Annotated in this window: 111 protein-coding genes (2 of these 111 running past the window's edge); 46 read left to right on the top strand and 65 right to left on the bottom strand. The window is 70.5% G+C overall.

What is annotated here, in order from left to right; translation table 11 throughout:
* Positions 1-880 carry the 3' portion of an LLM class flavin-dependent oxidoreductase gene (locus tag ACWPQI_RS23845; protein ID WP_048771310.1) on the top strand. The gene continues 266 nt to the left of window position 1, outside the view, so the window shows 880 of its 1,146 coding nt (coding positions 267-1,146); its start codon lies beyond the left edge, outside the window; the stop codon is at positions 878-880.
* A 47-nt stretch (positions 881-927) separates the two neighbouring features.
* A complete protein-coding gene (locus ACWPQI_RS23840; RefSeq protein ID WP_003938681.1) occupies positions 928-1,179 on the top strand; it encodes a hypothetical protein in 252 nt (83 codons plus the stop codon).
* Positions 1,180-1,186: 7 nt separating this feature from the next.
* On the opposite strand, the gene ACWPQI_RS23835 is transcribed toward ACWPQI_RS23840, so the two are convergent.
* The gene (locus ACWPQI_RS23835) at positions 1,187-1,837 is read right to left on the bottom strand and encodes a maleylpyruvate isomerase family mycothiol-dependent enzyme (protein WP_017680162.1); all 651 of its coding nucleotides are present in this window, start codon (positions 1,835-1,837) and stop codon (positions 1,187-1,189) included.
* A gap of 13 nt (positions 1,838-1,850) precedes the next feature.
* Positions 1,851-2,474 (bottom strand): mycothiol-dependent nitroreductase Rv2466c family protein, encoded by a 624-nt coding sequence (locus ACWPQI_RS23830; protein WP_017680161.1) that lies wholly within the window; start codon positions 2,472-2,474, stop codon positions 1,851-1,853.
* Between the two features lie 80 nt (positions 2,475-2,554).
* Here ACWPQI_RS23830 and ACWPQI_RS23825 point away from each other — a divergent pair, with 80 nt between their 5' ends.
* Positions 2,555-3,001, top strand: a complete 447-nt coding sequence (locus tag ACWPQI_RS23825) for a MarR family winged helix-turn-helix transcriptional regulator (RefSeq protein WP_017680160.1) — start codon at positions 2,555-2,557, stop codon at positions 2,999-3,001.
* Positions 3,002-3,038: 37 nt separating this feature from the next.
* Here the strand turns inward: ACWPQI_RS23825 and ACWPQI_RS23820 are convergent, their stop codons facing one another.
* The 5 genes from ACWPQI_RS23820 to ACWPQI_RS23800 all read right to left on the bottom strand — a co-directional run bounded on the left by ACWPQI_RS23820 (position 3,039) and on the right by ACWPQI_RS23800 (position 7,957).
* Complete coding sequence (locus tag ACWPQI_RS23820) at positions 3,039-4,442, bottom strand: FAD-binding oxidoreductase (protein ID WP_017680159.1); 1,404 nt, start codon at positions 4,440-4,442, stop codon at positions 3,039-3,041.
* Entirely contained in the window at positions 4,439-5,080 is a 642-nt protein-coding gene (locus tag ACWPQI_RS23815) for an SRPBCC family protein (RefSeq protein WP_017680158.1), read from the bottom strand. Before ACWPQI_RS23815 ends, ACWPQI_RS23820 begins: the two co-directional genes overlap by 4 nt.
* A gap of 52 nt (positions 5,081-5,132) precedes the next feature.
* Positions 5,133-6,959, bottom strand: coding sequence for a glycoside hydrolase family 15 protein (locus tag ACWPQI_RS23810; RefSeq protein ID WP_474738530.1), 1,827 nt, complete (start codon positions 6,957-6,959; stop codon positions 5,133-5,135).
* Position 6,960: 1 nt separating this feature from the next.
* Positions 6,961-7,437: a hypothetical protein gene (locus tag ACWPQI_RS23805; RefSeq protein ID WP_124259007.1), complete on the bottom strand. Its 477-nt coding sequence runs from the start codon at positions 7,435-7,437 to the stop codon at positions 6,961-6,963.
* Positions 7,438-7,507: 70 nt separating this feature from the next.
* Positions 7,508-7,957, bottom strand: a complete 450-nt coding sequence (locus tag ACWPQI_RS23800; RefSeq protein WP_203011245.1) for a hypothetical protein — start codon at positions 7,955-7,957, stop codon at positions 7,508-7,510.
* 94 nt (positions 7,958-8,051) lie between these two features.
* Between ACWPQI_RS23800 and ACWPQI_RS23795 the strand changes: the two genes are divergently transcribed.
* Positions 8,052-8,786 carry a helix-turn-helix transcriptional regulator gene (locus ACWPQI_RS23795; RefSeq protein ID WP_064066250.1) on the top strand — a complete coding sequence of 245 codons (735 nt, stop codon included), beginning with the start codon at positions 8,052-8,054 and terminating at the stop codon, positions 8,784-8,786.
* 67 nt (positions 8,787-8,853) lie between these two features.
* Here the strand turns inward: ACWPQI_RS23795 and ACWPQI_RS23790 are convergent, their stop codons facing one another.
* From ACWPQI_RS23790 to ACWPQI_RS23770, 5 genes are all read right to left on the bottom strand, one after another.
* Positions 8,854-9,756, bottom strand: coding sequence for an LLM class F420-dependent oxidoreductase (locus ACWPQI_RS23790; RefSeq protein WP_010594164.1), 903 nt, complete (start codon positions 9,754-9,756; stop codon positions 8,854-8,856).
* Positions 9,757-9,990: 234 nt separating this feature from the next.
* Positions 9,991-10,668 carry an SRPBCC family protein gene (locus ACWPQI_RS23785; RefSeq protein WP_064066249.1) on the bottom strand — a complete coding sequence of 226 codons (678 nt, stop codon included), beginning with the start codon at positions 10,666-10,668 and terminating at the stop codon, positions 9,991-9,993.
* A 22-nt stretch (positions 10,669-10,690) separates the two neighbouring features.
* Positions 10,691-11,548: an FAD binding domain-containing protein gene (locus ACWPQI_RS23780; protein WP_010594161.1), complete on the bottom strand. Its 858-nt coding sequence runs from the start codon at positions 11,546-11,548 to the stop codon at positions 10,691-10,693.
* Complete coding sequence (locus ACWPQI_RS23775) at positions 11,545-13,932, bottom strand: xanthine dehydrogenase family protein molybdopterin-binding subunit (protein WP_210063116.1); 2,388 nt, start codon at positions 13,930-13,932, stop codon at positions 11,545-11,547. Before ACWPQI_RS23775 ends, ACWPQI_RS23780 begins: the two co-directional genes overlap by 4 nt.
* Entirely contained in the window at positions 13,929-14,432 is a 504-nt protein-coding gene (locus ACWPQI_RS23770; protein ID WP_003938697.1) for a (2Fe-2S)-binding protein, read from the bottom strand. Before ACWPQI_RS23770 ends, ACWPQI_RS23775 begins: the two co-directional genes overlap by 4 nt.
* A 198-nt stretch (positions 14,433-14,630) precedes the next feature.
* Between ACWPQI_RS23770 and ACWPQI_RS23765 the strand changes: the two genes are divergently transcribed.
* Both ACWPQI_RS23765 and ACWPQI_RS23760 read left to right on the top strand, forming a co-directional pair.
* Positions 14,631-15,092 carry a DUF6098 family protein gene (locus ACWPQI_RS23765; protein WP_010594159.1) on the top strand — a complete coding sequence of 154 codons (462 nt, stop codon included), beginning with the start codon at positions 14,631-14,633 and terminating at the stop codon, positions 15,090-15,092.
* Positions 15,093-15,130: 38 nt separating this feature from the next.
* Entirely contained in the window at positions 15,131-16,597 is a 1,467-nt protein-coding gene (locus ACWPQI_RS23760; RefSeq protein WP_064066262.1) for an aminotransferase class I/II-fold pyridoxal phosphate-dependent enzyme, read from the top strand.
* An 11-nt stretch (positions 16,598-16,608) separates the two neighbouring features.
* Here the strand turns inward: ACWPQI_RS23760 and ACWPQI_RS23755 are convergent, their stop codons facing one another.
* The 9 genes from ACWPQI_RS23755 to zwf all read right to left on the bottom strand — a co-directional run bounded on the left by ACWPQI_RS23755 (position 16,609) and on the right by zwf (position 27,855).
* The gene (locus tag ACWPQI_RS23755) at positions 16,609-17,748 is read right to left on the bottom strand and encodes an XdhC family protein (RefSeq protein ID WP_048771321.1); all 1,140 of its coding nucleotides are present in this window, start codon (positions 17,746-17,748) and stop codon (positions 16,609-16,611) included.
* Positions 17,741-18,856 (bottom strand): vWA domain-containing protein, encoded by a 1,116-nt coding sequence (locus ACWPQI_RS23750; RefSeq protein ID WP_048771323.1) that lies wholly within the window; start codon positions 18,854-18,856, stop codon positions 17,741-17,743. Before ACWPQI_RS23750 ends, ACWPQI_RS23755 begins: the two co-directional genes overlap by 8 nt.
* 8 nt (positions 18,857-18,864) lie before the next feature.
* Complete coding sequence (locus ACWPQI_RS23745; protein ID WP_010594155.1) at positions 18,865-19,755, bottom strand: AAA family ATPase; 891 nt, start codon at positions 19,753-19,755, stop codon at positions 18,865-18,867.
* A 156-nt stretch (positions 19,756-19,911) separates the two neighbouring features.
* Positions 19,912-20,895 carry an ROK family glucokinase gene (locus tag ACWPQI_RS23740; RefSeq protein WP_010594154.1) on the bottom strand — a complete coding sequence of 328 codons (984 nt, stop codon included), beginning with the start codon at positions 20,893-20,895 and terminating at the stop codon, positions 19,912-19,914.
* A 35-nt stretch (positions 20,896-20,930) separates the two neighbouring features.
* Entirely contained in the window at positions 20,931-22,373 is a 1,443-nt protein-coding gene (locus ACWPQI_RS23735) for a sugar porter family MFS transporter (protein ID WP_010594153.1), read from the bottom strand.
* A gap of 213 nt (positions 22,374-22,586) precedes the next feature.
* Positions 22,587-23,753, bottom strand: coding sequence for an ROK family transcriptional regulator (locus ACWPQI_RS23730; protein WP_048771675.1), 1,167 nt, complete (start codon positions 23,751-23,753; stop codon positions 22,587-22,589).
* Between the two features lie 180 nt (positions 23,754-23,933).
* Positions 23,934-24,557: a bifunctional 4-hydroxy-2-oxoglutarate aldolase/2-dehydro-3-deoxy-phosphogluconate aldolase gene (gene eda / locus ACWPQI_RS23725; protein WP_040269975.1), complete on the bottom strand. Its 624-nt coding sequence runs from the start codon at positions 24,555-24,557 to the stop codon at positions 23,934-23,936.
* An 11-nt stretch (positions 24,558-24,568) separates the two neighbouring features.
* Complete coding sequence (edd, locus tag ACWPQI_RS23720) at positions 24,569-26,395, bottom strand: phosphogluconate dehydratase (RefSeq protein ID WP_268965667.1); 1,827 nt, start codon at positions 26,393-26,395, stop codon at positions 24,569-24,571.
* On the bottom strand, positions 26,392-27,855 hold the full coding sequence (gene zwf / locus ACWPQI_RS23715) for a glucose-6-phosphate dehydrogenase (RefSeq protein ID WP_268965668.1): 1,464 nt from the start codon (positions 27,853-27,855) through the stop codon (positions 26,392-26,394). Before zwf ends, edd begins: the two co-directional genes overlap by 4 nt.
* A gap of 168 nt (positions 27,856-28,023) precedes the next feature.
* Between zwf and ACWPQI_RS23710 the strand changes: the two genes are divergently transcribed.
* On the top strand, positions 28,024-29,208 hold the full coding sequence (locus ACWPQI_RS23710) for an ROK family protein (RefSeq protein WP_010594147.1): 1,185 nt from the start codon (positions 28,024-28,026) through the stop codon (positions 29,206-29,208).
* A 5-nt stretch (positions 29,209-29,213) separates the two neighbouring features.
* On the opposite strand, the gene ACWPQI_RS23705 is transcribed toward ACWPQI_RS23710, so the two are convergent.
* From ACWPQI_RS23705 to ACWPQI_RS23665, 9 genes are all read right to left on the bottom strand, one after another.
* Complete coding sequence (locus ACWPQI_RS23705) at positions 29,214-30,389, bottom strand: ATP-binding protein (RefSeq protein WP_010594146.1); 1,176 nt, start codon at positions 30,387-30,389, stop codon at positions 29,214-29,216.
* Positions 30,390-30,487: 98 nt separating this feature from the next.
* Entirely contained in the window at positions 30,488-31,096 is a 609-nt protein-coding gene (locus ACWPQI_RS23700) for a GAP family protein (protein WP_474738863.1), read from the bottom strand.
* Complete coding sequence (locus ACWPQI_RS23695) at positions 31,087-31,899, bottom strand: sigma-70 family RNA polymerase sigma factor (RefSeq protein WP_235435225.1); 813 nt, start codon at positions 31,897-31,899, stop codon at positions 31,087-31,089. Before ACWPQI_RS23695 ends, ACWPQI_RS23700 begins: the two co-directional genes overlap by 10 nt.
* 167 nt (positions 31,900-32,066) lie before the next feature.
* The gene (locus ACWPQI_RS23690; RefSeq protein ID WP_048771333.1) at positions 32,067-32,648 is read right to left on the bottom strand and encodes a P-loop nucleotide/nucleoside kinase family protein; all 582 of its coding nucleotides are present in this window, start codon (positions 32,646-32,648) and stop codon (positions 32,067-32,069) included.
* Between the two features lie 235 nt (positions 32,649-32,883).
* Positions 32,884-34,329, bottom strand: a complete 1,446-nt coding sequence (locus tag ACWPQI_RS23685) for a CotH kinase family protein (RefSeq protein WP_048771335.1) — start codon at positions 34,327-34,329, stop codon at positions 32,884-32,886.
* A 95-nt stretch (positions 34,330-34,424) separates the two neighbouring features.
* On the bottom strand, positions 34,425-35,102 hold the full coding sequence (locus tag ACWPQI_RS23680; RefSeq protein ID WP_048771337.1) for a DUF4956 domain-containing protein: 678 nt from the start codon (positions 35,100-35,102) through the stop codon (positions 34,425-34,427).
* 42 nt (positions 35,103-35,144) lie between these two features.
* On the bottom strand, positions 35,145-36,053 hold the full coding sequence (locus ACWPQI_RS23675; protein ID WP_474738529.1) for a VTC domain-containing protein: 909 nt from the start codon (positions 36,051-36,053) through the stop codon (positions 35,145-35,147).
* A gap of 233 nt (positions 36,054-36,286) precedes the next feature.
* On the bottom strand, positions 36,287-36,808 hold the full coding sequence (locus ACWPQI_RS23670; RefSeq protein WP_474738528.1) for a DnaJ family domain-containing protein: 522 nt from the start codon (positions 36,806-36,808) through the stop codon (positions 36,287-36,289).
* 32 nt (positions 36,809-36,840) lie between these two features.
* Positions 36,841-37,011, bottom strand: coding sequence for a hypothetical protein (locus ACWPQI_RS23665; RefSeq protein WP_162919342.1), 171 nt, complete (start codon positions 37,009-37,011; stop codon positions 36,841-36,843).
* 25 nt (positions 37,012-37,036) lie between these two features.
* Here ACWPQI_RS23665 and ACWPQI_RS23660 point away from each other — a divergent pair, with 25 nt between their 5' ends.
* Positions 37,037-37,558, top strand: coding sequence for a CGNR zinc finger domain-containing protein (locus ACWPQI_RS23660; RefSeq protein WP_010594137.1), 522 nt, complete (start codon positions 37,037-37,039; stop codon positions 37,556-37,558).
* 76 nt (positions 37,559-37,634) lie between these two features.
* Here the strand turns inward: ACWPQI_RS23660 and ACWPQI_RS23655 are convergent, their stop codons facing one another.
* The 9 genes from ACWPQI_RS23655 to ACWPQI_RS23615 form a co-directional block, all read right to left on the bottom strand.
* Complete coding sequence (locus ACWPQI_RS23655; protein ID WP_017680135.1) at positions 37,635-38,414, bottom strand: putative protein N(5)-glutamine methyltransferase; 780 nt, start codon at positions 38,412-38,414, stop codon at positions 37,635-37,637.
* Positions 38,415-38,437: 23 nt separating this feature from the next.
* Positions 38,438-38,728, bottom strand: a complete 291-nt coding sequence (locus ACWPQI_RS23650; RefSeq protein ID WP_017680134.1) for a GNAT family N-acetyltransferase — start codon at positions 38,726-38,728, stop codon at positions 38,438-38,440.
* A 17-nt stretch (positions 38,729-38,745) separates the two neighbouring features.
* Positions 38,746-39,207 (bottom strand): MarR family winged helix-turn-helix transcriptional regulator, encoded by a 462-nt coding sequence (locus tag ACWPQI_RS23645; RefSeq protein ID WP_010594134.1) that lies wholly within the window; start codon positions 39,205-39,207, stop codon positions 38,746-38,748.
* A 45-nt stretch (positions 39,208-39,252) separates the two neighbouring features.
* Positions 39,253-39,717, bottom strand: coding sequence for a carboxymuconolactone decarboxylase family protein (locus tag ACWPQI_RS23640; RefSeq protein WP_010594133.1), 465 nt, complete (start codon positions 39,715-39,717; stop codon positions 39,253-39,255).
* Positions 39,714-40,190: a bacterioferritin gene (gene bfr, locus ACWPQI_RS23635; protein WP_003938723.1), complete on the bottom strand. Its 477-nt coding sequence runs from the start codon at positions 40,188-40,190 to the stop codon at positions 39,714-39,716. The genes ACWPQI_RS23640 and bfr overlap by 4 nt, the downstream gene beginning before the upstream one ends.
* Before the next feature lie 45 nt (positions 40,191-40,235).
* Complete coding sequence (locus ACWPQI_RS23630) at positions 40,236-40,433, bottom strand: (2Fe-2S)-binding protein (RefSeq protein ID WP_006944063.1); 198 nt, start codon at positions 40,431-40,433, stop codon at positions 40,236-40,238.
* A 173-nt stretch (positions 40,434-40,606) separates the two neighbouring features.
* Positions 40,607-41,410, bottom strand: a complete 804-nt coding sequence (locus tag ACWPQI_RS23625; RefSeq protein ID WP_474738527.1) for an AIM24 family protein — start codon at positions 41,408-41,410, stop codon at positions 40,607-40,609.
* Positions 41,359-42,063: an AIM24 family protein gene (locus ACWPQI_RS23620; RefSeq protein ID WP_040269958.1), complete on the bottom strand. Its 705-nt coding sequence runs from the start codon at positions 42,061-42,063 to the stop codon at positions 41,359-41,361. Before ACWPQI_RS23620 ends, ACWPQI_RS23625 begins: the two co-directional genes overlap by 52 nt.
* 8 nt (positions 42,064-42,071) lie before the next feature.
* Positions 42,072-42,692, bottom strand: coding sequence for an AIM24 family protein (locus ACWPQI_RS23615; protein ID WP_003938727.1), 621 nt, complete (start codon positions 42,690-42,692; stop codon positions 42,072-42,074).
* An 81-nt stretch (positions 42,693-42,773) separates the two neighbouring features.
* Here ACWPQI_RS23615 and ACWPQI_RS23610 point away from each other — a divergent pair, with 81 nt between their 5' ends.
* On the top strand, positions 42,774-43,514 hold the full coding sequence (locus tag ACWPQI_RS23610; RefSeq protein WP_119700171.1) for an IclR family transcriptional regulator: 741 nt from the start codon (positions 42,774-42,776) through the stop codon (positions 43,512-43,514).
* 102 nt (positions 43,515-43,616) lie between these two features.
* Positions 43,617-44,801: a 4-hydroxybenzoate 3-monooxygenase gene (locus ACWPQI_RS23605; protein ID WP_017680129.1), complete on the top strand. Its 1,185-nt coding sequence runs from the start codon at positions 43,617-43,619 to the stop codon at positions 44,799-44,801.
* A 120-nt stretch (positions 44,802-44,921) separates the two neighbouring features.
* Here the strand turns inward: ACWPQI_RS23605 and ACWPQI_RS23600 are convergent, their stop codons facing one another.
* Positions 44,922-45,614 carry an SDR family NAD(P)-dependent oxidoreductase gene (locus tag ACWPQI_RS23600; protein WP_017680128.1) on the bottom strand — a complete coding sequence of 231 codons (693 nt, stop codon included), beginning with the start codon at positions 45,612-45,614 and terminating at the stop codon, positions 44,922-44,924.
* A 132-nt stretch (positions 45,615-45,746) separates the two neighbouring features.
* Between ACWPQI_RS23600 and ACWPQI_RS23595 the strand changes: the two genes are divergently transcribed.
* From ACWPQI_RS23595 to ACWPQI_RS23560, 8 genes are all read left to right on the top strand, one after another.
* On the top strand, positions 45,747-46,640 hold the full coding sequence (locus ACWPQI_RS23595; protein WP_017680127.1) for a LysR family transcriptional regulator: 894 nt from the start codon (positions 45,747-45,749) through the stop codon (positions 46,638-46,640).
* A gap of 145 nt (positions 46,641-46,785) precedes the next feature.
* A complete protein-coding gene (locus ACWPQI_RS23590) occupies positions 46,786-48,150 on the top strand; it encodes an MFS transporter (RefSeq protein ID WP_040269953.1) in 1,365 nt (454 codons plus the stop codon).
* A gap of 66 nt (positions 48,151-48,216) precedes the next feature.
* A complete protein-coding gene (locus ACWPQI_RS23585; protein WP_017680125.1) occupies positions 48,217-49,116 on the top strand; it encodes a shikimate dehydrogenase in 900 nt (299 codons plus the stop codon).
* Positions 49,113-51,065 (top strand): oxidoreductase, encoded by a 1,953-nt coding sequence (locus ACWPQI_RS23580; protein ID WP_017680124.1) that lies wholly within the window; start codon positions 49,113-49,115, stop codon positions 51,063-51,065. Before ACWPQI_RS23585 ends, ACWPQI_RS23580 begins: the two co-directional genes overlap by 4 nt.
* Positions 51,062-51,898: an aldo/keto reductase gene (locus ACWPQI_RS23575; RefSeq protein WP_010594122.1), complete on the top strand. Its 837-nt coding sequence runs from the start codon at positions 51,062-51,064 to the stop codon at positions 51,896-51,898. The genes ACWPQI_RS23580 and ACWPQI_RS23575 overlap by 4 nt, the downstream gene beginning before the upstream one ends.
* Positions 51,898-52,992: a Gfo/Idh/MocA family protein gene (locus ACWPQI_RS23570; RefSeq protein WP_010594121.1), complete on the top strand. Its 1,095-nt coding sequence runs from the start codon at positions 51,898-51,900 to the stop codon at positions 52,990-52,992. Before ACWPQI_RS23575 ends, ACWPQI_RS23570 begins: the two co-directional genes overlap by 1 nt.
* Positions 52,989-54,719, top strand: a complete 1,731-nt coding sequence (locus ACWPQI_RS23565) for an FAD-dependent oxidoreductase (protein ID WP_017680123.1) — start codon at positions 52,989-52,991, stop codon at positions 54,717-54,719. The genes ACWPQI_RS23570 and ACWPQI_RS23565 overlap by 4 nt, the downstream gene beginning before the upstream one ends.
* On the top strand, positions 54,716-55,546 hold the full coding sequence (locus ACWPQI_RS23560) for a sugar phosphate isomerase/epimerase family protein (RefSeq protein WP_017680122.1): 831 nt from the start codon (positions 54,716-54,718) through the stop codon (positions 55,544-55,546). Before ACWPQI_RS23565 ends, ACWPQI_RS23560 begins: the two co-directional genes overlap by 4 nt.
* A 98-nt stretch (positions 55,547-55,644) precedes the next feature.
* Here the strand turns inward: ACWPQI_RS23560 and ACWPQI_RS23555 are convergent, their stop codons facing one another.
* The 3 genes from ACWPQI_RS23555 to ACWPQI_RS23545 form a co-directional block, all read right to left on the bottom strand.
* A complete protein-coding gene (locus ACWPQI_RS23555; protein WP_474738526.1) occupies positions 55,645-56,802 on the bottom strand; it encodes an acyl-CoA dehydrogenase family protein in 1,158 nt (385 codons plus the stop codon).
* 67 nt (positions 56,803-56,869) lie between these two features.
* Positions 56,870-58,063: an acyl-CoA dehydrogenase family protein gene (locus ACWPQI_RS23550; protein ID WP_010594117.1), complete on the bottom strand. Its 1,194-nt coding sequence runs from the start codon at positions 58,061-58,063 to the stop codon at positions 56,870-56,872.
* On the bottom strand, positions 58,060-59,328 hold the full coding sequence (locus tag ACWPQI_RS23545; RefSeq protein ID WP_017680121.1) for a CoA transferase: 1,269 nt from the start codon (positions 59,326-59,328) through the stop codon (positions 58,060-58,062). The genes ACWPQI_RS23550 and ACWPQI_RS23545 overlap by 4 nt, the downstream gene beginning before the upstream one ends.
* A 313-nt stretch (positions 59,329-59,641) precedes the next feature.
* Between ACWPQI_RS23545 and ACWPQI_RS23540 the strand changes: the two genes are divergently transcribed.
* The 4 genes from ACWPQI_RS23540 to ACWPQI_RS23525 all read left to right on the top strand — a co-directional run bounded on the left by ACWPQI_RS23540 (position 59,642) and on the right by ACWPQI_RS23525 (position 64,708).
* Positions 59,642-60,976: an MFS transporter gene (locus ACWPQI_RS23540; protein ID WP_026137614.1), complete on the top strand. Its 1,335-nt coding sequence runs from the start codon at positions 59,642-59,644 to the stop codon at positions 60,974-60,976.
* A gap of 123 nt (positions 60,977-61,099) precedes the next feature.
* A complete protein-coding gene (locus tag ACWPQI_RS23535; RefSeq protein WP_474738525.1) occupies positions 61,100-62,230 on the top strand; it encodes a thiolase family protein in 1,131 nt (376 codons plus the stop codon).
* A gap of 29 nt (positions 62,231-62,259) precedes the next feature.
* Positions 62,260-63,024: an SDR family NAD(P)-dependent oxidoreductase gene (locus tag ACWPQI_RS23530; protein WP_017680119.1), complete on the top strand. Its 765-nt coding sequence runs from the start codon at positions 62,260-62,262 to the stop codon at positions 63,022-63,024.
* 10 nt (positions 63,025-63,034) lie between these two features.
* The gene (locus ACWPQI_RS23525) at positions 63,035-64,708 is read left to right on the top strand and encodes a class I adenylate-forming enzyme family protein (protein WP_010594112.1); all 1,674 of its coding nucleotides are present in this window, start codon (positions 63,035-63,037) and stop codon (positions 64,706-64,708) included.
* A 119-nt stretch (positions 64,709-64,827) separates the two neighbouring features.
* Here the strand turns inward: ACWPQI_RS23525 and ACWPQI_RS23520 are convergent, their stop codons facing one another.
* Positions 64,828-66,012 (bottom strand): acyl-CoA dehydrogenase family protein, encoded by a 1,185-nt coding sequence (locus ACWPQI_RS23520; RefSeq protein WP_026137613.1) that lies wholly within the window; start codon positions 66,010-66,012, stop codon positions 64,828-64,830.
* Positions 66,013-66,218: 206 nt separating this feature from the next.
* On the opposite strand from ACWPQI_RS23520, the gene fabG reads away from it, so the two are divergent.
* Together fabG and ACWPQI_RS23510 are read left to right on the top strand one after the other, a co-directional pair.
* Complete coding sequence (gene fabG, locus ACWPQI_RS23515) at positions 66,219-66,959, top strand: 3-oxoacyl-ACP reductase FabG (RefSeq protein ID WP_010594110.1); 741 nt, start codon at positions 66,219-66,221, stop codon at positions 66,957-66,959.
* A gap of 52 nt (positions 66,960-67,011) precedes the next feature.
* Complete coding sequence (locus ACWPQI_RS23510) at positions 67,012-68,223, top strand: acetyl-CoA C-acetyltransferase (RefSeq protein ID WP_040269941.1); 1,212 nt, start codon at positions 67,012-67,014, stop codon at positions 68,221-68,223.
* A 53-nt stretch (positions 68,224-68,276) separates the two neighbouring features.
* On the opposite strand, the gene ACWPQI_RS23505 is transcribed toward ACWPQI_RS23510, so the two are convergent.
* From ACWPQI_RS23505 to ACWPQI_RS23460, 10 genes are all read right to left on the bottom strand, one after another.
* Positions 68,277-69,146 carry a LysR family transcriptional regulator gene (locus ACWPQI_RS23505; RefSeq protein ID WP_026137612.1) on the bottom strand — a complete coding sequence of 290 codons (870 nt, stop codon included), beginning with the start codon at positions 69,144-69,146 and terminating at the stop codon, positions 68,277-68,279.
* Between the two features lie 4 nt (positions 69,147-69,150).
* The gene (locus ACWPQI_RS23500) at positions 69,151-70,026 is read right to left on the bottom strand and encodes a LysR family transcriptional regulator (RefSeq protein ID WP_010594106.1); all 876 of its coding nucleotides are present in this window, start codon (positions 70,024-70,026) and stop codon (positions 69,151-69,153) included.
* 4 nt (positions 70,027-70,030) lie between these two features.
* Positions 70,031-71,089: an MBL fold metallo-hydrolase gene (locus ACWPQI_RS23495; RefSeq protein WP_017680115.1), complete on the bottom strand. Its 1,059-nt coding sequence runs from the start codon at positions 71,087-71,089 to the stop codon at positions 70,031-70,033.
* Entirely contained in the window at positions 71,086-72,648 is a 1,563-nt protein-coding gene (locus tag ACWPQI_RS23490) for a long-chain-fatty-acid--CoA ligase (protein ID WP_017680114.1), read from the bottom strand. Before ACWPQI_RS23490 ends, ACWPQI_RS23495 begins: the two co-directional genes overlap by 4 nt.
* Positions 72,649-72,921: 273 nt before the next feature.
* Entirely contained in the window at positions 72,922-74,205 is a 1,284-nt protein-coding gene (locus tag ACWPQI_RS23485; protein WP_040269938.1) for a TerD family protein, read from the bottom strand.
* 17 nt (positions 74,206-74,222) lie between these two features.
* Positions 74,223-75,080 carry a hypothetical protein gene (locus ACWPQI_RS23480; RefSeq protein ID WP_052455226.1) on the bottom strand — a complete coding sequence of 286 codons (858 nt, stop codon included), beginning with the start codon at positions 75,078-75,080 and terminating at the stop codon, positions 74,223-74,225.
* 35 nt (positions 75,081-75,115) lie between these two features.
* Positions 75,116-76,222 (bottom strand): cysteine protease StiP family protein, encoded by a 1,107-nt coding sequence (locus ACWPQI_RS23475; protein WP_040269933.1) that lies wholly within the window; start codon positions 76,220-76,222, stop codon positions 75,116-75,118.
* On the bottom strand, positions 76,219-77,490 hold the full coding sequence (locus ACWPQI_RS23470; protein ID WP_082061193.1) for a phosphoribosyltransferase family protein: 1,272 nt from the start codon (positions 77,488-77,490) through the stop codon (positions 76,219-76,221). The genes ACWPQI_RS23475 and ACWPQI_RS23470 overlap by 4 nt, the downstream gene beginning before the upstream one ends.
* Complete coding sequence (locus ACWPQI_RS23465) at positions 77,487-78,677, bottom strand: HpcH/HpaI aldolase/citrate lyase family protein (RefSeq protein WP_474738524.1); 1,191 nt, start codon at positions 78,675-78,677, stop codon at positions 77,487-77,489. The genes ACWPQI_RS23470 and ACWPQI_RS23465 overlap by 4 nt, the downstream gene beginning before the upstream one ends.
* Positions 78,674-79,795 carry a hypothetical protein gene (locus ACWPQI_RS23460; protein ID WP_040269979.1) on the bottom strand — a complete coding sequence of 374 codons (1,122 nt, stop codon included), beginning with the start codon at positions 79,793-79,795 and terminating at the stop codon, positions 78,674-78,676. Before ACWPQI_RS23460 ends, ACWPQI_RS23465 begins: the two co-directional genes overlap by 4 nt.
* 233 nt (positions 79,796-80,028) lie before the next feature.
* Between ACWPQI_RS23460 and ACWPQI_RS23455 the strand changes: the two genes are divergently transcribed.
* From ACWPQI_RS23455 to ACWPQI_RS23440, 4 genes are all read left to right on the top strand, one after another.
* Positions 80,029-80,604, top strand: a complete 576-nt coding sequence (locus ACWPQI_RS23455; RefSeq protein WP_017680109.1) for a TerD family protein — start codon at positions 80,029-80,031, stop codon at positions 80,602-80,604.
* 124 nt (positions 80,605-80,728) lie between these two features.
* A complete protein-coding gene (locus tag ACWPQI_RS23450) occupies positions 80,729-81,817 on the top strand; it encodes a DUF475 domain-containing protein (protein WP_040269929.1) in 1,089 nt (362 codons plus the stop codon).
* Between the two features lie 81 nt (positions 81,818-81,898).
* A complete protein-coding gene (locus ACWPQI_RS23445; protein WP_010594096.1) occupies positions 81,899-82,579 on the top strand; it encodes a TerD family protein in 681 nt (226 codons plus the stop codon).
* Positions 82,580-82,690: 111 nt separating this feature from the next.
* A complete protein-coding gene (locus tag ACWPQI_RS23440) occupies positions 82,691-84,718 on the top strand; it encodes a TerD family protein (protein WP_474738523.1) in 2,028 nt (675 codons plus the stop codon).
* Positions 84,719-84,764: 46 nt separating this feature from the next.
* Here ACWPQI_RS23440 and ACWPQI_RS23435 read toward each other — a convergent pair whose 3' ends face one another.
* Positions 84,765-85,766, bottom strand: a complete 1,002-nt coding sequence (locus ACWPQI_RS23435) for an MBL fold metallo-hydrolase (RefSeq protein ID WP_064065632.1) — start codon at positions 85,764-85,766, stop codon at positions 84,765-84,767.
* A 125-nt stretch (positions 85,767-85,891) separates the two neighbouring features.
* Here ACWPQI_RS23435 and ACWPQI_RS23430 point away from each other — a divergent pair, with 125 nt between their 5' ends.
* Positions 85,892-86,896: an NAD-dependent epimerase/dehydratase family protein gene (locus tag ACWPQI_RS23430; protein ID WP_064065633.1), complete on the top strand. Its 1,005-nt coding sequence runs from the start codon at positions 85,892-85,894 to the stop codon at positions 86,894-86,896.
* A 6-nt stretch (positions 86,897-86,902) separates the two neighbouring features.
* Here the strand turns inward: ACWPQI_RS23430 and ACWPQI_RS23425 are convergent, their stop codons facing one another.
* From ACWPQI_RS23425 to ACWPQI_RS23400, 6 genes are all read right to left on the bottom strand, one after another.
* Positions 86,903-88,732 carry a TIM barrel protein gene (locus ACWPQI_RS23425; protein ID WP_474738522.1) on the bottom strand — a complete coding sequence of 610 codons (1,830 nt, stop codon included), beginning with the start codon at positions 88,730-88,732 and terminating at the stop codon, positions 86,903-86,905.
* Between the two features lie 142 nt (positions 88,733-88,874).
* Positions 88,875-89,333: a type II 3-dehydroquinate dehydratase gene (aroQ, locus tag ACWPQI_RS23420; protein WP_003938779.1), complete on the bottom strand. Its 459-nt coding sequence runs from the start codon at positions 89,331-89,333 to the stop codon at positions 88,875-88,877.
* Positions 89,334-89,388: 55 nt separating this feature from the next.
* Entirely contained in the window at positions 89,389-90,384 is a 996-nt protein-coding gene (locus tag ACWPQI_RS23415) for a LacI family DNA-binding transcriptional regulator (protein ID WP_308072098.1), read from the bottom strand.
* A gap of 127 nt (positions 90,385-90,511) precedes the next feature.
* Positions 90,512-91,453 carry an aldo/keto reductase gene (locus tag ACWPQI_RS23410; protein WP_235593874.1) on the bottom strand — a complete coding sequence of 314 codons (942 nt, stop codon included), beginning with the start codon at positions 91,451-91,453 and terminating at the stop codon, positions 90,512-90,514.
* Positions 91,454-91,565: 112 nt separating this feature from the next.
* Positions 91,566-91,988, bottom strand: coding sequence for a MerR family transcriptional regulator (locus ACWPQI_RS23405; RefSeq protein ID WP_017680104.1), 423 nt, complete (start codon positions 91,986-91,988; stop codon positions 91,566-91,568).
* Between the two features lie 131 nt (positions 91,989-92,119).
* Entirely contained in the window at positions 92,120-92,383 is a 264-nt protein-coding gene (locus ACWPQI_RS23400) for a hypothetical protein (protein WP_304563239.1), read from the bottom strand.
* On the opposite strand from ACWPQI_RS23400, the gene ACWPQI_RS23395 reads away from it, so the two are divergent.
* The 3 genes from ACWPQI_RS23395 (at position 92,355) to ACWPQI_RS23385 (ending at position 93,502) form a co-directional block, all read left to right on the top strand.
* On the top strand, positions 92,355-92,537 hold the full coding sequence (locus ACWPQI_RS23395; RefSeq protein WP_003938777.1) for a hypothetical protein: 183 nt from the start codon (positions 92,355-92,357) through the stop codon (positions 92,535-92,537). The two genes, ACWPQI_RS23400 and ACWPQI_RS23395, sit on opposite strands and share 29 nt — an antisense overlap.
* Before the next feature lie 86 nt (positions 92,538-92,623).
* Entirely contained in the window at positions 92,624-93,154 is a 531-nt protein-coding gene (locus ACWPQI_RS23390) for a DinB family protein (RefSeq protein WP_010594088.1), read from the top strand.
* Between the two features lie 159 nt (positions 93,155-93,313).
* Positions 93,314-93,502, top strand: coding sequence for a hypothetical protein (locus tag ACWPQI_RS23385; RefSeq protein ID WP_003938775.1), 189 nt, complete (start codon positions 93,314-93,316; stop codon positions 93,500-93,502).
* Positions 93,503-93,645: 143 nt separating this feature from the next.
* Here the strand turns inward: ACWPQI_RS23385 and ACWPQI_RS23380 are convergent, their stop codons facing one another.
* From ACWPQI_RS23380 to ACWPQI_RS23370, 3 genes are read right to left on the bottom strand one after another with little or no spacing between them, the layout of a single operon-like run.
* Positions 93,646-95,262, bottom strand: a complete 1,617-nt coding sequence (locus tag ACWPQI_RS23380; protein WP_017680100.1) for a solute symporter family protein — start codon at positions 95,260-95,262, stop codon at positions 93,646-93,648.
* The gene (locus ACWPQI_RS23375) at positions 95,259-95,594 is read right to left on the bottom strand and encodes a DUF485 domain-containing protein (RefSeq protein ID WP_017680099.1); all 336 of its coding nucleotides are present in this window, start codon (positions 95,592-95,594) and stop codon (positions 95,259-95,261) included. The genes ACWPQI_RS23380 and ACWPQI_RS23375 overlap by 4 nt, the downstream gene beginning before the upstream one ends.
* On the bottom strand, positions 95,591-96,085 hold the full coding sequence (locus ACWPQI_RS23370) for a nuclear transport factor 2 family protein (protein ID WP_017680098.1): 495 nt from the start codon (positions 96,083-96,085) through the stop codon (positions 95,591-95,593). The genes ACWPQI_RS23375 and ACWPQI_RS23370 overlap by 4 nt, the downstream gene beginning before the upstream one ends.
* A 122-nt stretch (positions 96,086-96,207) precedes the next feature.
* On the opposite strand from ACWPQI_RS23370, the gene ACWPQI_RS23365 reads away from it, so the two are divergent.
* The 7 genes from ACWPQI_RS23365 (at position 96,208) to ACWPQI_RS23335 (ending at position 103,809) form a co-directional block, all read left to right on the top strand.
* Positions 96,208-96,810 (top strand): TetR/AcrR family transcriptional regulator, encoded by a 603-nt coding sequence (locus tag ACWPQI_RS23365; RefSeq protein ID WP_026137610.1) that lies wholly within the window; start codon positions 96,208-96,210, stop codon positions 96,808-96,810.
* Positions 96,811-96,897: 87 nt separating this feature from the next.
* A complete protein-coding gene (locus tag ACWPQI_RS23360; RefSeq protein WP_010594083.1) occupies positions 96,898-98,094 on the top strand; it encodes an acyl-CoA dehydrogenase family protein in 1,197 nt (398 codons plus the stop codon).
* A complete protein-coding gene (locus ACWPQI_RS23355) occupies positions 98,091-98,834 on the top strand; it encodes a hypothetical protein (RefSeq protein ID WP_017680096.1) in 744 nt (247 codons plus the stop codon). The genes ACWPQI_RS23360 and ACWPQI_RS23355 overlap by 4 nt, the downstream gene beginning before the upstream one ends.
* Positions 98,831-99,688, top strand: coding sequence for an alpha/beta fold hydrolase (locus ACWPQI_RS23350; protein ID WP_040269896.1), 858 nt, complete (start codon positions 98,831-98,833; stop codon positions 99,686-99,688). Before ACWPQI_RS23355 ends, ACWPQI_RS23350 begins: the two co-directional genes overlap by 4 nt.
* Positions 99,685-101,385, top strand: coding sequence for an AMP-binding protein (locus ACWPQI_RS23345; protein ID WP_040269891.1), 1,701 nt, complete (start codon positions 99,685-99,687; stop codon positions 101,383-101,385). Before ACWPQI_RS23350 ends, ACWPQI_RS23345 begins: the two co-directional genes overlap by 4 nt.
* A complete protein-coding gene (locus ACWPQI_RS23340; protein WP_040269889.1) occupies positions 101,372-102,607 on the top strand; it encodes an acetyl-CoA C-acetyltransferase in 1,236 nt (411 codons plus the stop codon). The genes ACWPQI_RS23345 and ACWPQI_RS23340 overlap by 14 nt, the downstream gene beginning before the upstream one ends.
* Complete coding sequence (locus ACWPQI_RS23335) at positions 102,604-103,809, top strand: CoA transferase (protein WP_017680092.1); 1,206 nt, start codon at positions 102,604-102,606, stop codon at positions 103,807-103,809. Before ACWPQI_RS23340 ends, ACWPQI_RS23335 begins: the two co-directional genes overlap by 4 nt.
* A 22-nt stretch (positions 103,810-103,831) precedes the next feature.
* Here ACWPQI_RS23335 and ACWPQI_RS23330 read toward each other — a convergent pair whose 3' ends face one another.
* Positions 103,832-104,410, bottom strand: coding sequence for a TetR/AcrR family transcriptional regulator (locus ACWPQI_RS23330; protein ID WP_474738521.1), 579 nt, complete (start codon positions 104,408-104,410; stop codon positions 103,832-103,834).
* Positions 104,411-104,551: 141 nt separating this feature from the next.
* Here ACWPQI_RS23330 and ACWPQI_RS23325 point away from each other — a divergent pair, with 141 nt between their 5' ends.
* The 7 genes from ACWPQI_RS23325 to ACWPQI_RS23295 form a co-directional block, all read left to right on the top strand.
* Positions 104,552-105,115, top strand: a complete 564-nt coding sequence (locus ACWPQI_RS23325; RefSeq protein WP_474738520.1) for an FAS1-like dehydratase domain-containing protein — start codon at positions 104,552-104,554, stop codon at positions 105,113-105,115.
* Positions 105,115-105,525, top strand: a complete 411-nt coding sequence (locus ACWPQI_RS23320) for a Zn-ribbon domain-containing OB-fold protein (protein ID WP_017680089.1) — start codon at positions 105,115-105,117, stop codon at positions 105,523-105,525. The genes ACWPQI_RS23325 and ACWPQI_RS23320 overlap by 1 nt, the downstream gene beginning before the upstream one ends.
* On the top strand, positions 105,522-105,932 hold the full coding sequence (locus ACWPQI_RS23315) for a MaoC/PaaZ C-terminal domain-containing protein (protein ID WP_474738519.1): 411 nt from the start codon (positions 105,522-105,524) through the stop codon (positions 105,930-105,932). Before ACWPQI_RS23320 ends, ACWPQI_RS23315 begins: the two co-directional genes overlap by 4 nt.
* Positions 105,929-107,128 (top strand): lipid-transfer protein, encoded by a 1,200-nt coding sequence (locus tag ACWPQI_RS23310; protein WP_017680087.1) that lies wholly within the window; start codon positions 105,929-105,931, stop codon positions 107,126-107,128. The genes ACWPQI_RS23315 and ACWPQI_RS23310 overlap by 4 nt, the downstream gene beginning before the upstream one ends.
* Before the next feature lie 29 nt (positions 107,129-107,157).
* Entirely contained in the window at positions 107,158-108,363 is a 1,206-nt protein-coding gene (locus tag ACWPQI_RS23305; protein WP_017680086.1) for a DegT/DnrJ/EryC1/StrS family aminotransferase, read from the top strand.
* Positions 108,364-108,481: 118 nt separating this feature from the next.
* The gene (locus ACWPQI_RS23300; protein WP_040269877.1) at positions 108,482-109,618 is read left to right on the top strand and encodes a steroid 3-ketoacyl-CoA thiolase; all 1,137 of its coding nucleotides are present in this window, start codon (positions 108,482-108,484) and stop codon (positions 109,616-109,618) included.
* Between the two features lie 3 nt (positions 109,619-109,621).
* Positions 109,622-111,007, top strand: partial view of an acyl-CoA dehydrogenase gene (locus tag ACWPQI_RS23295; protein WP_474738518.1) — the 5' portion only. The gene runs 816 nt beyond the window's last position; only the first 1,386 of its 2,202 coding nucleotides appear in the window; it begins with the start codon at positions 109,622-109,624; the stop codon falls past the right edge of the window.

Below are 111,007 nucleotides of genomic sequence, written 5' to 3'. Positions count from 1 at the left end.
CAAGATCGCCGAGGACTTCGCGATGCTGCAGCACCTGTCCGGCGGCCGCGTCGACCTCATGATGGGCCGGGGCAACACCGGCCCGGTCTACCCGTGGTTCGGCAAGGACATCCGACAGGGCATTCCGCTCGCGATCGAGAACTACCACCTGCTGCGCCGGCTCTGGCGGGAGAAGGACCTCGAGTGGGAAGGCAGGTTCCGCACCCCGCTGCGCGGCTACACCTCGACTCCGTGGCCTCTCGACGACACCCCGCCGTTCGTGTGGCACGGCTCGATCCGCTCGCCGGAGATCGCCGAGCAGGCCGCGTTCTACGGCGACGGCTTCTTCCACAACAACATCTTCTGGAACCGCGAACACATCCAGCAGATGATCGGCCTCTACCGCACCCGGTTCGAGCAGTACGGCCACGGTGCCGCCGACCAGGCGATCGTCGGGCTGGGCGGCCAGGTGTTCATGGCCGAGACCGAGGAGAAGGCCAAGCGCGTCTTCCGGCCGTACTTCGACAACGCCCCCGTCTACGGTCACGGGCCGTCGCTCGAGGACTTCTCCGCGACCACCCCGCTCACCGTCGGCACCCCCGAGCAGGTGATCGAGCGCACCCTCGGCTTCGCCGACTACGCGGGCGACTACCAGCGGCAGCTGTTCCTCATGGACCACGCCGGCCTGCCCCTCGACGTGGTGCTCGAGCAGATCGAGATCCTCGGTCGCGACGTCGTGCCCGTGCTGCGCGCCGAATTCGAGCGTCGCCGCCCGGCGCACGTGCCGTCGGACCCGCCGACGCACGCCTCGCTCGTCGCCGAGGGCGCAGACTCGCCGCACCGGCTCGTGATACCCGCGAAGGTCGACCTGTCCGCCGCCGGGGAGGCCGAGACTCTCTGAGCCGAACCGGCGGTGTGACGCGCAGCGAGCCGGGTATGCCGGTCCGTATGGAGACACACAACGACAAGCGCAGGTTCGTGGCTCAGCGGCTCGACGAGATCATCGGGGCCCTCGAGACGAGTGCCCCGGGTCCCGGCGAACAGAGTCCGGTGCCGACGTCGGGGGAGTTCGACGGGTCCCTCGTGGCGGCGCAGCGGCACCGTGCCGAGATCGAGACCGCCTCGGACGAGCGGCTCGACGAGATCGCGGCCGGATACCCGGAGATCGCCGCGGCGTGGGAGCGCGACGGCTCGTCCTGAACCCGGATCACCCGGTCGCCACCCGTGCCCGCAGATCGTCCACACCCGCCCCGGACAATCGGGGCAGCGCCACGCGACGGCCGGTGAGCAGCAACAGGATCGCGGAGATCGGTCCCCGGATCTCCGGTCCCTCGCCGACCGACCACGCGACGTCGGTGGCGGTGAGCCGGTAGCCGCGCAGGGGAAGGGAGCGGAAGACCCGGGCCTTGCCCCTGCCGCCTTGGGACCACACCCGCGCGGCGACCGCGGACGCCGCGTCCGCGGGCATCTCGAGGTCGCGGTGCAGCGGGATCGCGATGTCCTGGCCGTGCACGAGGATGTCGGTCAGGGGCTCGAAGGCGGTCAGCCCCACATTGTGGCGGCGGGAGCCGATCGTCGCGCGCAGGTCCGCGATCAACCGGTCGGTCGGCAGCGCCGCCCGGTCGCGCGCGGCGGCACGGATCATCGAGTTCATCGGGCCGGGATGCCGCAGGACGATCCGGACGGCGTCCCCGACGGTCAGCTGCTGCAGGGTCAGGTGGGCGGCGACGTCACGCACCGCCCAGCCGTCGCACAGCGAGGGCTGCGCCCATTCGTCGTCGGAGAGCCGTTCGAGCAGGTCGGCCGTGCGCCCTCGCGCGCTGTCGATCGCGGCCCAGATCTCGTCCTCGTTCATCATGGGGCCCCTCTTGTCAGTGGAACACCGGTGGGCGGGTCCGGGTGCGCTTGAGTTCGAAGAAGTCCGAGAACCCGGACAGCAATCGCGCGCCCTCGAAGACGCGCACGGCGTCGTCGCCGCGCGGAATCGAGTTGAGTACCGGACCGAAGAACGCGACGCCGTCGAGGTGGACGGTCGGCGTGCCGGCCTCGCGGCCCACCGGCGCCATCCCGGCGTCGTGACTGCGGCGGAGCGCGTCGTCGTACTCGGTCGAGTCGCCCGCGGACGAGAGCCGGGCCGGCAGGCCGGTCCGCTCGAGCGCACCGGCCATCGCGGTGCGATATTCGTCCGCATCGGGGTAGCGCCACCGATCGAAGATCGCGTCACCGAATGCCGTGTACAAGTCCCGCAGGACCGCCTCGCCGAACTGGACGGCGGCAGCGGTGGCCACTCGTGACGGACCGGCGGAACGTTCGATGTTGGCGAGATAGGCGGGATCGCCCGGGCGGTTCTCGTTGAGAACCCTCAGGCTCATCACATGGAATCTCAGATCGAGGGGCCGCCGGCGCTCCACTTCCAGCAGCCACCGGGACGCGATCCACGCGTACGGGCAGACGGGGTCGAAGTAGAAGTCCACGACGGGCGCTTCGTCGGCCATCTCGCACCTCCCGGGCGGGCCAACAAGTACGATGCTGGTACCAATATAGTTCGAGGATCGTACTATCTGCAAGGAGTGGGATGGCAGTCGATCTCAATACCGCCCTGCTGATGTTCATCGCCGCCCGGTCGGCGGAGAACCGCATTCTCGCGGCGCTGCGGCGCGCCGGCTACGACGACATCACGCTCGCTCAGGCGCGGGTGGCCGCCCGCATCGGACCCGACGGCACGCGGTTGACGGACCTCGCCGAGCAGGCCCAGGTGGCCAAGCAGACGGCGAGTTTCCTCGTCGACCAGCTCGAGCGGGCCGGCTACGTCGAACGCACCGTCGACCCCACCGACGCCCGTGCGCGACTCGTGCGGATCGCGCGGCGCGGCACGGAGGCCCTCCCTGTCGCCCGGGCCGAGGAGGCGCGGATCGAGGCCGAATGGACCGAGCACCTCGGCGTGCGCCGGATGAAGCAGCTGCGCGAGGCGCTCACCCTGCTCCGGGAGATCACCGATCCGTATCGGTCCACGGGAGCGTAGTCGTCCGGTCGCATCCGGCCGGGACGTCCACCCGGTGTCACGCGTGCCCTACGCCGGGAACGATGTTCGCATTCCGGTGAAAGACGTTGTGCGGATCGTACTTCGCCTTGATCTCGGCCAATCGCGCGTACTTGTCCGGACCGTAGGTGGCGCGCACCCGGTCCTGCTCGAATTCGGTCATGGAGTTGACGTACGCGCCGATGCCGACCGAATACGGGCGCAGGGCATCCCACAGGGACCGGGCCCAGGCTCGCTCCGGTGGCAGCAGTGCGGGATCGGGACAGACGCCGACGATGAAGACGGCGAAGCGTGGCGTCCGTCCGCCGCCGAAGGCGGTGTCGTCCTCCCCGGTCTCGCAGTACGCCTCGTCCAGCCGGTAGAACAACAGGAGCGACAGAGGCGAGGTCTTCTGCGGCACAAGATCGACGACTGTCGCGATCAGATCGTCGGAGAGATCTTCGACGTAGCAGCCCTTGTCGTAGCAGTAGAAGCCCCACGCATTGCCCTCGTCGAGCAGCTGCTGCACGTCGACGTAGGGCATCGGCGTGACGAACTCGAACAGCGGTGGCAGCGCGCGCCGAATCCGCGCCAGCGCGTCCTCGTGCGCCTGCGCTGCTCCGAAACCGGTGACCAGGAAGGCATAGCCGGGCTGGAGGTGGTACTGCTCGGGCACGAACGGGGCCGGTGGGGCGTTCACGCCGGCGAGCACGATGTTCAGCTCGCGCGGCAGCGTACCGATCACCTCCCGGGCGAGCCGCAGCACCTCGGTGCCCTGATCCAGACCCCAGAACAGGAGGCCGAACTGCACGACGGGACCGGCCTCGTGCAGGCGGAACTCGAACTCCGTCACCACACCGAAGTTGCCGCCGCCGCCCCGGATCGCCCAGAACAGGTCCGTATTCTCGTCCTCGGCGGCACGCAGGATCCGGCCGTCGGCGGTGACCACCTCGGCCGACTCGAGGTTGTCGATGCTCAATCCGGCCTGCCGCGTGAGCCAGCCCATTCCTCCGCCCAGCGTGAGTCCCGCGACGCCCGTGTGACTGATCAGCCCGGCCGGGACGGCGAGTCCGTGGGCCTGCGTGGCGGCATCGAGATCACGCAGCAGGGCGCCGCCACCGACCCGCGCCCGCCTGCGCTTCGGGTCGACGACGACGTGATTTATCGATCCGAGGTCGATCACCAGGCCGTCGTCGACGACCGACGCGCCTGCGGTGCTGTGGGCGCCCGCACGCACAGCCATCTCCATTCCGTGCCCGGTCGCGTAGGCGATCGCCGCCTGCACGTCGGCGGTACTCCGGCACTGTGCGATCGCGGCCGGGCGGCGGTCGATGTCGGCGTTCCACACCGTGCGCGCTTCGTCGTAGTCCGCGTCGCCGGGTCCGAGAACCGGGCCCTCCATCGCGGCCCGCAGCATGCCGAGGTCGCCGGTCGTGTGAGTCATGTGTTCTCCAGACGTTGCCGGGCGCAGGCGGGATCCTCTCCGGCGAGGCGTTCGGCGCGCTCCCGGATGCCGAGCAGCATCCTGCGCATCATCGGAAAATCGGCCAGTTCCATCAGTGCGACGGTGAGCGGCAGCGACGGTGTGGGCCGGTAGGCGGCTTGCAACCGGCTCACGAGCCGGGTCCGTCGCCCGCCGTCGACGGGATCGAGGCGCCACGACCACGTCGAATCCGGCTTCGCCCACACCAGGTAGCGCCCCGGATCGAAGGAGTGCACCCGGAAGGACGTCGCCGCCGTGGCCGGACTCGCCATCGGCGCCGCCACGTCGCCGACCTCGATGCACTGCAGGCGTGGATCGATCGTCGTCGCGCTGGGCCGCCCCAGGTTGTCGAGACGGTCGTAGGAGTAGAAGCCGGCCCGGTTGTAGCCGACCTGGACGATCCACGGCCACACGCACTCGGCCGGCGCGTCGATCGTGAGGGCGCGGGTCGCGCTGAACGCGGCCGAGGAGAGGATGTCGTCTCCGGGCATCGGGCCGGCGCACTCGGCAGTCGTCGCTCCCCACCGCCGGTGCCACCGGCGATACAGGAGGAAGGCACTCACCGCTGTCGCGACTGCGGCGAGCGTGCGGATCGCCATGAGAGAACTGTTCCACACCGGAGCCGGGGAGAGAAGGTCCCGGCGGTCCTGCTCATCGGGCGGCCCGGAGGGCGAGGGCGGCCTGCACCACCGCGGCATGGGTGAGCGCCTGCGGGTAGTTGCCGAGGAAGGCGCCGGTGGGGGGATCCACTTCTTCCGGAAGAAGGCCGAGGGTGCCGGTGCGCCGCAGCAGGGTTTCGAACAGCTCCTCGGCTTCCGTCCGCCGGCCGGTGAGGGCCAGTGCCTGGACCAGCCAGAAGGAGCACGGCAGGAACGCGCCCTCGCCTCCGGGCAGTCCGTCCTGGCCGGGCGGATACCGGTAGAGCAGCGGACCTCCGGCCGACAGCTCGCGCCGGATCGCGTCGATCGTGCCCCTCACCCGGTGCGAGTCCGGGTCGTCGATGCCCAGCACGGGAAGCACGAGCAGGGCGGCATCGACGTCGCGGGAGCCGTAGGTACGGGTGTAGCGGTCTCCGAGCCGGTCGAAGCCGCGAGCGCGCACCTCCGTGGCGACGGCGTCCCGCGCTGCGCGCCAGCGCCGGCGGCGACGGGCGGACAGGCGATGGGTCTCGCCGATGCGCAAGGCACGGTCGAGGGCCAGCCAGGCCATCGTCTTCGAGTGCACATGGTGGGCGGCGTCGGCGCGGATCTCCCAGATGCCGGCATCCGGATCGCGCCACCGTTCGCAGACATGATCGGTGAATCCGCGTACCATTCGCCAGGTTTCGGAATTCAGCGACCGGCCGGTCCGGACGAACGCCCACGCGGCGTCGACGACCCAGCCGTAGCCGTCGAGTTGGTGCTGGTCGGCCGCGTCGTTGCCGAACCGCACGGGGGCGCTGCCGGCGAAGCCGGGCCATCCCGCCAGGGTGCGTTCGGCGGGTCCGGGCCGGCCGTCGAGTGTGAACAGGACCGGCAGGCGGGGTCGCTGCAGACGGCTCGCGTGCAGGAGCCACCCGAGGAACCCGCGTGCCTCGTCGACCTTGCCGGCCCCGAGAAACGCCGCGACGCCGATGCCGGCGTCGCGCGGCCAGGCGTAGCGGTAGTCCCAGTTCCGGATCCCCCCGAGCCGTTCGGGCAGCGACGTCGTCGGCGCGGCCACCGGTGCGCCGGAGGGAGAGTAGGTGAGCAGACGCAGCGTCAGCAGGCTTCGCACGACGGCCTCCCGGTAGGGCAGGTCGTGAGCGATGTCCGCCGTCCATGTCCGCCAGCGTGCCTCGTCCTCGGCCACGAGCTCCCACGCCGCGCCAGGAGTGAGGTGGATCAGCGGCTCGCGGTGAGCCACGGCCAGGACGACGGTGACCGGGTGGCCCGGGGACACGTGGATCGAGGTCGGCCGGCCCGGCGTGATCGAGGTTCCGGGATCGCAGGCCAGCGACAGGGCGAGCGAGCCCCACTCGCACACGAGATCGGGACCGCGCCGCCGAACCTTGGGCGCGCGGTGCCGTTCGCCGAACCTGGGGTCGAAATCGACTGCGGCTCGGACAGATCCGCCCTCGGCAGAGAGTTGCCGCACCAGGACCGTCGCCGGTAGCAGCCGCCCGGCCACCTCCGCGATCATCGCCTCGCGCAGGGTGAGCCGGGCGTTGCCGAGATCCCAGGTCGTCTCCAGCGTCGCGGTGTGCGTCCGGTAGCGGCGCCGGACGACAGGGGCGGGCCCGTCGGGGCCGAGCCGGAACCGCCCCGCCTGGGCCCCGCCGACGAGCCGGCCGAAGACGGGGTCTGCGTCGAAGCGCGGCACGCAGAGCCAGTCGAGCGATCCGTCCTCGGAGACCAGCGCCGCAGTGCGGGTGTCGCCGAGCAGGCCGTAGTCCTCGATCCGGGACGGCACGGCCGCATCGTCCCTGATCCGATCGAAAGCTCTTGCCGTGGAGGTCACTTCAGGACACCTGCAACAACAGTCCGAGTGCGATGCCGTAGACGAGATGTGCGACGACGGCGACGGCCGGAGTTTGGGCACCGTAGTTCAGGCCGAGCAGGCCGGGCGGTTCGAGGACCGCGGTGCTGCGCGGACCGGCTCGCCGGGAAGCCATGCGTGGATGTACGCCCGGCAACAGCGGCAGCAGGACCGTCAAGGCGACGACGCCGTGCAGCAGGCCGAGCATCATGCCGAGCCACCACGTCGCCTGATGGAGAAGCGCGAAGGTGGCGGCGTACCCGAGCGCGAAACCCTGGCCGATCGCGAGGTGGACGAAGAAGCCGACCACCCGGGCGCGGTCCGGGTCGGGAGTGACGGCCGTGCCGAGCACCAACGGCAGGTCCAGTCGGCTGAAACCTGCCAGTTGGGCGGCGATCATGACCGCCGTCAGGACGGTGGTGGCCAGCGATCCGAAGAGTGCCCATCCGGCCCAGTCCATGGCATTTCACCTTCGGGTGCGGGAGCGGCGGGTCCACGGTCGGCGTCCGCCGTGGACCCGCCGCTCGACTTCACGGGGTGCCGGCGGTGACTCTGCGCCGGGCGGCCGGGGCGGTGGCCAGCCGGGCGAGGGCGAGGGCGGCGACCGCCAGTCCGACGTCGCGCAATGCGATGTCGAGGTAGCCGCCCAGGGTGACCAGATCGACGATGATGCCGAGCAGCCATGCGGCGACGACGTAGCCGCCGATCGCAGGTCGGATCGCGACGAGGATGCCGGCGAGGATCTCGACCACTCCTACCGCGAGCATGGCCTGGTGGGCGGTGCCGGGGACGATGTCGTCGATCCAAGGGGCGAGATAGCGCTCCCAGTCGGTGAGCAGGTTCGTGAACTTGTCGAGACCGAAGGCGATCGGAGCGACCGTGAAGACGGTCCGGAGGAGGACGAATGCCTGGCGGGCTCCGACGTCGGCGTCGATGCGGGTGCGAGGGGACGTGGCGGGGGAGAGGGGGGAGGTGCTCATCGAAGTCTCCTGACTTCTAAAAGATAGTAGACTCTATTTTAGATATGTGACGTAGATTACGTCAAGAAGTTTCTCTTTTAGAAGGAGAGCGAGCGTGCAGGACGAGTTTGCAGAGCAGGCTGCAGGAATCGGGGCGCTGGCGGACCCCGTCCGGCGCTCGCTCTACCGGTACGTCGTCGCGCAGGCGGACGCGGTCGGGCGCGAGGAGGCGGCGGCCGCGGTGGAGGTGCCGGTGCATGCGGCGAAATTCCATCTCGACCGGCTCGTCGTCGACGGTCTGCTCGAGACGGAGTTCCGACGGCTTTCGGGACGGACCGGCCCGGGCGCAGGACGGCCGTCGAAGCTCTACCGGCGCTCGTCGCAGGAATTATCGATCTCCCTGCCCGAGCGTCGCTACGACCTGGCGGGGGAGATTCTGGCAACTGCCATCGAGCGGTCGATGCGTGAGTCGGTGCCCGTCGCGGAGGCGGTGCGGGCCGCCGCCGCCGAGCGGGGACGGCGGATCGCGGCGGAGCCGGCCCCGGCGGACGGCCCCGCGAACGGAGGCGATGTCGAGGCACCGGCCGGCCTCGAGGGCGTGGCGCGGGTGCTCGCCCGGCACGGCTACGAGCCGCGCCTGTCCGGCGACGGGCAGATCCGGTTGGCGAACTGCCCCTTCGACCGGCTGGCCGGCGAACACCGCGACCTGGTCTGCGGCATGAACCTCGCTCTGGTCGAGGCGGTCGTCGCCGGGCTCGGGGCTGCCGGTCTCGACACTGCCGAGCTCGACACCGAGCTTGCCCCGGAACCGGGATTCTGCTGCGTCCGGATCCGGAGCGGGGACCGGTGAATCGGCGCCGCACCGCTCCCGCCGCGGAGGACGGGACCGCACCGGCCGGCGCGGTCCCGTCCGGGTGTCAGAGCCCGAGAGCTGCGGCTACCTCGCGCAGGGCCGGGACCGGGTCGTCGCGCATCGGCAGGGTCTGCACCGCGACGTGGTCCGCCCCGGCGTCGAGGTGCTCTCGCAGCCGGGTCGCGATGTACTCCGCGTCGCCGTGCGCGACGAGTGCGTCGACGACCCGGTCGGTGCCGTCGTTGTCGAGTTCCTCGGCGGTGAAGCCGGTGCGTTCCAGATTCGCGCGGTAGTTGCGCAGTTTCAGATACGGGTTGGCCACGGCCTTGCGGCCGACGTCGCGGGCCGTGGCGACGTCGGTGGACAGCACGATCTTCTGCTCGGGCGCGAGCACGACGTCCGGGCCGAGCACGTCGCGCGCCTCACGGGTGTGCTCGGGGGTGGTGAGGTAGGGATGGGCCCCGGCGGACCGGTCTGCGGACAGCTTCAGCACCTTCGGTCCCAGCGCGGCGAGCACCCGCCGCGCCGCGGGTACGCCCTCGCGGTCGAGCACGTCCAGGTATTCGACCAGCGCCGTGTACGGCTTGCGGTACGTCTCACCGTGCGCCTCGGGGTGGCCGACGCCGACCCCGAGCAGGAAGCGGCCGGGGTGGCGCTCCTCGAGCCGGTGGTAGGAGGCGGCGATCTCGTCGGCGGGAGCGGTCCAGATGTTGACGATGCCGGTGGCGACGACCACGGTCTCGGTGGCGTCGAGGAGGCGTTCGGCCACCTCGAGGTCGGCGGGCGGTGAGCCGCCGATCCAGATCGTGCCGTAACCGAGTTTCTCGATCTCGGCCCCGGTCTCCGGGGGGAGACCGGTCGCGTGCCGCCAGACGCCGAAACGGCCGAGCGGGGGAGTCTGCGTCGAGTTCTCTGCCTTCGTCGAATCCGTCACGCCGAGTCCAACCTCCACCGGTTCCGGTTTCATTCCGTCGGGCCGCGGCGGATATCGATCCCGCAACGGTTGCGTCTTTCGTGCTGCGGGGGCGGCGCACGGGTTTCGTGTCGCGTTAGCGTGGAGGGCGATCACCCACTCCCCCCTGCGTGGGTGATCCGCCGGAAGGACCTCGCGGTCGTGCCGGCGCCCGACGACCCCGCCGGCGCTCTCGGATGTATGCGCCGGCGGGGTCCGTGCGTTTTCGGCGGGCTCGGCGGCCTCGGCTCACCCCTGTCGGCGCCGCAGCACCAGGTAGATGATCAGCGCCAGCAGCGCCCCGACGGCCACCGCCGGCCCGACCCTCTTCAGCACCGACCCGCGGGCGAACTGCATCAGGTCCAGCGGGGCAGCCTCGGTGGGTTGCGCCGCCGGGGCCGGGGTCACCGGCGCGACCGCCGGTGCGGCGGGCGCGGCGGGTGTGACCGCTTCCGGCGTCGGGGCCGGGGCCGGGGCGGCGGGCGGGCCGCCGAGCTTGTCCGCCAGGCACGCCGTGAACTGCTCGATGATCTTGCCGCCGACGTCGGAGATCATGCCCCGGCCGAACTGGGCGGGCTTGCCCGTGATGGACAGGTCGGTCACGACGGTGCCTTCGGTGCGGTCGCCGTCGCCGGTGAGCGTGATCGTGAACGTCGCGTTCACGGTGCCGTTGCCGCGCGAGTCCTTCGCCGCGGCCTCCATGACCGCGCGACGCGCCTGCTCGTCGGTCTCGACGAACTTGCCGGTGCCCTTGTACAGCAGCTGCACCGGCCCCATCTTGATCTTCACCGTGCCGGTGAAGGCGTTGCCGTCGACGCCGGTGAGGGTGGCCCCGGGCATGCAGGGTGCCACCTTCTCCGGATCGAGCAGTGCCGTCCACACCTCGTCGACGGGTGCCGGCACGGACATGTGGTGTTCGAGTTGCATGGTTTTCGTCTCCAGTGTTTGCTCAGGCGACGTCCGCTGCCGTCGACACCGCACGGCGCGTGAGCACCCGCGCGAGCTGGCGACGGTAGTCGGCGTCGGCGTTGCCGTCGCTCATGGGGGAGGTGCCCTCGGTGGCCCGCTCGGCGGCGGCCCGGATGGTGTCGGCCGTCGCGGGCTGCCCGACGAGTGCCTGCTCGACGGCGTGCGCGCGGACCGGCACGGCCGCCATGTTGGTCAGCGCCACCCGGGCCTGCCGGATCGTGCCGCCGTCCGTCTGCACGGTGGCGGCGACCGCGACGATCGACCAGGCGTGCGCCACCCGGTTGAACTTCTCGTACCGCGCCGCCCATCCCGTGCGCTTGGGGATCCGCACCTCGACGAGGATCTCATCGGGTTGCAGGGTGGTGGTGAAGTAGTCGTCGAAGAAGTCCGCGACGGGGATGCTGCGCCGCCCCGACGGTCCCGCCGCGACAAGGGTCGCCTCGAGCGCGAGCACCGGCGCGCCGAGATCCCCGGCGGGATCGGCGTGGGCCAGAGCCCCGCCGAGGGTGCCCCGGTGCCGGATCTGGGGGTCGGCCACCGTGCTCGTGGCCTCGGCGAGCAACCGGGCGTGCTCCCGCACGAGTGGATCGTGGATCACGTCGTGGTGCGTGGTCATCGCCCCGATCACCAGGTCGCCGCCGTCCTCGCGGACACCCCGCAACTCCGGGACCCGTCCGAGGTCGACGAGCGTGGTGGGGGCCGCCAGCCGCAGCCGCAGCACCGGCATCAGGGACTGCCCCCCGGCGATGATCTTGGCGTCCTCCCCCGCCGAGGCCAGGGCGGCGACGGCCTCGTCGACGGTGGTGGGCGCGACGTAGTCGAACGTCGACGGGATCATCGGACGCCTCCCTGAGCCGAGTTCCGAGCTGATTCGACGGCGTGCCACACCCGCATCGGCGTGCACGGCATCTCGATGTCCCGCACGCCGAGATGGCGCACGGCGTCGAGGACGGCGTTGACCACCGCCGGCGTGGAGGCGATCGTGCCGGACTCGCCGACCCCCTTGACGCCCAGCGGGTTTCCGGTCGCGGGGGTCTCGGTGCGGTCGGTGGTGAACGTCGGCAGGTCCGCGGCCGACGGCAGCAGGTACTCGGCGAACGAGCCGCTGAGCAGGGTGCCGGACTCGTCGTGCACGGCCTCCTCGTACAGAGCCTGCGCGATGCCCTGGGCGAGGCCGCCGTGCACCTGGCCCTCCACGATGAGCGGGTTGACGACGTGCCCGACGTCGTCGACGCACACGTACGAGCAGATGCGTACCTGCCCGGTCTCGGTGTCCACCTCGGTGGCGCACAGGTGCGTGCCGTGCGGGAACGAGAAGTTGTCCGGGTCGTAGGTGGCCTCGGAATCGAGGTTGGGTTCGATGCCCTCGGGCAGGTCCGCGGCGGTGAACACCGCGAGCGCGATGTCGCTCATGCCCACGGCCTTCTCGGTGCCGCGGACCCGGAACCGGCCCTCGGCGAACTCGAGGTCGTCCTCCGAGCACTCCATCATGTGCGCCGCGATCGGACGGGCCTTCGCGATCACCTTCTCCGCGGCCTTGACCACCGCCACGCCGCCCACGGCCAGCGACCGGGATCCGTAGGTGTCCAGCCCGCGCGGGGAGGTCTGCGTATCGCCGTGCAGCACTTCGACATCCTCGAACGGCACGCCGAGCCGGTCGGCGACGATCTGGCTCCACGCCGTCTCGTGCCCCTGCCCGTGCGACGACGAGCCGGTGACCACCTCGACCCGGCCGGTGGGCAGCATCCGGATCGCGGCGTGCTCCCAGCCGCCCGCCCCGTAGTTGAGCGAGCCGAGCACCCGCGAGGGCGCCAGGCCGCACATCTCGGTGAAGGTCGACACCCCGATGCCGAGCTGGACCGGATCGTTCCGGCGACGGCGTTCCTCCTGCTCACGGCGCAGCTCGTCGTAGTGGAACAGGTCGCGGGCCTTCGCGGTGGCGGCCTCGTAGTTGCCCGAGTCGTACGTCAGGCCCGCGACGGTGTCGAACGGGAACTCCTCGTGCCGGATCCAGTTCTTCGCTCGCAGCTCGAGCGGATCCATCGACAGTTCGGCGGCGAGTTCGTCCATGATGCGTTCGATTCCGAACGTCGCCTCCGGCCGGCCCGCCCCGCGGTAGGCGTCGGTGGGCACCTTGTTGGTGAACACGTTGGTGCAGGAGAAGTGGTAGGCGCCGAACTTGTAGATGCCGTTGAACATGAACGCACCCAGGATCGGTACACCCGGCGTGACCAGCCGCAGGTAGGCGCCCATGTCGGCCAGCAGCTCCACCTTCAGGCCGACGACGGTGCCGTCGCGGCGCGCGGCGAGGGTGAGCTTCTGGATCTGGTCGCGGCCGTGATGCGCCGCGACCATCGACTCGCTGCGGGTTTCGGTGTACTTCACCGGTTTCCCGAGCCGGCGCGCGACGAGCAGGGCGAGCAGCTCCTCCGGCGTCACCTGCAGCTTGCCGCCGAAACCACCGCCGACGTCCGGGGCGATCACCCGCAGCTTGTGCTCGGGGATGCCGAGCGTCATCGCCAGCATGATCTTGAGGATGTGCGGGACCTGCGTGGCCGACCACACCGTGATCTGCGGGCCGGTCGGGTCGACCACGACGGAGCGCGGCTCCATGAACGCCGGGATGAGCCGCTGCTGCCGGAACGTACGCTCGACGACCACCTCGGCGTCTCGGATGGCCTGCTCGACGTCGCCCCCGGTACCGGCCTCGGCGGAATCGAACGTCCACGTCGCGCTGACGTTGGTGCCGAGGTCCGGGTGCACGAGGTCGGCGCCGTCGCGGGCCGCGTCCGCCAGGTCGAGGACCACGGGCAGGTCGTCGTAGTCCACGTCGATCGCCTCGAGGGCGTCGTGCGCCTCGTAGGCGCTGCGCGCGACGACGACGGCGACGGCCTCCCCGGCGAAGTTGACCGTGTCGACGGCCAGGGACGGCGCGGGCGGGATCTTCATGTCGGGGGTGATCACCCACGCGCACGGCAGGCTGCCCTGCTCCGGTGAGGCGTCCGCACCGGTGAGCACCGCCACCACGCCGGGCCTCTGCCGGGCTTCCGACGTGTCGATCGAGGTGATGCGGGCGTGGGCGAACGGGCTGCGCAGGATCGCCATGTGCAGCATCCCGGGGAGGACGAGATTGTCGGTCCAGCGGGTGCGTCCGGTGACGAGGTGCTCGTCCTCCTTGCGCCGCCGCGCCTGGCCGATCTCCGGTTCGACGGTACTGGTCATCGTCCGCCTCCTGCGGCCGCGTCGGTCTGCAGTTCGGCGGCGCGGGCCTTCTGCGCCGCGTCCAGTGCCGCCTTCACGATGTTCTGGTAGCCGGTGCAGCGGCACAGGTTGCCTTCGAGGCCGAGCCGCACCTCCTGCTCGTCGGGATCGGGATTCTCCTCGAGCAGGTCGATCGTCGACATGATCATGCCGGGCGTGCAGTAGCCGCACTGCAGGGCGTGGTTGTCGTGGAACGCCTGCTGGACGGGGTGCAGCACGCCGTCGCGGGACAGGCCTTCGACGGTGGTGACCTCCGAACCGTCGGCCTGCACGGCGAGCACCGAGCAGGACTTGACGCTGCGGCCGTCGAGATGCACGGTGCAGGCGCCGCAGTTGCTGGTGTCGCAGCCGACCACGGTGCCGACCTTGCCGAGCCGCTCGCGCAGATAGTGCACGAGCAGCAGCCTCGGTTCCACCTCGTCCGTGTAGGCCGTCCCGTCGACGGTGACAGTGATGCGCATCGGGCCTCCAATGCCGGGAACATCCGGGATCCAAGATCGTCGAGAAGTGTTCACTGACACTGTGCTCCAACGGTGACCACCGAACACGCCGATTCGCCGAATCGGTGGCGGATCAACCTCGTTCCCGCGTTTGCGACGACCGGGACGAGGGAATCCGCACGGACACGTTCGTCGGAGAACGACAGGCGGAGGTGAGAGGTGACCACGGTGGAGGAGATCGTCGAGCGAGGCGCCGGCCGGGACCTGCCCGTCGTCGGCAGCCTGGCGGAACTGACGGACCTGGTGATGTCCCACGACTCCGAGATCTACCTGCGGTACTCGAAGGGACCGGACAGCGATGCGCGGAAGGGCCCGAGCCGGGACTACGAGGCCGACGTGACACTGCCCGGGTTGTCGGTGACCAGGATCGTCCCGGAGCCGTGGTGGCCGCGGCCCGCCGTCGACTGGGTGGCGCGCCGGATCCGCAAGTACGCCGAGCTGGGCCGCGAGAGCGGCCGATTCGCGTGGCTGCTGACCGGCACGGTGGTCGGCGAGGGACCGGACCACGAACCGCTCGTCGTGCGCGCCCGCCCGCTGGCGCGCTTGTCCGACGAGATGCTCGACGAGGCGGCCGAGTGCTACCGGACCCGGTTCCGCGTCGGGAACGATTCGCGAAGCTGACCCGCGTCGCGGGGGCGCGCGCGGGGTACCCGTCGGGCATGGACCAGTCCGAAACTCCCATGCTGGATGCGCTGGATCAGTACCACCGACTCGACCGCTACGGGTTCTCCCCGCCCGGCCACCGCCAGGGGCGCGGCGCCGACCCGCGGGTGAAGAAGGTGCTCGGGCTCGACCCCTTCCGCTCGGACGTGCTCGCCTCCGGCGGCCTCGACGACCGCAGGTCGCGCAACGGCTACCTGTCGCGGGCCGAGCAGCTCATGGCCGAGGCGGTGGGAGCGCAGCAGGCGTTCTTCTCCACCTGCGGAAGCTCGCTGTCGGTCAAGGCCGCGATGATGGCGGTGGCGGGCAACGACCCGGGGGGACTGCTCGTCGGCCGGGACTCGCACAAGTCGATCGTGGCCGGTCTGATCTTCAGCGGCGTCACGCCCCGCTGGATCACGCCCCGCTGGGACGAGGAGATGCACTTCTCGCATCCGCCGTCGCCGGAACAGGTGCGCGAGACGTGGGAGAAGTACCCGGACGCGGCCGGCGCGCTGATCGTCAGTCCCAGTCCCTACGGCACGTGCGCCGACATCGAGGGCATCGCGAACGTCTGTCACGAGCGGGGCAAGCCCCTCATCGTCGACGAGGCGTGGGGTGCGCACCTGCCGTTCCACGACGACCTGCCCACCTGGGCGATGGACGCCGACGCCGACATCTGTGTCGTCAGTGTCCACAAGATGGGTGCCGGCTTCGAGCAGGGATCGGTCTATCACCTGCAGGGCGACCTGGTGGACGGCGCACACCTGTCGGCCTGCGCCGATCTGCTGATGACGACGAGCCCGAACGTGATGATCTACACGGCGATCGACGGGTGGCGCCGGCAGATGGTCGAGTACGGCACCGAACTGCTCGGCGACGCCCTGCACCTGGCCCGGCGGACCCGTGAGCGGATCGCCGGGATCGACGGTCTCGCCGTCCTCGAGGACCGGCTGCTCGGCGAGGAGGCCTCGCACGACCTGGATCGGCTGCAGGTGCTGATCGACGTGAGCGAGCTCGGCGTCTCCGGCTACCAGTGCAGCGACTGGCTGCGCGAGCACTGCCGGCTCGACCTCGGCATGACCGATCACCGGCGCATCCTGGCGACCTTGTCCATGGCCGACGACGAGAGCACCACCGATCGGCTCGTCTCGGCGCTCGAGTCGCTGTCGCAGGCCGCGGAGTCGTTCGATCCGCCGCCGCAGATGTCTCTGCCGAGCCCCGATGAACTGCAGCTCGACTCGGTGATGTCGCCACGCGACGCGTTCTTCGGCAAGGCGGAGATGGTCGATGCGAGCAGTGTCACCGGGCGCATTGCGGCCGAGCAGATCACCCCCTACCCGCCGGGCATTCCCGCCGTCGTGCCGGGTGAGCGGCTCGACGACGCCGTCGTCGACTATCTGCGCAGCGGCGTGAATGCCGGGATGACGATTCCCGATGCGACCGACACCTCGCTCGAGCAGTTCCGGGTGGTCGCCGAGAACTGACCGCCGCGGCCCTACGGCCCCGGCACCGCGGTGTCCTCGTGGGCGTGGATCGGGCCTGCGGTGCGGGCGAGGTGCTCGCCCCGGCCACCCCATTTCAGCGCGATGATCTCGGCCGCGATCGACACCGCGGTCTCCTCCGGGGTGCGCGCCCCGAGATCCAGGCCGATGGGAGAGCACAGCCGCGCGAGCTCGTCGTCCGTCATTCCCGCCGCACGCAGGCGCGCCGACCGGTCCTCGTGCGTGCGCCGCGAGCCCATCGCGCCCACGTAGGCCAGGTCGAGCCGCAATGCCACCTCGAGCAGCGGCACGTCGAACTTCGGGTCGTGGGTGAGCACCGTGACCACGGTGCGCGAGTCCACGCGACCCGCGGCCGCCTCGGCGGCGAGGTAGCGGTGCGGCCAGTCCACGATCACCTCGTCGGCGGCGGGGAACCGGGCGGCGGTGGTGAACACGCCCCGGGCGTCGCACACCGTCACGCGGTAGCCGAGGAACGAGCCGAGCTGCGCCATGGCGGCCGCGAAGTCGATGGCGCCGAACACCAGCAGCCGCGGCGGCGGCTGGAAGGAGTGGACGAACACCGACATGCCCTCGCCGCGGCGCTGCCCGTCGGGCCCGTAGTGCAGCGTCGCGGTCCGGCCCGCGGCGAGCAGGCCCCGCGCGTCGTCGGCGACGGCGTCGTCCGCCCGCGCCGACCCCAGCGACCCGCGCGCGCGATCCGGCCACACCGCCAGGCGACGCCCCACCCATGCCGGATCGGGATGTTCGGTGACGGTGGCGACCGCGACGGCCTCCTCGGCCCGCATCGACGCGACGACCTCACCCAGCTCGGGAAACGTGGCGGCATCCACCCGTTCGACGAACACGTCGATGATGCCGCCGCACGTGAGGCCGACGGCGAAGGCGTCGTCGTCGGACACGCCGTACCGCTCCAGCACGGGCACACCGTCGTCGAGCACCTGCTGCGCGAGCTCGTACACGGCGCCTTCCACGCAACCGCCGGAGACGCTGCCGGTCACCGTGCCGTCCCCGGCGACGAGCATCGCGGCGCCCGGTGCGCGGGGCGCGGACCGGAACGTCGAGACCACGGTTCCGAGGGCGACGGTGTCACCGGCCCGGTAGCGACGGTCGAGTTCGTCGAGAACCTCACGCACGGTGGACCTCCTCCAGCAGTTCCTGCAGCGTCGCGAGGCTGTGCCCGGCGAGCAGACGGTCGAGATGCGGCAGGGCGGCGGCGATGCCGGACTGCACGGGCTCGTACCCGGCTGCCCCGGCGTGCGGATTGACCCACAGGACGGCGTGGGCGAGCCGCCGCAGCTGGGCGAGCTGCTCGGCGAGCAGGGCCGGATCGCCGCGTTCCCACCCGTCCGAGAAGATCACCACGACGGCGCCGCGCGCGAGGCCGCGCCGGCCCCACCGGTTCAGGAAGGCCCGCAGGGTCTCGCCGAGCCGGGTGCCGCCCGCCCAGTCGGGGACCGCCCGGCCCGCCGCGGCGAGGGCGCGTTCCGGGTCGCGGGCCCGCAGCGCGCGCGAGAGCCGCGTCAGGCGCGTGCCGAGGGAGAACACCTCGGTGTGGGCGGGATCGGCGCGGGTCACTACGTGCGCGAAACGCAGCAGCGCGTCCGCGTACGGGCTCATCGAGCCGGAGACGTCGAGCAGCAGCACCACGCGGCGCGCCCGGGTCGCCCTGCCGTGCCGGCTCGGCCGGACGGGTTCGCCGCCGGCCGCGAGCATCCGGCGCACCGTGCGGCGCGGGTCGATGCGGCCCCGGCGCGACGGGCGCAGCCGCATCGCCGGACGGGTGGGCGGCCGAGGATGCAGCGTCGCGATCAGTTCCGCGAGGTGTGCCCGCTCGGCGTCGGTCAGTTCCGCGATGTCGCGCCGGCGGAGCACGTCGGTGTCGTCCGCGGCGACCCGCAGTTCGGGGCCGCCGCCGGCGGTCTCGTCGCCTCCCGAGGGCGTGAGGCCCGCGATGCGGGCCCGGCGCGGAGTGCGGGTGCGCGGCGACGTCACGTCGGGTGCCGTTCCGCCGAACCAGCTCTCGAACGCGAGGTCGTAGCGGGGGATGTCGTCGGGGTCGTGGCACAGGGTGGCGCGCCCGGCCCAGTACACCTGACGGCGGTCGCCGAGGTCGATCTCGCGCAGGGCGCGCAGGTAGGCCACGGTGGCGTCCGAGGCGACGGACAGGCCGGCCGCGGCGAGGGCGCGGGTGAAGCCGGTGAGTCCGACGAGGGAACCCCCGGCGTCGGTGGTCGTCGTCATCGCCGCTGTCACCCCGTCAGGAGCCGGTCGAGCCCGGTGCGGACCACTCGGTCGAGGTCCTCCCGGTACTTCAGGACGGCACCGAGGGTCGCGGCCGCGGTCGTCGCGTCGAGCACGTCGCGGTCGAGTTCCCGCAGCGCTCGTGCCCAGTCCAGCGACTCCGCGACCCCGGGTGGTTTGAGCAGGTCCATCCCGCGCATGGCCTGCACGGCGTGGGCGACCTGCGCCGCGAGGTGTTCGTCGATGCCCGGGATGCGGCGGCGCAGGATCTCCACTTCCCGCGCGAGGTCGGGGTGTTCGAGCCAGTGGTACAGGCAGCGGCGTTTGAGGGCGTCGTGCACCTCGCGGGTGCGGTTCGAGGTGAGCACCACGAGCGGCGGCGTCTGCGCCCGCACCTGTCCGAGTTCGGGGATGGTGACGGCGTTCTCGTCGAGCACCTGCAGCAGGAAGGCTTCGAATTCGTCGTCGGCCCGGTCGATCTCGTCGACGAGCAGCACGCACGGCGCGTCGGTGAGCGCCTGCAGCAGGGGCCGCGCGAGCAGGAACCGCTCGGTGTACAGCGAGCGCTCCGCCTCCTCGGCCTCGAGCCGGCCGCCGCTCGCGGCTTCGAGGGTGCGCAGGTGCAGCAGCTGCCGGGGAAAGTCCCAGTCGTAGAGGGCCTGGGACGCGTCGATGCCCTCGTGGCACTGCAACCGGATCAGCGGCAGGTCCAGCGCGTCGGCGAGGGCGACGGCCAGCGACGTCTTGCCGGTGCCGGGTTCCCCCTCGCAGAACAGCGGGCGGCCCATGCGCAGCGCCAGGAACGCCACCGTCGCGAGCCCGTCGTCGGCGAGGTACCCGGTGGTGTCCAGTGCCCGCGTCAGCTCCGCCGGTGAGCCGATCGCCGCCGTTGCCGTCATGGTGCGAGCCTATGGCAGCGCCGCTGCCGAGGTGCGCTTTCCGACGTAGCTCCGGCACCGCGGGCGGGACCCGAGGGGGAGCGGGTGGGACCGAGCGAATGTACCGTCCACCTCGTCGGATCGAGTCGGCAGCTCGGCAGCTCGGCAACTCGGCGGTCAGGCGACGGCCACGACCTCGAGGCGCGTGGCGTCGTCCGTGCGGCGCCGAGCCAGGTCCGCGGCCCCGACGATCCCGGCGTCGGGGCCGAGCTCGGCCAGGCGCACCGGGGCGGCCGGGCGGTGCCCGCGTCCGGTCAGCCGCTGGGCGAACGTGGCGACGGCGGGCCCGCGCAGCAATTCCCCGGCCTCGCACACACCGCCGCCGAGGACGAACACCTCCGGGTCGAGGAACGCGGCGAGGTCGGCCATGCCGTGCCCGAGCCACGTGCCGATCGTGCGGAAGCACTCGAGCGCGGCGGCGTCGCCCTCGCGGGCGGCGGTGGTGACGTGGTGCCCGGTGATCTGCTCGGCGCGCCCGCCGGCCAGCTCGAGCAGCCGGCCGGCGAGCGCGGGCGAGACGCTCGCGATCTCCTGCGCCTCCCGCACCAGGGCGCGCCCGCTGGCGTACCGCTCCCAGCAGCCGTGGTTGCCGCACCCGCAGCGACGCCCGTGCGGTTCGACGTTGAGGTGGCCGAGTTCCGCGGCCAGTCCCGAGGATCCGCGGTGCAGGGCGCCGTCGATGATCAGTCCGCCGCCGATGCCGGTGCCGACGGTGAGCACGATCGCGGTGCGGGCACCGCGGCCGGCGCCGAAGCGTGCCTCACCCCAGGCGGCGGCGTTGGCGTCGTTCTCGACGACGGTGGGCAACCCGCACGCGGCCTCGACGGCCGCCCCGAGCGGTTCGCCGCGCCACGCGAGGTTGGGGGCGAACAGGACGGTACGACGATCGGAGGCGACGAACCCGGCGGCGCCGATGCCCACGGCACACACGTCGTGCGTGGCGCGGAGTTCGCGGACGACGTCGGCGACGACGTCCTCGGTGCGGGCGGGGTCGTCCGACGGGGTGGCGCGGCGGAGCCGGGCGTGCAGGGTGCCGTGTTCGTCGACCACGCCGGCGGCGACCTTGGTGCCGCCCACATCGATTCCGATGGTCAGTGCCATGTCTGTTCTCTCCCTGACTTCAGTTGCCGGACGGGTTAGGCGGCGTCCATGTCCTCGAGCTCGCGGCCCTTGGTCTCTTTCACCCAGCGCAGGACGAACAGCAGCGACAGCACCGCGCACACGGCGTAGAAGCCGTACGACATCCCCAGCGACAGTTCCTTCATGGCGGGGAAGGAAACGGTGACGACCCAGTTGGCCGCCCACTGCGCACCGGCGGCGAGCGACAGGGCCGCCGCGCGGATCCGGTTGGGGAAGGCCTCGCCGAGCAACACCCACACGACCGGCCCCCACGACATGCCGAAGGCGACGACGAACAGGTTCGCGGCGATCAGCGCGATCGGTCCCTGCAGTCCGGTCAGGTGCGGGGTGGTCACACCGTCGACGACGGTGGTCGAGGCGGTGGCGAAGACGACGGCCATCGTGGCGAGGGTGACAGCCATGCCGGCCGAGCCGATGATCAGCAGGGGGCGACGTCCGACGCGGTCGACGAAAGCGATGGCCACGAGGGTGGTGGCGATGTTGACGACGGAGGTGACGACGGTGAGGACGAGGGAGCTGCTCTCGTCGAATCCCACTGCCTGCCAGAGGATGCTGGAGTAGTAGAAGATCACGTTGATGCCGACGAACTGCTGGAACACCGACAGTCCGATGCCGATCCACACGATGGGCAGCAGCCCCAGCGCGGGTCCTCTCAGGTCGCGCAGCGACGGGGTGTGCTCGTGGCCGAGGGTGGCGCGGATCGATTCGATGCGCAGATCGATGCCCTGTTCGCCGAGCAGCATGCCGAGGATGCCGCGGGCCTCGCCGATGCGGCCCTTCGCGACGAGATAGCGCGGGGACTCCGGGATGGTGAGGGTCAGGAATCCGTACACGAGCGCGGGGACGATCATGGACAGGAACATCCAGCGCCAGGCCTCGAGCCCGAACCACAGTTCCTCGCGGGAACCGCCGGCGAGGGCGGCGAGCGCGTAGTCGACGAGCAGGGCGGCGAAGATGCCGACGACGATCGCGAGCTGCTGCAGCGATCCCAGGCGGCCGCGCACCCGGGCGGGGGAGATCTCGGCGATGTAGGCGGGGGCGATGACGGAGGCGAGTCCGACGCCGACGCCGCCGACGATCCGGAACAGGACGAGAGTTTCGACGTTGAAGGCGAATCCGGTACCGAGCGCGCTGACCAGGAACATCGCGGCGGCGACCTGCATCGTGGTGAGGCGGCCGTAGCGGTCCGCGATGCGGCCGGCGAGAACGGCCCCGCCGGCCGCGCCGAGCAGGGCCGAGGCGACGGCGAAGCCGAGGACGGCGGACGAGACGGCGAACCGGGATTCGATGGCCGAGACGGCGCCGTTGATGACGGCGCTGTCGAAGCCGAACAACAGGCCGCCGAGCGCGGCGATGACGGCGATGCGGACCGGCACTGCGGCGCCGGCGGTGTCGGGCCCGGTGTCGGGGACGGTCGGGAGCGCGACGTGGTTGCTCATGGGACTCCTCGTAGGCGGCGGGAACCGGCCGCGGCGGTCCCGTTCCGGGAGGCGAGTGGCGGCGGTCACGCGAACTGTGTGCTGGACCACAGTAGGGCGAAGGCGGTCCTGTCGTCAAGAAATGAACGAAAAAATCCTTGTTGATGGTCTTCTGTGTTCGAATTTGAACTCAGGTAGCGACCTGGAGCCGGGAGAAGTCGTCGGAGTCGATCATCAGTGCGGGTTGGCCGCCCGCAGACCCAGGGCGACCGCCCCGAGCACCTGGGCGCGGGCCCCGAGGGCCGCGGTCCGCACCTGCACGGTGCGCGCGGCGCTGGGCACCGCATACCGCTCGATCGCACGGCGCAGCGGCTCGAGCAGCCACTCGCCCGCGAGCGCGAGTTCGCCGCCGATCAGGATCAGCTGCGGATTGAGCAGGTTGCACAGGCCCGCCGCCGCGACCCCGACGTGACGGCCGGTGTCCGCGAGCACCCGGGCGCACCCGGCGTCGCCGGCCTCGGCGAGCGCCACCACGTCCGCGATCGTCAGGCCGGGCCCCCGGCTCGGCTCGAGCAGCCCGATCACCACGTGGGAAGCCACCATCGTCTCGAGGCAGCCACGATTGCCGCACCGGCACACCTGGCCGAACTCGTCGAGGGAGGTGTGGCCGATCTCCCCAGCCGTGCCGGCGCGGCCGCGGTACAGCCGCCCGTCCAGGACCAGTCCGGCGCCGACGCCGTCGGACAGCTTGATGTAGGCCAGGTCGTCCATGCCGCGCCCGGCGCCCCAGATGTGTTCGGCCAGTGCGCCGAGATTCGCGTCGTTGTCGACGTGGACGGGAAGCGCGAGCCGCTCGGCGGCCAGGGCGGCCGGGTCGACGCCGACCCAGCCCGGCAGGATCGACGGCCCACCGATGCGGTGCGTGGCGGACTCGACCGGTGCGGGCAGGCCCATGCCGACGGCCGCAACGGCGTCGCGGCCGCACCCGAGTTCGACGAGAGCGTCGTCGAGAAGCGCTCCGGCTCTTTCTATTCCGTCCTCGGCGCGGTGCCCGGTCGCCAGCTCGACCCGTTTCTCGGCGAGGATCTCGTGCGACAGGTCGGCGACGGCGACGGTGAGATGCCGGTGCCCGAAGTCGATCCCGACGGCCAGGCCCGCCGACCGGGTGAGCTTCACGGCCCGTCCCCGCTGGCCCGGACGCTCGGCGGCGGCCACCTCCACCAGACCGCCGGCTGTCAGTTCCCGGACCAGATTCGACACCGTGGCCGGGGCCAGACCGGTGCGCCGAGCGATCTCCGCTTGCGTGAGCTCACCGCCGGACTGCAGAACCCGAACCACCCGTTGCTGATTGGCCGAACGCAGCGACGACTGCGAGCCGGGATGTTCGGTGTCCTCACGCATCCGCTCAGGGTACCGGCCCGCGACCGTCCGCTCGTTCCGGACGGCCGGGAACATCCGCGACCGGCCCGGTCGTACGCGCGCGTCGCGACGGTCGCGTACGACGATCGGGCGCGCGGATGCGGTGACGTCGAGGACTCGCCCCCGCCGCATCCGAGCGGGGCGGAGGCGAGTCCGGTTCGCCTACGCCTCGGCCCGGCGCAGTCCCGTGGTCACCTGCGCGAGGCGGGTGATCCGGGCCCAGTCCCGGGTCTGCACCGCATCGGCGGGGGTGAGCCACGAGCCCCCCACGCAGCCCACATTGGGCAGCGCGAGGTAGTCGGGGGCCGTCGCGACCGAGATTCCGCCGGTGGGGCAGAACCGGGCCGCCGGCACGGGGGAGTGGACGGACGCGAGGAACCGGGTGCCGCCTGCGGCCTCCGCGGGAAAGAATTTCATCTCGCGGTAGCCGCGTTCGAGCAGCAGCAGTACCTCCGAGACGGTCGCCGCCCCCGGCAGGTGCGGCAGCCCGGTGTCGGTCATGGCCTTCAGCAGCGACTCCGTCGCGCCCGGCGACACCAGGAAGCGCGCACCGGCCGCCGCGGCCTGCGCGGCCTGGCCGGGTTCGACGATCGTGCCGGCACCGACGGTGATGTCGGGGACCTCGTCAGCGATCCGCTCGATCGCCTCGAGGGCGCACGGGGTGCGCAGGGTCAGCTCGATCATGGGCACGCCGCCGTCGGCGAGGGCCCGGGCGATCGGGACGGCGTCGGCGGCATCGTCGATCACGACGACGGGCACGACGGGGGTCACGTCCAGCAGGCTCATCGGGGTCTCCTTCACGCGAAGTCGGATTGAAAGACGCTGGCGCCGTGGGTGGCCGGGCCCACGGTGGCCCGCAGGCCCGCGAACAGCTCACGGCCCGTGCCGGTCCAGGCGTCGTCGGTGGGGGCGTGACCGGTCGCCGCGCGGCCGGCGAGCGTGGCGTCGGACAGGTGCACACACAGCGAGCCGGCGACGGCGTCGACGGTGATCGTGTCGCCGTCGCGGACGCGGGCGAGCGGACCCCCGGCCGCGGCCTCGGGCGTGACGTGGATGGCGGCGGGAACCTTGCCGGACGCGCCCGACATCCGGCCGTCGGTCACCAGCGCGACCCGGCGTCCCCGATCCTGCAGCACCCCCAGCGCGGGGGTGAGCTTGTGCAGCTCGGGCATCCCGTTCGCGCGCGGGCCCTGGTAGCGCAGCACGGCCACGACGTCGCAGTCGAGTTCGCCGGCCTCGAACGCCGCGAGGAAGTCGGCCTGGTCGTCGAACACCCGGGCCGGAGCGGTGACGACGTGGTGCTCCGGGGCGACCGCGGACACCTTGAGTACGGCCTCGCCCAGGTTGCCGTCGAGCACCTTGAGTCCGCCGTCGACGGCGAACGGATCCGCGACGCCGCGCAGCACGGTGCGGTCCAGGCTCTCGGACGGCCCGGCTTCCCACCGCAGCGTCCCGTCGCGCAGCCGCGGTTCCTGCGTGTACCGGTGCAGCCCCGGCCCGGCGACGGTGGTGACGTCGTCGTGCAGCAGGCCCGCCGAGAGCAGGTCCGAGACCACGACACCGAGCCCGCCGGCGGCGTGGAAGTGGTTCACGTCGGCCGCGCCGTTGGGGTAGATCCGGGCGAGCAGCGGCACGACGGCCGACAGGTCCGCCAAGTCGCGCCACGTGAGGGTGATCCCGGCGGCCCGGGCGATCGCCACCAGGTGCATCGTGTGGTTGGTGGAGCCGCCGGTGGCGAGCAGTGCGACGCAGCCGTTGACGACGGCCCGCTCGTCGACGACCTCACCGACCGGGGTGAAATCGGAGCCGAGGGCGGTCAGGCCGGTGACGCGGCGCGCGGCCTCGGCGGTGAGCGCGTCCCGCAGTTCGGTGCCGGGATTGACGAAACTCGCGCCGGGCAGGTGCAGGCCCATCACCTCCATCAGCAGCTGATTGGAGTTGGCGGTGCCGAAGAACGTGCACGTGCCGGCGCCGTGATAGGAGGCGGCCTCGGCCTCGAGCAGGTCTTCGCGGCCGGCGCGGCCCTCCGCGTAGAGTTGCCGCACCCGGGCCTTCTCGCCGTTGGGCAACCCCGACGTCATCGGCCCGGCCGGGACGAACACCGTCGGCAGGTGCCCGAAGCCGAGCGCGCCGATCAGCATGCCGGGGACGATCTTGTCGCAGACACCGAGCATGAGGGCTCCGTCGAACATGTCGTGCGACAACGCGATTGCGGTGGACATTGCGATGACGTCGCGGCTGAACAGCGACAGCTGCATGCCGTCGCGGCCCTGGGTGATGCCGTCGCACATGGCCGGGACGCCACCGGCGAACTGCGCGATGCCGCCCGCCTCGAGGACCGCCGCCTTCAGCCGCGCCGGGTAGTCCTCGAAAGGCCGGTGCGCCGAGAGCATGTCGTTGTAGGAGGAGACGATCGCGATGTTCGGCTTCACCAGCCCGCGCAGGGCGGACTTGTCGGCAGGTTCGGCGGCGGCGAATCCGTGGGCCAGGTTGGCGCACGCGAGACGCCCGCGGGCGGGGCCCTTGTCGGCGGCGGCACGCAGCCGCTCGAGGTAGGCGCCGCGCTCGGCGCGGCTGCGCCGGACGATGCGGTCGGTGACCCGGTCCAGAACGGGATGGCTCATACGGAAGTTCCTTCGTACCAGGCGCGTCCGTCGCGCTCGATGAGGGTGGTCGCGTCGGTGGGGCCGGACGTTCCCGCCGGGTAGCGGCGCGGCATCCGACCGGTGCGGTCCCAGGTCTGCAGGATCGGTTCGACCCACGCCCATGCGGTCTCGACCTCGTCGCGCCGCATGAACAGGGTCGGGTCGCCCCGCACCACGTCCATCAGCAGCCGCTCGTACGCGTCGGGGGAGGGCCGGTCGAACGCGTCGACGTAGTTCAGATCCAGTGAGACCGGGCGCAGGCGGATCCCGCCGGGTCCGGGTTCCTTGGCGGTCATGTGCAGGCAGATGCCCTCGTCGGGCTGCAGCCGGATCACCAGGCGATTGGGTTCGGTGGCGCCCTCGGCGCGGGGAAACATCGGGTGCGGAACGTCCTTGAACTGCACCACGATCTCGGAGCTGCGCTTCTCGAGTCGCTTGCCGGTGCGCAGGTAGAACGGCACGCCGGCCCAGCGCCAGTTGCGCACCTCCGCGCGCACCGCGACGAAGGTCTCGGTGCGGCTGTCCGGGTTCTCGACCTCGTCGCGATAGCCGGGAACGGCACCACCGTCGACCAGTCCGGGTCCGTATTGCCCGGTGACGGTGAATCTTTCGACGTCCTCGGCCGTCATCGGCCGCAGTGCCTGCAGCACCTTGAGCTTCTCGTCGCGCACCGTCTCGCGGTCGACGACCGTCGGCGGTTCCATCGCCACCAGGCACAGCACCTGCAGCAGGTGGTTCTGCAGCATGTCGCGCAGGGCCCCGGAGGTGTCGTAGTAGCCGCCGCGGGTGCCCACCCCGAGGGATTCGGAGACGGTGATCTGCACGTGGTCGATCCACGTCGAGTTCCACAGCGGCTCGAGCAGGGTGTTGGCGAACCGGGTGACCAGCAGGTTCTGGACGCTCTCCTTGCCGAGGTAGTGATCGATGCGGAAGATCTGCGACTCGTCGAACACCTCGCCGACCGCGTCGTTGATCGCGTGGGCGGAGGCGAGGTCGTGGCCGATGGGCTTCTCGAGCACCACCCGGGAGGTCGGTTCGACGAGTCCGTGCCGGGCGAGGTGATGGGAGATCGGCCCGAACAGCGAAGGGGCGCAGGCGAGGTAGAACACGCGCACGGAGTCCGGGGGCAGGACGTCGTGCAGGGCGGACCAGTCGTCCCCGCCTGCGAAGTCGAGGCTCACGTAGTCGAGGCGGTCCAGGAACCGGGTGAGGGTGCCGGCGTCCAGCAGGGGCGCGGGCACGAAGCGCGCGAGCTCGCCGCGGACCTTGTCGCGGTAGCCGTCGGTGTCGAGGCCGGCGCGTGCGGCGCCGACGATCCGGCTGCGGGGCGGCAGCTGGCCGTCCCGATCCCGCAGGTAGAGGGCGGGCAGGAGCTTACGGACGGCGAGATCGCCGGTGCCGCCGAAGACGACGACGGTACAGGGGGCGGCGGGTGACATGGCGTGTCCTCCCGAATGAGGGGGTGAGGGCTGTCACTCGCAACCGTAGAGCATCTTCCGCACTGAAACAACAAACTTACGCATTTCTAAGAACAAAGTCCGGTGCGGTGCGGCTCCCGGGTGCGGCACCGGGCCCTCTCGGGTGCGCTTCCTTGGTTCAATGGCGGTATGAGCCGATCCTCCAGCGCGCCCGCCACAGCGGGCGAGGTCTTCGCCCTCGTCCGCGCCGGCGCCGCGACCACCCGAAGCGAGATCGGGCACCACACCGGGCTCTCCCGCACCGCCGTCGCCGCCCGGGTCGCGGCGTTGCAGGACCTCGGCCTCGTCGTCGAAACGGAGGAGGGGCCCTCGACCGGCGGACGCCCACCCCTCACCCTCACCTTCGGGGCGGGGGCGGGCATCGTGCTCGTCGTCGCGATCGGCCGCAGCCGCACCCAGCTCGCCGTCTGCGATCTCGCCGGGGACCTGCTCCGCACCGAGGACCTCGAGCAGGAGATCGGGGCGAGCCCGGGGGAGCTGATGCCGAAGGTCGCCGCGCACCTCGCCGACCTGCGCGCCGCGCTCGGTCCCGGCGCGCCCCGCACCGTCGGCATCGGGGTGAGTCTGCCGGGCACCGTGGACACGGCCCGCGGCTGCAGCCTGGATTCGCCGATGATGGCCGGCTGGGACGGCGTCGAATTGCAGCCCTTCCTCGCGGACCTCGGCGGCGCGCCGGTGTTCGTCGACAACGACGCGAACGTCATGGTCCTCGCCGAAAGGCTGGGCGAGCGAAGAAAATTCGACGACATGCTCCTCATCAAGGCGTCCACGGGTCTCGGGGCGGGCATCGTGTCGGGCGGTGTGCTGCAGCGCGGCGCGGTGGGCGCGGCCGGCGAGATCGGGCACACCAAGACCGCTGCGGCGCAGGGCGTCCTGTGCCGCTGCGGCGACGTCGGCTGCGTCGAGGCGATCGCCGGGGGCTGGGCGCTGGTCCGTGACCTGCAGGAGCAGGGCCGGGACGTGACCCACATCCGCGACGTCGTGGCCCTCGCCGTCGGCGGGGATGCGGAGGCGCGCCGCATGATTCGCGACAGCGGCCGGCGGATCGGCGAGGTGATCGCCGGGGCCGTCAACCTCCTCGACCCGGCGGTGCTCGTCGTCGGCGGTGACATGGCCGAGGCCTACGACGTGTTCGTCGCCGGACTGCGCGAGACCCTCTATCGCGATGCGGTGTCCGTGGCCACCCGCGCCCTGCAGATCCTGCCCTGGTCGCACGGCGATCGCTCCGGGATGATCGGTTGCGCCTCCATGGCTCTCGACCAGGTGCTCAGCGTGCGCGCCGTGGACCGGATGGTGGCCGAGCGGGGCCGCTGACCCGGTTACTCCGCCGGCTGACGGCGGATGAAGTCGGCCATGCCCGGGACGGTGAAGGCGATGCGACCGTGTTCCGGCGCCCAGATCAGGCCCTTGCGGATGGCCGAGTTGCGGACGTCGCTGACGCCGGTGGCCGTCGAGCCCATCAGCTGGGCGACCTTTCCGGACCGCGGTGCCTCCTCACCGGCGGCGGCGAGCGCGGCGAGGTAGCGGCGCTCACGGTCGGTGGCCCGGTTCCAGCGCGACGGGAAGAATCCCTCGTCGAGGTGACGGCGGCCCACCTCGACGGCGAGCTCGGCATCCTCGAGCTGGAAGGGGCTGTGCGGAGCGACGTTCCAGATCGCCTTCCCGAACTCCTGCAGGAAGTACGGATAGCCCCCGCTGGCCTGGACGAGCACGGCGAGGGCGTCGTCGGTGAAGTCCCCGCCCTGGCGACGCACCGGGATCCGCAGGGCGTCGGCGGCGGCGGTCGGCGAGAGGGGGCCGATGGTGCTGTAGAGGAACTGGCGCTCCGCGTACGAGCGGTTGCCGGCCAGGACTGCGGGAAGATTGGGCAGTCCGGCACCGATGAGGAAGAACGGCCATTCCCGCTGGCTCGCCCGGTGCTGGACGGCGAGCAGCGCCGACAGCAGATCGGAGTCGAGGTCCTGCATCTCGTCGACGAACAATCCGAAGGCACTGGATCTCGGCCGCAGTTCGGCGGTGATCGCCTCGACGAGTTCCTCGAGGTCGAGGTCGATGTCCCCGCTGGCCGCCGGGGGCTGGTCGAGGGAGAAGCTCGCGGTGGCCGGCCCGAGGCCGAGGCCGAGGGAGAAACCCCGGGCGAGATCGATGAGCGGATCGATCGCATGCTGGATCCGGTGCTTGCGGCTGTAACGGCGCAGTCCGACGGTCAGCTCCTGGGAGAGCTTGGCGCGGACGGCGCTGGTCCCGGCCTCGTTGGGTCGCGCCTCGAGGGCGATCGTCAGCCAACCCTGCCGGTCGGCGTGCTCGACGAGGGCGTTGAGCAGGGTCGTCTTCCCGACTCCCCGCAGTCCCGACAGGATGAGTCCACGGTCGTAGTTCTGCCGCTTGCTGCGGGCGACGAGGAGTTCGAACGCCCCGATCTGCTCGTCGCGTCCCTCGAGCGCCGGCGGCCGGAGACCGGAGCCGGGCTTGAACGGATTGAGCTCGAGGTCCATGAACCGAGTATAGAGACTTATGGCGACTTATCTGAACCTCTCCATAGTTGTCCATAACTGCCGATAGATTCGTCGGCCGAGCTCCTTCGCCGTCCGACTCACAGCCCGGCGATCCCGTTGCCGATCAGGATCAGGCCGAGGATCAGAAGAACCGCCGCCATGATCACCGTGTGTTGGCGGGTCATCCACTCGTCGGCGGCCGCGAGCGCCCGGTCGGCACGGTCGGCGAACACGCCGCGCACCGCGGGCGGGGCAGCCACCCCCAGACTGGCTACGACCGCGAAGACGATCAGCGCCACGATCTGTTCGGGAACGCGCGCAGTCGCGTCCGCGATCACCACCGCGCCGGCTGCAACCAGGGCGAGGTTCTTCGGATTCGCCGCCGCAAACAGAAACCCGAGAGCCAGAGCCCGTCGAGCGGTCATGGTCTGGGCGGCCGCCATCCATCCGGGCACGGTGGATTCCTCTCCCGGCTGCGGCCGCGAGTACCACTTCCGGACGGCCAGGAGGACCAGCACGACTCCCAGCACGAGTTTCGCAGCAGCGGCCCACCAGGTGGGCTCGTCAGACAGCATGATCACATCCGCCACCGCGATGACCACGGCGCCCACCACGAGCAGACCCGCGAACCAGCCGCCGACGAAGGCATAGGAGACGCGCAGCGGCCGCTTGGTGACCAAGAGCACCGACAGCATCACTATCGGCATCGCCGCCAGCAGCAGGCCGACCGCAATCGGCAGGGACTGCCCGATCGCACCTGCCATGAGCCACCCCTCGGATCGCCGATCATCGATCTCCGACGAAGAGTAGTCGCATCCCCGTCCGGTGGAGACGGACACGGTCGCGCGGTCTCCTCCGGGCCGACACCCAGTCCTCCGCGACGCGGATCTTGTCCCCCTGTCTCTGCCACCCCGCCCGTCCGAGCGTCCGGATCACCCGTTGGGGAACATGAAGCACACATACGGTCCGGTACACCCCGGTCGGGACAACGACGGGACGTGCACGCTCGGCACCGCACACCGAACGGCCGGCGGCACGCAGGCCGGGTCGCGTCGCGGCGCCGGGCATCGAGCGGAACCGCCGTGCCTCGGCAGGTGATCGGCTCATCCGCAGGCCGGGTCAGGGCGACGCGCAGCCGAGACAGTGCGCGGTGCTGTCCGAGCCGGACCGCGCCGGGCGTGATGTGCAGGACGGCGGCGGTTTCCGCCGTCGACATGCCGTGGACGACCCGCAGATGCAGGATGTCGCGTTGCCTGTCGGTCAGGACGTCCAGCAGCGCATCGATGCGACGCCGCTCGTAGCGGCGCCGTGCGTGGGTTTCGGGAGCCTCCGGTCCCCACGGTACGTCGGGAACGTCTCCGACCGGTGCTGCGTTCCGTGGATCCGACCGCACGGCATCAGGATTCCCGGGGTCGAGCGCAGCGGTGCGCTGCTCGATCCAGGGCCGCGTCGTGTCCGCACTCGATCGTAGGGAGTCGGACGGAGGCCCGTCGTTCACAGGAGCTGTCATCGAGTCGTGCCTTTCCTTGCTGTGACATGACGCATCGCGTCCGTCCACGCACCCACACAACCGGACGTTCGCCCGGCGTCCATGGGAGTGCGTCGTGGATCTGCTGGGAACTGCGTCTGCGGCGAACCCGGCAGGCGTCGGAGACACCGGTCACCGGGGTGTCGATGTCACTGCGGTACCGGAGATCCGCCGCCGAGCGCGCAGGGGTCCGTTCCGTCCTGTGTCAGCACGTCGAACACTCGGCTCTTCGCATTGTCGCGGGTGGTGACGACGACCTGGTCCCACGGGCTCCCGGCCGTGGTGTCGTCCTCGTCGGTGAGGTGCGATCGCAGAACGGTCCATCGATGCCAGTGCCGCGCGAACGACGACTCGTTCACAACGCGCCCGCGAGCGTGCTGCCCGGCTTGCGCGACATCGCGGGGTACGTCGAGGAAGACGAGCACCGGCGTCCAGCCTCGCCGCCGCGCCAGGCGAGCCGTCCAGTCGCGTCGGCGGCTGCGTGTGGCGGTGTCGTGAACGGCCACAGGCCCTTCGCTCCGGTGCGGTCCGGCCAGGAGAGTGCGCACCACGTCGAGGGTGTGCATGAGATGGACGAGTGGCCGATACCGGCGATACGGCAGGTCCGGCGGAAGCGCGGCGGCGAGGCCTTCGGCACGGCGTTCGGGATCGAGAACGGTCAGACCCGGGATGTCGTGCTCGATCCGGCGAAGCAGGGTGCTCTTACCCGCTCCGGGAATGCCACCGACCATCAGGAAGACGGCACCGGTGTCGCGCCCGGACGGATGTGCCAGGCGGGAGACCGTCGGAGCTGAAGCGGCTATGACGATTCCTTTCCCCGCGAACAGGTTCGCGATCGATTCTGCCGTCTCCAGAATGCCGGCACGGACTGGGCCGCCGCTGAGACCTTCCTGAGGTCCGGCTGTGAAACCGGGCCGCACCGCGCGGCCCGCCTCTCATGCCTCGGCCGGTCCCCACTCACGCAGCTCAGCAGTCACGCAGCTCCGCGAGCGCAGCGGTGCGCTGCTCGATCCAGGACCGCATCGAGTCCGCACTCGATCGCAGGGAATCGGCCGGGAGCCCGTCGCTCACCGGAACGGTCGCGACGAGGGTGTCGAGCATCTCGAGGGCGCGTCCGCTGCCGTACATCTGGTCGTACAGTTCCCGGTAGGCGTCCTCGTAGACGCCGGTGAAGGCATCGGATCCGAGAAACCGTGTCTTCAGCGCATTGCCGGACTGCATCCGGCCATCTCCCGGGGGCGCGGCTGCGTCCGAGGGCATCGCGCGCGGCTGAGCCACCGCGCCGACGCCGGCGGGTGGGGTACCGCGGCCGTCCTGCCCGGCGCCGCCCCTCGCTCCGGGGCCCATCGAGACGGTGTCGTGCGGGCCGGTCGTGGCGTCACCTTGCATGGCCAGGTTCAGGTCCCACGACACGACGGAGAGCCTGCCCGTCCCGAGGTCGTACCAGAGGTAGTAGTTCTGGCCCGGCCCGCTCATGTCGTCGCCGTTGACGAGCAGATTCTGTGTGGTGACGTACCGCGCGAACGAGTCCACGTCCACCCACTCCGACAGGTGTGCGTCGAACTCCTCGTCGCCCGCCGAATCCAGCCACTCCAGGAAGCGGACGATCGGCTGCAGGTTCCCCGTCCCGACCGCGTTGATCTGCTCGAACTGGTCGGCGTAGTCCGACTGGTCGTCGCCGACATACTCGAACCGCGACGACGCATCCGCCTTGTACAGATAGCCTTCGGAGTCGAACAGGGAGTTCGCATAGGTGTCGTCGGGATGTTCGAGCAGCAGGCGCGTGGTTGTGGCGCTGCCGTTGACCGAATAGACCGTGTACGCGTAACGCTGTGTCGGCTGCTCGGTCTCCGCGGTCAGCGACAAGGCCATCGCCTCGTTGAGCACGGGCGAACCGGGGCGCACCGAGATCTCGGTCATGCCCTGGTAGGCGCGGCCGTCGGCGTTCTCGTCGAAGCTGACGAGCAGCGGCAGCGACGTCGGATCGTCCGCGGTCGCCTGCGACATGCCGCCCGTGGCCGGCGGCTCGAATCCTTCGGGCAGCTCCAGCCCCGCCGGTGGTGCGACGCCCTGACCGCCGACGCGAGTACCGGTGCCGCGCAATCCCATCAGGGTGGAGTTGCCCTTCAATCGCACCGAGACGTCGGTGATCAGCGTGCCGTCGAGGGTGACGTCGGCGGTGACCCACTTCTTCTCGCCGGTGCTCTGGAAGGCGGTGATCATCTCGTCGTACTCCGCGTCGGTGATCTCGACCGAGAGTTCGTGCGGGACAGAGGCGTCGAACAGGTCCACCGTGCCGGTGATGTTGTCGGTGATCTCCGAGGCGATGATCGTCGGGTCGCCGGTGAGGTACGGCCGGATGCGGGTCGCCCCGAACACGGTCGCCAGGATCGTCACGAACGCGACGAACACCGCCAGAAGTTTCCAGTGCTGTCGTAACGACACCGGGATCCGGTGCCGGAGCCGTCGTCGCGGTGGCGGCTGTCCGCCGGTCGGCGTCCCGCCCATCAGATGTCCGTCTGGTCGTAGCCGGTCAGGACCGTCACCCGCTGACCGGTGTTGACCGCGCTCAGGGCCGAGATCAGCTCGTTCGGCTTCGCGTCCTTCTTCAGCTGCGCGGTGTAGTACAACTCGGTCAGCGCCCCGGAGCGGACGGATTCGGTGGAGACCAGCTCGAACTCGGTGCAGTACCGGACGAGCTCGTCTTCGACCATCGCGCTGTACTGCTGCTCCGGCGGTACCTGCACCTTGACGACCTGGCGCCGGACGTCGAGCTCGAACCAGTTGAACTTGCTCATGATCAGCAGCACCAGGCAGATCGCGATCGTCGCGGCGATCGCCAGCAGGTAGAAGCGGGTGCCGGTGGTCATGCCGACGGCCATCACCAGGAAGATGAAGCCCACATCGCGAGTTTCCTTGATGGCGTTGCGGAACCGAACCACCGACAGGGCGCCGACGAGTGCGAACGCGCGGGCGATGTTGGAGCCGACGACCAGCATGATCAGCGCGATCACCATGCCGACCAGTACCAGGGTCTGCACGTAGGACTGGCTGTAGGAGACGTTCTTGTGGGTGTGCCGGTAGACCCAGCCGATGATCGAGGCGAGGACGAACGACAGTGACAGCGACACGATGATGTCGAACGTGGTGAACGTCCCGCTGAGGTCTTGCAGGTCGAAATTCATGAGAGTCCTGGTTCGGTGTAGGGACGGGAACAGGGCGGCAGGTCAGGGCACCGTCGTCGTGGTTTCGAGGAGGCCGGTCGGCGCACGGCCGTCGAAGCCTTGCGGCAGAACGAGTTCGGGAGCGCCGAACCGGGAGCGGGGCGCGAGACCGAACGCCTCGACGGACTGGCAGTACTTCGAGACGCGGACGACCGACATGTCCATGCGGGCAGTGAGATCGGTCGCCCAGTACGGAACGCGTTCGTTGGCCTTGAGTTCGACGATCGCGAGTTTCGGCGGCACGACGAACCGGTTCTGCGCTCCCGACGCGAAGCCGAAATCGCGGTCGCGGCCGTGCACCTTGTGGTCGATCGTCACTCGGAGACCGAGGTCGGCCTCGCGGCCGACGAACGCCTCCCGCAGATATCCCGTGGTCACGATCGGTCGCAGGTCGAGATTGCCGATCAACGTCGTCACCTCGTGGACGAACGGACGCTGCGGGGGATCACAGCCGACCTCCTGCCGTCCGTCGAGCCAGCGCTGCGCCGTCCCGTACGGCATCGCGATGCCCCGCTTCTGGGTGACCCGGTTGACGCGCTGCTTGATCTCGATGTGCACCGGCGTGTCGTGGGTGCATTCGGAAGGGTTGCCGTACAGACGCATCCGCAGTTTTCGCCGGAATCTCAGGCCTTCGATCTTCTCCCAGTAGAACCGCAGGTCCGGCGTGTCGTAGTAGAGCGAGGTGACCGGGTACCCGCCGTGTGGAGAATACGGATCGGTGTCCATCCGTGCCGTGAGTTCCCGGCGCAGGTCGGGAACCTTCAGTTCGTCGACGAAGTACTTGATCTCGTAGCGGTTGAAGGCATGCAGGCTACCGGCGGTCTGCCGGTAGCCCGTCGGTGCGGTGGGAACGGCGTCAGTCGGGGGCATGTCCTGCGGGGTGGACGTGCGGAATCGGTCGAACATTCCCATGGAACCCGGCCTCTCGTCGAAGAACTGCGCTGCGGTGAACGCGATGCGAACGAGACCAGTACAGCCGGTGACTCTCGAGGGATCTTGGGACGTTCCTGGCAGTCTGCTGGCAACGTGCCGGGATCGGGACTCGTACCCGCGACACGAATCGACGAACGCACCGACGACCGCTGTCGCGTACGGCTGCGAAGTGCGCGGCCGTGCGGCACCGACGAAGGCCGTCCCGCGCGTCGTCAGGTTCCGGCGGGCCGGAACCTGACGACGCGGTGCCACCAGCGTCGACGCGGCGGCTCGGCGGTGTACTCGCGCAACGCTGCGGCCGCCGCCGCGGCCCGCTCGGCGCGTGTCGACCGCAGCTCCGCCCGGTCCGCGGCCCACTGGCGGACGACCGCTTCCGGATCGACCCGATGAACGGGAACCAGGGGACCGCTCGGTGCGCGCAGGCAGTCCACGATCCGCCGGTTCAGCTCCCGGACGATCTGCCGCACCGCCGGCTCGGAGGGCACGTCGCGCACGGTGTCGCGCAACCGCTCGACCTCCTTGCGCAGCTGCAGCGGGGGCGGCAGCAGGGCCTCGGTCGAGAGCCCTTCCCGGCGCAGGTAGTCCTTGACCCACCACAGCTCGTCGTCGCTGCGATGCGGAATCGGCTTGCCCGCGCCACGCAGGTTGTCGAAGTCGCCCCGCTCCTGCGCGACGCGGATCTGGCGTTCGATCCACGACTCGAAGGTGATGTCCGGCCGCTTGCGCTCGGTCATGGAGGCGATTGTCCTCCGCGAGGCGTCGGGTTTCACGCTCGGCGCGTCACCGGGACCGTCGCCGACACGCCGATCGGATCGGGGCGGAGGGGTGTCGAGACCAGGCGCCAGCGGCCACATGCGCAGCGCTGATACCGCACCACGCCTTCGCTCGTCGGGTGGCGGGAGACCTCGGTCCAGTGGTGGCTGTGGGATGTCGGCATGCCACCAGCGTGGTGTAATGACATTGTGCATCTCAACCCTTACGGCGAGTATGCCGTGCGCCTCGCCGCGGAGCTGGTGAACGACCCACCCGCGACAGTCGACGCGCTGGTGCGCCGCTGCCTCGAGGCGGGCCTGGTGATCGACTTTCCCGTCGGTGCCGGCGACCTGCGCGACGTCGAGGCGATGCTCGAACGCTGGTGCGGGATCGTCGACGCGACCGGTGACGCCGAGCGTGCCGCGCTCGTCAACGAGATGCTGGCCGCCGCTTCGGCGTATCCGCGGATGACGAATCACGCGGGGGACGGCTGGCACCTGCACTACCGGGACGATCAGCATTCGCTCGCCGGGGTGCTCGAGGCGCTGATCTCTGTCGGTACGGCCCTGCACCTGGTGGGCCGGGGCATGCACCGACTCGGCCGCTGCGCCCTCGACGAGTGCGACGACGTCTACGCGGACACCTCCCGTAACGGGCGGCAGCGGTACTGTTCGCCGCGGTGCGCGAACCGCGACGCCGTGCGCCGGCACCGCGCCGTGCGCGCCGGCTGAACCGCGCCGTGCGCGCCGTCTGAACCGCGCCGTGCGCGCCGTCTGAACCGCGCTGTGCGCGCCGGCTGAACCGCGCTCAGCGCGGCGCGGTGCCGACGACGACGGTCGCGAAGTCGTCGTCGCTGTGTGCCACCTGCGGGGTCAGCCCGTTCCGGTCGAAGCACGCGGCGATCCCGTCGGCCTGCTGCGTGCTCGACTCGACCAGCAGATGTCCGCCCGGCGCGAGCCATCGTCCGGCCGCCGCTGCCACCCGGCGCAGCACGTCGAGGCCGTCGGCACCGCCGTCGAGGGCGATGCGGGCTTCGTGCTCCCGGGCGTCGGCCGGCAGGAGCGCCAGGTCCGCGGTCGGGACGTACGGCACGTTGGCGAGCAGGAGGTGGACGCGCCCGCGCAGTCCCGCGGGCAGCGGGTCGTAGAGGTCGCCCTCGTACACGTGGCCGCCGAACGCGGCGAGGTTGCGGCCCGCGCACTCCACCGCCGCCGGATCGAGGTCCGTCGCATGCAGTTCCACGTCGGCGACGGCCGCCGCCACCGCGGCACCGAGCGCCCCGGATCCGCAGCACAGGTCGACGACGACGCCCGGCGCGGCAAGCGCGACGGCGCACTCGACGAGGAACTCGCTGCGCCGGCGGGGGACGAAGACCCCGGGGGTCACGTGGATGCGCAGGCCGCGGAACTCGGTCCAGCCGAGAACGTGCTCGAGCGGTTCGCCGGCGGCGCGCCGGCGCACCGAGTCGGCGAGGTCGCCGGGCGTCCGGGCGGCGTCGATCAGCAGCCGCGCCTCGTCCTCCGCGAACACGCACCCCGCCCGTCGCAGGGTGGCGGCGACGGCGGTGACGTCCGGTGGGGGCGGCATGCGGTGGTGCCCGGCGGCGGGTCTCAGTCGGCGAGATCCTTGTATTCGGGATGCTTGTCGATGAAGCCGTCGACGAACGGGCAGATCGCCACGACGCGCTTTCCGCGGGCGCGGACGTCGTCGAGCGCGAACCGCACCAGCGTGCTCGACAGGCCCCGGCCCGAGTAGGCGTTGTCGACCTCGGTGTGGTCGAACACGAGCTGGACGTCGCCGTCGGGGTGGTACTGGGTGTAGCCGACGACGGTGTCGCCGTCGCGCAGTTCGTAACGCTGGCGCTGCGGATTGTGGACGGCGACGACGGACGGGTCGCTCATGGCATTCCTCCGGCTGTTCAGGTGTTCTCGAGCAGGTGCGTGCGCATCGCGGTGTACGTGTCCCCGAAGCGGGTCACGTCCCGGGGACCGAGCAGGTCGAACACGTAGGAGCGTACGGCCTCGACGTGCCCGGGACTGGCCTGGGCCAGCTTCGCGGCCCCGGCGTCGGTGAGTTCGGCCAGCATGCCGCGCTTGTCCTCGTCGCATTCGACGCGCCGGACCCACCCGGCGTCGACGAGGCGGCTGATCGCGCGGGTGACGCCGCTGCGGGTGGTGACGACGGCGTCGGCGAGCGCCCGCATGCGCAGCCGCCGGCCGGGGGCCTCCGAGAGCGCGACCAGCAGCTCGTAGTCGGTGAGGGACATGCCGGAGTCCCGGGTGAGCTGCCGGTCCAGGGCATTCATCAGCAGGCGGGTGCTGTCGAGGTAGGCGCGCCAGGTGCGCTGCTCGTCGTCGCTGAGCCACCGGGTCTCCGTCATTGCTCGAGGATAACCGGATGGTTGCTCGGGAAATCAGTTCGGCCGTTACTCCTGCGGGGGACGGACGGGGTGGCGGCTGACGATCGAGACCCGGTTGAACGTGTTCATGGCCACGGCGACCCACGCGATCGCGGAGAGCTGGTCCTCGGTGAGCCGGGCGCGGGCGAAGGCGTAGTCCCGGTCCTGGGCCCGGCTGTCCGGTAGCTCGGTGATCGATTCGGCCAGGGTGAGGGCGGCCTGCTCCTGCTCGGTGAACAGGTCGGTGTCCCGCCAGGCCCGCAGCACCGCCAGCCGCTGGGTGGTCTCGCCCTCGCGGAGGGCGTCCCGGACGTGCACGTCCAGGCAGTAGGCGCAGCCGTTGATCTGCGAGACGCGGATGTTCACCAGCTCCACGAGCCGACGCCCGAGTCCGGCGTCGGCCGTGGCCTGGCGTATCGCCTGGGCGACCGCGATCTGCGCCCGGTACACCGGGCGGGTCTGCTTGTCGATCGGGACGCGCTTGTCGCTCACTCCGGCGGTGAGACGTGCACGGAGATGTAGAGGGGTTCGCCGAGCTGCTCGAGCAGGCCCAGCTGGGTTTCCAGGTAGTCGATGTGCTCTTCCTCGTTCGCGAGGATCTCCTCGAAGATGCGGGCCGAGGTGATGTCGTGGACCGAGCGCATGTACTCGGCGCCCTTGCGGAGCCGGTCGCGGGCCTCGATCTCGACCTGCAGGTCGGCCTCGAACATCTCCTTGACCGTCTCGCCGAGCCGCAGCGTGCCGAGGCGCTGGTAGTTGGGCAGGCCCTCGAGGAACAGGATCCGGTCGGTGAGGGTTTCGGCGTGCCGCATCTCCTCGAAGGATTCGGCACGGGTGTGCGCGGCGAGCTTCGTCCAACCGTTGTTGTCCTGCATCTTCGAGTGCAGGAAGTACTGGTTGATCGCCGTGAGCTCGGCGGTGAGCTGCTCGTTGAGGTACTCGATGACCTTCTTGTCGCCCTTCATGGCGCCTCCCGGGGACCGAACGCGGATCGACCGCCGGGTACAGGTCTAGACGGCGGTCTCGAGTTCGATCCTCTCATCCCGCTCGCGGGATGCGCGAACGATCGCCGAGATATTCCGTACGCAGCGTCCGCAGTCGGTGCCCGCGCGGCAGGCCGCGCCGATCTCGCGTGTGCAGCGCGCGCCGGCAGCGATGTGGGCCTCGATGTGCCGGTGCGAGAGAGCGTGGCAGCTGCAGACGATCATCGAGACCCTCCTGGACGTACTACTTAGGTTCACCAAACCTTACCTCAATGAGGTGTGGCTTACCTGTGAGCGTAGTCACAGTTCGGTGGCGGGCGCCCCGGGCAAGTGCCCAGTCCCGACCCAGGGCGCCCGGGCCCAGTGCTGCTGGGACGACTCAGTGCTTCTGGGACGGCTCAGTGCTGCTGGGACTGCAACTGCGACGCCACCACCTGGTTGATCCGCTGCAGACCCCCGGGGGTCAGACCGGGCAGCTGTCCTTCGATGGTCCGGACGACCGCGCTGTCGTCGATCACCTTCTCGCTGGACTGGACGAGCACGGTCCCGGCGCCCGTGAAGTCGAACTGCCGTTCCTCCCCGGACTGCACGCCGAACATGCGCGCCCCCGCAGCCACGAAGCCGTTCACCCACGCCTCGTCGTAGTGGTGGCTCGGCGACGGGCAGTCCGCCCAGCCGACGAGCGCCTCGGGGTCGACCCGCAGGGGCGGCTCGGCGAACATCACCGGCCCGTTCGACGAGGCGAGGAACTTGCCGGTGCCGATCAGGGTGAGGAAGCCGGGCACGATCGACTGGTTCAGCGACAATCCCGGCTCGAACGCGAGCAGGTTCGCGGCCCGGATGGTCAGATTCCCGTCGTCGAGGTCGTAGGAGTTGATGTCGTAGCCCCGGTCGCCGATGATCAGCTTCCCGTACCCCTCGGCGACGACGTAGTCCCCCATGTACAGCGGCGCCGAGAACTGATGCGCGACCATCTGCAGCAGCTGCCCCTGCAGTCCGTGCGTGAGCGAGGTGAACTGCACCTGCCCGTAGTAGGCGATCATCGCGCCCTTGGACAGGAACCACGGGCTCTGCAGGTCGATGCAGAAGGCGTAGTGATTGCCGGGCAGGTTGTCGCTGCCGACGAGATGAGAGGGATTGAGGACGACGCTCACAGTTTCTCCTCGGACGCTTGCACGTAGACGATGCCCTGACCGGTGCATTCGAGCTGAAGGCCCTCGCCGCCGCTGCGGCCGGCGTTGCGCCAGCTCATGGCGGACTTCAGTTCCGTCCGCACCGGTCCGGACGCGGCGATGAACGACTGCGGGTCGACGACGACCGGGGCCGGACCGCCCACCTGCAGTTCGAGGAAGCCGCCGTGCCCGAGCAGCACCGCGGTGCCGCGCCCCGACAGCTGGGTGGTGAACATGCCGGTGCCGGTCACCATGCCCGTCGCGGCGTTGCGCAGCGCGCCGAGGAAACCGCCGCCCCCGCCGCCGCCACCGCCCGCCGGCGGCGCCGACATCGACACCACCGAACTCTGCAGGCTCGCGGTGTAGCCGAGCAGCCGCGACGCCTCCACCCGCAGGTCACCGCCGGCGGACAGGTCCACCACGTGCACCTCGAGGCCGCGGAAGCCGTAGTGGACGACGCCGTTGCCCTGCGCGAGCATCGTGCGTTCGTGCTCGCCCTGCATCATCCGTCCCGCCATTCCGGCGATCCCGCCCATGCCCGGCATCCCGCCGGCGCCGGGCACCTGATGCGGAGCGAACTGCACCATGCCCGTATAGAACAGCATCGCCCCGCGGCGGGCGACGACCGGACCGGACTGGTTCAGATCGACCTTGACGACCTTGCCGTTGATCTTCGAGAACATGCTCTCCCTCACCGCTCCGCCGGCTGGATGGACACGACGCCCATGCCGTCCCACCGCAGCGAGAACGCCTCGCCGCTGCCCTGCCCGACGAACGTGCGCCACGAGACGTCGGTGACGAACGACTGGCTCAGCTGTCCCTTCGCGCACACGAACGCGTCCGGGTCGACGACGAGCGGATACTGCGGGGAGACCTCGAGGTGGATCAGTGGACCGCCGGCCGAGAGCAGCGCCACTTGCCCGCTGCCGGTGACCGTCGTGGTGAACAGGCCCTGGCCGCTCATGTTGCCGCGCACCCCGGCGAACGTGACGTTCGTGCCGAGGTTGCCGTTCAGGGCGAGCAGTTGCTCCGATTCGACCTGCAGTGTCTCGTTGTTCAACTCGAGCACCGTGACGTCCTGCCCCTGGTGGGCGAGATAGACCACGCCATTGCCGCTGCACTCCATCAGCGACAGACCCTCCCCGGTGGCCCGCTGGCGCAGTCCGGCCAGCACGCCCTCGCCCCCGCCGAACCCGGCCGACTTGAACTGCACCTGGCCCTCGTACGCCACCATCGACCCCGACAGTGCCCGGACACTGGTGTTGTTCAGGTGCGCCTCTATGACCCGTTTCGATTTCTCGACCAGTCGCATGCGGGAAGACGATAGACGCTCGGCCGCCGGTTCGCCCTTCCGGCTCGGCGCCCGGTGGCGCGGACACTCCACAATGTATGCGTGCCCGATGCTCCCGACCGGTCCCTGCTCGGCCGTGCCTTCGCAGTGCTGGGCGCGTTCACCGCCGAACGGCCGCGCCTGACCCAGTCGGAACTGAGCCGCCGGACCGGACTGCCCCTGCCGACGGTGTTCCGGTTGTGCGGTCAGCTCGTCGACGCCGGAGCGCTCGAGCGCCGGGCGGACGGCAGCTACCAGATCGGGGTGCGGGTGTGGGAACTCGGTGCCCTCGCGCCGCGGGCTCACGGTCTGCGCCAGGTGGCGATGCCCTATCTCGAGGACCTGTTCGACGCGACGCGGGAGAACGTGCAACTCGTCGTCCGCGAGGGGCTCGAGGCCCTGTACGTGGAGCGGCTCTCGGCGCGCGGTGCCGTGCCCGTCGTCGGCCGGGCCGGTGGCCGGCTGCCCCTGCACGCGTCGAGCGGTGGGTTGGTGCTGCTCGCCCACGGCGGGCCGGAGCTGCTGCAGGAGGTGCTCGATGCCGGACTCGAACGGTTCACCCCCGCCACGATCGTCGACGAGTCCCGGCTGCGGCGGGTGCTCGACGACATCCGTCGGACCGGTGTCGTGATCGCCCGTGAGTACCTGAACGTCGGCACGATGGCGATGGCGGCGCCCATCCGGGAACGCTCGGGCCGGGTCGTCGCCGCGGTGTCGGTGGTGGTGTCGGTCGAGGCGGATGCCGCGCCGCTGATCCCGGCGATGCGGGCCGCCGCCAGCGGCATCTCCCGCAGGCTGACCTGAAAGCCGTCTTTCGTTGAGTGAAAGCGGGGGGTGACGACGTGGTCCTTCCTCCCGGACAGTGAGGGGCATCACCGATCGTCCCCGTTTCCGAGGAGTCTTCCCATGAGCGAGTCCCGCACCCAGGTCGCGATTGTCGGCGCCGGCCCTGCCGGCCTGATGCTGTCGCACCTGCTGCATCTGCGCGGAATCGAGTCCGTCGTGCTCGAGGCGCGCTCCCGGGAGGACATCGAGGCCACCATCCGTGCGGGCGTGCTCGAGCAGAACACCGTCGACCTGATGGTCGAAACCGGGGTCGGCGACCGGCTGAAGGCCGAGGGGTACGAGCACCACGGCGTGGAGTTCCGTTTCGGGGGCCGAGGACACCGCATCGCGTTCGACGAACTCGTCGGCCGTGCGGTGACCGTCTACCCGCAGCACGAGGTCAACAAGGACCTCATCGCGCGCCGCCTCGCCGACGGTGGCGACATCCGCTTCGGTGTCTCCGACGTGCAGGTCCACGATCACCTCACCGATCGGCCCTACCTCACCTACACCGATCCGCAGGGCGACCCGCAGCGTCTCGAGGCCCTGCTCGTCGCCGGGTGCGACGGCTCGCGCACCAGCACCCGCGGTCTCATCCCCGAGCCGCAGATCCGCACCGACCACTTCCGTCAGTACCCGTTCGCGTGGCTCGGCATCCTCGCCGAGGCGCCGCGCTCGTCCGAGGAGCTGATCTACGCGCGGCACGAGCGTGGCTTCGCGCTCGTCTCGACCCGGACCGCCGACGTGCAGCGGCACTACCTGCAGGTCGATCCGGACGACGACATCGCGAACTGGTCCGACGACCGCATCTGGAGCGAACTGCACGCCCGGGTCGACGGGGAGGGTGCCGAGATCAAGGACGGCCGGATCTTCGAGAAGTCGATCCTGCAGTTCCGCAGCTTCGTGTGCGAACCCATGCAGCACGGCAACCTGTTCCTCGCCGGCGACGCCGCGCACACAGTCCCGCCCACCGGCGCCAAGGGCCTCAACCTCGCAGTCGCCGACGTCTTCGTGCTCGCCCGGTCGATGGACGAGTACCTCGCCCGCGGCGACCGCGCCCGGCTCGACGGCTACACCGAAGAGGTCCTGCCGCGCGTGTGGCGGGCCCAGCACTTCTCGTGGTGGATGTCGTCGATGCTGCACACCCACCCGGGCAACAGCCCGTTCGACAACAAGCGGCAGGACGCCGAGCTCGACGCGGTCACCCGCTCCGTCGCGGGACGCACCCTGATCGCCGAGCAGTACACCGGCTGGCCGCTGGTCTGAGACGCGGGAGTTCGCTGCGCGGTCCGCTCGGCGTCGGCCGACCGGTCGCGCCGAGCGGGCCGTGACCGCGGCATCGGCCGAGTAGCCCCGACGACAAGCTCCCACTGGACGCGGCATCCGTCAGTACGACGCGCGGCCGCCACTCGCGTCGTACACGGCGCCGGTCGAAAAGCTCAGCGCGTCCGAGGACAGCCAGGCGACGAGTTCGGCGATCTCGTCGGGCCGGCCCATCCGGGCCATCGGCGTCAGGCTCTGCGACCGGGCCAGGATCGCCGGATCCGTTCCGGCGTTCATCGGGCTCTCCACCGCCGCGGGCGCAACCACGTTGGCGAGCACCCCGGTGGTCGCGATCTCCTTGCCGAGCGACTTCGTCAGCGCGATCACCGCGGCCTTGGACGCGGAGTAGGCGCTCTGGTTCGGGTTGCCGTCCTTGGCGGCGATGCTCGCCAGGTTCACCACCCGGCCCCAGCCGGCGTCGATCATGGCGGGCACGAAGGCGCGGCACATGAGGAACGTGCCGTCGACGTTGATGCGGAACGTCCGCTGCCAGTCCGTCAGGGCGGTGTCGACGAGCGGGGCCGACGGACCCACCACCCCGGCGCTGTTGACGAGGATGTCGACCCGCCCCAGGCGTGCGCGCAGCCGGTCGACGGCCTGGGGATCGGTGACGTCGACGTGCTCGTCGGCACCGTCCGCGACGTCGGCGGTGACGACCCGGATGCCTTCGGCGGACAGCCGCCTCGCGCAGGCCGCACCGATTCCGCTCGCCCCGCCGGTGACGAGCGCGGTCGCGCCCGAGGGATAGGTCACCATGCGCTCGCTCCTCGCGGGTGTGCCGGTAGTAGTCTGAATCCATGTGCGAAATCGAAACAATCGACGACGCACCATGTACGGATCTGGATATACGGCTGTAGGCGCAGCCGTCAAGTCCCCGGAGGGATCGAGATGGAGATCCGCTGGCTTCAGGCCTTCGTCGCCGTCGCTGAGGAACTGCACTTCGGGCGGGCGGCCGCCCGCTTGCAGATGGCGCAGTCGCCGCTGAGCCAGACGGTGCGCAAGCTCGAGAAGGACCTCGGTGTGCCGTTGTTCGAACGCAATACGCGCAGCGTCGCTCTCGCGGCCGGGGGGCATGCCTTCCTGCCCCACGCCTACCACATTCTCGAAAGCGTCGAGACGGCACGACAGGCCACGCGCGCGTCCGCCGGCGGAGTGTACGGCCGCATCAAGATCGGGTTCACCGGTGTGCTGAACCATATTTCGCTCCCCCCGCTGACGCGGGCGCTGCGGCAGCGGTACCCGGACATCGAACTCGATCTCGTCGGCCGCATCATGACCCGGGAGGCCGTCACCCAACTGGAAAGCGGCGCATTGGATCTCGCGTTCGTCGGGCTGCCGGTCCAGTCCACGGCGGTGGCCACCCGGCTGATCCGCCGCGAGTCGTTCGGCGCCGTGCTGCCCTCCGACCACCCGCTCGCCGGGGAGGCGGAGATCGACCTGCACGACCTCGCGGACGACGGCTTCATCACCACGCCGCTGTCGGCGGGGTCGGCCCTGCAGGAGAGCGCCATGCGGGCCTGCCTCGACGCCGGATTCCGCCCGCGCGTGGTCCAGGAGATCACCGACCCGTACATGATCCTGGTGCTCGTCTCGGCCGGTGTGGGAGTGGCGCTGATGACGTCGAGTATCGCGACGATCACGCCGCCGGGCACGGTCTTCGTCCCTCTCGCCGATGAATCCGTCTACATGCACCACGGGATCGGCTGGTCACCGCGCCGCGTGTCCCCGGCGCTCGAAGTCGCCTTGCGGGTCGCCGAGGAGATCCTTCCCACTCCGGATTGAGACGACAATCGTCTTTATCTGAGACTTTTTCAGTGTTGGACGCTGCATAGTGCGGCGTGTCAGGCTCGTTCCGTTCCGGCGACTGTGAGGGCCATCACCGAAGGCCGACTCGGCGTCCGTCGGATCCTGGGACGAAAGGAACGCCATGGCGAACACACACGCTGCCGGCCCCGACGGACGACCGAACGAGAACGCCCGCCGGGCGGCCATCTCCGGTTTCCTGGGCAGCACCCTGGAGTACTACGACTTCTTCATCTACGGCTCCGCCGCAGCGCTCGTCTTCGGGAAGATCTTCTTCCCCGGCGACGGAGCGACGTCGACGCTGCTGTCGATCGGCACCCTCGGCGTCGCCTACATCGCCCGCCCGCTCGGCGCGGTGCTGTGGGGGCACTGGGGCGACAAGTTCGGCCGGCGCAACGCCCTGCTGGCCTGCCTGCTGCTGATGGGCATCGCCACGTTCGTGATCGGCTGCCTGCCCACCTACGAACAGATCGGCATCGCCGCACCGGTGATCCTGGTGCTGCTGCGCCTGCTGCAGGGCCTGTCGGCCGGCGGTGAATCCCCGGGCTCGTCGTCCCTGACACTCGAGCACGCCCCGGCGAACCGGCGCTCGTTCTTCACGTCGTTCACCATGAGCGGCATCATGTTCGGCATCGTCATCTCGAGCCTCGTGTTCATCCCGGTGGCGTCGCTTCCCGACGAGGCGCTCTACTCGTGGGGCTGGCGAGTGCCGTTCTGGCTCAGCATCGTCGTCACGGTGGTCGCGGTGTGGCTGCGCCGCAAGCTCGACGAACCCGAGGTGTTCGAGGAACTCCAGGAGAACGGCGACACCGCCGCCCTCCCCGTCGTCGAGATGTTCCGGTCGCACTGGCGCACCGTCGTGCGGATCAGCCTCAGCGCCACGTTCGCCATGATCAACACGATCGTCAACGTCTTCGCGCTCGCCTACGCCGTGCAGGTCGAAGGCTTCGAGCGCTCCACGATGCTGTGGGCGATCGCCACCGCCAACTTCGTGGCGGTGCTCAGCCAGCCCGTCGCCGGGCTGCTCGCCGACCGGATCGGCCGCAAGCCGGTGTTCGTGTTCGGTGCCCTCGGCTCCGGCGCGATGGTGTTCGTCTTCTTCCACGCCATCGGAACCGGAAGCGCGCCATTGGTGTTCGCCTCGGGAATCGTCCTGATCGGTTTCTTCTACGCCATGCCGAACGGTGTCTACCCGGCCTACTTCCCGGAGCAGTTCCCGGCGCGGGTGCGCTACACCGGCATGGCCGTGAGTCTCATGCTGGGTCTGCTCGTCGCCGGATTCACCCCCGCCGTCGCGCAGCTGCTCTCGGCGGGCGACACCAGCAACTGGACCCCGGTCGCCTGGATGTGCCTGGGCTTCGCGGTGCTGTCGTCGATCGCCGCCCTCACCGGGCCGGAGACCTACCGCACCCGCACCGAGGACCTGGGCGAGCCTCGCCCGGCGTCAGTGGCGCGACCGGCGCAGGAACTCGTCCGCAGCGACGTCTGACCGGCCACCGAGCCCCGGCGCCCGAGGCGCCGGGGCCACGGCCCGTCCCATCCCGTAGGAGTAACCGTGACCCCGTCCACCGCCCGCCACCGCATCCGGCTCGTGGGGGCAGGCATCGCCTCGTCCCTGTCGCCGGCCCTCCACGCGCGCGAGGCCGCCGCACTCGGCCTGACCGACTACCGCTACGAACTGCTCGACCTCGAAGCGGAGAACGTACCCGTCGAACGCACCGGGGGCCTGGTGCGCTCCGCCGTCGCCGACGGCTGCACCGGGCTGAACATCACCCACCCGTGCAAGCAGGTCGTCCTGCCGGTCCTCGACGATCTGTCCGACAACGCCCGTCTGCTCGGCGCGGTCAACACCGTCGTCGTCCGGAACGGGCGCCTGATCGGCCACAACACGGACCACAGTGGATTCCTCACGGCGTTGCGGCGCGGGTTGCCGGCCGCCGCGCTGGATGCGGTCGTGCTGGTCGGTGCGGGCGGCGCCGGCTCGGCCGTGGCGTACGCGCTCGCCGCCGCGGGTGTCGCGAACCTGCGGATCGCCGACGTCGACACCGTTCGCGCCGCGGACGTCTGCGCACGACTGTCGGCCGTCTTCCCCTCGACACGGGCCACGGCTCTGCCGGTGGAGGCGATCCCGGCCGCCCTGCGTACGTGCACCGGGGTGGTCAACGCCTCGCCGATCGGCATGGTCGGCCACTCGGGAACGCCGTTCGACGTCGCTGCCCTGCACCCCCGGCTGTGGGTCGCGGACATCGTCTACCGGCCGATCCGAACCGAACTGATCTCCGCCGCCGCGGTTCTCGGCTGTGACGTGCTCGACGGCGGACAGATGCTCGTCGCCCAGGCCGCCGACACGTTCGCGTTGCTCACCGGCATCGACCCCGACGCGGACCGCATGCGACGTCACCTCGACGAGCTGCTGTCGAACCAGGTCCTCGCCACGCACCAGGAGGCACGATGACCACCACCCCCGCGTTCGCGCGGCCCCTGGACATGGGTCCCGTCCGGTTGCGCAACCGCTTCGTGTCGGCGCCGATGGAACGCAACTACTGCGAACCCGACGGCTCGATGACCGACGCCTACATCGCCTATCTCGAACGACGTGCCGCCGGCGGTGCCGCGCTCGTCTTCACCGAGGCGAGCTATGTGCGGGCCGACGGCAAGGGCCGCATCCGGCAGATGGGGGTCGACGTCGACGACCGCATCCCCGGCATCGCCCGGCTCGCCGAGGCGGTGCACGCGCACGGCGCGCTGCTCGGGGTCGAACTCAACCACGGTGGCCGCACCGCGCAGGGAGCGGTCAGCGGGTTCGTCCCGGTGGCCCCCACCCCGATTCCGTGCGCAGTGGTCGGCGGCGAGATGCCCGAGCAACTCGACGGCGACGACATCGAGCACATCGTCGAGTGTTTCGGTGAGGCCGCCGCGCGCTGCGCGGAGGCGGGCGTCGACGTGATCTCCCTGCACGGCGGCCACGGCTATCTCATCCACCAATTCCTCTCGCCCGCATACAACCACCGCGACGACGAGTGGGCCGACCCGGCACTGTTCCTCAACCGGGTCATCGATGCGGTCCGCACCATGGCACCGGGTATCGCTCTGGGACTGCGCTTCTCGGCGTTCGAGGCGGTCGACGGCGGGCTCGATGCGCAGACGACCCGCGAGCGTATCGACGCGGTCGACACGCACCGGCTGGACTTCCTCGACGTCTCGGCGGGCAACTACGAGTCGGGGCAGTGGATCATCCAGCCGGGGGAATGGCAGCGCGGTCTGCTCGCCCCCTACGCCGAACCGTATGCCCGCGACTTCGCCATCCCGGTGGGCGTCGCCGGCCGGATCAACACTCCCGAGACGGCGGAACACATCATCGCCTCCGGCCGCGCCGATTTCGTGAGCCTGGCCCGGACGCTGCACGCCGACCCGGACTTCCCGAACCGGGCGCTGGACGGAGGCCGCTACCGGCCCTGCATCGCCTGCAACTTCTGCATCGACAACCTTGCCGCAGGGCCGATTCCGTGTTCGGTCAACCCCTGGGTCGGCCGCGAGCTCGAGCAGCCGACGAAACCGGCCGGGACCCCGGTGCGGGTCGCCGTCGTGGGCGGCGGCCCGGCCGGTACGGCGGCAGCGCGCGAGCTCGCCCTGGCGGGCCACAGCGTCGACCTCTACGACGAGCGCGACACCCTGGGCGGCGACTTCGCGCTGGCCTCCCGGCTGCACGAGTACCCGGAGTACCACCGGATCGTCGACTGGTACCGCGACGAACTGGCCGACCTCGACGTCACCTGCCACACCGGCACTCGGGTCGACGCCGCGACCCTGGCGCCGCTCGGCTTCGACGCGGTGGTGCTCGCCACCGGCGGACGCGGGCCCGCGATCGACATCCCCGGTGCCCACACCCGGTCGATCCGCGACGTGCGGGAGTTTCTCGCCTCCGGAGACCCTGCGCCCGAGGCGATCACGATCTTCGGTGCCGACCGGGAGGCCGCGGCCGTGGCCGACGATCTGCTCCGGCGCGGGACGACGGTCGTGCTGATCGGCCCCCAGGAGACGATCGCGCACGACGTCGGCCGCCGGGCGAAGATCGTCCTGTTGCCCCGGCTCGCGGCGAGCGAACGCCTCACCACACACCTGTCGTCGATCGTCACCCGGATCGAACCCGAGCACGTGGTCGTCTCGACGAACGGGCGCGAACGCACCGTCGCCGCACCCGGTGAGCTGCTCGTCTCGCACGGCATCGAGCCGCGCACCGACCTGCTGGCCGATCTGCGCCGGCTCGAGCCCCGCCTCGGCGTGCACTGCGTCGGCGACGCGAGCGGCGACGGCGGATCGATCCAGGCCGCGCTCGTCACCGCCGCCGACGTCGCCGTCCGGATCACCGAGGCCGCCGATTCGCGCGTGGGAGCCGGCGCATGAGCGCGGAGACCACCGCACCCGCGCCCGATTCCGTCCGCACCGCACTGCCGCGCCTGGGCCTGGGCACCTGGCCGCTCGTCGGGCCCGACGCCACCCGCGCCGTGCTCACCGGCATCGAGGCCGGCTACCGGCTGATCGACACGGCCGCGATCTACGGGAACGAGGACGCCGTCGGTGCCGCCCTCGCCACCTGCGGCGTGCCCCGCGAGGACCTGTTCGTCACCACGAAACTCCGCGGCAGCGACCATGTGTCCGGGGACGTCCGCGGCGCCGTGGAGCGCAGCCTCGAGCGCCTGGGCCTCGAGCGGCTCGACCTGTTCCTGATCCACTGGCCGCTGCCGCGGTTCGACCGGTATGCCGCGGCGTTCGAGGCCATGCTCGAGTGCCGCGACGCCGGGCTCGTGCGCTACGTGGGGGTGTCCAACTTCCTCGGTCACCACCTGCGCAGGGTGGTGGCCGAGACCGGGGAGGCGCCCGCCGTCAACCAGATCCAGATGGACCCGTCGCTGGCCCGGCTGCCCGTCCGCCGCGCGAACGACGAACTCGGCGTGTTCACGCAGTCGTGGAGCCCGCTCGGCCGCGGCGAGGTGCTCGCGGCCCCCGCCGTCGCCTCGATCGCGGACCGCATCGGCTGCACCCGTGCGCAGGTCGTGCTTGCCTGGCACCTCGCGCAGGGCGTCGTGCCGGTCGCGCGGTCGGCGAATCCGGCGCGCCAGGCCGAGAATCTGGCCGCCGTCGACGTGGCACTCACGGCAGCGGACGTCGCCGCGCTGAACCGGCTGGACCGCGGCGAAGCCGCAGCCCGGGACGTCGAACGAGAGGAGCACTTCTGATGGCCCTCCGCGCAGGCATCGTCGGATGCGGAAAGATCGCGGGCAACCACGCGCACGCGCTGCAGCAGGTGCCCGGCGTCGAGGTCGTCGCGTGCTGCGATCCCGACCTGGAGCGCGCCCGCGCCTTCGCCGCCCGGCACGGTATCGCTCACGCCGTCGGATCGGTGGACGAGCTGTTCGGGCTCGGCCTCGACGCCTGCACCGTGTGCACCCCGCACCCCGTGCACGAACAGATCGTCGTCGCCGCGGCCGAGGCCGGGATCCACGTGCTGTGCGAGAAGCCGATCGCGGTGGACGTGGCCGCGGCCGACCGGATGATCGCGGCCGCCGACCGCGCGGGCATCACCTTCGGGGTGTTGTTCCAGCGTCGATTCTGGCCCGCGGCCCGCCGCATCAAGGCGGCGATCGAGGACGGCCGTCTCGGCGTGCCCGTTCTCGGGGAGGTGTCGGTGCTCCTGCACCGCCCGTCCCGCTACTACTCGGCCGACGCGTGGCGCGGGCGGTGGGACACCGACGGCGGCGGCGTCCTGATGACGCAGGCCGTCCATCAGATCGACATGCTGCAGTGGTTCATGGGCGAGCCCGTCCGCGTCGGCGGGTTCGTCGGCACCCGCTTCCACGGCGAGCACATCGAAACCGAGGACACGGCCTCGGCCGTCGTCTCGTTCGCCTCCGGCGGCACCGCGACGATCACCGCCACCACCGGCGCCGGCCACAACCTCGGCAACCGCGTCACGGTGATCGGCGCAACCGGGGCGCTCGCGAGCGTCCTCGAGTTCCCCGAGGGACGGGAGGGCGTCAACGAGCTGTGGACCGTGCCGGGCGAGGTGGAGCTGCGGTCTCCGTATTCGCCGGCTGTCGACGCCAACCTCGACGTCCGCGACATCAACGCCGGGCTCACCGACTTCCACACCCTGCAGGTCCAGGACTTCGCCGAGGCGGTGCTGACCGGTCGCCGGCCCGCGGTGACCGGCCGCGACGCCCGCGCCTCACTGGCCGTCGTCGCCGCGATCTACGAATCCTCCCGCACCGGCAGAGTCGTCGAACTCTCGCCCGCACCCACCCCCGTCCCGTCCGGCAAGGAGCCCCGATGAACCCCGCCACAGTGTCCGAATCCCTCACCTACGACGTCGTCGTCGTCGGGTCCGGTGCCGGCGGGCTGTCCGCGGCCGTGGCTGCCGCCCACGGGGGCGCCTCCGTGCTCGTCGTCGAGAAGGCGGACGTGTGCGGCGGCGCCACCGCCTGGTCGGGTGGATGGATGTGGACACCGCGGAACCTGTTCGCCCACGCCGACGGTGTGCACGAGGACCGCGCGCAGCCGCGCCGCTACCTCGAACACCGGCTCGGGGACGAGTTCGATGCCGCCAAGGTGGATGCCTTCCTCGACGGCGCCCCCGAGATGGTCGAATTCTTCGAACGTCACACGGCGCTGCAGTTCGTCCCCGGTGCCGCCATCGCCGACATCCACGGTGACACGCCCGGCGCGGGCACGGGACACCGATCCGTCGCGCCGAAGCCGGTGAGCCTGCGCCGCCTCGGATCCGACGTCGCTGCGCTGCTGCGACGGCAGCTGTACGAGACCTCGTTCCTCGGCATGGGCATCATGGCCGGCCCGGACCTGCAGGCCTTCCTGCACTCGACGCGCTCCGGCCGCGCGTTCGTGCACTGTGCACGACGGGTCTCGACCCACATGCTCGACCTCGCCACCGAGCGCCGCGGCCAGCAACTGGTCAACGGCACCGCACTCGTGGGCCGGCTGCTGCGCTCCGCCCTCGACGCCGGCGTCGACATCCGGGTCGCCACCGCCGCCACCGCACTCGTCACCGACCCGTCCGGGCGCGTCACCGGAGTCCGGATCGACGGTCCCGGCGGTGCGCGTACCGTGTCCGCCCGCCGCGGTGTCGTCCTCGCCACCGGCGGGTTCACCCACGACATCGACCGGCGACGAGAGCTGTTCCCGCGGACTCCGAGCGGACGCGAACACTGGACGCTCACCCCGCCGACGACGACCGGCGACGGCATCTCACTGGGCGAATCCGTCGGCGGCCGCCTCGACCGCTCCCTCGCGTCACCGGTGGCGTACTGTCCCGTCTCCCTGGTCCGCTACCGCAACGGCAGGCAGGGGGTGTTCCCGCACATCCTGGACCGCGGAAAGCCCGGCGTCATCGGGGTGCTCGCCGACGGGCGCCGCTTCGTCAACGAGGCGCTCGGCTACCACGACTACACCCTGGCCATGATCGAACAGGTGCCGGACGGCGAGGAGGTGTGCTCCTGGCTGATCGCCGACCAGCAGTACCTGCGGTACTTCCCGCTCGGCATGGCCAAGCCCTTCCCGATCCCCACCTGGCCCTACCTGCGATCCGGATACCTCTCGAAGGGGCGCACGATCCGCGACCTCGCGGAGAAGATCGGCGTCGACCCGGACGGGCTCGAGAAGACCGTCACCGCGTTCAACGAGAGCGCCCGAGTCGGGGAGGATCCCGAATTCGGCCGTGGCACCACACCGTTCAACGTCAAGTCCGGCGACGCGGACAACCCCTGGCCGAACCCGTCCCTCGCCCCGCTCGAACGCGGTCCCTTCTACGCCGTCAAGGTCGTCCCGGGCAGTTTCGGCACGTTCGCCGGCCTGGTCACCGACTCGTCGTCGCGGGTGCTGAACGGCGACGACCGGCCGATCGACGGGCTGTTCGCGGTCGGTGTCGACCAGTCCAGCGTGATGGGCGGCCACTATCCCTCCGGCGGAATCAACCTGGGCCCGGCAATGACCTTCGGGTACCTGACCGGACGCCGACTCGCCTCGACCACAGGAGCCACCCGATGAGCACCCCACTCGGCCTCGCCGCCCTCACCGTCCTCGACACACCGCCGCTGCAGCACGTCGACCTCGCCGAGCGGCACGGCTTCGACACGATCGGACTGCGTCTGCTGCCCGCAGCGCCCGGCACCACCGCCTATCCACTGCACGAGGACGACGCCGCGCTGTCCGCACTCGTCCGGCGGCTGAACGATTCTCCGGTCGAGGTGTTCGATCTCGAGATCATCCGAATCGGACCGGATTTCGACGCGACGGCGTACGTGCCGCTGCTCGAGGCCGGGGCCCGGCTCGGGGCGAAGGCGGTGCTCGTCGGCGGCGACGACCGCGACCGTAGCCGTCTCACCGACTCGTACGCGCGGCTGGCGGAACTGTGCGCCTCCTACGGCATCGTCGCAAGCCTCGAATTCATGCCGTGGACCGCGGTTCCCGACGCGAAGACCGCGGTGGAGATCGTCGGGCAGGCCGACGGCCCGGCCCGCAGCGTCCTCGTCGACGCGCTGCACGTCGCGCGTTCGGCCACGTCGCCCGAGGACCTGGCCGCGATTCCGCGCGAGTGGCTGCACTATGCCCAGATGTGCGACGGCTCGGTTCCCGCCCCGCGTGACCACGCGGAGCTGATCCGGCACGCCCGCGAGGAACGCCTGGTGCCGGGGTCGGGGGGCATCGACCTGCCGGCGATCTGGTCCGCCCTCCCGGCGGGGTTGCCGGTGAGCATCGAGTTGCCGAACGAGCCGTTGCGCCGAGCGGTCGGCACGGACGTCTGGCTCGAGCAACTGATCACGGCGGCCAGGGCCGTACTGGGCCGGGTCCCGGCCGCCGCGACCGTCGAGTAGCTGAGCCGCACAGCAGAATTCGCTCGGAACATCGGAATCCGCCCACGCCGTGACGTGGGCGGATTCCGGTTCACCGCACGGATCCTGTGTGCGTGGGGTCAGAGACCGAGGTCCTTGGCGATGATCGTCTTCATGACCTCGCTGGTGCCGCCGTAGATGCGGCTGACGCGGGTGTCCGCGTAGAGCCGCGCGATCGGGTATTCGAGGACGTAGCCGTATCCGCCGTGCAGCTGCAGGCACTTGTCGATGATGCGGCCGGCGGCTTCGGTGCTGAACAGTTTGGCACGTGCCGCATCCGGCATGGTGAGCTCTCCGCGGTCGTGCAGCGCGAGGGCGTTGTCGACCATCAACTGCACGGCCTGCAACTCGGTGGAGCATTCGGCGAGCACGAACTTGGTGTTCTGGAACGCGGCGACTGGCTTGCCGAACACCTTGCGGTCCTTGGTGTATGCGAGTGCGTGCTGCAGGGCGGCGGCCGCGGTGGCGGATGCGCCGAATGCGATCGTCAGACGTTCCTGCGCGAGGTTGTGCGTCAGGTAGGAAAAGCCCTTGCCCTCCTCACCGAGCAGATCCTGCACCGGCACCCGGACGTCGGTGAACGACAGTTCCGCGGTGTCGGAGGTCTTGAGGCCGATCTTCTCGATCTTGCGGCCGACGGCGAACCCCTCGGTGGTGGTGTCGACGACGAGGATCGACAGCCCGGCCCGCCGGTTCTCCGGGTCGAACGGGGCCGTGCGGCACACCGTGAGGATGCGGTCGGCGAGCACACCGCCGGTGATGAACGTCTTCGCGCCGTTGACGATGTAGTGGCTGCCGTCCTCGGACAGCTTCGCCGTCGTCGAGATGTTCGCGAGGTCCGATCCCGTGCCGGGTTCGGTCATGGCGATCGCGAACATCAGATCGCCGGAACAGAATCCGGGCAGCCAGCGCTGCTTCTGCTCGTCCGTGCCGTACTCCATCAGGTACGGCAGGATCAGATTCGTGTGCACGGAGTAGGAGCCGAACGACGCGCCGGCCGCAGCGACCTCCTCGGCGACGACCGCGTTGAACTTGATCGACGACTCGCCACCGCCGCCGTACTCCTCGGGTGCCTGGATACCGAGGATACCGAGTTCGCCGAGACGACGGTAGAAGTCACGCGGGGGATGACCGTCGGCTTCCCACTCGTGATGGACGGGTGCGACTTCCTTCGCGATGAAGTCGCGGACGGTCTTGCGGAACGCTTCGTGGTCTTCGTCGAACACCGTACGCTGCACGGTCGGTCTCCTCGGGTCTCGGGTAGATGGGGACTGCAGCTGAATCGGGACTGCAGCTGGATCGGGACTACAGTGCGTATTCGCGCAGGACGCCCTTGCTGATGATCGTCTTCTGGATCTCGCTGGTGCCCTCGCCGATGAGCAGGAACGGTGCCTCGCGCATGAGCCGCTCGATCTCGTACTCCTTGGAATAGCCGTAGCCGCCGTGGATGCGGAAGCTGGCCTGGGTGACCTCCGAGCAGTACTCGCTGGTGAGGTATTTCGCCATGCCGGCAGCGACGTCGTTGCGTTCGCCGGAGTCCTTCAGGCGTGCCGCGTTGACCATCATCAGGTGGGCGGCCTCGACCTTGGTGGCCATCTCGGCGAGCGAGAACGAGATCGCCTGGTGCTGGGCGATGGGCTTGCCGAACGTGGTGCGCTGCTGCGCGTACCGGGCGGCGAGCTCGAACGCGCGGACGGCGACGCCGCAGGCGCGGGCGGAGACGTTGACGCGGCCGACCTCGACCCCGTCCATCATCTGGTAGAAACCCTTGCCCGGGGTGCCGCCGAGAACGTCGGCGGCCTTGGCGCGGTAGTTGTCGAAGATCAGTTCGGTGGTGTCGATCCCCTTGTAGCCCATCTTGTCGATCTTGCCGGGGATCGTCAGGCCCGGGGCGACCTCGCCGAAGCCGGCGGGCTTCTCGACGAGGAACGTGGTGAGGTTCTCGTGCGCCTTGGCGGCACCTTCCTCGGTGCGCACCAGGGCGGCGACGAGGGTGGAGCTGCCGCCGTTGGTCAGCCACATCTTCTGGCCGTTGACCACGTAGTCGCCGTCGGCGTCGCGCTTGGCCTTCGTGCGGATCGCGGCGACGTCCGAGCCCAGTTCCGGTTCGGACATCGAGAAGGCACCGCGCGTCTCGCCGGTGGCCATCTTCGGCAGGTAGTAGTTCTTCTGCTCGTCGGTGCCGTGCTGACGCAGCATGTAGGCGACGATGAAGTGGGTGTTGATCACACCGGACACGCTCATCCAGCCGCGGGCGAGCTCCTCGACGCACAGCGCGTAGGTCAGCAGCGACTCGCCGAGTCCGCCGTACTCCTCGGGGATCATCAGCCCGAACAGGCCCATCTCGCGCATCTGATCGACGATGTCCTGCGGGTAGGTGTCCGAATGCTCGAGTTCCTGGGCGTTCGGGATGATCTCGCGGTCGACGAACCGCCGGACGGTCGCGAGGATCTCGGTCTGGAACTCGGTCAGGCCGAGGGTCTGGGCGAGGCGGGTCATACGGCGAGGTCCTTCTCGAGGGCGGGGAGGGTGCCGGCGGGAACCCGGATGGTCCCGTCGGTGGCGAGGCGATCGATCTCCTGAGGCGTCAGGCCCAGGTGCTCGGCGAGGACGGCGGCGGTGTCGTCGCCGTTGGCCGGCGCCGGCCGGGGGGTGGGGTGGATACCGTCGAACGACATCGGCAGGCTGGGGGCCAGGTGTCCGCCGACACGCGGCTGGTCGACGTACTGGAACATCGGATTGGCGGTCACGCGAGGGTCTTTCGCGATCTCGGCGAAGGTGCGGTACCGCTCGTGCAGGATCGAGGTGCCCGCGAGGGAGGTGGCCACCTCGGCGGCGGTGTGCTCGCGGAACCACACGGCGAACAACGCGTCGAGCACCTCGCGGTGCCGGTAGCGGTCGCCCTCGTCGCGGAAGTCGGCGCCCAGGGCGGATTCGAGCGCGCCCACCGCGGTCGTCGTGCCGGTCAGGTCGGTCAGGTCCCGGAAGTGCCGCGGGGTCAGCGCGACGACCATGAAGGAGGCGCCGTCGGACGTGGTGAAGTCGCGCCCGTAGGTGCCGTAGACGGAGTTGCCGATGCGGTCGCGTTCGGGCCCGCCGAGCTGGGCCTCGGCGAGATAGCCGAGGTTTCCGGCGGTGGCGAGGGCGACGTCCTCGAGCGGCAGCACGATCTTGGCGCCCGCGCCGGTGACCTCGCGGCGGTGCACCGCGGACGCCACCGACAGCGCGGCGTAGAGACCGCATGCGAGGTCCCACGCCGGCAGCAGGTGATTGACCGGGCCGTCGTGGCCGACGGGACCGGTGGCGAGCGGGAAGCCGGCGGCGGCGTTGACGGTGTAGTCGACGGCGGAGCCGCCGTCGGCGCGGCCGAGGACCTGCACGTGGATCAGGTCGGGACGGATCGCGGCGAGGCTGTCGTAGTCCAGCCAGTCCCGCCCGGCCGCGTTGGTGACGAGCACCCCGGCGTCGGTGATCAGATCACGGATCAGACTGTGCGCCTCTGGATCCCGGAAGTCGGCGGCGAAGGAACGCTTGCCCTTGTTCAGACCCGCCCAGTAGATCGATTCGCCGTCGTCGGTGACGGGCCACCGATGGTAGTCGGCGGCCCCGCCGATCGGGTCCACGCGGACGACCTCGGCACCGAGCTGCGCGAGCGTCATGCCGCACAGGGGAGCCGCGATGAAACTCGAGACCTCGACGACCCGCACCCCGGCCAGGGGCGCGGTGGACGAGGGGAGCTCGTCGATGGAAGCAGTGGGGTTCATGTCGCCTGTCCTCATCCGCCCGGACGTCGGAGCCCGGAACGCGCCGACGAAGTTGTACGGCCAAATATGCAGCACCGCCGGACCGTAGGACCAACACCGTTCGGCTATAGGTCGGTTAGCGGCCGTCAATGGCCCCGTTCGCACCGCCGGAAGTCCATAGGTATCGGTGATCGGTCGATTCACCGACCGGACATTGCTTCAGTGACCTACACCACGTTGAATGGATGCCGAGCGCCTGATCGGTGCACATCTCTCGGTCGACGACGCACCGTCCGACCGACACATCCCTTCGAGCCATTAAGGGGACACTCCGGTGACCACTGGCGAAATCTCGCACGACGCAGCGCACGGCGCCCCGCCGAAGGGGGCTACCCCACTCGTCAGCGGCAAGCAGGCGTGGGGCATGACCGGCCTCGTGATCTTCCTGTACGTCGTCAACTATGCCGACAAGGCTGTGCTGGGCATCATCGCGCAGCCGCTGGCTCGCGAGCTGGGACTGTCCTCCTCCCAGATCGGCCTCGTCGGATCCTTGTTCTTCGTGACCTTCACGCTCGGCGGTTTCCTCGCCGGCCCCCTCAACAAGTACCTCACCCTGCGGTGGGCGCTGCTGGCGCTGGGCGCCGTCTGGTCGGTGGTCATGCTGCCGCTGGTCGTCTCGGCGAGCCTGATGATGCTGATCGTCACCCGCATGCTGCTCGGCCTGGCCGAGGGCCCCAGCTCCGCGCTCATGCACACCGCCGCGTACTCCTGGCATCCCCCGGCCAAGCGCGGCCTGCCCGGCGCGTTCCTCGCCGGCTCGGCGTCGGTCGCGAAGATCGCCCTCGCTCCGATCCTCGCCTACATCACCGTCCAGTGGGGCTGGCGCGCCGCCCTGATCGCGCTGTCGATCCTCGGTGCCTTGTGGATGGCGTCGTGGCTGACCGGCTGGAAGGAAGGCCCGTTCACCGCGACGGCCGTGAAGAAGGGGACCGGCGCCGCCTCCACCGAGCCGTCGGTGCCGTGGAAGAAGATCTTCCTCACCCGCACGTTCCTCAGCTGCGTCGTCCTGATCATGGTCGTCTACGCGCTCACCACCGTCGTGCTGACCTGGCTGCCCTCCTACTTCGAGGTGGGTCTCGGCTACAGCGCCCTGCAGGCCGGCTCGATGTTCGCCCTGCCGTCGATCGTCGGCCTGATCCTGATGGTCACGTCCGGTTCGGTCACCGACCGGCTCGCCCAGCGCGGCTACCGCTCCCGCGTCGTGCGGATCATCGTTCCCGGTGCCGGTGTCCTGATCTGCGGTTCCGTCCTGGTGTTCCTGCCCAGCATCGGCACCCCGGCCCTGGCGGTCGCGGCCGTGTCCATCGGCTACGGCTTCGGGGCGATCGCCTTCCCCCTCATCAACGCCGCGATCTCCGAGCTGTGCCCGCCGCAGCAGACCGCCGGCACGATGGGCGTGTTCCTCGCGCTCATGGCCGTCGGCGGCCTCGTCGCCCCCTACGGCACCGGTGTGCTCGTCGACAACGCCGCCACCGCGGCCGAGGGCTACGCGACCGCGTTCCAGGTCATCGGTGCGCTGGGCATCGTCGCCGCGATCCTGGTCCTGGTCTTCGCGAACCCGGAACGCGACCGCGCCGTCATCCGGTCGGAGGCCCCGGCGAAGGCATAGCTTCCGCCTAACGGAGCCATCCACCGAATGTCCTTTCCCCACCGGCCGGGTGCGTGATCGACTCGATATCGAGGGCCACCACCCGGCCGGTCGTCGTCTCCCGCTACTGCAAAGGATCCACCCATGCGCGATGCCGTGATCGTCGATGCCGTCCGCACCCCCGTCGGACGCCGGGGCGGCGCCCTGTCCGAGATCCACCCCGTCAACCTGTCGGCACATGTGCTGACGGCGCTGGCCGAACGGGTCGGGCTCGATCCGGGCACCGTCGACGACGTGATCTGGGGTTGCGTCAGCCAGGTCGGCGAGCAGGCCGGCATCGTCTCCCGCTCGGCGGTGCTCGCCGCCGGCTGGCCCGTGACGGTTCCGGCCACCACGCTGACCCGGGCCTGCGGTTCGAGCCAGCAGGCGGTCTCGTTCGCCGCCGCCACCGTCCTGTCCGGCCAGAACGACGTGGTGATCGCCGGCGGCGTCGAGGTGATGAGCCGGGTGCCGATGGGCACGGCCGCGAAGAACGGCGAGCACTTCCCGACGGAGGTGCTCGACCGGTTCGGCGTCGACGGCTTCAGCCAGGGCGTCGGCGCGGAGATGATGGCCGAGAAGTGGGGCCTGTCCCGCACCCTCCTCGACGAGTTCTCGCTGCGTTCGCACGAGCGTTCCGCCGCCGCGACCGACGCCGGAGCCTTCACCGGGCAGCTCGCGCCGATCGCCGGGCTGACCGCCGACGAGGGCATCCGCCGCGGCGGTAGTGTCGAATCGCTCGCCAAGCTGAAGACGGTCTTCAAGGAGGACGGGGTGATCCACGCCGGCAACTCCTCGCAGATCTCCGACGGCGCGGGAGCCCTGCTCGTCACCACCAGCGAGTACGCGGCCGCCCAGGGGTGGACGCCGATGGCGCGGATCCACACCGCCGTCGTCGCCGCCGACGACCCGGTCATCATGCTCACCGGACCGATCCTCGCCACCCAGAAGGCCCTCGACCGCTCGGGCCTGTCGCTCGACGACATCGGGGCCTTCGAGATCAACGAGGCGTTCGCACCGGTTCCGCTCGCGTGGCAGGCCGAGACCGGCGTCGACGACGCGCGCCTGAACCCGGTCGGCGGCGCCATAGCCGTGGGGCACCCGCTCGGCGGATCCGGCGCGATCCTCATGACTCGACTGGCACATCACATGCGCGACAACGGAATCCGATACGGTCTGCAGTCGATGTGCGAGGCCGGCGGCATGGCCAACGCCACCATTCTCGAACTGCTCTGACACGCACTTCACGCAAAGGAACGAAAGATATGGAACTGAAGGGTCTTTCCGTCGCGATCACCGGCGGCGCCTCCGGTCTCGGCCTGGCCACCGCCCGCCGCGTCCTCGACGCCGGCGGCACCGTCACCCTCGTCGACCTGCCCGGCTCACCGGGCGCCGACGTCGCGAAGTCCCTCGGTGACGGCGCCACGTTCGCTGCGGCCGACGTCACCGACGCCGAGCAGTTCGCCGCCGCCCTGGACGTCGCGCACGAGCGCGGCGGTCTGCGCGGGCTCGTGCACTGCGCCGGCGCCGGCCGCAAGATGCGCGTTCTCGACAAGGACGGCAAGGCCGGTTCGCTCGAGGACTTCGAGTTCGTGATCCGCCTCAACCTCATCGGGTCGTTCAACGCGCTGCGCCTCGGCGCCGAGCGCATGGCCGCGCTCGAGCCGGTCGACGGCGAGCGCGGTGCCATCGTGATGACCGCCTCCGTCGCGGCGTTCGAGGGTCAGATCGGCCAGATCAACTACTCGGCGTCCAAGGCCGGCATCGTCGGCATGACCGTCGTCGCCGCCCGCGACCTGGCGAGCAAGAACATCCGCGTCAACACGATCGCCCCGGGCATCATGGACACCCCGCTGCTGGCCCGCCTGCGCGACGACGTGCGGGCCTCGCTCGAGAAGACCGTGCCGAACCCGGCGCGCCTGGGCCGCCCCGACGAGTTCGGTCAGCTCGCCACGTCGATCCTCGAGAACGGCTACCTCAACGGTGAGACCATCCGGCTCGACGGCGCCATCCGCATGGCCCCGCGCTGAGGTGGCGACGATGAGCACCGACGTGCCGGCCCTGTCGCTGACCTACCCGGACGTGACGATGGCGGTGTGGGCGCCGAGCATGGCCGCCCTGTACGGCGACCGCCCCGCGATCGTCGACGGGGACCGGATGTGCACATACCGGGAACTCGACGAGCGCTCCGCGCAGTTCGCCTCCGCCCTCCAGGGAGCCGGTGTGGCCCCGTGCGACGTGGTGCTGATGCACGTGGGCAACTGCATCGAGTTCCTCGTCGCCTACTACGGCGCGCTCCGGGCCGGGGCGACCGTGACGCTGGTCAATCCGCTGCAACCGGAACCCGGCCTGCGCAAGCAGATCGAGGAGACCGGCGCCGTCGCGGCCGTGACCCAGACGCAGCAGTTGGGGGTGCTGCTCGGCGCTGCCGCGGGCACCACCGTCGCGACGATCGTGGTGGCATCCGGCGACCCTGTCTCCGCGCCACCCACGTCCGCAGCTGTGGTGCGGTTCGACGACTTCCTCGCCGGGCAGCCCACCGCATTCACACCGGCGCACGTCGCCGGAACGGACGTCGCGCACCTGGCCTACACGGGCGGCACCACCGGCATCTCCAAGGGCGTGCGGGTGCTGCACCGCAACGTGGTCGCCAACGTGACCCAGATGTGCGGGTGGCGGGCCGCCCACCAGGTCGTCGCCACCGGCGACGGGCTGGTCGCCCTGCGCCCGATCGAGGGGCTCGACGTGCACGGGGTGATCCCCGGTGAGGGCGCCACCGTCGTCGTGTCCCCGCTGTTCCACGCCCACGCGCTGATCAACACGTCGTTCCTGCTGCTGTGCGGCCTCACGCAGGTGCTCGCGGGTCGCTTCGACCCCGCGCGCATGCTCGAGCTCGTCGAGCGGCACCGCGTCAGCTACATCACCGGCAGCCCGGCCATGTGGCATGCGCTGGCCACCCACCCGGACGTCGCGCGTCGGGACACCACGTCGGTGCGGGTCGTGTCGTCGGGTGCGGCGCCGATCGATCACGTCACGCTCGAGGCGCTCGGGGTGGCGTTCCCGAACGCCCGTGTGGCCGAGGGTTACGGCCTGACCGAGGGCACGTGCGTGGTCACCGCCATGCCGCTGGTCGTCGGATCGGCCTACCGTCTCGGCAGTGTGGGCCTGCCCCTCTTCGACACCGAGCTCGAGATCCGGGCACAGGGCGATCCGAGCGTCGTCCTCGGTGAGGGCGAGCGCGGCGAGCTGTGGATCCGGGGCCCGCAGGTGACCGACGGCTACCTCGGCCATCCCGAGATCACGGCGCAGCAGTACGTGGACGGCTGGCTCGACACCGGCGACATCGCCTACCGCGACGCCGACGGCTACGTCTACATCTGCGATCGCGCCAAGGACATGCTGATCTACAAGGGCTACAACGTGTATCCGCGTGAGCTCGAGGAGATCCTGGTGTCCCATCCGGCGGTGTCGACGGCCGCGGTGGTCGGCCGGGAGGCCGGCAGCGTCGGCCAGGAACCGGTCGCCTTCGTGGTGCCGGTGCCGGGCACGCAACCCGACCCGGCCGAGCTGATGGCGTTCGTCGCCGAGCAGGTCTTGCCCTACAAGAAGATTCGCGAGATCGTCCTCGTGGACGCACTGCCCACCTCCGCGGCGGGCAAGGTGCTCAAGACGGACCTGCGGACGCGGCTCGAGCAGTCCGCAGCCACGCGCTGAACCATCCTCGCCGTGCGTGTTTTCGGTAGTACCGACTACCGGAAACACGCACGGCGAGGCCGTTCTGCCCGTGCGTGGTTCTGGTAGCCCTTGCTGCCAGAAACACGCACGGGTGCGGGTCAGCCGCGCTGGGCCTGCTTGACGAGTCCGCCGCCGATGATCAGGCGCTGGATCTCGCTGGTGCCCTCGTACAGGCGCAGCAGCCGCACGTCCCGGTAGATCCGCTCGACCGGCACCTCCCGCATGTAGCCGGTGCCGCCGTGGATCTGCACCGCCAGATCGGCGACCTTGCCGACCATCTCCGTGCAGAACAGCTTCGCCGCCGACGGCGCGATCCGCCGGTCGGTGCCTGCCACCCACGCCCGCGCCGCGTCGCGCACCAGCGCCCGCCCGGCCATCACCCCGGTCTGCTGATCGGCGAGCATCGCCTGCACCAGCTGGAAGCTGCCGATCGCGGTGCCGCCCTGCGTGGCGGTCGCCGCGTACGCCACCGACTCGTCCAGCGCGCGCTGCGCCTGCCCCACCGACAGCGCCGCGATGTGCACCCGGCCCCGGGCCAGCGACGTCATCGCGGCCTTGTAGCCGACGTCCTCGCTGCCGCCGACCAGCGCCGCCGCCGGCACCCGCACCTGGTCGAAGTGCACGTCCGCGGTCCACGCCCCCTCCTGGCCCATCTTCGCGTCCTTGCTGCCCACCGTCACGCCCGCGGTGTCGGCGGGGACGAGGAACACCGCGATGCCGGTGCCGTTCGCGTCGGCGGGGCGGGTGCGGGCGAACACGACGAACAGGTCCGCGATCGGGGCGTTGGTGATGAACCGCTTCTCACCGGTGAGCACCCAGTCGTCGCCGTCGCGCACGGCCTTGGTGCGCAGCCCGGCCGGGTTCGAGCCGGCGCCGGGCTCGGTGAGGGCGAACGACGCGACGACCTCGCCGGAGGCGATCTTCTCGAGCCACTGCGTCTTCTGCTCGTCGGTGCCGAACCCGACGAGGACCTGGCCGGCGATGCCGTTGTTGGTGCCGAACATCGACCGCAGCGACAGGGTGGTGTAGCCCAGTTCCATCGCCAGCTCGGCGTCCTGCATCAGGTTCAGACCCAGCCCGCCCCACTGCTGCGGGATGGCGTACCCGAACAGACCCATCTCCTTGGCCGCGGCGCGGATGTCGTCGGGGATCGCGTTCGTGTCGGCGATCTCCTGTTCGCGCGGCACGACCACGCCACGCACGAATGCGCGGGTCTGGGCGAGGATTTCCTGGAAGTCGTCGTCGTCCACCTCAGTGGCCGGCATCGCAGTCGAGGTTGTCATGACACCACCATCGGTTCCGGGACCTCGGGTGTCCAATACGAATCGCCCCATCACCACATAGGCACTGTCGATGAATCGGGCGGGGTCGAATCACCGGTCCTCTCGGTATATTCGGAGCATCAGCCGACGGGCGTCGCCCGCGTCCTCGATTCATCGGTGTCTTCCCGCCGTCCCCGGACCGGGCAGGCTCGTGCGAAAGGAACCTCATGTCACTGCTGGAGAACCGAACCGCCGTCGTCACCGGAGGCGCTCAGGGCATCGGTTTCGCAATCGCACAGGAGTTCGTCGACGCCGGCGCCCGGGTGGTCCTCGGCGACCTCGACCTCGACGCCGCCACGGCCGCCGCCGAGAAGCTCGGCGGCCGCGACGTGGCCCGCGCGGTGCGGTGCGACGTCGTGAACGCGGACGAGTGGGACACGCTCCTCGCGGAGGCCGTCGACGGATTCGGCTCGCTCGACGTCGTCGTCAACAATGCCGGCATCACCCGCGACGCGACGATGCGCACCATGACCGAGGAGGACTTCGACCTGGTGATCGCCGTGCACCTCAAGGGCACCTGGCACGGCACCCGCAAGGCGTCGGCGATCATGCGCGACGCCAAGCGCGGCGCCATCGTCAACATCTCGTCGCTCTCCGGCAAGGTCGGGATGGTCGGTCAGACCAACTACTCGGCGGCGAAGGCAGGTATCGTCGGCCTGACCAAGGCCGCCGCGAAGGAGATGGCGCACCACGGCGTGCGCGTCAACGCGATCCAGCCGGGCCTGATCCGTTCCGCGATGACCGAGGCCATGCCGCAGAAGGCGTGGGATCAGAAGATGAGCGAGATTCCCATGGGCCGACCGGGCGAGGTGTCCGAGATCGCATCCGTGGCCCTGTTCCTCGCCTCCGACATGTCCTCCTACATGACCGGCACGGTGCTCGAGGTCACCGGCGGCCGCTTCATGTGAGTCCCTGTCTCACCGTCTCTTTCACTATCCCTCTCCTCTCCCGAAGGTCGTCATGCGCGAAGTCGTCATCTGCGAGCCCGTCCGCACCCCCATCGGTCGCTACGGTGGAATGTTCAAGTCCCTCAACGCCGTAGACCTCGGTGTCGCCGCCCTGAAGGGCCTGCTCGACCGCACCGGGATCGCCCCCGACTCGATCGAGGACGTCATCCTCGGCCACTGCAACGGCAACAGCGAAGCGCCGGCCATCGGCCGTGTCGTCGCGCTCGACGCCGGACTCCCGATCACGGTGCCGGGCATGCACATCGACCGTCGTTGCGGCTCGGGTCTGCAGGCCGTCATCCAGGCAGCGCTGCAGGTGGGCAACGGCGACAACGACGTCGTCGTCGCCGGCGGTGCCGAGTCGATGAGCAACGCCTCGTTCTATTCCGTCGACATGCGCTGGGGCGGTGCGCGCACCGGTGTGCAGATGCACGACAGTCTGGTGCGGGCCCGCGCCACCGCGGGCGGACGCCACTACCCGGTGCCCGGCGGCATGATCGAGACCGCCGAGAACCTGCGCCGCGACTACGGCATCAGCCGGCTCGAGCAGGACGAACTCGCCGTGTCGTCCCATGCCCGGGCCGTCGCCGCGCAGAAGAACGGCATCCTCGCCGAGGAGATCGTGCCGGTCACCGTCACCACCCGTGCCGGCGACGAGGTCATCGACACCGACGAGCATCCCCGTCCGGACGTCACCGTCGAGTCGCTGGCGAGGCTGAAGCCGATCATGGGCAAGCAGGATCCCGAGGCGACGGTCACCGCCGGCAATGCCAGCGGCCAGAACGACGCCGCATCGATGTGCCTGGTCACGACCCCGGAGAAGGCCGCGGAGCTGGGGTTGACCCCGCTGGTTCGGGTCGTGTCCTGGGGGCTGGCCGGCGTGGCGCCGAAGATCATGGGCATCGGCCCGGTCCCGGCCACGGAGAAGGCCCTCGCGAAGGCCGGCATCACCCTCGCGGACGTCGACGTCATCGAGCTCAACGAGGCGTTCGCGGCGCAGGCGCTCGCGGTGACCCGCGAATGGAATTTCGGCGCAGCCGATTTCGAACGCACCAACGTCCACGGTTCCGGCATCTCCCTCGGCCACCCCGTCGGCGCGACCGGCGGCCGCATGCTGGCGACGCTCGCCCGCGAGCTGCACCGCCGCGACGGCCGTTACGGCCTCGAGACGATGTGCATCGGCGGCGGCCAGGGCCTGGCCGCGGTATTCGAAAAGGCGGCGTAGCCGCCGGTGTGTCCTTTGGGTTGCCAGGGCCGCCCAAAGGGCGCACCGGCGCGTCAGCGCCGGCGTACCAGGTCGACGAACGCCTGACCGACCGCCGACAGAGAGGCGGGGTCGAAGGCGAGTCCGTACGCGCGCGCCAGCCGCGGTTCGCATGCGCGGACCACGACCCGGTCCCCGGCGGCCTCGGCGGGTACCCGATCCACGATCGACCCGCCGAGTCCAGCCGCCACCATCGGCAGCCGGACCTCGCGCTGGCCGACGAGCACGGAGATCTCCGGCCGGGCGCCGGCCGCGCGCAGTGCCGATTCCACCGCGTCGACCATCGAGGCGCCCGTCGGCGCGAACACCATGGGAATGTCCGGCAATTCGGACAGGTGGATCGGGCCCTCCGGAACCTCGAACCCCGGCGGATACGCCAGCCAGTACTCCTGTTCGCCGAGTTCGATCACCTCGAGTCCGTCACCGCCCTCGAGCGGCAGGTGCGCGACGACGAACTCGCAGTGGCCATCGCGAATCAACGACGCGACCTGCTCCTCGTCGCGTAGCGGCGAGAGCCGCACCGCCACTTTCGGATACTCGCGCCGGAACCGGGCGATCAGTTCCACCAGCGGTCCGACGGACAGCGACGGGAACGCCATGATGTCGAGCCGGCCCGCGACCGCGCCGTCGGACGTGGTCAGCAACTCCTCGACGGCGGTCACGTCGCGCAGGATCTGCCGGCTCGGGCCGACGAGGCTGCGCCCGGCTGCGGTGAGGACCATGCCGCGGCCGATGCGGTGGAACAGCTCGACGCCGAGTTCGCGTTCGAGGCTGCGCAGCGCCTGCGACACCGTCGGCTGTGCGACGCCGAGCGCGGCCGCCGCCCCGTTGATGCCGTTGTTCTCGACGACCGCGAGGAAGTACTCCACCTGCCGGAAATCCACAGTCCTACGCTCCCTGTCGCAGTGTCGAGGCGACCTCGAGGAACGCCGCCGCGGCCGGCGACGGCTCACCCGCACGCAGCACCAGCCCGACCGGCCGCGTCAGCGGCGGTTCCAGGGGCCGCACCGTCACCGTGGGCATCTGCTGTTCGGCCACCGGCCTGGGCACCACCGTCGCGCCGGTGCCCAGGCACACCAGCTCCCACGTCGCCGCCGGGTGGGCGCAGTCGACGACGACGTTGGCGGCGTTCTCGGCGAGCAGCTCACCGGCCTTCGCTGCGTTGGTGCGGTCACCGACATCGACGACGAGCGGCACGTCCCGCACACGGACGCGCGGGACCGGATCCGGCAGGTCGGCCGCGAGGTCGTGGTGGAGGGCGAGCACGAGTTCCTGTTCGAACAGCGGCACGGTGATCATGCCGGCGTGTTCGACCGACAGGTCGGTCACCCCGATCTCGGCCTCCCCGCGTCGCAGCGCGGTGTGCACACCGCCCGGGCCGTCCGCGTCGACGATCCGCACCAGGATGTGCGGGTAGCGATCACGGAAGCGGCGCGCGAGCTCGATCATCGGATCGAAGGAGAACGACGAGTACGTCACCACGTCGACGCGGCCCGAGACGAGTTCGCGTACCGCGGCCACCTTCGCCTTCGCACGCTCGACGTCGGCGAGGATCCGGCGGGCCGCTACGTCGAGGCGGCGTCCGTCCTCTGTCAGCGTGAGCCGGCGTCCCGTGCGGTCGAACAGGGTTGTGCCGAGCCGACGTTCGAGAGTCCGGATGGCCTGCGACAGCGACGGTTGCGAAATGTAGAGGGACTGGGCGGCCTTCGTGATCCCACCTCGGTCGACGACCGCGACGAAGTAGGTGATGAGGTGAAGGTCCACTCGCTTATCGTACGGGGGTGGCCACGGCCGGCGTCCAGCGGTCCGGATCGGTGCCGCATCCGGTGACCACTCCCCGGTCGGCGAGAACCAGCAGGTGGGCGTCGGTCTCGCGCACCGCGAGCCGGCGCAGCCGCGGCGACATCGTCTCGAACGGCCGGGACCACGAGATCCGGGTGGAGACCTCCCATGCCGTGGATCCGGGATGCCGGGAGACGACGTCGGCGATCTCGTCCAGCCGTTCCTCGTGGTGGCCGAGCAGCGCCTGCGCCCGGGAAGCGACACCGCGGAAACGGTATTCGTGCGCGGGGAAGACCTCACCGTCGGGCAGGCCGACGGTGGCGTGCAGCGACAGCAGGTAGCGGTGCAACGGATTCGGCAGCTCACCCGGGATGGTGGAGATGTTGGGGCTGATGCGGGGGAGCATGTGGTCGCCGCTGAACACCAGTTCGTGGGTGTCGTCGACGAAGCACAGGTGACCGGGGGTGTGGCCGGGCGTCCACACGGCGCGCAGATCCCAGCCGGGCAGGTCGAGGGGGGTGCCGTCGTCGAGTACGACGTCGAGCGATTCGCGCGGCCCGAAGCGGACCAGTTCCATGACCTCGCCCGATCGGACCTCCTCGGGCGCTCCGAGCCGGGCCAGCTGCCGGGCCCACGACGCGGCGTACCCTTCCCGGTCCGTCGCGGTGTGGTGGCCGAGCAGCGACGCGTCGGCGGCGTGCATCGCCAGCGCGGCACCGCTGACCTCGCGCAGCCGCGGCGCCAGACCGAAATGGTCGGGGTGCAGATGGGTGATCGCCGCGAACCGGACCTCGGTGACGTCGTGCCCGGTCTGCCGGATCCCGTCGACCAGGGCCTGCCAGGACTGTTCCGAGTCCCAGCCGACGTCGATCAGGGCCAGGCCGTCGGGCAGGGCCAGGGCGTAGACCAGCACGTAGCGCAGCGGATTGTTCGGCATGGGCACGGGAATCGACCACAGCCCGGGCCGGACCTGCTCGACCGGCGGCAGCTCACCGCGCCGCCACGCCTCCTGCTGCACGACGCCGACGACCTCGACCGCCGTCATGACACGTCCTCCGCGAGGCTGTCGCGCAGCGTGCGTTTGAGGATCTTGCCGCCGGCGTTGCGCGGCAGCTCGCTCACGAAGTGGATGCGCTGCGGCTTCTTGTAGGAGGCGAGCCGGCCGATGGTGAACGCGACCAGTTCGCTCGCGTCCGGCGCGGCGGTACCGTCGGCCACCCGCACGACGGCGGTGACGGCCTCGCCCCACTTGCGGTCGGGCACCCCGATCACGGCGACCTCGGCGACGGCGGGATGCTCGGCGAGCACCGACTCCACCTCGATCGGGTAGACGTTCTCGCCGCCGGTGATGATCATGTCCTTCACCCGGTCGGTGACGAACAGGAAGCCGTCCTCGTCGAGGTGGCCGGCGTCGCCGGTGCGCAGGAACCCGTCGTCGGTGAACAGCGCCGCGGTCTCCTCCGGGCGCCGCCAGTAGCCGGACGTGTTGTGCCGGGAGCGGCACACGATCTCGCCGGACTGTCCGACCGGCAGGTCCTCCCCGGTCACGACGTCGCGGATGGCGATCTCCACCCCGGGCATCGGGCGGCCCGCCGAGCGCAGCAGGTAGGAGCGCGGACCGGTCGGGTCGTGGTCCTCGACGCGCAGTGCGGTGACGGACCCGCTCGTCTCCGTCATCCCGTAACGCTGGACGAAGCCGCAGCCGAGGGTGCGCACGGCGCGCCGCAGCATCGTCGGGGTGACCGGGGAGGCGCCGTAGAAGATCAGCTGCAGGCTCGACAGGTCGAACGAGTCCAGGTCGGTCAGGTCGAGCAGCATCTGCACGGTCGCGGGCACCAGGAACGCGTGGGTGATGCCATGCTGCTCGACGAGCGAGGCGACGGTGCGCGGATGGAACTCGCCGAGCAGGACGGCGTGCACCCCGGCGGACAGGCAGGTGCTCAGCCAGCCGGCGCCGGCGATGTGGAACAGCGGCATCGCGTTCAGCGCCACCGACTCGGGCTGCCAGTGGTAGATGCGCTGCCCCTCCTCGTCGTTGTGGAGGTTGCGGTGCGTGATGAGCACGCCCTTCGGCGTGCCGGTGGTGCCGGAGGTGTAGAGCTGCAACAGGACCGCGTCGGGATCGTCGCCGCGGCCGGGATCGTCGTCCGTGCCGCTACCGGCGAGTCGTTGCCACGTCCACGCCCCCGGCAGCAGCTCGTCGCCGGGTTCGGCGTCGACGAGGACGACGGGCAGGCCGGGCAGCGCGGCACGGATCGCCTCCGCTGCCGCGGCGAACCCGGATTCGACGACGAGCACGTCGAGTTCCGCGTCCTCGGCGATGCGGGCGGCCTCCGCCGGGGTGAGCCGCCAGTTCAGGGGGACGAACACCAGCCCCGCCTTCCCGCAGGCGACGAACGTCTCGGCGGCCTCGAGGCGCATGCGCAGCAGGGCCCCGATCCGCCCGCCGCGCCGGGCCAGCCCGTTCAGGGCGGTCGCGACCCGGTTGGTGCGCCCGTCGAGCTCGGCGAAGGTGACGGTGGTGTCGCCGCAGGTCAGTGCGAGTGCGTCCGGCCGTTCCGCCGCGTGCTGCCGGACCCGCTGCGGAAGGTGCAGACCGCTCACATCACACTCCTCGTTCCGTTCGGCGAGCGCCTCGATGCCGGGCCCGCCGTGCCCGATCAGTCGACCACCGCCGCGTCGAGGGGACAAAGTCCAAGATCCACAGCGACCGATAGCGAGTGCCTATGTCGGGGGTCGGGCAGTGGGCGACTGTCCCTGCGCGTAGAAGTGCTTCTTGCGCGGGTACGGACGCGCGCAAGGAGCACAACCCCGCGCGGATGTCCGGTTCGACCCCGGGCTCAGCGCCCCAGCGCCGTGAATCTCCCCGTCACGGCGTCAGGACACCAGGAACCGGCCGAGTTGCGGCGCGGCCTCACCGGGATGCTTGGCCTGGATCCCCTCGCCGATGGCCTGGAGCTTCCAGTCCTGCCCCTGCCGGTACACCTTGGCCATCACCATGCCGGTGAACGGCATGCCGCCCTGCAGGGTGTAGCGGGCCAGCTCGGCGTTGTTGGTGCCGTCCACCAGCCGGCAGAACGCGTTCGCGACCTGCTCGAAGGTGTGGCCCTTGTACGAGGTGACGATGAACATGACGGTCGTGATGTGGGCGGGTACGCGGGTGAGGTCGACGAGCACGACCTCGTCGTCGCCGGCGCCCTCGCCGGTGAGGTTGTCGCCCTGGTGCTGGATCGAGCCGTCCTTGGAGCGCAGCTGCCCGTAGTACGCGACGTCGACGAGATTCTGGTCGGCGAACAGCACAGCCGACGCGTCGAGGTCGATGTCGGCGGCACGATTGCCGAACAGGCCCCGCTTCGCGACCGGGTCCCAGCCCAGCCCCATGCGCAGGTAGGTCAGGGCCACGCCGCCCTCCTTGCGGAGGGTGACCTTCTGGCCCTTGACGAGGCTGACGGGCCGGCTCTTGGTGAGGCTGACCTCGGGCTGGGCGTCCGGCGCCGGTTGCGGCGCGGAGGCCTGCACGTACGGCTGCGGCGGGGCCGGCTGCGGGTAGGGCTGCGGGGCGGTCGCCGGCGGGGTGGCGTAGGCCGGCGGGACGGGCGGCGCTGCCGGGGGTGCAGGCGGGACGGGCTGCGCCGGTTGCGGGGCGGCGGCCGGCGCGTCGTCGACGCTCACGCCGTGGTCGGTCACGAGGGCGGCGAATCCGCCCGCGTAGCCCTGGCCGACGGCTCGGACCTTCCAGGTGCCCTGCCGCCGGTACAGCTCGAGGGCGATCACGATCGACTCGCTGCTCAGGCCGTCGATCCGGTACTCGTAGAGGACGGTGCCCGCGGTGTCGGCGACCCGCGCGGTCGGCGGGGCGAAGCGGCCGAAGCTGCTCGACGCGTCGTCGAGGGTGATGACCGCGCGCACCTGGTCGATGTCCGCCGGCACCTGGTTCAGCGACACGGCCAGCGAGGCGGCCTGTCCGGGAGCGCCCGGCACGAGCCGCACCCCCGGCCCGGTGGGCTGGTTGAAGAAGACGAAGTCGGCGTCGGAGCGCACCTTGCCGTCGGGCTTGACCAACAGGGCAGACAGGTCGGCCGGGGTGGTCAGCTCGAGCGAGACGACGACGTCGGTGGCGGTGAGGGGGCCGTTCTGACCCTTGGCGAGAGATACGGGCACGGGTGGGGTCCTCACTGTTACTGGAAACTCGGTCTCGGGAAACTCGGTCTCGGGAAATGCGGGGCGTCATTGTCACTGTACGAAGCCGCGCCGATCCGGGCGGATCGGGCGAACCAGGCGAGGATCTCCTCGCCGGCCCGGATCCCCGCCTGCCGGGTCACCGTCAGTGTCGGGTGCCGCCAGTCCAGCGCCTCGAGTTCGCCGTGGCGCGGCCGGATCGCGGCGTCGGCGGCGGTCAGCATCTCGGCGTCGAGCGCGCCGTCCCCGGCGGCGAGTACGACGGCGTCCGGGACGAGCGTGCCGTCGTCGACCAGACGTCGGCGGACCTCGGCGACCGCGCGGCTCTTGCACACCGCCGACGGCATCGTGTACAGCTTGCGGCCCTGCTGAGACGCGTTCCATCCGCGGCGCCGGCACCAGTGGTCCCATTCGTCGAGGAAGCCGACGGGCTGCGCGGCGACGTCGATCACGAGATAGCAGAACAGTTCGTCGGCGACCCGGAACTTGTGCACCCAGTCGTCGGAGATGCGGCGGCGCAGTTCGGCGGTGACCTCGTCGAGTCCGGCGCCCTCGGTGCGCACGGCCGTGTCCACTGCCTGCCGCCAACCGGCGTCCGGTACCCCGTCGGCGAGGATCATGCCGCCGTTGCTGGCGATCGCGTACCGCCACGGCGCCCCGGGCAGGTCGATGCGCCGGAACTGCTCCGGGGTGCGCGTGGTGGTCGGCACCACCACCGCCGCCGCGGTGAGGTCGCGCAGGCGCTGCGCGGATGTGACGGTCACGTACGACAGGGGTGCGCCGTCGTAGTGCTCGACGCACACCAGATCGCCGTCGGGGACAGGTGATTCGCCCATCGCGGCGCGTGAGTAGATCATCGTGCGGTCGAGATCGGTGGCGACGAGGGTGGTGGTCACGGCAGATCCTTGATCAGGCCCATGCACGAATATGCCAGGTCGGGAACCACGTCCACCGGCACGTCGCGGGCGGCGGCGAGCATCCGGATGTGCGCGTGCTCCTCGGCGTCGGCCTCGCGGACCAGCACCCGCCACGGCACGCGCCGCAGCAGCACCCGGGTGGTCTCGCCGACACCGGGTTTGACGTAGTTGACAGTGGAGATGCCGTACTCGGCCCGCACCTTCTCCACCGACTCCCAGCCCGCCCACGTGGGGGTGCGATCGGAGTGCAGGATGTTCCCGGCGGCGGTGACCGCGGCCTCCCGGTCGCCGAACTCGGCCGCCACGGTGTCGAGGAGGACCGCCGAGACGTCCTCGCCGGCAAGTTCGGCGTAGAACTTGGCGCCGTGGAACTCGCCCGGGCCGATCAGGGTTTCGTTGAGGACGGTGCGTGAAACCAGTCCGGATACAGTGGAATTCAGGCACGCCGAGGCGATGAGGAAGTCGTCGCGGGTGCCGTAGGTCCGCACGCAGTACCCGGGATCGGCGAGCACGGCGAGGTCGTCGGAAAGCTCCGGGCCGCCCGCGGCCCGGTACTCGGCCAGGGCCGCCGTGAGTTCGCGGGCGATGGCGCCCTTGCCGGTCCAGCCGTCGACGAACACCACCGAGGCCGGATCGTGTCGTGCCGTCACATGGTCGAGGGCGGCGAAGTCGATACCACGGCCCCGCACGATCGACACCGCGTAGTGCGGCAGGTTCAGCCCGTGGTGCCGCTGCGCCCAGCGACGGATCAGGATCCCGACGGGAGTGCCTGCGCGGGCCAGCGATACGAGCGTCAGGTCCCGGCCCCGTTCGGCGAGCAGCAGTTCGGTCACGGTACCGACGGCGTGGGCGAGGCGCCCCGCCGTCGCGGCGAGCACCTTGTCGAACAGCTCGCGGTAGGCGGCATCGGGTTGGTACTCGATCGGCAGCGACTCGGCGTAGTGGGCGAGGCCCGCCTGGATGCGGCGCTCGCGTTCGGCGACGTCGGCCTCGAGTGCGACGTGCGAGAGGTCCTTGAGGAGCCAGCTCACCTCGTCCGCGGCGTAGGAGCCGAAGCCGGGCCCGGTCAACGGGGTCGTCATCGGCCCTCCCGGTCGGCGCGCAGCACGGCGGGATCGGTGGCGGGCACGACGGCCACGACGACGTCCTCCCCGGCGGCTGTCAGCACGTCGAGCAGCCCCCCGTCGGCGCGCAGACGGTCGGTGTCGGCGGGAGCGTCCACCACGAGCAGCAGCTGTGCGCGTTCCCCCTCCGGCCACCGCGCGTTGTAGAGGTAGCGCGGGACGTCGTCCGGTTCGGGTGCGGTGAAGGTGAATCCGCGGCGCAGGGGGTAGCCGGGCACGTCCCGGACGTATGCGGGGGAGCGGGTGGTGGTCTGGAATCGCGTGGCAACCCCCCTGCCGGCGAGCGCGTCGGCGATGCGCAGCGGCAGGTACATCAGTTCCTCGTGACCCACGACGACGACCGGGCGTCCCGGGGTCAGGGCGGTGGTCACGGCGTCGGTGGCGCGGTCGATCGCGGTGTCGAAGGCCGTGGTGTCGGTGCGCAGGAACCCGTGCCGGCCGCCGTCAGGCACGGTCGCCGGCCACGGCAGCGTGACGAAGTCGACGGTGCCGCGTTCCGGCGCAACCGGATTCAGGTCCGGGTCCGGTAGCGCGCCCACCCGCTCGGTGAGTCCGCCGGGAAGAACGGTGTGCCCCGTCGCAAGGCTCACGTGGTCGATGCGGACACCGAGCCCGGTGGCCGCCTCGGCGACGGCGCGACGGTGTTCGGCGGTGCGCATGTCCACCAGCGACGCGACGACGTACCGGGCGCGGGGACTGTGCCGGTGCAGGGCCCGGATGGCATCGACCGCAGTTGCCCCGGTGGAGATCTCGTCGTCCACCAGGACCAGCGGCGCGTCGTTGGCGAACAGTTCCGGCGACGTCGGCTGGAGCAGGTGCGACGTGGCGTGCGAGTGGCCCTCCTCGAATCCGGCGAAGGTGCCGGCGCCGGGCACGTCGCGGCGGGTGGAGTGCAGGTAGCAACGTGCCCGCAACCGGCTCGCCACGCAATGGCCCAGTCCCGTTGCGGTTTCCGCGAAACCGAGGACCACCGCATCGGACGCGGCGGAGCCGAGCAGGTCCGCGACGAGATCGCCGAGCCGGTCGCCCGCGCCGATCACCGCGGCCGGTTCGGTGGGGATGTGCTTGCCGAGGACGGTGGAGACCAGCAGGTGCGCGCGACGAGGATTGCGGCGCAGTCCCGGCACGACGAGGTCCGGCACGGTGTCGCCGGTGGCCGACGCCAGGTGTTGCAGCTCGAGCCCGAACTGTTCCGTCGCCCAAGGCGACCGCACTCCGGTGATCACCGGTCCACCAGTGCCGTCAGCAGGTCCACGAAAGTCACTCCCTTGTTGGTGACGCCGAACACCGACGCGCGCAGCAACGTCTGCTCCGCCCAGGTGCGGTGCGGGCGCCGCTCGTTCATCTTGTTGCGGTATCCGGAGGCCTGTACGCCGCCCGCGTCACCGCCGAGGATGTCGATCGCGTCGTGGTACTCCTCGTGCGTCACGGCGGACAGCGCGTGCACGGCCGCCACGTGCGAGGGGTGGATCACGGTCTTGCCCTGGATGCCGTTCGCCCGGTCCAGGGCGATCTCCCGCAGCAGGCCGTCGAGATCCCGGCTGACGAGCTGCTGCCGGAACAGCACCGCGTCGTGCTCGGCGAACGGCGTGGCCCGCAGCATCGGGCGGAACATGCGCTCGTGATCGGCGAAGTACTCCCAGACCGGACCGGTGATGACGAATCCGGTGCCGTCGGTGCGGCCCAGGTAGTTGACGACGTCGGCGATGACGTCGACCACGACCCGCACGTCGTAGATGGTCAGGTCGCAGTCGCGGCGGATGCCGAAGGTGCCGCACATGTCGGTGGCGCCGATCCGCACGGCCAGCACGCGGTCGCGGTGCCCGGCGAGGAGCGCGGCGATCTGCTGGAGTTCGCCGTCGCGGGTCTGCCGGTGCACCAGCTCGGCGGATTCGAGCACCGGCATCGCGTACAGCGGCTTGCCCAGCCGTTCCGAGGCCGCAGCCACGGCGTCGAGGAACGCCGGACCCGACGCCGCGGTGAACTTGGGCAGGACGAATCCGGTCAGCGCGGCGACGCCCGGTCCCAGGGTGTCGGCGATGCGGTCGACACCGTCGGGGGTGCGCACCCGGACGAACAGCAGCATCGTCGCGGCGGCGGTGCCGGCGAGTGCGTCGAGGGTGGCGACCGCGTTGCGCAGGCCGTCCTCGACCTCGTGATCGGCGACGGCGTCCTCGAGGTCGATCACCATCGAGGCGACGCCCTCCCCGCTGCGGCGCGCGACCGTGGCGGCGAGATCCGAGCGGGTGGCGGGCACGTACAGGGTCGCCCCGAGCGCGACGGCGAGCCGCTCACGCTCGTCGGCATCGGAGAACGGTTGCGGCGGATGCAGGAACAAGGTGTCCCGGGTCGCGCCGTCGAGGTGGTGGAAATGATGCATCGTGCGCATGTCGGTGAAGGTTCCCCCACTCATACCTCGTCCGTTCGTCCTCTCATTCGTTGCACCACACCGGCGATGAAGCGCGAAACGGCGTCGAGCTCCCGGACGTACGCCCAGTAGTCGGGGTGTACTCCGGTGAGCGAACCGACTGCCCTGTCGATCCGATCGAGCTGCGCGTCGAGCACCGAACCCCATTCTGCGGTCAACCCCCGTTGGACCGCGAGTTGTTGCGCGTCGCGCAGACGGAACCGTACCTGCTCCACCTTCGCGGCCGGATCACGGCGGACCTCGCGGAGGACGGACAGCCGGTCGGTGACGGCGTCGACGTACCGTTCGGCCTGGGTGAGCGATGCCCGGGCCGCCGCGGTCAGCTCCAGCGCCTGTTCGGGCCGGTTCGCGGCCGCTGCCGTTCGCGCCGCGGACACGTCGGCGTCGGCCCGGTCGAGGAACTCGCGGGCGGCGCGTTCGTTGCCGGCCAGGTCGGCCGAGCTGGCGGCGTTGAACTCGCGCAGCAGCGCCGAGAACGCCGGCGCCAGGCTCTCGGCGCGGGTGCGGACCGCAGACAGCCGGGTGGTGACCGATGCCACAGCCTTCCGGGCGGACTCGGCTCGGTCCGGTGCCTGCGCGAGGGCGCGGCGCAGGGCGGTCGCTGCCTCCTCGGCTCGTCGTGCCGCGGTTCGGACCGCCCCGGTTCCCACGGCCGAATCGAGCGCCCGGATCTCCGCGTCGAGCGTGTCCGCCGCGGCCCGCACGGACGGGTAGTCGGCGTATGCCGCCTGCTCGGGTGCGGTCACCAGTGCCGCCGCCGCCTGCGCCTCGGTTCGGACCTGCCGGGCGAGCTGCGGCACGGTCCGGGCCACCGCGACCGAGTGCTCGAGGTGCGCGCGGTGGCGGTCGTAGAACTCGTCGAGGGTGCGGGTGGCGAGACCGATCTGCTGCAGGGCCTGTTCGTAGGCCGGGGCGGGGGCGAGCGGATCGGACGGTTCGGTGCGGGAGAGGTGCAGGTACGTTTCGGCCGCGCGGTAGCACGCTTCGCGGACGGGTTCCCACTCCCGCCGCAGGCCGCGCTGCGGGGTGAGTTCGTGCGAGGCCGTGACCCCGGCCTCGGCGACGGACTGGCGCCGGTCCATGTCGAGGAACGCGGCGACCATCGCGTCGTAGGCGCGCAGCGCCACCGGATCGTCGGTGCTCCCACCGCCGAAGAGGCGGCGCGTCCATCGGCTCGCCACGCCCCGAATGGTACTGGTCCGCGCCCTTCGGTCCCGTGTGCATGCGGAGCGCGGGGGCGTGGGCGCGCATCAGCTATTAGGGTGGTGGGACACGCGCAAATCGGGCGTGCCCGCCCGGGCACCTCGTCCGGACCGACAGATCGAAAGGACCCCGCATGGGCGTCAGCTTGACCAAGGGCGGCAACGTTTCCCTCACCAAGGAAGCGCCGAACCTCACCGCCGTGGCCGTCGGCCTCGGCTGGGACATCCGCAGCACCACCGGTGCCGACTTCGACCTCGACGCCAGCGCGATCGCGACCGGCGCCGACAAGAAGGTGGTCTCGGACCAGCACTTCGTCTTCTTCAACAACCTCAAGTCCCCGGACGGCTCGATCGAGCACATCGGCGACAACCGCACGGGCGAGGGCGAGGGCGACGACGAGGTCGTCAACGTCGACCTGACCGCCGTGCCGGCGAACATCGAGAGCATCTTCTTCCCGGTCTCGATCTACGACGCCGACTCCCGCAGCCAGTCGTTCGGCCAGGTCCGCAACGCCTACATCCGCGTCGTCGACCGTGCCAACGGCAACGAACTGGCCCGCTACGACCTGTCGGAGGACGCGTCCACCGAGACCGCCATGGTCTTCGGTGAGCTGTACCGGCACGGTGCGGAGTGGAAGTTCCGCGCCATCGGCCAGGGCTACGCGTCCGGTCTGGCGGGCATCGCCCGTGACTACGGCGTCAACGTCTGACGTTCCTCCGGACCCCGGATCCGGCCCCCGGCTTCATCGCCGGGGGCCGCTTTCCTTGGGTCACCGATAGTTTGCTGCAGTAACCACCCTGCACCGCCCGATCCAGACAGAAAGGCCACGCTTCGTGGTTCTGCGCATTTTCGGCATATCGTTCGCCGTCACCGTCGTGTCTCTGGTGGTCGCCTTCCTCTACGGCGGACCCCAGGCACTGTTCCTCGCCGCGATCCTCGGCGTCCTCGAGGTCTCGCTCTCGTTCGACAACGCGGTCATCAACGCCACCGTACTGCAGCGGATGAGCGAGTTCTGGCAGAAGATCTTCCTCACCATCGGCATCCTCATCGCCGTGTTCGGCATGCGACTGATCTTCCCGCTGCTCATCGTGTGGATCGCCTCCGGCCTCGGTCCGGTGGAGGCACTCGACCTCGCCCTGAACCCACCGCCGAACGACGCCGCGTACTTCCCCGACGGAAGTCCCAGCTACGAGACCATCATCACCGAGGCACACCCGCAGATCGCCGGCTTCGGTGGCATGTTCCTGCTGATGCTGTTCCTGAACTTCATCTTCGAGGAACGTGAGATCAAGTGGCTCGCGTGGCTCGAGCGTCCGCTCGCGCGGGCCGGCAAGCTCGACCAGCTCGAGGTCGTCGTCGCGTCGGTGCTGCTCGTGCTGACCGCTACGATCCTCGCCCCCGAGGACAAGGTCGCCACGGTGATGATCGCCGGCGTACTCGGCATGATCACCTACATCGCCGTCAACGGCCTCGGCGAGATGTTCCACATCCCCGAGGAAGGTGAGGAAGAAGCCACCGGCGGGCCCACCCAGTTGGCCAAGGCCACCGGCAAGGCCGGATTCTTCCTGTTCCTCTACCTCGAGGTGCTCGACGCGTCGTTCTCCTTCGACGGCGTGATCGGCGCGTTCGCCATCACCTCCGATCCGATCATCATTGCGCTGGGCCTCGGCTTCATCGGCGCGATGTTCGTCCGCTCGATCACGGTGTTCCTCGTCCGCAAGGGCACCCTGTCGGAGTACCGCTACCTCGAGCACGGCGCGCACTGGGCGATCGGTGCGCTCGCGTTCATCCTGCTGTACTCGATCGGCCATCACGTGAACGAGATCATCACGGGTCTGGTGGGGGTCGCGCTCATCGGCGCGGCGTTCGCCAGCAGCATCCGGCGCAATCGTCAGGAGACGAAGGCGTCCGTCGCCGCCTGACCGCACGACATCGACGGGAACCCGCGATCGGTTCGCGCGATCGCGGGTTCCCGTTCTCGTATCCAGGGAAAGGTTCCACCCATGGCAATCGATTACACCCGGCCCCCGAAGAACCCCGGCGACAGCACGGGCGGAGTCGACCCGAGCAAGATCAGTCTCACCAAGGCAGCCCCGACGGTCGATCTCGCCAAGTCCGGAAGCGGGATCACCCTGGTGAACCTGAACTGGTCACAGACCGGATCTCCGACCCCACCGAAGAAGGGATTCCTCGCCAAGCTCACCGGCGGCGCAGCGGGCCGCGGCGTCGACCTCGACCTCGGCTGTCTCTACGAGCTCGCCGACGGCTCGAAGGGTGTCGTCCAGGCCCTCGGCAACAGCTTCGGTGCGCTGCAGAAACCTCCGTTCATCGCGCTGGACGGCGACGACCGCACCGGCGCCGTCTCCGCCGGTGAGACCATGCGCATCGACCTGGGACAACCCGAACGATTCCGCCGGATCCTGATTTTCGCGATGATCTACGAGGGCGCCCCGAACTGGGCGGCAGTAGACGGCGTCGTCACCCTGACCCCGCCCTCCGGGCCGCAGATCGAGGTGCGCCTCGACTCGCCGAACAACGGTGCACGGATCTGTGCCATTGCGATGCTGCAGAACACCGGCCGCGAGATCAGCGTCTCGCGGCTCGTCGAATACGTCGACGGCAGCCAGTCCGACCTCGATCGTGCCTACGGCTGGGGCATGAACTGGGCGCCGGGCCGCAAGTAGCGCTGTCGACCGAGGGCGGCACTTGGTTGCAACGAATATCGGGCCGGCAGCGATCCCTTCAGGGGGCCACGCCTTCGTGTAGACCGACACCGACGACTCAGGGAGCTTGCCGTGACATCTCCGATTCTGTCCAAGGGACAGAACATCGCTCTGCCGAGTGAACTGTCGCAGATCGACGTGGTCGTCGGGTGGGCCGAATCGGAGGTCGAGGTCGATGCTTCGGCGCTGTTGCTCGGGTCCGAAGGAAAGGTGCGCTCGGACGAGGACTTCGTCTTCTACAACCAGCCGGAGTCCGCTGACGGGTCCGTACGGTTCCTCGGCACGAGTACAACCGAGGAGGGAGTGCAGGCACGGATCGCTGTAGTTCTCTCGGACGTGCCCGCCGACGTACACACCGTGGCGCTCGCCGGAAGTGTCGGTACCGGGAGCTTCGGAGACCTGGGGAAGCTCACCCTGCGAGTGGTCGACCCTTCGGGTCGTCCGGTGGCGGAGTACATGACGGCAGATGCGACCAGCGAAGCCGCCTTCGTTTTCGGGGAGATCTATCGACGCAACGGAGAATGGAAGGTACGTGCAGTCGGACAGGGATGGGATTCCGGTCTGGCCGCGCTCGCCACGGATTTCGGCGTCGACATCGACGAGGAACCGGAGGAACCGGCGCACGACTCCGGTTCCTCCGTCACAGTGCCTGAATCCACTCTCGTCGACGGCGGGGTCGCACCGACTGCTCCGGTCGCGGATGTCGTCGAGGACCGTACCGTCACACCTGCCGCGCCTGCGACGAAGCGGCGCGGGGTACGAACCGCCAGGCGAGCTGCCGCGAAAGCGAAGCCGATCGAGTTAAAGCTCGCAGAGCACGACGCGTGGCAGCCCGCGCGACTCTTCTCCGTAGCCGGAGTAGGCGGAGGCGAAGAGCAGGAACGCAGGGCAACGTCCGCGCTTGTGGCGACTATGCAGGCGGTACGTCCTTTTGCCCGTGCCATCTGCTCCCGAGTCGGGGCGCCGGCAGGCGCGTTCGAGGGTTACTGCGAAGTGCAGTACGCCCAGGGCGAGTCGAAGGTGATTCCCGACGCCGTGCTGAAGGTGTCGCGTGGCGCCAAACTCTGGACAGCGCTACTGGAGGTCAAGACGGGGAACGGCAAACTCCGACGGGACCAGTTGGAGAACTATCTCGACGTCGCGCGGAAGAACAAGTACGACGTTGTCGTCAGTCTGTCGAACGACATCCCTGCCAGTGCAGGCGAGCTTCCGGTCGAGGTCGACCGCCGCAAACTCGCCAAGGTGGCGCTGCGGCATCTGTCCTGGTCCGAGGTAGCGCACGAAGCTCGCATGCTCTTGTCCCACGGGGGTATCGACGATGCACTGCAGACGTGGGTTCTCGGCGAGTTCCTCCGCTACCTGGACCACCCTCGATCCGGTGCGGCCGAATTCGTCGACATGGGTCGCCATTGGGTAGGGGTCCGGGATGCCGTGGCTTCAGGAACTTTGCGTGCGGGTGACAAGAAGGCCGCAGCGGTGGCGGATACCTGGGTGTCTCTGGCACGGCATCTGTCACTCCGGTTGACCGCTGAATTGGGCGTGACTGTCAAACATGTTCTGCCTCGTCGGTACGGCAACGACCCGAGTGCGCGGAACGCCTACTTCGCAGAGAAGCTGGCGTCCGAGGGCACTCTCGAAGCTCTTCTCCGTATTCCGGAAACGGCCGGCGATCTCGTAGTAGTAGCCGATCTCCGAACCAACCGCATTCGGTGCCGGACCACCATCGACGCTCCTGACGAGGGCACTTCGGCACGTCGCCTGGCCTGGTTGCTGAAACAGCTGAAGGACGCACCGGGTGATGTCCAGGTGGAAGCAGTGTTCTCCGAGCGCGGCAACGAGACCTGTGAACATCTCGACGCCGTCCGTGCGGATTCCAAGATCCTGACCGAAGGGAGGGACGGCCGGATCGTCAGTTTCACCCTTCAGCAGAGCTTTCCCATGGGAGGCCGACGGTCGGGAACCGCCGCCGGGTTCATCACCAGCGTGACGTCGTCCACCGATGCGTTCTACGCCGGTGTCGTCCAGCCACTGAGGGGATGGGTGCCGGCAGCGCCCAAGCCCGCGCCTCTGGGCGAACCGGTTGCTCCCGATCTCGAATGAGCACGAGAGAGGGCTCGTCGCTCGGTTCGACCTGTCAGCGTGCCCGTCACCGCGTGACGGACGACTCGCGTAGCAGCGTCTCGGCGTCGGCGAACGCCCCGGCCCGTCGCGCGACGGTGGGCGGCGCCGGGGGATGCCCGCCCCACCCGTGGAACAGCGTGCTCAGACTCAGGACGATCCGCTCCGGGTGGATCCAGTCGCCCCACCGGACGAATTCGGGATCGCGTACCAGCCGCCGGGCCGCCTCGAGCGGCCCGGCGCCGCGCGCGTGCTGTTCCCGGCCGGCCTGCTCGAGCCACACCCAGTAGGCGCGCAGTTCGCGGATCTCGTCCGGTCCGCACAACGGTCCGTGGCCCGGCACGTAGGCGTCGGCGTCCAGCGCCAGCAGCCGATCCATCGCGGCAATCCAGTTCTCGAGCGGCCCGTGCCACAGAATCGGGGTCGAGCCGACGAACAGCAGATCGCCGGCGAAGACCACGCCGGCGTCCGGCACGTGCACGATCGCGTCCCCGGCGGTGTGGCACGGCCCGAGCCGTTCCAACGCCACCGGACGTTGTCCCACCTCGAGCCGCAGACCGGTGTCGAAGGTGTGGTCTGGCAGCCGGGGCGACCGCCACGGCAGGTGGGCGCCGCCCGGAATCCGGCGCATGTAGGCGGCCGCGGCGCCGACCCGGCCGGGCACCGCGCCCAGCCACCGGCCCGCCGTCGCCAGCGCCGTCACCGCGGCCGGCGGCAGATCCTCGCGCATGCCGCGCAGCGCGGCCGCACTGGTCGTGATGCGGGTCGCCGCCGGCAGCGTGTCGTTGCCCCACCAGTGGTCGCCGTCCGAGTGGGTATTGACGGCCTCGGTGATCGGTGCCCGCGCCACCAGCGGCTGCTGCGCCTCCGCGATCCGGCGCGCCAGACGGGTGTCCCACGCGGTGTCCACCACCAGTGACGCCGTGCCCGCATCGACGACGAGCCCGGTGTTCGCCTCGCCCCAGCCGCCCGGCGCCCGCACGAACGCCCACACCCCGTCGCCGATCTGCGTCGATCCACCGTCGTCCACGATTCGCCCCCTGTCCACGGTCGCGGAGAGTCTAATGGCAGGCGCCGGACCGGAGGTTTGCTCCTCGACCGGCCCGGGAACGCGGTACGGGTCGCACGGACGACGGCACGAGCGAGGGGATTCTCATGGGCACGACAGTTGCGGTCACCGGACCTACCGGCGAGATCGGCAGAGCCGCCGTCGCGGCCCTCGAACAGGATCCGCGCATCGACCGGATCCTCGGCATGGCACGAAGCCCGTTCGACCCGGCCGCACACGGGTGGACCAAGACCGAGTACCGGCAGGGTGACATCCTCGACCGCAGCGCCGTCGACGCCCTCGTCGCGGAGGCCGACGTCGTCGTGCATTTGGCGTTCGTCATCATGGGTTCGCGCACCGAGAGTCACCGGATCAACATCGCGGGCACCCGCAACGTCTTCGAAGCCACGGTCGCCGCGGCCCGGCCGCGACGCCTCGTGTACACCTCGTCCGTCGCCGCGTACGGCTATCACCCCGACAATCCGACCCCGCTCTCGGAGGACGTGCCCACCCGCGGCTCGCACGAGCACTACTACTCCGAACAGAAGGCCGAACTCGAGCGCGTCCTCGGCGAGGTCACCCGCGGATCGGATCTCGAGGTGTTCGTGCTGCGGCCGTGCATCGTCGCGGGACCGAACGCGACCGCCCTGGCCGACGCCATGCCGTGGCGGCAGCTCGCCGAGCACGTGCCCGAGACCGTCCGCCACGCCGTCGGTGCCCTGCCCCTGCCGCGCCCGGTGTTCCCCGACCCCGGCCATCCGCTCCAGCTCGTGCACCACGACGACGTGGCGAGCGCCGTGGTCGCGGCGGTGACGTCCGACGGGCCGCCCGGCGCGTACAACATCGCCGGGGAGGGGGTGGTGTCGCTGTCGGAGGTGGCGACCGCGCTCGGCGCCCAGCCGATCCGCGTCCCCGCCGCGGTCGCGACGGCGGCGTCGGCCGTGGTGGCGCGGCTGCCGTTCATGCCCTCGATGATCGAGTGGATCCACACCGGCCGCACGTCCGTCGTGATGGACACGACGAAGGCCCGGACGCAGCTCGGCTGGCAGCCGCGCTACACGGGTGCCCAGACCCTCGCGGCACTCGCGCAGGCGGTGGGTGAGGCCCGGTAGCGGCGGTCAGCGTCGCGCGGCCGCATGCGCGGCCATGCGGATCGGGGCGTTGACGGTGCCGTGACCCCGGTAGCCGCCGCGCCGCTGCACCAGTTCGAAGAACACCCGGGCGCTGACGACCTTGGTGAACACCTGGAACAGCTCGCCGCCGTCCTCGTCCCGGTCGTAGAGCACGTTGTATTCCCGAAGGGCGGCAAGTAGTTCCGGATCCGGGGCCAGGCGCGCATCCAGATCGTCGTAGTAGTTGCGGGGGATCTCGAGCACCGGCGCTCCCGAATCGCGCAGGGCGCGGGCAGATTCCACTGCATCGTCGACGCCGAACGCGATGTGCTGGGGGTGCCGCACGCCCGGCGCCCATTCCCCGCGCCGGAGGACGGGGGCGACCAGGCCGACCTCGAAGCCGTCCGCGGCGAGGACGCGGCTGCGCACCAGGCCGAACGGCCCCGCGTATTCGGCGGACTCGGCGTCGGTCAGGCCCAGCACCGAGCGGTAGAACAGCGTGGCCTCGTCGAAGCGGTCGTAGGCCTGGGTCAGCTCGACGTACTCGGTGCACCGCACGCCCACCGCCGTCGACGGCGTCGTACCGGTGGGACGGAAGTCGTTGCGCCAATCGGCGGTACCGTAGTCTCCGGACGACAGGAACAGGGCGGTGCCGTCCGGGGAGACCACCGCGGACAGCGGTGCCTCTCCGGGGCCGACGACCCGTGCCAGCTGCGGTGCCAGCAGCTCGTGGGCGTGCCGGGTGACGGCGCCGACGTCCGCGACCTCGATCCCCAGAGCCGTGACGGCCGCGCCCTCGGCCGCGCTGTGGGCGGGGTTCGAGGTGTTCACCAGCACCCGCGCGTCCCCCTGCTCCCACAGCTCCACCGGCTTGCTGTGATGCCGGCCCGAGTGGGTGAAGCCGAGCGAGGCGAGAGCCGCACGGACCGGCTCCGCGGCGGTGGGCGGGGTGCTGATCTCCGTGAACGCGTGCCCACGCACCTGCACCGGGTCGGGGTCACCGTCGAGACGCAGTTCCAGATCGAGCAGCGAGCGCATCGCGTCGGTCGCCGTCGGCACCGGCGCCGACTGGCGGAACACGTCGTTGAACACCTCGAGCGAGAGCGGACCGGTGTAACCGGCCGCGAGGACGTGCCCGACGAGCCCGGCGAGATCGAACTCGCCCTCGCCCGGGAACACCCGGTAGTGGCGACTCCACTGCAGGACGTTCATGTCCATCTCCGGTGCGTCGGAGAGTTGCAGGAAGAAGATCTTCTCGCCCGGGATGTCCGCGATGCCGGCGACGTCCTTGGTGCGGGAGAAGATGTGGAAGCTGTCGAGACACAGGCCGAGGGCCGGATGGTCGGTCCGGCGCACGATCTCCCACGAGCGTTGCCAGGTGTTCACGTGGCGGCCCCACGCCAGGGCCTCGAAGGCGATCCGCAAACCGCGCTGCGCCGCCGCATCCGCCAGTTCCCGCAGCTGCGCGGCGGCGAGGTCGACGTCGTCGACGGTGTGCGGCGAGACCGACGAGCACACCAGCACGAGGTCGGTGCCGAGTTGTTCCATCACGTCGAACTTGTGCCGCGCGCGGCGCATGTTGCGGGCGTGGATCTCGGCCGGGACGGCCTCGAAGTCGCGGAAGGGCTGATACAGCGGGATGCTCAACCCGAGCTCGGCGCAGCGCTCGCGCACTCCCGCGGGCGTGAGCGGGGAGCCGAGCAGGTCGGGTTCGAACAGTTCGATGCCGTCGAAGCCGGCGTGGGCGGCGGCGACGAGCTTGTCCTCGAGGGTGCCGGACAGGCACACCGTGGCAATTGCCTTGGCGCGCTTGGTTCCAGGACGGGGATGGGTCATGGTCGGGCTCCTCCACGACGGCCGCCTGTGCGGGCGACCGCGGAATCGGGGACCGGTACGCCGGGGCGGGTTCGCCCCGGCGGTATCGGTTCGGACGGCTCGCTGCGGGTCACGCGCGCGAGGGGGTCGGTGACGGCGCCGGTTACGCCTGCGTCGTGCGCTGGGCGACGAGTGCGCGCAGCGCCCATTCGTAGCCGGCGACGCCGAGGCCGACGATGATCCCGGAGGCGACCGGGGAGATGTAGGAGTGGTGGCGGAACTCCTCGCGGGCATGGACGTTGGAGATGTGCACTTCGATGAGCGGCACGTGCGCGCCCTTGATCGCATCGTGCAGGGCCACCGAGGTGTGCGTGTAGGCACCCGCGTTGAACACCACGCCCAGGGATTCCCCGCGGGCGACCGCGGCGCCCGCGTCGTGGAGCGCATCGATCAGGACGCCTTCGTGGTTGGACTGCCGGAAGTCGATGTCGACGCCGAGTTCCTTGCCGACGTTGCGGCACAGGGTCTCCACGTCCTCGAGGGTCTGCGCGCCGTACACACCGGGCTCGCGGGTGCCGAGCAGATTGAGGTTGGGGCCGTTGAGTACGAGCACCGAGGTCATGAACGAATCTCCTTCGTTTTCTTCGAATTCCGAGGCAGTGCCCCGAAACGGTCTGTCAGCCGACGGGCAGGCCGGCGGTCACGGTGCTCGAACGCACGACGAGGTGGGTGCCGAGTTCCACGGGTCCGGCGTCCGGTGTGGTCTTTCCGTCGAGTACGTCGCACAGCAGATCGATGGCCGCCACACCGGCCTCGTCGAATGCCAGATGCACGGTGGTCAGCGGCGGCGAGGTCATCTCGCAGAACCACGAGTCGTCGAATCCGACGACCGAGTAGTCGCGGCCCGCGCGCAGTCCGTGCTCGGCGAAGCCCTGCATGAGGCCGACGGCGGCCTGATCGTTGTACGCGACGACGGCCGTCGTGCCGGCGTCGACCAGTTCGTCGGCCGCGTTCCGGCCCGCGGCGACGAAGTCGGGCTCGAGGGGGCCGAGCACCGTGCCGGTGATGCCCCGGGCGGCGCAGGCCGTGGTGAAGGCGGTCAGGCGCCGCCGCTGGGCGAGCCAGTAGTCGGGACCGCCGAGGTATGTGACGGCGGTGTGCCCGGCGTCGGCGAGGTGGTCCACCGCCTGGGACATGCCGTCGTCGGAGGTCAGCAACACGGCGGGCAGCTGCCCGCAGGTGTGGTTGACCAGCACGACGGGGGTGACCCGTGCGAGATCCTCGAGGTCGGCGTCGGACATGCGGGGGGCGATGAGCACCAGTCCGTCGACCTGCCGGGCGATCGCCCGGACGAGGTCGAGTTCGTCGGCGGACCGTCCTTCGCCCGCCGCGACGAAGAGGGAGTAGCCGCGCTTGCGCGCCCGGTCCTGCGCGGTTTCGACGGCGGGACCGAACACGGGATTGCGGATGTCGGGGACGAGGAAGCCCAGGTTGTGGGTGCGGCCGAGGGCGAGCGAGCGGGCGGTGGGATTCGGGGTGAAGGACAGTGCCTCTGCCGCGGCGAACACCTTCGCGCGGGTGTCGGGACTGACCGCTTCCGGCCGGGAGAACACACGGGAGACCGTGGCGGTCGAGACGCCGGCGCGCGCCGCGACCTCGCGAAGCGTCGCCATGGGTCCTCCTCCGGGGTGGGGTCCCCCCACTGTGCAAGCGGTTACATCGCTTTGTCAAGGGTGGATGTAATCGCTTGCACGGAGGATCGGCGTGGGCGTCGCCCGTCCCCGGCGGGCGACGCGTCGCTCACGCGTCGATGCTGGACATGTCCCCGTAGCGCGCCCCGGCGACCGCCTCCCGGGGCACCGCCGACTCGATCGCGCCCAGCACCTCCGCGGTGAGCGACACGTCCACGGCCGCGATGTTCTCCTCGAGGAAACGCACCCGCTTCGTCCCGGGGATGGGGACCACGTCGTCACCCTGAGCGAGGACCCATGCCAGTGCCAGCTGACCAGGGGTGCAGTTCTCGGACCGGGCCAGGCGGCGGACGGCGGCCACGAGCGCCAGGTTCGCCTCCAGCGCCGCACCCTGGAATCGCGGGAAATAGGCGGTGCGGCGAGAATCCGAGCTCTCGAGATCGGACGGTGCCGTGATCGCGCCCGTCAGGATGCCGCGCCCGAGCGGCGAATACGGCACGAGCCCGATGCCGAGGTCACGCAGAGTCGGCAGGATCTCGTCCTCGATGTCGCGGGTGAACAGCGAATACTCGGTCTGCAACGCGGTGATCGGGTGGACGGCGTGGGCCCGGCGGATCGTCTCCGCGGATGCCTCCGACAGACCCAGATGGCGGACCTTCCCGGCCTGCACCAGTTCGGCCATCGCGCCGACGGTGTCCTCGATCGGCACGGTCCTGTCCACACGGTGCTGGTAGTAGAGATCGATGTGGTCGACGCCGAGGCGGCGGAGCGACGCGTCGCAGGCCGTGCGGACGTACTCGGGCCGGCCGTTGACGCCGAGGCGGGTGCCGTCCTCGGCGCGCTCGTTGCCGAACTTGGTCGCGAGGACCACGCGGTCGCGGCGATCCGCGACGGCGCGGCCGACGAGCTTCTCGTTGGTGAACGGGCCGTACATGTCGGCGGTGTCGAGCAACGTCACGCCGAGTTCGAGGGCCCGGTGAATGGTGGCGACGGCATCGGCCTCGTCCCCGGTGCCGTAGAACTCGGACATGCCCATGCATCCGAGCCCCATCGCCGAGACCGTCAGCGGCGACGCGGTGCCGAGCGTGCGGGTGCCGAGTGGGGGCCGAGAGGTGTTGTTCGTGGTCATGGCGTCGAGTCAAGACCTTCGAGTGCGCTCGAAGTCAAGCGCGAGCGCTCTCGCACGGTCCGTCGTCGAGGCCGCTCGTCCGGGAGAGGTAGATGTCGATCTTGCCGTCGATCGCGGCGAGGTGCTCGGTCACCTCGTCGAGCTGGGTGAGCACCCGCGCCCGGTGCGCGCGGAGCAGCGCGAGGCGGTCCTGTTCGTTGCCGCTGCCGGCCCGGCAGAGGGCCGCGTACTCGCGGATCTCGCGGATCGGCATGCCCGTCGCCCGCAGCCGGGTCAGCAACACCACCCAGGAGAGGTCGTCCTCGGTGTAGAGCCGGTAGCCGGAGGAGGAGCGGCCGATCTCGCGCAGCATGAGGCCGTCGCGCTCGTAATAGCGGAGGGTGTGGGTGGTCAGACCGGTGCGCTCGGCGGCCTCGGCGATGGTCGCGACGGTCGTCGCGGAAGGGGCGGTCGTCATGGCTTCATGATCCGCCTCGGGGTGGTCCTGCGCTCCGCAGGCGATCCGGGGTGGCCCCATCGGCACCACAGGGTGCCTGTCGCGGCTCCGGACGGCGGCCGACGATGGGCGAACCCCGTCCCGCACCATCGTCAGGAGACCGCCATGAAGACCCGGATCCGCACCACCGTCGCGGTCGTCGCGACCTTGTTCGCCGTCGTCGTCGGTACCACAGGCGCCGCGAACGCCGCCACTGCGAGCCCGTCCGTCAGATGCGGCCACGTGACCATCCACTGCCCGAGCTGAGCGCGGCCGGCGTCGGGGACGTCGCCGTCCCCGGCGCCGCCCCCGTCGGCGCCGGGTGCGGCCCTCCGCGATGATGAGCAGATGATCGAGACACCTGTGATCGTGGGCATCGTGTCCATCTGCATCGGATTCGTGCTCTTCGTGCTCGCCGCGAGCGGAACCCGCGGCGGATGGAACCGGAAGCTGACGATCACGCTGTTCGTCCTGTCGGTCCTGTTCCTGACCCTCGTCCCGGTGACCGGCGCGGTCTTCTTCGCCACCTGACTTCCGATCGAGGACCGAACTCGTCCGCATTCCCGCCTACCGTCGTCGTAGCAGGAGAATCGATCTCACGAAGGGCGGAAAACGAGATGACCGAGCCGACCGGAGAACGCGCCGACATCCTCGACATCCTGGCCGAACAGCGGAAGACGTTCCTGATCACCCTCCGCGACCTCGACGACGAGCAGGCCCGCACCCGCAGCACCGTCAGCGAGCTGACCCTCGGTGGGCTGCTCAGGCACGTCGCGACCACCGAGCAGCACTGGATCGACACCATCCGCACACTCGACGACACCGCCGAGTTCGACATGGAGTCCGCGATGGAGCAGTACTTCATGCGCGACGACGACACGGTCGCCGGACTGCTCGAACGGTACGAGGCGATCGCGAAGGAGACGGAGGCGTTCGTCGCCGGCCTCGAGGACCTCGACCTGCCGGTGCCGCTGCCGACCGCGCCGTGGGCCCCGGAGCGGCAGTGGTGGAGCGCCCGGAAGGTGCTGCTGCACATCATCCGGGAGACCGCCCACCACAGCGGCCACGCCGACATCATCCGCGAATCCCTCGACGGCGCGAACACCACCAGGCAGCAGGGCGCCGACGCGGGGATGACCTTCGAGTAGCCGAGTCGTCGCTGCGCCGCGCGCCGCGGTGCTCGATGCGCGCGTGAGGACGCGCGCAGGAAGCACTTTCGGGCGCGAGGTCGCCGCCGAATCGCGGCGATCGGCGACACGCGGTCGGATGTCCTTGGTGCTCGCGGTTTCCGGGAGCAGTATCGGCCCATGTCGGCACTCTGGGACGAAGACGGCCGCGTCGCCTGGGAACTGCACGCGTCCGGGTGGGACTGGGAACAGATCGGTCGCGAACTCGCGTGCCCCGAGCACATCGCCCGCGAGATGTGCGAGAGACACGGCGCGGTGCTCGCGGAGCAGGCGCAGCAGGACCATCCGACGCTGTTCGACCTGCCCTGACATGACGGGCACCCGCACTCGCATCGCCCGGGTGCGGGTGCCCGTCGTCGTCAATGGGCGGTCGTGACCTCCGCCCCGTCGTCAATGGGCGGTCGTGACCTCCGCCCCGTCGTCAGTGGGCGGTCGCGACCTCCGCCCCGTCGTCAGTGGGCGGTCGCGACCTCCGCCCCGATGCCGGTCTCGGCGCGCACGAGCATCTCCGCGAACTTCTCGTCCTCGTGTGCGGAGCGTCCGCGCCGATTCTCGGCCACGAGTGAGCCGACGACGCACGCGGCCAGGCCGAGCGGCATGGTGACGATCACCGGCAGCTGGATCGTCAGGGGGGCCGGTCCGCTGCCGAGCCACAGCGCCTCGGTGAACATGAGACTGACGACGGTCGAGATCAGGCCGGTGAGGATTCCCCACACGGCGCCGGTGCTGTTGAAGCGCCGCCAGTTCAGGCTGAGCACCAGCGACGGCAGGTGGGCGCTGCCGGCCACCATGAACGCCATGCCCATGAAGTAGGTGATGTTGGTGTCGTCACCGATCAGCATGGTCAGCACTATTGCGACGACGCTGAATGCGACGGCACCGAACCGGGCGACGCGGGCCTGCGCGTTCTCCTCGCGTGTGCGCGCCGCGACGTCGAGTTCGTCCACCGGCGGCGTGCGGGTCAGCGCCGGCCAGATGTCGCGGGCGAAGGTGCCCGCGGCGGAGATCACCACGCCGGCGACGACGGCGACGATGCTCGCGAAGGCGACCGCCGCGACCATCGCGAGGGCGATCGAGCCGCCGATCGTGCCCACGCCGCCACCGAGTTCGGTGACGAGCACGGGCGCCGCGAGGTTGCCCCCGGCGCCGACCCGATCGGCGCCCTCGTCGCCCAGCAGGGCGGCGGCGCCGAAGCCCATGACGATGACGATGAGGTAGAACATGCTGCACAGCGCGACGGTCCAGCCCAGCGAGCGCCGGGCGGTGCTCGCCTCGGGGACGGTGAAGAAGCGGATCAGGATGTGCGCCATGCCCGCGGTGCCGAGCGCGAACGCCAGCGAGTACGACACGAGGTTCAGCGCGCTGGTCTGCCCGAAGATCAGGCCGGGGGACAGGACGGCTTCGCCCGCGACCGCGTGGTCGGTCGCGGTGTCGAGGACCTTCGGGAAGCTGAACCCGAACTGCGCGAGGATGCCCAGGCCGACCGCGACGGCGAGGACCGACAGGATCGTGGACTTGATGACCTGCACCCACGTGGTGGCGAGCATGCCGCCGACGAAGACGTAGATGCCCATGAGGGTGCCGGCGACGATGACGGACAGCCAGAACGGGATGCCGGAGACCGACTCGAGCAGCACCCCGGCCGCGACGAGTTGCGCGAGCAACACGAAGGTGCCGGTGGCGATGGTGCTCAGTGCCACGACGATTCGCACACTGCGTGCCTCGGTGCGGAACACGAGCACATCGGCGAGGGTGTACTTGCCCACGTTGCGCATCTTCTCCGCGAGCAGGAACAGCACGGGCAGGAACGAGACCACCGAGGTGCAGAGGATGACCGCACCGTCGACGCCCTTGTAGAAGATCAGGCCGGTGGTGCCGAGAAAGCTTCCGGCCGAGATGAATTCACCGGCGATCGCGAAACCGTTCTGCCAGCTCGAGATCGAGCGGCCGGCGGCGAAGAACCCGTCGGCGCTGCGGGCCCGCCGGGACACGGCGAACGTGACCCACAGGGTCAGCGAGATCACCGCCGCGCAGATCGCGATGGCGAGGTAGTCGGCGTCGCCGGTCATGCCGCACGCTCCTGGTTCTCGAGGACGGCCGCGACGGCGGCGTCGGCGGCGGGCTGGATGTAGGTGCGGGTGAGCCGGAAGTAGGCGTAGACGAGCACCCACGTCCCGGCGAACTGGGAGAACACGACCCACAGCGAGAGGGGCACGCCGAGCAGTTCGGTCTCGCCGAGGAAGCCGGGGAAGTAGGCGAAGCCGACGAGGAAGGACGCGAAGAGGACGATCGCGAGGCCGCCGAGGGAGTTGGTCACGGTGCGCCGACGGCGGCGCAGTTCGACGACCTCGGGCAGGGCGAGCATCGCGCTCCAGGTCGGTTGCGTGCGCAGTTCGGTCACGGTCGCACCGCCGCGCGCCGCGCCGTCTCGAGCGCGAACAGGTTCTCGTCCCAGCCCTGTTCGAGCGGGCCGAAGAAGTGGAAGCGGACCTGTTTGACCCGGTAGCGCCAGCGGCCGTCGACCTTGACGACCTCGTCGGTGTAGCGGCCGGCGGCGATCGCGGGGGCGCCGTCGGTGACGCAGGGCTGCCACAGGAACGACCGCACGGTGGCGCGGTCGCGGTCGAGGTCGATCTCCATGTTCGTGATGAAGTGCCAGAACGTCGTCAGTCCGCCGGCGGCGAGGCCGGCGAAGAACTCGCGCATCTCGGCCTTGCCGCGGGGACGGGACAGGCCGTCGAACTCGCCGTCGTCGGTGAACAGGTCCATCAGGGCGTCCCAGTCGCCGTCGTCGAGATGGCGGCAGTAGCGGGCGTCGAGCGAACGGATCGCCTCGAGGTCCTCGAGGCGGGCGATCCGCTCGGCGAGCGTGAGATCGGGGAGGGTGGTCACAGTGCGTCCTTCGACGAGGTGGTTAACGCATGTTCATATGAGGTGGACCATAAACGGAGCGCAATGGACACGTCAAGACGGCCTTCTTGCTGGTCGCGACCCGGACCTCTACCCTGCACCTCATGAACACTCGATCGGGCACGGCCCTGGTGGGCGTCCGCGAACGGATCCTCGACGCGGCGCTCGACGAGTTCTTCGCGGCCGGTTTCCACGGCGCCACGATGCGCACGATCGCCAACCGTGCTGGTTGCAGCGCCGCGAACGTCTACAACCACTTCGAGAACAAGTCGGAGCTGCTCGTCGAGATCCTCCGCGCGGCCAGCGACGAGCAGTTCACCGCCACGCGTACCGCCCTGCGCAAGGCCGGCCCCGATCCCGCCGAGCAGTGGCGGACCGCAGTGGTGGCGCATGCGCTGTTCACCGCCCGCAACCCGCGCGAGTGCCTGGTGGCGAACACCGAGCTGCGGTACTTGGGCGAGGTGGACCGCAAGCGGGTCGTGGGCTCGCGCGACGCCCAGGAGCAGCTGTTCGTCGACATCGCGGAAAAGGGTGTCGAGCTGGGCGTCTTCGAGGTTCCGCACGTGCATCAGGCGGTGACCGCCGTGCTGACGATGTGCGCCGGGATCCCGCTGTGGTTCCGGCCCGACGGGCCGCTGAGCGCCACCGAGGTGGCCGGCGACTACGGCCGGTACGCCCTCAACCTGCTCGGCTACCGCCCGTCCTGAACCGGCCGTTGACGCGTGGTCGGCGTCGTGCTCTACTGGGTGAACAAGCGTTAATGACCAGATTCTGGTTCATCGAGGGAGTCCCCAATGACCCACCGGCCGTCGCAGCCGCGCACCGACACCCCGCGGTACCTCACCGAAGAGCGCCTCGCCATCCGCGACCTCGCCCGCGACTTCGCCATGACGAAGGTGCTGCCCGTCGCCAACGAACTCGACCCCGTCCAGGGCACCATCCCCGACTCGCTGAAAAAGGAGATGGCCGAGATCGGGTTCTTCGGCATCATGATCCCCGAGGAGCACGGCGGCCTCGGCCTCGGCGTGTTCGAGTACTGCCTGGTCGCCGAGGAACTGTCCCGGGCCTGGATGAGCGTATCGGGGCTGCTCGCCCGCGGTAACGGCATGGGCGGCGGCTTCACCCCCGCGCAGGAGGCAGCCCTGCTCCCGAAGGTGGCCCGCGGCGAATACCTCGGCGCGTACGCGCTGTCCGAGGCGGAGGCCGGCTCCGACGTCGCCAACATCTCCTGCCGGGCCGTCCGCGACGGCGACGAATGGGTCGTCAACGGCACGAAGATGTGGTGCACCTACGCCGACGAGGCCGACTACCTGGTGCTGTTCGCCCGCACCGATCCGCACAGGGATCCGGCCAAGCCGCACCGGGGAATCAGCGCGTTCCTCGTCGAGAAGCAGCGCGGCGTCTTCCCGGAGGGGATCTCGGGCACCAAGGTCCGCAAGATCGGTTACTTCGGCTGGAGTACCTGGGAACTGTCGTTCGACAACTTCCGCATCCCCGCCGACAAGATGCTCGGCGAGGAAGGAAAGGGCTTCTACCTCGCCGTCTCCGGGCTCGAGGTCGGCCGCGCCCACACCGCCGCCCGCGCGATCGGCCTCGCCCGCGCGGCCCTCGAGGACTCGATCGCCTACGTGCACACCCGGCGTCAGTTCGGCCGGCCCATCGGCGACTTCCAGCACCTGCGGTTCAAGATCGCGAAGATGGCGGCCGACATCGAGGCGGCCCGCCAGCTCATGTACTCCGTCGCCACCGACATCGACACCGGACGCCGCTGCTCGCTCGAGGCGTCGATGTGCAAGCTCGTCGCCACCGAGATGGCCGAGCAGGTCACCAGCGAGGCGGTGCAGATCCACGGCGGCGCCGGCTACACCACCGACTTCCAGGTCGAACGACACTGGCGCGACGCCCGCCTGACGAAGATCTTCGAAGGCACCAGCGAGATCCAGATGCGCATCATCTCCGACGAGCTGCTCGGAAGGCCGGAAACCGCATGAGCACCACCGTGACCGCATCGCCCACCGTCCGCGTCGGCGATCGTACCGCCGCTCCCGTCCGGATGACCTCCGAGCTGCTTTCCGAGTCCGGAATCGTCCTCCCCACAGGAACGTTCGCCCTCGGAACCGTGGCCGCCGAGCTGCTCACCCCGCGCGTGCCGGCCGCGCACCGCACACGTCTGCGCTGGACGGCGATCGCGCCGGTCACGGCGGTGGACCGGATCCGGTCGGAGGCCGTCGTCACCCGCGTCGAGGGCGCCACCGCCGAGCGGTTCGTCCGTGTGCTCGACGCCACCGGCGCCGTCCGCGAGGAGGGGACCGAGACCTGGCAGCTCGACTCGCCGGCCGCGACCGCCACCGAGCTCGACTTCTGCACCCCTGCGTGGGGAGAGTTGTTGCGCGGCAGCCTCGCCGACGATCCGGCCTTCGCCTCGTCGCTGGCCACCTGGGACGGCACCGTCGGCCTGCGCAGCGGCGACCGCGAGGTGCACCTGCGGATCTACCGTGGCCGCATCGTCGACGTCACCCGCCGCACCCCGCACGGTGCCACCTTCACGTTCGTCGCACCCGACCACCTGTGGGTCGACCTGGTCCTCGGTGCGCGCGACGACTTCATGCGCCGCGCGATCGGTGGCGAATTCTCCGCCACCGGAGACGGATACGAGTACCTCCGGCTCACCAAGCCGCTGAACCTGATCATCGGCCACGCCCGTGCCGTCGCGAGAAAGGCCCGCTCATGATCGAGGCCCGCTACCTGGACATCGACGGAGCCCTCGGGTTCGTCGAGATCGTCACGCCCGAAGGGACTCCCGCCGCCGACACGCTGCCCACCGTGCTGTGCCTGCACACCGCCGGCCAGAGCGGAGTGCAGTGGCGGCACGTCGCCCGCGACCTCGCCGTCCGCGGCTACCGCGTCCTCGTGCCCGACCTGCCCGGCCACGGCCGCTCCGAGCCGGCCCCGGCCGGACCGGTCACCAGCCTCACCACCTACGGCGACTGGCTCGGCGCGCTGCTCGACGCGCTCGACGTGCACCGGCCGTACGTGCTCGGCTGCTCCATCGGGGGCAAGCTGACCCTCGAGCTCGCCACCCGGCCCGAGCGGCCGCTCGCCGGCGCCGTCGCGATGGAGGCCGAGGCCGCTCCGGGCCGGGTCAACGTCGCCGGTCTGCGGCGCGAACTCGAGGACGTCGCCGGGCCGTCGCGCGCCGAACGGACCTACCTCGGCACCCTCGCCTCCGTCGGGCGTTCGGTACCCGTCGCGACGGCGCACCGGATCGCCCTCATGCACAAGCGGGAGGACCCGGAGATCTCCTCGTCCGACCTCATCGGCTGGGGCACCCACGACGTCCGCGACCGGCTGTCGCAGTTGACCTGCCCCCTGCACCTCGTCGTCGGCTCGGACGACCCGTGGCTCGAGCCGGACGCCGTCGCGGACCTCGCCGACCGGATCAACGAGATCTCGCCCGGCCGCGCACGGTTCACCCGGCTCGACGGCATCGGCCACTACCCGATGGAGGAGGTCGACGACTTCGCCGCGCTCGCCGACGCCTGGCTCACCGAGCTACGTGCCGCCACCACGGAGGTGCTGTCGTGACCGCCACGACCACCGCGGGGCTCGCCGCCTTCCTCGACGACCTCGTCGCCGCCGATCCGGACGCCGTGGTCACCTACGACGTCGCCGACGGCCGGCTGCTGGCCTGCACTCGGGCCGAGCTTCGCCGCCGCGCGCAGGCGCTGCGGACCGAACTCGAGGCCGTCGGCGTCGAGCGCGGCCGGTGCGTCGCCGTCCTGCTCCCCAACTGGTCCGACGCGCTCGTCTGGCAGTTCGCGGCCGCCGCGCTCGGCGCCCACGTCATCGGGGTCAACACCCGCTACAACACCGGGGAGGTGGCCCACATCCTCACGGCCGCGCGGCCCGCGGTCGTGGCCGTCGCGGCGGGCTTCCACGGGCTCGACCTGTTCGGCGCCCTGCGCGACGCGGCGGGCACCGCGGCGGTGCCGCCCCCCGCGGTCGCCGTCGTGGGCGGCCCCGGCACCGACGCCGGCGATCCGACCGGATTCGATCTCGGCGCGGGCTCCTGGTGGGCGGGCAGCGGCGACACCCGCGGGGTGCGCGTCCCGGACACCCCGGACACCGCCGTGCCCACCCCGGCCGGGACGGAGGACGATCCGGCGGATCCGCTGGCCGTCGCGTTCACCACCTCCGGCTCCACCGGCACCCCGAAGCTCGCGGCGCACCGGGACTCCGCGGTGGTGCGGCACGCCCGCGCGGACGCCGCGATCATGCGGGTCGCCCCCGGCGACGTCGCGCTGTGCGTGCTGCCGGTGTCCGGCGTGTTCGGCTACAGCACCGCGATGGCCGCCCTCGCCGGGGGCGCCACGCTGCTCATGGAGCCGGTCTTCGACGCGGCGGCGACGCTGCGCCGCATGGAGCACCTGCACGTGACGCACGTGGTCGGCGGCGACGACCTGTTCGGACGCCTGTACGACACGTGGCACGGCGAGGTGCGGGCCGACCTGTCCGCGCTGAAGTGGCTCGGCATCGCCGACTTCCTCGGCCGTTCCCACGAGATCGCCCGCTGGGCCCGCGACGAGTTCGCCGCCCACACCTCGGGGGTGTTCGGCTCGTCCGAGGTGTTCGCGCTGACCCTGCTCTGGTCGGACTCCGACCCGGAGTCGGTGCGCTGGAACGGCGGCGGCCGGCCGGTCGATCCGGCGATCCGGGTGCGTATCGCCGACCCGCTCGACGACCGGGTGCTGCCGGACGGCGAGCAGGGCGAGCTGCAACTGCGCGGCCCCAACGTCGTCGACGCGTACCTCGGCAACCCGGACGCCGCGGCGCGCGCGTTCACCGCCGACGGCTGGTTCCGCAGCGGCGATCTCGCTGTCGCGACCGGCGACGGCGGCTGCACCTACGTGTGCCGGATGGGAGACGTGCTGCGGCTGCGGGGATTTCTCGTGGACCCGGCCGAGATCGAGCACCGGCTGGCCGAGCATCCCGGGGTACGGACGGCCAAGGTCGTCGGCATCACCGGCGACGGCGGCTACACCCGGGCCGTGGGCTTCGTCGTCCCCGCCGACGACGCCCCGGCCGACTTCGATGCGGCATCGCTGAAGGCCTGGTGTGCCGACACACTCGCCGCGTTCAAGGTGCCCACGGCGATTCACGTCATCGAGGCGATGCCCACGACGGTGGGCGGCAACGGCACCAAGATCCGTGCCGTGGAGCTGCGCGAGTGGGCGCAGGACTGGACCGATCGGGAGAGGGATTTCCGAAATGACCACAACTGACGCGACCGCCAACGACGTGGTGATCTGCGAACCCCTGCGCACGCCCGTCGGGCGGTACGGCGGGGTGTTCGTCGACGTGCCCGCCACCGACCTCGCCGCCGGGGTGATCTCGGAACTGCTGTCCCGCACCGGGATCGACCCCGAGTCGGTGGACGACGTGATCTTCGGCCAGTGCTACCCCAACGGGGAGGCCCCCGCGATCGGCCGCGTCGTCGCGCTCGACGCGGGCCTGCCGGTGACGGTGCCGGGCCTGCAGCTCGACCGGCGGTGCGGCTCCGGGCTGCAGGCCGTGCTCGACGCCGCGATGCGCGTGCAGACGGGCGTGGCCGACGTCGTGATCGCCGGCGGCGTCGAATCCATGAGCCGTGCCGAGTACTACACCGAATCGATGCGGTGGGGCGCCAAGGGCGCGCCGGCCGCGCTGCACGACCGGCTCGCCCGTGGCCGTGTCACCGCCGGCGGACGCAACCATCCCGTGCCCGGCGGGATGCTCGAGACCGCGGAGAATCTGCGCCGCAGGTACGGGATCGGTCGTCGCGAACAGGACGAGCTGGCGGTCGAGTCGCACCGGCGTGCGGTGGCGGCGATCGACTCGGGGGTGTTCGCGGAGGAGATCGTGCCGGTGTCCGTGCCCCAGCGCAAGGGTGACGACCGGGTCGTGGACCGGGACGAGCACCCGCGGGCCGACACCACCGTCGACACCCTCGCCAGGCTCCGGCCGATCATGGCGGCGCAGGACCCGGAGGCGACGGTGACCGCAGGTAACGCCAGCGGTCAGAACGACGGTGCCGCAGCGTGTCTCGTCACGACCCGCGCCCATGCGGAGCGGCTCGGCCTGCGACCGCTGGGCCGGCTGGTCACGTGGGCGGTGGCCGGTGTCGCACCGGCCGAGATGGGCATCGGACCGGTGCCCTCGACCGAGAAGGCCCTGAAGCGGGCCGGTCTCACGCTCGCCGACATCGACCTGATCGAACTCAACGAGGCGTTCGCGGCGCAGGCGCTGGCGGTGACCCGCGAGTGGGGCTTCACGGCAGCCGATTTCGAGCGGACCAACGTCAACGGCTCGGGAATCTCGCTCGGTCACCCGGTCGGGGCGACCGGCGTGCGCATCCTCGCCACGCTGCTGCGCGAACTCGACCGCCGCGGAGCGCGGTACGGACTCGAGACGATGTGCATCGGCGGTGGGCAGGGGTTGACGGCGATCTTCGAGAGGGTGGCATGACGACGCGCCCGCTCGACGGGGTGCGCGTCGTCGACCTGTCCAGCTTCGTCGCCGGACCGACCGCCGGGCGCATCCTCGCCGAGCTCGGCGCGGACGTGATCCGTGTGGACCCGCTCGGTGGCGCGGTCGACGGTGGTCGCTGGCCCCTCGCGGGGTCGGGGGCGAGCCTGTACTGGACGGGCCTGAACCAGGCGAAGCGGTCCGTCGCGGTGGATCTGCGCAGCGAGGACGGCCGCGCCGTCGTCACCGACCTGATCGCCGAGGCGGGCATCGTGCTCGAGAACGCGGCCCGCGCGCCCTGGCTCGCGCACGACGTGCTCGCCGCACGGCGGCCCGACCTGATCCACCTGCACATCGCCGGCAACGCCGACGGCTCGCCCGCGGTGGACTACACCGTCAACGCCGCGGTCGGCCTGCCCCTGATGAGCGGACCCGTCGACGGGACGGTCCCGGTGAACCACGTGCTCCCGGCCTGGGACCTGATCACCGGGGTGCAGGCGGCCCTGGGCATCGTCGCCGCGCTGCGGCGGCGGGATCGCACGGGCGAGGGCGCCTACCTCGAACTCGCCCTCGAGGACGTCGCGGTGTCCGCGGTCGCGAGCATGGGCTGGCTGGCCGAGGCGGAGGAACGCGGGTCCGGCCGGGAGCGGCAGGGCAACGCGCTGTACGGCAGCTACGGCTCGGATTTCGCCACCGCCGACGGCCGTGCCGTCATGGTCGTCGGCCTCACCGCCGCCCAGTGGCGGGGGCTCGTCGAGGTCACCGGCACCGCCGAGGTGTTCGCGGCACTCGAACGGCATCGCGGGCTGCGATTCGCCGACGAGGGCGACCGCTACGCCGCGCGGGACGAGATCACCGCGATCCTGCGTCCGTGGTTCGCGGCGCGCACGCTCGCCGAGATCGAGAAGGAACTGTCCGGCAGCCGGGTGCTGTGGGCGCCGTACCGGACCATGGACGAGGTGGCCGCCCGCGAGTATGCCGTGATCGAACGCGTCGAACAGCCCGGTGTCGGTGCGGTACCGACGGCGCGTTCCCCGTTGCGCTGGGACGGGACGTACACCGGGGCGCGCCCGGCGCCCCAGCACGGGCAGCACACCCGCGAGGTTCTGGCGGAACTCGGGCTGGGACCCGGCAGCATCGACGCGCTCCTGGATGCCCAGGCGGGGACGCCGGCGCCGTCGGCCCGGCCCGACGGGGCGTAGCACCACGCCCGCGAACACGGCGTCATTTCTCCTCCGCGAAGCCCCCGAAGAACAGCGCGACGAGCAGGTCGGTGAACTCGTCCGTCGTGTAGTCGTCGCGTCCCGGCCAGTGCATGCTCGCCCACAGTGTGTCCCGCACGGTGCGGTAGAAGACCTCGGCGGGAATGTCGGAGCGGAAGCTGCCGTCGGCGACACCGGCGGCGAGGGCGGTGAGCCAGTAGTCGCGCACCGTGCGTGACGGCGCGTCGACGACGTCGAGCAGGCCGTTGTCGCGCAGGTATTGCCGGTTCTGCTGGTAGATCGCCGTCGGATGGGGATGTTCCTCGATCACGGCGAGCGTTTGCCGAATCAGGCCGCGCACCGTCTCGCGGGCGCTCGTCGATGTCTCCACCACGCGCCGGAAGCGCTGGTCGATGTCGGCCATGAAGCCGCTGAGGATCACGGCGACGATCGCATTCTTCGATCTGAAGAAGTGGTACAGGCTGCCGGAGAACACTCCGGCGCGTTCGCCGATGTCACGGACCGTCGTGGGGGCGATCCCCTTGGTTGCGAAGAGTTCGGCCGCGAGCCGCATGATCTCGTCGCGTCGGTCCGACGTCATGGTCACTTTTCCCTTCCGTTTCGCCGGTTCGGCTCGAGTTTTCTGCCGTCCGTTCCAACTGAGTGGGAACGGGCCGTCCCGGCGGGGCATCCGCGCCTACCGTACTGCACCAAGCGCTTGCTCAAGAAAGGTGGTGCGGACGTGCCGACGCTGGAACAGGAGTTGGAACGGGAGTTCGAGCAGTACGTCGGGCGGGTGGCCGAGCCCGCCCGGGTGGCCCGGTACGCCGTGGACGAGGCGATGATCCGGAACTGGGTCGAGGCCCACGACGACTACAACCCCGTCTATGTCGACCGGGACGCGGCCCGCGCGACCGGACGACCGGACGTGGTGTGCCCGCCCGCGATGATCTCGACGTGGGTGATGGCCGGCTACCGGCGCTGGCGCGAGGTGCAGCGGCTGCGCGCCGAAGGACGGACCGAGGACTTCGCCTACTCCGAGCTGATGACTCTGCTGGACCGGCACGGCTTCACCTCCGTGGTCGCCACCAACGTCGAGCAGGACTACCACCGCGAACTCGTCCGGGGCGACCACGTCACCGCGCACTTCACCATCGAGTCGATCTCCCCGGTCAAACGCACCGGCCTCGGCCGCGGCTGCTTCGTCACCCTGCACAAGCGCTACGAGAACCAGCACGGCGAACTGCTCGTCGAGGAGCGATTCCGGTTGCTCCGCTTCGACCCGAACACCACCGAGGAGGCGTGATGACGGCCGTTCCCAGGTTGACGATCACCCAGGACAACGAGTTCTGGTTCGCAGCCGCCCGCGAGGGCAGGCTCGAGATCCAGCGCTGCAGCGACTGCGGCGCACTCCGGCATCCGCCGGGACCGGCGTGCCCGAAGTGCCGCTCCTTCAAGTGGGACACCGTCGAGTCGTCGCGCCGCGGCACCCTGCACAGCTGGACCGTGATCCACCACCCGAAGGACCCGTCCTTCGACTATCCCCTCGCGGTCGGGCTGATCGACCTCGAGGAGGGCATCCGGATCGTCGCCGACATCGCCGGGGTCGAGCACGACCGGCTGCGGATCGGCATGGAGCTCGAGGTCGGCTTCGCCGAGCACGCGCACGGCGAAATCCTGCCGCAGCTGCGCCTTCCGGGCGGGGGTGCCGCATGAGCCTGCCGATCGTGTCCGTCGGCACCGAACTGCCGGCACTGGACCTACCGCTCGACCGCAGCACCATCGTCGCCACCGCGATCGCCTCCCAGGATTTCGAGGATGTGCACCACGATCCGGGTGCAGCCGAAAAGCGCGGCACGCCCGACATCTTCATGAGCATCAACTCGACGAACGGATTCGTCGACCGCTACATCACCGACTGGGCCGGGCCGGCCGCCCGCATCCGCCGCGTCGCACTGCGGCTGGGCGTCCCCAACTTTCCCGGCGACACCATGCGCCTGACCGGGACGGTGACCCGCGTCGACGCCGGCGCCGTCACCGTCGAGGTGCTCGGCCGCAACGCCCGAGGAACACATGTGACCGCCGAGGTCACCGTCGCACCGTACGAAGGACAGACACGATGAGCGGCAAGGCAATTCCCGACGGGGGTTTCGCCCGCAAGGCGGCGATCGCGGGTATCGGCGCCACCGAGTTCTCCAAGAACTCCGGGCGCAGCGAATGGCAGCTGGCCTGCGAGAGCGTGCTCGCCGCGCTCGAGGACGCGCAGATCGGCGTCGAGGAGGTGGACGGCTTCGCGCTGTTCACGATGGAGACCAACCCCGAGATCGCGGTCGCCCGGGCACTCGGCATCCCCGAACTGACGTTCTTCAGCCGCATCCCGCACGGCGGCGGCGGCGCGTGCGCACCCGTGCAGCAGGCGGCGCTCGCCGTGGCCAGTGGGGTCGCCGACGTCGTGGTCGTCTACCGGGCCTTCAACGAACGCTCCGGCACCCGGTTCGGCGCCGGCCCGCCGCCGTTCGCCTACACGGCCAACACCGACCAGGAATACCGCAACTGGATCAACCCCTACGGGTTGCTCACCCCCGCCCAGCAGGAGGCGTTCCTCGCCCGGCGCTACATGCACAAGTACGGGGCGACCAGCGCCGACTTCGGCCGCATCTCCGTGCTCTCGCGCAAGCACGCCGCCGTCAACCCCAGGGCCTGGTTCTACGAGCGGCCCATCACCCTCGACGACCACCAGAACTCCCGGATGATCGCCGACCCGCTGCGGCTCCTCGACTGCTGCCAGGAGAGCGACGGCGGCCAGGCCCTGGTGATCGTCAGCACCGAGCGGGCCCGCGACCTGCCGCACCCGCCGGCCGTCGTCTCCGCCGCCGCGCAAGGCGTCGGACCCCAGCAGATCTCCATGAGCAGCTACTACCGCGAGGACATCGACGAGATGCCCGAGGTCGAGCTGGTGGCACGGCAGCTGTGGGATCAGGCCGGCATCGATCCGGACGACATCGACGCCGCGATCCTCTACGACGCGTTCACCCCGATGGTGCTGCTGCAACTCGAGGAGTACGGGTTCTGCGGCCGCGGCGAGGCCAAGGACTTCATCGCGGACGGCAACCTCGAACTCGACGGCCGCCTGCCCGTCAACACCCACGGCGGACAACTCGGCGAGGGATACATCCACGGCGTCAACGGAATCGCCGAGGGCGTGCGCCTGATCCGCGGTACGTCGGTGAACCAGCCCGGCAAGGACGTGTCGAACGTTCTGGTCACGGGCGGCTCCCCGGTGCCGCACAGCGCACTCGTGCTCTCCGCCGACAACTGACCGACCACCCATCCAGAGAAAGTCCGAACATGACCGAACGCATCACCTATGCCCGCGCCACCCACGGCGAGGACGAAATCCGAGCGGTGGTCGACGTCCTGCGCAGCGGCCATCAGGGGCTGCGCATCGGCAAGAACGTCTTCGAGCTCGAACGCCGCATCCCCGAGTTGTCCGGGAAGCAGTACGGCGTGATGTGCAACTCCGGATCGTCCGGCCTGTACCTCGCGGTCGAGCTGCTCGACCTGCCGAAGGGCAGCGAGGTCATCACCTCGCCGCTGACCTTCTCCACCGACGTCGCGCCCCTCGTGCGCGCCGGCCTGGTACCGGTCTTCGTCGACGTCGAACCGGACACGTTCAACGTCGACGTCACCAAGATCGAGGCGATGGTCACCGACCGCACCAGCGCCGTGCTTGTCCCGAACCTCGCCGGCAACTGCCCCGACTGGGACGCGATCCGGACCGTCGCCGACCGGCACGGCCTGAAGGTGATCGAGGACACCTGCGACACCCTTGGTGCCCGGCTGCACGGCACGCCCACCGGCGCGCGTGCCGACCTGAGCGTCACCAGCTTCTCCATGGCCCACATCATCACGTGTGCCGGCACCGGCGGCATGGTCATGATGGACGACGAGCAGACCCGTGATCGTGCACTCCTGCTTCGCCGCTGGGGACGTCGCTCCGAGCCGAACCTGTTCGGCAACGGGGGTGGACGCGTCTTCCGGGAGGATCTGGACGGGGTCGACTACGACAACGACTTCATCTTCGATCTGCTGCCGTGGAACTTCGAACCGTCCGAACTCGGCGCCGCCTACGGCGTCGTGCAGCTGAACAAGCTCGCGCAGAACTACGAGCGGCGCCGCAAGACCTTCGCGGAGTTCACCGCCGCATACGGCGCCTACCCCGAGTTCTTCCGCACGCCGGTCGAAACCGACGGCCTCGACACCGCCTGGCTGTGCTATCCCGTCACGGTCTCCGCCGACGCCCCGTTCTCCCGCAGTGACCTGCAGGAGTTCGTCGAAGCGCAGGGCATCGACACCCGAACCGTGTGGAGCGGCAACATCACCCGCCATCCCATGATGGCGGGCGTCGAGCACCGCGTGCCCGACGAGGGGCTGCCCGAGGCCGATGCGGTGTTCGAACGCGGCATGACGCTGGGCATGAGTCACGGGCTCTCCGACGAGGAGGTCACCCGCGTGACCGGCGCGATCCACGCCTTCGCCGCGAAGTGGCGGTGACCGTCGTGCCGTCCCGTTTCACCGGCCGGATCACCGCCGGCCCCGGCCTGGTCGACGAATCAGGGCTCGAGATCCACGGCCTCGACAACCGACAGTGGACCCGACCGGAGGTACCCGCATGAAACCCGTGATCGTCGACGCCGCACGCACCCCCTTCGGCAAGCGCGACGGCTGGATCTCCGGTCTGCACGCCGCCGAGCTACTCGGACTCGCGCAACGCGGCGTGCTCGACCGGCTCGGCCTCGACGCCGCCCTCGTCGAGCAGGCCGTCGGCGGGTGTGTCACCCCGATCGGGGAGCAGTTCGGCAACATCACCCGCACCGCGTGGATGCACGCCGGCCTGCCCTCCCACACCGGGACCACCACCATCGACGCCCAGTGCGGCACCGCGCTGCAGGCGGTGCATCTCGTCGCCGGGCAGATCGCGCTCGGCACCCTCGAGGTCGGCCTGGCGTGCGGCGTCGAGCTGATGTCGCGGGTCCCGCTCACCTACAAGGTCGGCACCGGCGCCGGCACCCCGCGACCGGCGTCGTGGTCGGTGGACACCCCCGACCAGTACACCGCGGCCGACCGCATCGCCCGGCACCGCGGCTTCGCCCGCGAGGACCTCGACGCGTTCGGCCTGAGGTCGCAGCAACGGGCGCGCGACGCCTGGGACGCCGGGTGGTTCGACCGGCAGATCATCCCCGTCGCCGTCCCCGGCGACGACGGCAGCAGCACCGTCACCCGGGACCAGGGACTGCGCGAGACCAGCACGGAGGCGCTCGCGCGGCTGCGTCCCACGATCGAGGGCGGCCTGCACACCGCCGGCACCTCGTCGCAGGTGTCCGACGGGGCGAGCGCCGCGGTCCTGATGTCCGAGGACAGGGCACGAGAACTCGGCGCGGCGCCGCGGGCCCGGCTGCTCGCGCAGTGCGTCATCGGCGGCGACACCGAGTTCATGCTCGACGGCCCGGTGGCTGCGGCGCAGATGCTGCTCGACCGCACCGGGATGACGGTCGCCGACGTGGACCTGTTCGAGGTCAACGAAGCCTTCGCCGCGGTGCCGATGTCGTTCGCCGAGGTGCTCGAGGTCGACCCGGACGTGCTCAACGTCGGCGGCGGTGCCATCGCCCTCGGCCACCCGGCCGGCGCGACGGGAATCCGGTTGCTGGCCACCGCGATCGACGAGCTCGAACGCCGGGACCGGCAGGTCGCGATGATCGCCATCTGCGCGTCCGCCGCCACGACGTGCATGATTCTGGAACGGATGTAGGCCATGACGATCGCACTCGACGCCGACCACCGCGACCTCGCCGACTCCGTCGCGGGCCTCGCCCGTCGTCACGCCCCGATCGAACGCACCCGCGCCGCATTCGCCGACCTGGCGGCGGGCAAGCGGCCGGAGATCTGGGATGCGTGCGTCGCGCAGGGCCTGCACGCCCTGCACCTGCCCGAGGAGCACGGCGGCGGTGGGGCGGGACTGCCGGAACTCGCGGTCGTGGCGGAGGAGTTCGGCCGCGCCCTCGTTCCCGGCCCGTGGGTGCCGACCGTACTGGCCGGGGCGTTGGTCGCCACCCTCCCGCCCGAGGGCCTCGTCGCGGACCTGCTGCGGCGGTTCGCCGAGGGCGCGACCGGCGCCGCCGTCACCACCCCCGGCCTCGTCGCGACCGCGTCGGGGCGGGGATGGACGGTCACCGGTGTCTCCGAGCCGGTGCTCGGGTTGCCGGGCGCCGACGAGGTGATCGTGCGCGCCACCGCCGACGGCGCGCCCGTGTGGTTCCGGTTGCCGTCCGCGGCCGGGGAGGTCGAGGTCGCCGACGGCGTGGACCTCACCCGGTCGGTGGGACGACTGCGGCTGTCCGCAGCGGCGATCACACCCGAGGACCTGCTCCCGGCGATCGCCGACGACGACGTGCAGCTGATCGGCAACACGGTGCTCGGCGCCGAGGCCGCCGGAATCGCGGCGTGGGCACTGGACACCGCCGTCGACCACGTCCGCAACCGTCACCAGTTCGGCCGCCCCGTGGGCAGTTTCCAGGCCGTGCAGCACAAGGCCGCGATGATGCTGGTGCGCAGCGAGATCGCCCGCGCGGCGGCGTGGGACGCCGCCCGCTCGGTGCGCCAGGACCGGGAGCAGCAGCGTCTCGCGGCAGCGCAGGCGGGGCTGACGGCGGTGCCGGCGGCCGTCGACGTGGCGCTCGAATGCGTCACGTTGCTCGGCGGTATCGGCTTCACCTGGGAACACGACGCGCACCTGTACTGGCGACGGGCACTGTCGATCGCCTCCGTCGCCGGCCCGGAGGACGTCTGGGCACGCCGGCTCGGTGAGCTCGCGCTGTCGGGCGAGCGCGACTTCTCCTTCGTCGAAGCCGATGCGCTACCGGAGCTGCGTGCGCAGGTCGGCGCCGTCCTCGACGAGGTACGGGCACTGCCGGACGACGCGGTGCGCAGCGACGGCTGGGCGCCGGCACGCGGCGGGGCACGTCGCGCCCGCCTCGCCGAGGCCGGACTCGTCGCGCCGCACTATCCCCGGCCCTACGGCCTCGCGGCCGGACCGCACGAACAGGCCGTGATCGCGGACGAATTCGCGTGCCGCGGCCTCGAACTACCAACCACCGTCATCGGCGAGTGGGCCCTGCCCACCCTGCTGCGGCACGGCACC

This window comes from Rhodococcus sp. LMD (assembly GCF_056108245.1).
The sequence above is the reverse complement of the archived record's forward strand: the minus strand, read 5'-3'. Positions and strand labels throughout refer to the sequence as shown.

Bases quoted from the DNA above. Each gene is read 5' to 3' on its own strand.
- ACWPQI_RS23780 (WP_010594161.1), bottom strand. From the start codon at position 11,548: ATGATCCCGTCGACGTTCGACTACGTCGCGCCCACCACCGTCGACGAG.
- ACWPQI_RS23655 (WP_017680135.1), bottom strand. From the start codon at position 38,414: ATGCCGCCCCCACCGGACGTCACCGCCGTCGCCGCCACCCTGCGACGG.
- ACWPQI_RS23805 (WP_124259007.1), bottom strand. From the start codon at position 7,437: ATGGACTGGGCCGGATGGGCACTCTTCGGATCGCTGGCCACCACCGTC.
- ACWPQI_RS23510 (WP_040269941.1), top strand. From the start codon at position 67,012: ATGCGCGAAGTCGTCATCTGCGAGCCCGTCCGCACCCCCATCGGTCGC.
- ACWPQI_RS23520 (WP_026137613.1), bottom strand. From the start codon at position 66,012: ATGACAACCTCGACTGCGATGCCGGCCACTGAGGTGGACGACGACGAC.
- ACWPQI_RS23530 (WP_017680119.1), top strand. From the start codon at position 62,260: ATGGAACTGAAGGGTCTTTCCGTCGCGATCACCGGCGGCGCCTCCGGT.
- ACWPQI_RS23355 (WP_017680096.1), top strand. From the start codon at position 98,091: ATGAGCACCACCGTGACCGCATCGCCCACCGTCCGCGTCGGCGATCGT.
- ACWPQI_RS23525 (WP_010594112.1), top strand. From the start codon at position 63,035: ATGAGCACCGACGTGCCGGCCCTGTCGCTGACCTACCCGGACGTGACG.
- edd (WP_268965667.1), bottom strand. From the start codon at position 26,395: ATGAGCCATCCCGTTCTGGACCGGGTCACCGACCGCATCGTCCGGCGC.
- ACWPQI_RS23690 (WP_048771333.1), bottom strand. From the start codon at position 32,648: ATGGTCGGTGGCATTCCCGGAGCGGGTAAGAGCACCCTGCTTCGCCGG.
- ACWPQI_RS23740 (WP_010594154.1), bottom strand. From the start codon at position 20,895: ATGGCACTGACCATCGGAATCGATGTGGGCGGCACCAAGGTCGCCGCC.
- ACWPQI_RS23770 (WP_003938697.1), bottom strand. From the start codon at position 14,432: ATGCGCATCACTGTCACCGTCGACGGGACGGCCTACACGGACGAGGTG.
- ACWPQI_RS23840 (WP_003938681.1), top strand. From the start codon at position 928: ATGGAGACACACAACGACAAGCGCAGGTTCGTGGCTCAGCGGCTCGAC.
- ACWPQI_RS23305 (WP_017680086.1), top strand. From the start codon at position 107,158: ATGACCGAACGCATCACCTATGCCCGCGCCACCCACGGCGAGGACGAA.
- ACWPQI_RS23675 (WP_474738529.1), bottom strand. From the start codon at position 36,053: ATGGGAATGTTCGACCGATTCCGCACGTCCACCCCGCAGGACATGCCC.
- ACWPQI_RS23460 (WP_040269979.1), bottom strand. From the start codon at position 79,795: ATGGTCGCCGCGTTCCTCGACATGGACCGGCGCCAGTCCGTCGCCGAG.
- ACWPQI_RS23785 (WP_064066249.1), bottom strand. From the start codon at position 10,668: ATGCAACTCGAACACCACATGTCCGTGCCGGCACCCGTCGACGAGGTG.
- ACWPQI_RS23680 (WP_048771337.1), bottom strand. From the start codon at position 35,102: ATGAATTTCGACCTGCAAGACCTCAGCGGGACGTTCACCACGTTCGAC.
- ACWPQI_RS23340 (WP_040269889.1), top strand. From the start codon at position 101,372: ATGACCACAACTGACGCGACCGCCAACGACGTGGTGATCTGCGAACCC.
- ACWPQI_RS23560 (WP_017680122.1), top strand. From the start codon at position 54,716: ATGAGCACCCCACTCGGCCTCGCCGCCCTCACCGTCCTCGACACACCG.
- ACWPQI_RS23365 (WP_026137610.1), top strand. From the start codon at position 96,208: ATGAACACTCGATCGGGCACGGCCCTGGTGGGCGTCCGCGAACGGATC.
- ACWPQI_RS23600 (WP_017680128.1), bottom strand. From the start codon at position 45,614: ATGGTGACCTATCCCTCGGGCGCGACCGCGCTCGTCACCGGCGGGGCG.
- ACWPQI_RS23410 (WP_235593874.1), bottom strand. From the start codon at position 91,453: ATGGGGCTCGGATGCATGGGCATGTCCGAGTTCTACGGCACCGGGGAC.
- ACWPQI_RS23350 (WP_040269896.1), top strand. From the start codon at position 98,831: ATGATCGAGGCCCGCTACCTGGACATCGACGGAGCCCTCGGGTTCGTC.
- ACWPQI_RS23455 (WP_017680109.1), top strand. From the start codon at position 80,029: ATGGGCGTCAGCTTGACCAAGGGCGGCAACGTTTCCCTCACCAAGGAA.
- ACWPQI_RS23695 (WP_235435225.1), bottom strand. From the start codon at position 31,899: ATGACAGCTCCTGTGAACGACGGGCCTCCGTCCGACTCCCTACGATCG.
- ACWPQI_RS23315 (WP_474738519.1), top strand. From the start codon at position 105,522: ATGAGCCTGCCGATCGTGTCCGTCGGCACCGAACTGCCGGCACTGGAC.
- eda (WP_040269975.1), bottom strand. From the start codon at position 24,557: ATGAGCCTGCTGGACGTGACCCCCGTCGTGCCCGTCGTCGTGATCGAC.
- ACWPQI_RS23705 (WP_010594146.1), bottom strand. From the start codon at position 30,389: ATGGACCTCGAGCTCAATCCGTTCAAGCCCGGCTCCGGTCTCCGGCCG.
- ACWPQI_RS23775 (WP_210063116.1), bottom strand. From the start codon at position 13,932: ATGACCAGTACCGTCGAACCGGAGATCGGCCAGGCGCGGCGGCGCAAG.
- ACWPQI_RS23550 (WP_010594117.1), bottom strand. From the start codon at position 58,063: ATGACCCGCCTCGCCCAGACCCTCGGCCTGACCGAGTTCCAGACCGAG.
- ACWPQI_RS23620 (WP_040269958.1), bottom strand. From the start codon at position 42,063: ATGTTCTCGAAGATCAACGGCAAGGTCGTCAAGGTCGATCTGAACCAG.
- ACWPQI_RS23395 (WP_003938777.1), top strand. From the start codon at position 92,355: ATGATCGAGACACCTGTGATCGTGGGCATCGTGTCCATCTGCATCGGA.
- ACWPQI_RS23475 (WP_040269933.1), bottom strand. From the start codon at position 76,222: ATGACGACCCCGTTGACCGGGCCCGGCTTCGGCTCCTACGCCGCGGAC.
- ACWPQI_RS23630 (WP_006944063.1), bottom strand. From the start codon at position 40,433: ATGATCGTCTGCAGCTGCCACGCTCTCTCGCACCGGCACATCGAGGCC.
- ACWPQI_RS23565 (WP_017680123.1), top strand. From the start codon at position 52,989: ATGAACCCCGCCACAGTGTCCGAATCCCTCACCTACGACGTCGTCGTC.
- zwf (WP_268965668.1), bottom strand. From the start codon at position 27,855: ATGTCACCCGCCGCCCCCTGTACCGTCGTCGTCTTCGGCGGCACCGGC.
- ACWPQI_RS23580 (WP_017680124.1), top strand. From the start codon at position 49,113: ATGACCACCACCCCCGCGTTCGCGCGGCCCCTGGACATGGGTCCCGTC.
- ACWPQI_RS23790 (WP_010594164.1), bottom strand. From the start codon at position 9,756: ATGAAACCGGAACCGGTGGAGGTTGGACTCGGCGTGACGGATTCGACG.
- ACWPQI_RS23730 (WP_048771675.1), bottom strand. From the start codon at position 23,753: ATGCGTGAGGACACCGAACATCCCGGCTCGCAGTCGTCGCTGCGTTCG.
- ACWPQI_RS23590 (WP_040269953.1), top strand. From the start codon at position 46,786: ATGGCGAACACACACGCTGCCGGCCCCGACGGACGACCGAACGAGAAC.
- ACWPQI_RS23670 (WP_474738528.1), bottom strand. From the start codon at position 36,808: ATGACCGAGCGCAAGCGGCCGGACATCACCTTCGAGTCGTGGATCGAA.
- ACWPQI_RS23710 (WP_010594147.1), top strand. From the start codon at position 28,024: ATGAGCCGATCCTCCAGCGCGCCCGCCACAGCGGGCGAGGTCTTCGCC.
- ACWPQI_RS23545 (WP_017680121.1), bottom strand. From the start codon at position 59,328: ATGAACCCCACTGCTTCCATCGACGAGCTCCCCTCGTCCACCGCGCCC.
- ACWPQI_RS23815 (WP_017680158.1), bottom strand. From the start codon at position 5,080: ATGGCGATCCGCACGCTCGCCGCAGTCGCGACAGCGGTGAGTGCCTTC.
- ACWPQI_RS23425 (WP_474738522.1), bottom strand. From the start codon at position 88,732: ATGACCCATCCCCGTCCTGGAACCAAGCGCGCCAAGGCAATTGCCACG.
- ACWPQI_RS23745 (WP_010594155.1), bottom strand. From the start codon at position 19,755: ATGACGGCAACGGCGGCGATCGGCTCACCGGCGGAGCTGACGCGGGCA.
- ACWPQI_RS23835 (WP_017680162.1), bottom strand. From the start codon at position 1,837: ATGATGAACGAGGACGAGATCTGGGCCGCGATCGACAGCGCGCGAGGG.
- ACWPQI_RS23700 (WP_474738863.1), bottom strand. From the start codon at position 31,096: ATGCCGATAGTGATGCTGTCGGTGCTCTTGGTCACCAAGCGGCCGCTG.
- ACWPQI_RS23380 (WP_017680100.1), bottom strand. From the start codon at position 95,262: ATGACCGGCGACGCCGACTACCTCGCCATCGCGATCTGCGCGGCGGTG.
- fabG (WP_010594110.1), top strand. From the start codon at position 66,219: ATGTCACTGCTGGAGAACCGAACCGCCGTCGTCACCGGAGGCGCTCAG.
- ACWPQI_RS23400 (WP_304563239.1), bottom strand. From the start codon at position 92,383: ATGCCCACGATCACAGGTGTCTCGATCATCTGCTCATCATCGCGGAGG.
- aroQ (WP_003938779.1), bottom strand. From the start codon at position 89,333: ATGACCTCGGTGCTCGTACTCAACGGCCCCAACCTCAATCTGCTCGGC.
- ACWPQI_RS23430 (WP_064065633.1), top strand. From the start codon at position 85,892: ATGGGCACGACAGTTGCGGTCACCGGACCTACCGGCGAGATCGGCAGA.
- ACWPQI_RS23830 (WP_017680161.1), bottom strand. From the start codon at position 2,474: ATGGCCGACGAAGCGCCCGTCGTGGACTTCTACTTCGACCCCGTCTGC.
- ACWPQI_RS23310 (WP_017680087.1), top strand. From the start codon at position 105,929: ATGAGCGGCAAGGCAATTCCCGACGGGGGTTTCGCCCGCAAGGCGGCG.
- ACWPQI_RS23320 (WP_017680089.1), top strand. From the start codon at position 105,115: ATGACGGCCGTTCCCAGGTTGACGATCACCCAGGACAACGAGTTCTGG.
- ACWPQI_RS23335 (WP_017680092.1), top strand. From the start codon at position 102,604: ATGACGACGCGCCCGCTCGACGGGGTGCGCGTCGTCGACCTGTCCAGC.
- ACWPQI_RS23645 (WP_010594134.1), bottom strand. From the start codon at position 39,207: ATGACGGAGACCCGGTGGCTCAGCGACGACGAGCAGCGCACCTGGCGC.
- bfr (WP_003938723.1), bottom strand. From the start codon at position 40,190: ATGAAGGGCGACAAGAAGGTCATCGAGTACCTCAACGAGCAGCTCACC.
- ACWPQI_RS23390 (WP_010594088.1), top strand. From the start codon at position 92,624: ATGACCGAGCCGACCGGAGAACGCGCCGACATCCTCGACATCCTGGCC.
- ACWPQI_RS23825 (WP_017680160.1), top strand. From the start codon at position 2,555: ATGGCAGTCGATCTCAATACCGCCCTGCTGATGTTCATCGCCGCCCGG.
- ACWPQI_RS23330 (WP_474738521.1), bottom strand. From the start codon at position 104,410: ATGACGTCGGACCGACGCGACGAGATCATGCGGCTCGCGGCCGAACTC.
- ACWPQI_RS23415 (WP_308072098.1), bottom strand. From the start codon at position 90,384: ATGGCGACGCTTCGCGAGGTCGCGGCGCGCGCCGGCGTCTCGACCGCC.
- ACWPQI_RS23445 (WP_010594096.1), top strand. From the start codon at position 81,899: ATGGCAATCGATTACACCCGGCCCCCGAAGAACCCCGGCGACAGCACG.
- ACWPQI_RS23495 (WP_017680115.1), bottom strand. From the start codon at position 71,089: ATGACGGCGGTCGAGGTCGTCGGCGTCGTGCAGCAGGAGGCGTGGCGG.
- ACWPQI_RS23535 (WP_474738525.1), top strand. From the start codon at position 61,100: ATGCGCGATGCCGTGATCGTCGATGCCGTCCGCACCCCCGTCGGACGC.
- ACWPQI_RS23750 (WP_048771323.1), bottom strand. From the start codon at position 18,856: ATGACGACGACCACCGACGCCGGGGGTTCCCTCGTCGGACTCACCGGC.
- ACWPQI_RS23615 (WP_003938727.1), bottom strand. From the start codon at position 42,692: ATGCGACTGGTCGAGAAATCGAAACGGGTCATAGAGGCGCACCTGAAC.
- ACWPQI_RS23385 (WP_003938775.1), top strand. From the start codon at position 93,314: ATGTCGGCACTCTGGGACGAAGACGGCCGCGTCGCCTGGGAACTGCAC.
- ACWPQI_RS23570 (WP_010594121.1), top strand. From the start codon at position 51,898: ATGGCCCTCCGCGCAGGCATCGTCGGATGCGGAAAGATCGCGGGCAAC.
- ACWPQI_RS23650 (WP_017680134.1), bottom strand. From the start codon at position 38,728: ATGAGCGACCCGTCCGTCGTCGCCGTCCACAATCCGCAGCGCCAGCGT.
- ACWPQI_RS23625 (WP_474738527.1), bottom strand. From the start codon at position 41,410: ATGCACCGGTCAGGGCATCGTCTACGTGCAAGCGTCCGAGGAGAAACT.
- ACWPQI_RS23820 (WP_017680159.1), bottom strand. From the start codon at position 4,442: ATGACTCACACGACCGGCGACCTCGGCATGCTGCGGGCCGCGATGGAG.
- ACWPQI_RS23800 (WP_203011245.1), bottom strand. From the start codon at position 7,957: ATGAGCACCTCCCCCCTCTCCCCCGCCACGTCCCCTCGCACCCGCATC.
- ACWPQI_RS23760 (WP_064066262.1), top strand. From the start codon at position 15,131: ATGGACCAGTCCGAAACTCCCATGCTGGATGCGCTGGATCAGTACCAC.
- ACWPQI_RS23595 (WP_017680127.1), top strand. From the start codon at position 45,747: ATGGAGATCCGCTGGCTTCAGGCCTTCGTCGCCGTCGCTGAGGAACTG.
- ACWPQI_RS23735 (WP_010594153.1), bottom strand. From the start codon at position 22,373: ATGAGCAACCACGTCGCGCTCCCGACCGTCCCCGACACCGGGCCCGAC.
- ACWPQI_RS23605 (WP_017680129.1), top strand. From the start codon at position 43,617: ATGAGCGAGTCCCGCACCCAGGTCGCGATTGTCGGCGCCGGCCCTGCC.
- ACWPQI_RS23360 (WP_010594083.1), top strand. From the start codon at position 96,898: ATGACCCACCGGCCGTCGCAGCCGCGCACCGACACCCCGCGGTACCTC.
- ACWPQI_RS23300 (WP_040269877.1), top strand. From the start codon at position 108,482: ATGAAACCCGTGATCGTCGACGCCGCACGCACCCCCTTCGGCAAGCGC.
- ACWPQI_RS23480 (WP_052455226.1), bottom strand. From the start codon at position 75,080: ATGATCTACTCACGCGCCGCGATGGGCGAATCACCTGTCCCCGACGGC.
- ACWPQI_RS23465 (WP_474738524.1), bottom strand. From the start codon at position 78,677: ATGAGTGGGGGAACCTTCACCGACATGCGCACGATGCATCATTTCCAC.
- ACWPQI_RS23575 (WP_010594122.1), top strand. From the start codon at position 51,062: ATGAGCGCGGAGACCACCGCACCCGCGCCCGATTCCGTCCGCACCGCA.
- ACWPQI_RS23405 (WP_017680104.1), bottom strand. From the start codon at position 91,988: ATGACGACCGCCCCTTCCGCGACGACCGTCGCGACCATCGCCGAGGCC.
- ACWPQI_RS23665 (WP_162919342.1), bottom strand. From the start codon at position 37,011: ATGCCGACATCCCACAGCCACCACTGGACCGAGGTCTCCCGCCACCCG.